This is a genomic window from Variovorax sp. OK212 (assembly GCF_900112425.1).
GTDB lineage: Bacteria > Pseudomonadota > Gammaproteobacteria > Burkholderiales > Burkholderiaceae_C > Variovorax.
Genome location: NZ_FOLP01000009.1, coordinates 110,734 through 220,328 on the forward strand (window position 1 = coordinate 110,734; position 109,595 = coordinate 220,328).

114 protein-coding genes and 1 pseudogene (2 of these 115 only partly in view) are annotated in these 109,595 nt (G+C 70.0%); 57 read left to right on the forward strand and 58 right to left on the reverse strand.

The features are described from left to right. The 8 genes from BM004_RS24360 to BM004_RS24390 form a co-directional block, all read left to right on the forward strand. A protein-coding gene (locus BM004_RS24360; RefSeq protein ID WP_093217592.1) for a PDR/VanB family oxidoreductase crosses the window boundary here: on the forward strand, positions 1-206 show its 3' portion. 769 nt of this gene lie to the left of the window's left edge; only the last 206 of its 975 coding nucleotides appear in the window; its start codon lies off the left edge, out of view; the stop codon is at positions 204-206. 27 nt (positions 207-233) lie between these two features. Continuing rightward, the gene (locus tag BM004_RS24365) at positions 234-1,574 is read left to right on the forward strand and encodes an aromatic ring-hydroxylating dioxygenase subunit alpha (protein WP_093217594.1); all 1,341 of its coding nucleotides are present in this window, start codon (positions 234-236) and stop codon (positions 1,572-1,574) included. Further along, complete coding sequence (locus BM004_RS24370) at positions 1,571-2,056, forward strand: aromatic-ring-hydroxylating dioxygenase subunit beta (RefSeq protein ID WP_093130807.1); 486 nt, start codon at positions 1,571-1,573, stop codon at positions 2,054-2,056. The genes BM004_RS24365 and BM004_RS24370 overlap by 4 nt, the downstream gene beginning before the upstream one ends. After that, positions 2,053-2,646, forward strand: coding sequence for a cysteine hydrolase family protein (locus BM004_RS24375; protein WP_093217595.1), 594 nt, complete (start codon positions 2,053-2,055; stop codon positions 2,644-2,646). Before BM004_RS24370 ends, BM004_RS24375 begins: the two co-directional genes overlap by 4 nt. Continuing rightward, positions 2,643-3,437 (forward strand): SDR family oxidoreductase, encoded by a 795-nt coding sequence (locus BM004_RS24380; protein ID WP_093217597.1) that lies wholly within the window; start codon positions 2,643-2,645, stop codon positions 3,435-3,437. The genes BM004_RS24375 and BM004_RS24380 overlap by 4 nt, the downstream gene beginning before the upstream one ends. 74 nt (positions 3,438-3,511) lie before the next feature. Next, positions 3,512-3,736 carry a hypothetical protein gene (locus tag BM004_RS40780; protein WP_143072489.1) on the forward strand — a complete coding sequence of 75 codons (225 nt, stop codon included), beginning with the start codon at positions 3,512-3,514 and terminating at the stop codon, positions 3,734-3,736. Between the two features lie 223 nt (positions 3,737-3,959). After that, a complete protein-coding gene (locus tag BM004_RS24385; protein WP_256220029.1) occupies positions 3,960-4,454 on the forward strand; it encodes a BspR family type III secretion system anti-sigma factor in 495 nt (164 codons plus the stop codon). Positions 4,455-4,655: 201 nt separating this feature from the next. Then, positions 4,656-5,267 (forward strand): RNA polymerase sigma factor, encoded by a 612-nt coding sequence (locus tag BM004_RS24390; RefSeq protein WP_256220030.1) that lies wholly within the window; start codon positions 4,656-4,658, stop codon positions 5,265-5,267. Positions 5,268-5,322: 55 nt separating this feature from the next. On the opposite strand, the gene sctC is transcribed toward BM004_RS24390, so the two are convergent. The 22 genes from sctC to BM004_RS24500 form a co-directional block, all read right to left on the reverse strand. Next, complete coding sequence (gene sctC, locus BM004_RS24395) at positions 5,323-7,227, reverse strand: type III secretion system outer membrane ring subunit SctC (protein WP_093217759.1); 1,905 nt, start codon at positions 7,225-7,227, stop codon at positions 5,323-5,325. Between the two features lie 50 nt (positions 7,228-7,277). After that, positions 7,278-7,724 (reverse strand): type III secretion system chaperone family protein, encoded by a 447-nt coding sequence (locus tag BM004_RS24400; protein WP_093217600.1) that lies wholly within the window; start codon positions 7,722-7,724, stop codon positions 7,278-7,280. Beyond that, on the reverse strand, positions 7,721-8,791 hold the full coding sequence (gene sctU, locus BM004_RS24405) for a type III secretion system export apparatus subunit SctU (protein ID WP_093130795.1): 1,071 nt from the start codon (positions 8,789-8,791) through the stop codon (positions 7,721-7,723). The genes BM004_RS24400 and sctU overlap by 4 nt, the downstream gene beginning before the upstream one ends. Next, positions 8,788-9,606 carry a type III secretion system export apparatus subunit SctT gene (gene sctT, locus BM004_RS24410; RefSeq protein ID WP_093217601.1) on the reverse strand — a complete coding sequence of 273 codons (819 nt, stop codon included), beginning with the start codon at positions 9,604-9,606 and terminating at the stop codon, positions 8,788-8,790. Before sctT ends, sctU begins: the two co-directional genes overlap by 4 nt. Before the next feature lie 10 nt (positions 9,607-9,616). Next, positions 9,617-9,886, reverse strand: a complete 270-nt coding sequence (gene sctS / locus BM004_RS24415; protein WP_093130791.1) for a type III secretion system export apparatus subunit SctS — start codon at positions 9,884-9,886, stop codon at positions 9,617-9,619. 31 nt (positions 9,887-9,917) lie between these two features. Beyond that, complete coding sequence (sctR, locus tag BM004_RS24420) at positions 9,918-10,565, reverse strand: type III secretion system export apparatus subunit SctR (RefSeq protein WP_093130789.1); 648 nt, start codon at positions 10,563-10,565, stop codon at positions 9,918-9,920. 5 nt (positions 10,566-10,570) lie between these two features. Then, positions 10,571-11,734, reverse strand: coding sequence for a type III secretion system cytoplasmic ring protein SctQ (gene sctQ, locus BM004_RS24425; RefSeq protein WP_093217603.1), 1,164 nt, complete (start codon positions 11,732-11,734; stop codon positions 10,571-10,573). 5 nt (positions 11,735-11,739) lie between these two features. Beyond that, complete coding sequence (locus BM004_RS24430; protein ID WP_093217604.1) at positions 11,740-12,444, reverse strand: hypothetical protein; 705 nt, start codon at positions 12,442-12,444, stop codon at positions 11,740-11,742. After that, positions 12,441-12,950, reverse strand: a complete 510-nt coding sequence (locus BM004_RS24435; protein WP_093130783.1) for a type III secretion system stalk subunit SctO — start codon at positions 12,948-12,950, stop codon at positions 12,441-12,443. Before BM004_RS24435 ends, BM004_RS24430 begins: the two co-directional genes overlap by 4 nt. Then, positions 12,947-14,287 (reverse strand): type III secretion system ATPase SctN, encoded by a 1,341-nt coding sequence (gene sctN / locus BM004_RS24440; RefSeq protein WP_093130781.1) that lies wholly within the window; start codon positions 14,285-14,287, stop codon positions 12,947-12,949. The genes BM004_RS24435 and sctN overlap by 4 nt, the downstream gene beginning before the upstream one ends. Positions 14,288-14,321: 34 nt before the next feature. Continuing rightward, positions 14,322-14,972: an HrpE/YscL family type III secretion apparatus protein gene (locus BM004_RS24445; protein WP_093130779.1), complete on the reverse strand. Its 651-nt coding sequence runs from the start codon at positions 14,970-14,972 to the stop codon at positions 14,322-14,324. Further along, on the reverse strand, positions 14,933-15,754 hold the full coding sequence (locus tag BM004_RS24450; RefSeq protein ID WP_093217606.1) for a hypothetical protein: 822 nt from the start codon (positions 15,752-15,754) through the stop codon (positions 14,933-14,935). The genes BM004_RS24445 and BM004_RS24450 overlap by 40 nt, the downstream gene beginning before the upstream one ends. Next, positions 15,754-16,575: a type III secretion system inner membrane ring lipoprotein SctJ gene (sctJ, locus tag BM004_RS24455; protein WP_093217607.1), complete on the reverse strand. Its 822-nt coding sequence runs from the start codon at positions 16,573-16,575 to the stop codon at positions 15,754-15,756. The genes BM004_RS24450 and sctJ overlap by 1 nt, the downstream gene beginning before the upstream one ends. Beyond that, positions 16,572-17,006, reverse strand: a complete 435-nt coding sequence (sctI, locus tag BM004_RS24460; RefSeq protein ID WP_093217609.1) for a type III secretion system inner rod subunit SctI — start codon at positions 17,004-17,006, stop codon at positions 16,572-16,574. Before sctI ends, sctJ begins: the two co-directional genes overlap by 4 nt. 17 nt (positions 17,007-17,023) lie before the next feature. Continuing rightward, positions 17,024-17,545 (reverse strand): hypothetical protein, encoded by a 522-nt coding sequence (locus BM004_RS24465; RefSeq protein ID WP_093217610.1) that lies wholly within the window; start codon positions 17,543-17,545, stop codon positions 17,024-17,026. Next, complete coding sequence (locus BM004_RS42430; protein WP_305727955.1) at positions 17,542-18,012, reverse strand: tetratricopeptide repeat protein; 471 nt, start codon at positions 18,010-18,012, stop codon at positions 17,542-17,544. The genes BM004_RS24465 and BM004_RS42430 overlap by 4 nt, the downstream gene beginning before the upstream one ends. 44 nt (positions 18,013-18,056) lie before the next feature. Then, positions 18,057-19,295: a type III secretion system translocon subunit SseC family protein gene (gene sctE, locus BM004_RS24475; RefSeq protein ID WP_093217613.1), complete on the reverse strand. Its 1,239-nt coding sequence runs from the start codon at positions 19,293-19,295 to the stop codon at positions 18,057-18,059. Positions 19,296-19,309: 14 nt separating this feature from the next. Further along, positions 19,310-20,092 (reverse strand): type III secretion system translocon subunit SctB, encoded by a 783-nt coding sequence (gene sctB / locus BM004_RS24480; RefSeq protein WP_093217615.1) that lies wholly within the window; start codon positions 20,090-20,092, stop codon positions 19,310-19,312. Between the two features lie 94 nt (positions 20,093-20,186). After that, positions 20,187-20,675 carry a SycD/LcrH family type III secretion system chaperone gene (locus tag BM004_RS24485; protein WP_093130770.1) on the reverse strand — a complete coding sequence of 163 codons (489 nt, stop codon included), beginning with the start codon at positions 20,673-20,675 and terminating at the stop codon, positions 20,187-20,189. 17 nt (positions 20,676-20,692) lie between these two features. Continuing rightward, positions 20,693-21,304 carry a hypothetical protein gene (locus tag BM004_RS24490; RefSeq protein WP_093130768.1) on the reverse strand — a complete coding sequence of 204 codons (612 nt, stop codon included), beginning with the start codon at positions 21,302-21,304 and terminating at the stop codon, positions 20,693-20,695. Between the two features lie 52 nt (positions 21,305-21,356). Then, the gene (locus BM004_RS24495) at positions 21,357-21,977 is read right to left on the reverse strand and encodes a hypothetical protein (protein ID WP_093130766.1); all 621 of its coding nucleotides are present in this window, start codon (positions 21,975-21,977) and stop codon (positions 21,357-21,359) included. 72 nt (positions 21,978-22,049) lie between these two features. Next, positions 22,050-22,346, reverse strand: a complete 297-nt coding sequence (locus BM004_RS24500; protein ID WP_093130764.1) for a hypothetical protein — start codon at positions 22,344-22,346, stop codon at positions 22,050-22,052. 257 nt (positions 22,347-22,603) lie between these two features. On the opposite strand from BM004_RS24500, the gene sctW reads away from it, so the two are divergent. From sctW to BM004_RS24540, 8 genes are all read left to right on the forward strand, one after another. Further along, positions 22,604-23,734, forward strand: a complete 1,131-nt coding sequence (gene sctW, locus BM004_RS24505; protein WP_093130762.1) for a type III secretion system gatekeeper subunit SctW — start codon at positions 22,604-22,606, stop codon at positions 23,732-23,734. Positions 23,735-23,739: 5 nt separating this feature from the next. Beyond that, positions 23,740-24,123, forward strand: coding sequence for a type III secretion system chaperone family protein (locus BM004_RS24510; RefSeq protein WP_143072490.1), 384 nt, complete (start codon positions 23,740-23,742; stop codon positions 24,121-24,123). A 174-nt stretch (positions 24,124-24,297) separates the two neighbouring features. Further along, a complete protein-coding gene (locus BM004_RS24515) occupies positions 24,298-24,726 on the forward strand; it encodes a type III secretion apparatus assembly protein SctX (protein ID WP_093130758.1) in 429 nt (142 codons plus the stop codon). Positions 24,727-24,733: 7 nt separating this feature from the next. Beyond that, positions 24,734-25,135 carry a type III secretion apparatus assembly chaperone SctY gene (locus BM004_RS24520; protein WP_256220031.1) on the forward strand — a complete coding sequence of 134 codons (402 nt, stop codon included), beginning with the start codon at positions 24,734-24,736 and terminating at the stop codon, positions 25,133-25,135. Next, positions 25,132-27,237 carry a type III secretion system export apparatus subunit SctV gene (sctV, locus tag BM004_RS24525; RefSeq protein WP_093130754.1) on the forward strand — a complete coding sequence of 702 codons (2,106 nt, stop codon included), beginning with the start codon at positions 25,132-25,134 and terminating at the stop codon, positions 27,235-27,237. Before BM004_RS24520 ends, sctV begins: the two co-directional genes overlap by 4 nt. Next, positions 27,234-28,655, forward strand: coding sequence for a hypothetical protein (locus BM004_RS42435; RefSeq protein ID WP_093217621.1), 1,422 nt, complete (start codon positions 27,234-27,236; stop codon positions 28,653-28,655). The genes sctV and BM004_RS42435 overlap by 4 nt, the downstream gene beginning before the upstream one ends. Positions 28,656-28,741: 86 nt before the next feature. Then, positions 28,742-29,050, forward strand: a complete 309-nt coding sequence (locus BM004_RS41535; RefSeq protein WP_093130750.1) for a hypothetical protein — start codon at positions 28,742-28,744, stop codon at positions 29,048-29,050. Positions 29,051-29,145: 95 nt separating this feature from the next. Further along, complete coding sequence (locus BM004_RS24540) at positions 29,146-29,394, forward strand: EscF/YscF/HrpA family type III secretion system needle major subunit (protein ID WP_093130748.1); 249 nt, start codon at positions 29,146-29,148, stop codon at positions 29,392-29,394. 96 nt (positions 29,395-29,490) lie between these two features. Here the strand turns inward: BM004_RS24540 and BM004_RS24545 are convergent, their stop codons facing one another. Together BM004_RS24545 and BM004_RS24550 are read right to left on the reverse strand one after the other, a co-directional pair. Next, complete coding sequence (locus BM004_RS24545; RefSeq protein ID WP_093217623.1) at positions 29,491-31,635, reverse strand: hypothetical protein; 2,145 nt, start codon at positions 31,633-31,635, stop codon at positions 29,491-29,493. A 14-nt stretch (positions 31,636-31,649) separates the two neighbouring features. Next, positions 31,650-32,099 (reverse strand): type III secretion system chaperone, encoded by a 450-nt coding sequence (locus tag BM004_RS24550; RefSeq protein ID WP_093130744.1) that lies wholly within the window; start codon positions 32,097-32,099, stop codon positions 31,650-31,652. Positions 32,100-32,305: 206 nt separating this feature from the next. On the opposite strand from BM004_RS24550, the gene BM004_RS24555 reads away from it, so the two are divergent. Further along, positions 32,306-32,755: a type III secretion system chaperone gene (locus tag BM004_RS24555; protein WP_093217625.1), complete on the forward strand. Its 450-nt coding sequence runs from the start codon at positions 32,306-32,308 to the stop codon at positions 32,753-32,755. A 31-nt stretch (positions 32,756-32,786) separates the two neighbouring features. Here the strand turns inward: BM004_RS24555 and BM004_RS24560 are convergent, their stop codons facing one another. Further along, positions 32,787-33,227 (reverse strand): ATP-binding protein, encoded by a 441-nt coding sequence (locus BM004_RS24560; protein ID WP_093217627.1) that lies wholly within the window; start codon positions 33,225-33,227, stop codon positions 32,787-32,789. A gap of 164 nt (positions 33,228-33,391) precedes the next feature. On the opposite strand from BM004_RS24560, the gene BM004_RS24565 reads away from it, so the two are divergent. The 3 genes from BM004_RS24565 to BM004_RS24575 are packed head-to-tail and all read left to right on the forward strand — an operon-like array spanning position 33,392 to position 38,281. Further along, the gene (locus tag BM004_RS24565) at positions 33,392-34,117 is read left to right on the forward strand and encodes a hypothetical protein (protein WP_093217628.1); all 726 of its coding nucleotides are present in this window, start codon (positions 33,392-33,394) and stop codon (positions 34,115-34,117) included. Next, positions 34,114-36,201, forward strand: a complete 2,088-nt coding sequence (locus tag BM004_RS24570; protein ID WP_093217630.1) for a hypothetical protein — start codon at positions 34,114-34,116, stop codon at positions 36,199-36,201. Before BM004_RS24565 ends, BM004_RS24570 begins: the two co-directional genes overlap by 4 nt. After that, positions 36,191-38,281: a PP2C family protein-serine/threonine phosphatase gene (locus BM004_RS24575; protein WP_093217631.1), complete on the forward strand. Its 2,091-nt coding sequence runs from the start codon at positions 36,191-36,193 to the stop codon at positions 38,279-38,281. The genes BM004_RS24570 and BM004_RS24575 overlap by 11 nt, the downstream gene beginning before the upstream one ends. Here BM004_RS24575 and BM004_RS24580 read toward each other — a convergent pair. Then, positions 38,263-39,018, reverse strand: a complete 756-nt coding sequence (locus tag BM004_RS24580) for a GNAT family N-acetyltransferase (RefSeq protein WP_143072491.1) — start codon at positions 39,016-39,018, stop codon at positions 38,263-38,265. The genes BM004_RS24575 and BM004_RS24580 overlap by 19 nt on opposite strands. A 163-nt stretch (positions 39,019-39,181) precedes the next feature. On the opposite strand from BM004_RS24580, the gene BM004_RS24585 reads away from it, so the two are divergent. After that, positions 39,182-41,878: an MFS transporter gene (locus BM004_RS24585; RefSeq protein ID WP_093217633.1), complete on the forward strand. Its 2,697-nt coding sequence runs from the start codon at positions 39,182-39,184 to the stop codon at positions 41,876-41,878. A gap of 89 nt (positions 41,879-41,967) precedes the next feature. After that, positions 41,968-43,083, forward strand: coding sequence for an ABC transporter substrate-binding protein (locus BM004_RS24590; protein ID WP_177238191.1), 1,116 nt, complete (start codon positions 41,968-41,970; stop codon positions 43,081-43,083). A 40-nt stretch (positions 43,084-43,123) separates the two neighbouring features. Here the strand turns inward: BM004_RS24590 and BM004_RS24595 are convergent, their stop codons facing one another. Further along, on the reverse strand, positions 43,124-43,552 hold the full coding sequence (locus BM004_RS24595) for a GNAT family N-acetyltransferase (protein ID WP_093217636.1): 429 nt from the start codon (positions 43,550-43,552) through the stop codon (positions 43,124-43,126). Between the two features lie 158 nt (positions 43,553-43,710). On the opposite strand from BM004_RS24595, the gene BM004_RS24600 reads away from it, so the two are divergent. Further along, a complete protein-coding gene (locus BM004_RS24600; RefSeq protein ID WP_093130726.1) occupies positions 43,711-44,043 on the forward strand; it encodes an STAS domain-containing protein in 333 nt (110 codons plus the stop codon). A 117-nt stretch (positions 44,044-44,160) separates the two neighbouring features. Continuing rightward, a complete protein-coding gene (locus BM004_RS24605) occupies positions 44,161-44,370 on the forward strand; it encodes a hypothetical protein (RefSeq protein WP_093217637.1) in 210 nt (69 codons plus the stop codon). Positions 44,371-44,438: 68 nt separating this feature from the next. Here BM004_RS24605 and BM004_RS40790 read toward each other — a convergent pair whose 3' ends face one another. The 3 genes from BM004_RS40790 to BM004_RS24615 all read right to left on the reverse strand — a co-directional run bounded on the left by BM004_RS40790 (position 44,439) and on the right by BM004_RS24615 (position 46,915). After that, on the reverse strand, positions 44,439-44,636 hold the full coding sequence (locus tag BM004_RS40790) for a hypothetical protein (RefSeq protein ID WP_093334557.1): 198 nt from the start codon (positions 44,634-44,636) through the stop codon (positions 44,439-44,441). A gap of 366 nt (positions 44,637-45,002) precedes the next feature. Continuing rightward, positions 45,003-45,674 carry an RraA family protein gene (locus tag BM004_RS24610; protein WP_093217639.1) on the reverse strand — a complete coding sequence of 224 codons (672 nt, stop codon included), beginning with the start codon at positions 45,672-45,674 and terminating at the stop codon, positions 45,003-45,005. Between the two features lie 32 nt (positions 45,675-45,706). Then, a complete protein-coding gene (locus tag BM004_RS24615; protein ID WP_093217640.1) occupies positions 45,707-46,915 on the reverse strand; it encodes an aspartate transaminase in 1,209 nt (402 codons plus the stop codon). Positions 46,916-47,077: 162 nt separating this feature from the next. Here BM004_RS24615 and nac point away from each other — a divergent pair, with 162 nt between their 5' ends. From nac to BM004_RS24680, 13 genes are all read left to right on the forward strand, one after another. Continuing rightward, the gene (gene nac / locus BM004_RS24620; RefSeq protein ID WP_177206593.1) at positions 47,078-48,016 is read left to right on the forward strand and encodes a nitrogen assimilation transcriptional regulator NAC; all 939 of its coding nucleotides are present in this window, start codon (positions 47,078-47,080) and stop codon (positions 48,014-48,016) included. Between the two features lie 158 nt (positions 48,017-48,174). After that, positions 48,175-48,609, forward strand: a complete 435-nt coding sequence (locus tag BM004_RS24625) for an acetyl-CoA carboxylase biotin carboxyl carrier protein (RefSeq protein ID WP_093217642.1) — start codon at positions 48,175-48,177, stop codon at positions 48,607-48,609. Between the two features lie 13 nt (positions 48,610-48,622). After that, positions 48,623-49,975: an acetyl-CoA carboxylase biotin carboxylase subunit gene (accC, locus tag BM004_RS24630; RefSeq protein ID WP_093217643.1), complete on the forward strand. Its 1,353-nt coding sequence runs from the start codon at positions 48,623-48,625 to the stop codon at positions 49,973-49,975. A gap of 50 nt (positions 49,976-50,025) precedes the next feature. Beyond that, the gene (pxpB, locus tag BM004_RS24635) at positions 50,026-50,691 is read left to right on the forward strand and encodes a 5-oxoprolinase subunit PxpB (RefSeq protein WP_093217762.1); all 666 of its coding nucleotides are present in this window, start codon (positions 50,026-50,028) and stop codon (positions 50,689-50,691) included. Then, positions 50,688-51,689, forward strand: a complete 1,002-nt coding sequence (locus BM004_RS24640; RefSeq protein ID WP_093217645.1) for a 5-oxoprolinase subunit C family protein — start codon at positions 50,688-50,690, stop codon at positions 51,687-51,689. The genes pxpB and BM004_RS24640 overlap by 4 nt, the downstream gene beginning before the upstream one ends. Position 51,690: 1 nt before the next feature. Then, complete coding sequence (locus BM004_RS24645; RefSeq protein WP_093217647.1) at positions 51,691-52,086, forward strand: acetyl-CoA carboxylase biotin carboxyl carrier protein; 396 nt, start codon at positions 51,691-51,693, stop codon at positions 52,084-52,086. Positions 52,087-52,107: 21 nt separating this feature from the next. Continuing rightward, positions 52,108-52,872: a LamB/YcsF family protein gene (locus tag BM004_RS24650; RefSeq protein ID WP_093217649.1), complete on the forward strand. Its 765-nt coding sequence runs from the start codon at positions 52,108-52,110 to the stop codon at positions 52,870-52,872. A gap of 165 nt (positions 52,873-53,037) precedes the next feature. Then, entirely contained in the window at positions 53,038-53,790 is a 753-nt protein-coding gene (locus tag BM004_RS24655) for an SDR family oxidoreductase (RefSeq protein ID WP_093130706.1), read from the forward strand. 58 nt (positions 53,791-53,848) lie between these two features. Continuing rightward, positions 53,849-54,550: an amino acid ABC transporter permease gene (locus tag BM004_RS24660; protein ID WP_093217651.1), complete on the forward strand. Its 702-nt coding sequence runs from the start codon at positions 53,849-53,851 to the stop codon at positions 54,548-54,550. A 12-nt stretch (positions 54,551-54,562) separates the two neighbouring features. After that, entirely contained in the window at positions 54,563-55,366 is an 804-nt protein-coding gene (locus BM004_RS24665; protein WP_093217652.1) for an amino acid ABC transporter permease, read from the forward strand. A gap of 50 nt (positions 55,367-55,416) precedes the next feature. After that, a complete protein-coding gene (locus BM004_RS24670; RefSeq protein WP_093217763.1) occupies positions 55,417-56,151 on the forward strand; it encodes an amino acid ABC transporter ATP-binding protein in 735 nt (244 codons plus the stop codon). Positions 56,152-56,214: 63 nt separating this feature from the next. Further along, on the forward strand, positions 56,215-57,057 hold the full coding sequence (locus BM004_RS24675; protein ID WP_093130703.1) for an ABC transporter substrate-binding protein: 843 nt from the start codon (positions 56,215-56,217) through the stop codon (positions 57,055-57,057). 136 nt (positions 57,058-57,193) lie between these two features. Next, complete coding sequence (locus tag BM004_RS24680) at positions 57,194-57,934, forward strand: hypothetical protein (RefSeq protein ID WP_093217654.1); 741 nt, start codon at positions 57,194-57,196, stop codon at positions 57,932-57,934. Positions 57,935-58,000: 66 nt separating this feature from the next. Here BM004_RS24680 and BM004_RS24685 read toward each other — a convergent pair whose 3' ends face one another. Genes BM004_RS24685 through BM004_RS24705 form a run of 5 tightly spaced genes read right to left on the reverse strand, consistent with a single transcriptional unit; the run spans position 58,001 to position 64,253 of the window. Continuing rightward, the gene (locus BM004_RS24685) at positions 58,001-58,813 is read right to left on the reverse strand and encodes an enoyl-CoA hydratase (RefSeq protein WP_093217656.1); all 813 of its coding nucleotides are present in this window, start codon (positions 58,811-58,813) and stop codon (positions 58,001-58,003) included. Between the two features lie 10 nt (positions 58,814-58,823). Continuing rightward, positions 58,824-60,293: an aldehyde dehydrogenase family protein gene (locus BM004_RS24690; protein ID WP_093217658.1), complete on the reverse strand. Its 1,470-nt coding sequence runs from the start codon at positions 60,291-60,293 to the stop codon at positions 58,824-58,826. Between the two features lie 6 nt (positions 60,294-60,299). Beyond that, positions 60,300-61,094: an enoyl-CoA hydratase/isomerase family protein gene (locus BM004_RS24695; RefSeq protein WP_093130698.1), complete on the reverse strand. Its 795-nt coding sequence runs from the start codon at positions 61,092-61,094 to the stop codon at positions 60,300-60,302. Beyond that, positions 61,081-63,258 (reverse strand): acetate--CoA ligase family protein, encoded by a 2,178-nt coding sequence (locus tag BM004_RS24700; RefSeq protein ID WP_093217660.1) that lies wholly within the window; start codon positions 63,256-63,258, stop codon positions 61,081-61,083. Before BM004_RS24700 ends, BM004_RS24695 begins: the two co-directional genes overlap by 14 nt. A 14-nt stretch (positions 63,259-63,272) precedes the next feature. Next, entirely contained in the window at positions 63,273-64,253 is a 981-nt protein-coding gene (locus BM004_RS24705) for a Bug family tripartite tricarboxylate transporter substrate binding protein (protein ID WP_256220032.1), read from the reverse strand. A gap of 100 nt (positions 64,254-64,353) precedes the next feature. On the opposite strand from BM004_RS24705, the gene BM004_RS24710 reads away from it, so the two are divergent. From BM004_RS24710 to BM004_RS24735, 6 genes are all read left to right on the forward strand, one after another. Beyond that, complete coding sequence (locus BM004_RS24710) at positions 64,354-65,253, forward strand: LysR substrate-binding domain-containing protein (RefSeq protein ID WP_093217662.1); 900 nt, start codon at positions 64,354-64,356, stop codon at positions 65,251-65,253. 135 nt (positions 65,254-65,388) lie between these two features. After that, complete coding sequence (locus BM004_RS24715; protein ID WP_093217664.1) at positions 65,389-65,850, forward strand: hypothetical protein; 462 nt, start codon at positions 65,389-65,391, stop codon at positions 65,848-65,850. A 164-nt stretch (positions 65,851-66,014) separates the two neighbouring features. Further along, on the forward strand, positions 66,015-67,814 hold the full coding sequence (locus BM004_RS24720) for an FAD-dependent oxidoreductase (protein ID WP_093217666.1): 1,800 nt from the start codon (positions 66,015-66,017) through the stop codon (positions 67,812-67,814). Between the two features lie 95 nt (positions 67,815-67,909). Beyond that, the gene (locus BM004_RS24725) at positions 67,910-69,739 is read left to right on the forward strand and encodes a 2-oxoacid:acceptor oxidoreductase subunit alpha (RefSeq protein ID WP_093217766.1); all 1,830 of its coding nucleotides are present in this window, start codon (positions 67,910-67,912) and stop codon (positions 69,737-69,739) included. Next, entirely contained in the window at positions 69,736-70,791 is a 1,056-nt protein-coding gene (locus tag BM004_RS24730) for a 2-oxoacid:ferredoxin oxidoreductase subunit beta (protein WP_093130692.1), read from the forward strand. The genes BM004_RS24725 and BM004_RS24730 overlap by 4 nt, the downstream gene beginning before the upstream one ends. Positions 70,792-70,836: 45 nt before the next feature. Beyond that, on the forward strand, positions 70,837-71,274 hold the full coding sequence (locus BM004_RS24735) for a CBS domain-containing protein (protein ID WP_093130691.1): 438 nt from the start codon (positions 70,837-70,839) through the stop codon (positions 71,272-71,274). 9 nt (positions 71,275-71,283) lie between these two features. On the opposite strand, the gene BM004_RS24740 is transcribed toward BM004_RS24735, so the two are convergent. Continuing rightward, positions 71,284-72,132: an FAD-dependent monooxygenase gene (locus tag BM004_RS24740; protein ID WP_256220033.1), complete on the reverse strand. Its 849-nt coding sequence runs from the start codon at positions 72,130-72,132 to the stop codon at positions 71,284-71,286. Positions 72,133-72,350: 218 nt separating this feature from the next. On the opposite strand from BM004_RS24740, the gene BM004_RS24745 reads away from it, so the two are divergent. From BM004_RS24745 to BM004_RS24775, 8 genes are all read left to right on the forward strand, one after another. Next, positions 72,351-73,583, forward strand: coding sequence for a SpoIIE family protein phosphatase (locus tag BM004_RS24745; protein WP_093130690.1), 1,233 nt, complete (start codon positions 72,351-72,353; stop codon positions 73,581-73,583). 51 nt (positions 73,584-73,634) lie between these two features. Beyond that, positions 73,635-74,207, forward strand: coding sequence for a SiaB family protein kinase (locus tag BM004_RS24750; protein WP_093130689.1), 573 nt, complete (start codon positions 73,635-73,637; stop codon positions 74,205-74,207). A 34-nt stretch (positions 74,208-74,241) separates the two neighbouring features. After that, positions 74,242-74,631, forward strand: coding sequence for a DUF1987 domain-containing protein (locus BM004_RS24755; protein WP_093130688.1), 390 nt, complete (start codon positions 74,242-74,244; stop codon positions 74,629-74,631). After that, complete coding sequence (locus BM004_RS24760) at positions 74,632-75,378, forward strand: GGDEF domain-containing protein (protein WP_093217668.1); 747 nt, start codon at positions 74,632-74,634, stop codon at positions 75,376-75,378. Further along, positions 75,375-77,699, forward strand: coding sequence for a putative bifunctional diguanylate cyclase/phosphodiesterase (locus BM004_RS24765; RefSeq protein WP_093217669.1), 2,325 nt, complete (start codon positions 75,375-75,377; stop codon positions 77,697-77,699). Before BM004_RS24760 ends, BM004_RS24765 begins: the two co-directional genes overlap by 4 nt. 102 nt (positions 77,700-77,801) lie before the next feature. Continuing rightward, positions 77,802-77,924, forward strand: a complete 123-nt coding sequence (locus BM004_RS42070; RefSeq protein WP_256220034.1) for a hypothetical protein — start codon at positions 77,802-77,804, stop codon at positions 77,922-77,924. 109 nt (positions 77,925-78,033) lie between these two features. After that, entirely contained in the window at positions 78,034-78,435 is a 402-nt protein-coding gene (locus BM004_RS24770) for a GreA/GreB family elongation factor (RefSeq protein WP_093130685.1), read from the forward strand. Between the two features lie 116 nt (positions 78,436-78,551). Next, positions 78,552-79,463, forward strand: a complete 912-nt coding sequence (locus BM004_RS24775) for a universal stress protein (protein ID WP_093217671.1) — start codon at positions 78,552-78,554, stop codon at positions 79,461-79,463. Here the strand turns inward: BM004_RS24775 and BM004_RS24780 are convergent, their stop codons facing one another. Together BM004_RS24780 and BM004_RS24785 are read right to left on the reverse strand one after the other, a co-directional pair. After that, positions 79,464-79,655, reverse strand: coding sequence for a hypothetical protein (locus BM004_RS24780; protein WP_093217672.1), 192 nt, complete (start codon positions 79,653-79,655; stop codon positions 79,464-79,466). It abuts the gene before it with no gap. A 55-nt stretch (positions 79,656-79,710) separates the two neighbouring features. After that, positions 79,711-80,598, reverse strand: a complete 888-nt coding sequence (locus tag BM004_RS24785) for a universal stress protein (RefSeq protein ID WP_093217674.1) — start codon at positions 80,596-80,598, stop codon at positions 79,711-79,713. 144 nt (positions 80,599-80,742) lie between these two features. Here BM004_RS24785 and BM004_RS24790 point away from each other — a divergent pair, with 144 nt between their 5' ends. Next, on the forward strand, positions 80,743-81,555 hold the full coding sequence (locus BM004_RS24790) for an AraC family transcriptional regulator (protein WP_093217675.1): 813 nt from the start codon (positions 80,743-80,745) through the stop codon (positions 81,553-81,555). 20 nt (positions 81,556-81,575) lie between these two features. Here the strand turns inward: BM004_RS24790 and BM004_RS24795 are convergent. Next, positions 81,576-82,391: pseudogene (locus BM004_RS24795) on the reverse strand (TatD family hydrolase). Positions 82,392-82,778: 387 nt separating this feature from the next. Between BM004_RS24795 and BM004_RS24800 the strand changes: the two are divergent. Then, positions 82,779-83,759: a ferritin-like domain-containing protein gene (locus BM004_RS24800; RefSeq protein WP_093217676.1), complete on the forward strand. Its 981-nt coding sequence runs from the start codon at positions 82,779-82,781 to the stop codon at positions 83,757-83,759. On the opposite strand, the gene BM004_RS24805 is transcribed toward BM004_RS24800, so the two are convergent. Then, entirely contained in the window at positions 83,756-84,211 is a 456-nt protein-coding gene (locus BM004_RS24805; protein WP_093130678.1) for a hypothetical protein, read from the reverse strand. The two genes, BM004_RS24800 and BM004_RS24805, sit on opposite strands and share 4 nt — an antisense overlap. A 238-nt stretch (positions 84,212-84,449) precedes the next feature. On the opposite strand from BM004_RS24805, the gene BM004_RS24810 reads away from it, so the two are divergent. Further along, a complete protein-coding gene (locus BM004_RS24810) occupies positions 84,450-85,145 on the forward strand; it encodes a winged helix-turn-helix domain-containing protein (protein WP_093217678.1) in 696 nt (231 codons plus the stop codon). Positions 85,146-85,203: 58 nt separating this feature from the next. On the opposite strand, the gene BM004_RS24815 is transcribed toward BM004_RS24810, so the two are convergent. The 7 genes from BM004_RS24815 to BM004_RS24845 form a co-directional block, all read right to left on the reverse strand. Continuing rightward, positions 85,204-85,614 carry a BLUF domain-containing protein gene (locus tag BM004_RS24815; protein ID WP_093130677.1) on the reverse strand — a complete coding sequence of 137 codons (411 nt, stop codon included), beginning with the start codon at positions 85,612-85,614 and terminating at the stop codon, positions 85,204-85,206. 60 nt (positions 85,615-85,674) lie between these two features. Beyond that, a complete protein-coding gene (locus BM004_RS24820; protein WP_177206594.1) occupies positions 85,675-87,582 on the reverse strand; it encodes a HEAT repeat domain-containing protein in 1,908 nt (635 codons plus the stop codon). A gap of 242 nt (positions 87,583-87,824) precedes the next feature. Then, the gene (locus tag BM004_RS24825; protein WP_093217681.1) at positions 87,825-89,261 is read right to left on the reverse strand and encodes an FAD-binding oxidoreductase; all 1,437 of its coding nucleotides are present in this window, start codon (positions 89,259-89,261) and stop codon (positions 87,825-87,827) included. A gap of 3 nt (positions 89,262-89,264) precedes the next feature. After that, complete coding sequence (gene hpaI, locus BM004_RS24830; RefSeq protein ID WP_093217682.1) at positions 89,265-90,089, reverse strand: 4-hydroxy-2-oxoheptanedioate aldolase; 825 nt, start codon at positions 90,087-90,089, stop codon at positions 89,265-89,267. Between the two features lie 20 nt (positions 90,090-90,109). After that, positions 90,110-91,582: an NAD-dependent succinate-semialdehyde dehydrogenase gene (locus tag BM004_RS24835; RefSeq protein WP_093130673.1), complete on the reverse strand. Its 1,473-nt coding sequence runs from the start codon at positions 91,580-91,582 to the stop codon at positions 90,110-90,112. Between the two features lie 51 nt (positions 91,583-91,633). Next, positions 91,634-93,157, reverse strand: a complete 1,524-nt coding sequence (locus BM004_RS24840) for a UxaA family hydrolase (protein ID WP_093130672.1) — start codon at positions 93,155-93,157, stop codon at positions 91,634-91,636. A gap of 58 nt (positions 93,158-93,215) precedes the next feature. Further along, entirely contained in the window at positions 93,216-94,214 is a 999-nt protein-coding gene (locus BM004_RS24845) for a tripartite tricarboxylate transporter substrate binding protein (RefSeq protein ID WP_093130671.1), read from the reverse strand. A gap of 123 nt (positions 94,215-94,337) precedes the next feature. On the opposite strand from BM004_RS24845, the gene BM004_RS24850 reads away from it, so the two are divergent. Then, on the forward strand, positions 94,338-95,270 hold the full coding sequence (locus BM004_RS24850) for a LysR family transcriptional regulator (RefSeq protein ID WP_093130670.1): 933 nt from the start codon (positions 94,338-94,340) through the stop codon (positions 95,268-95,270). Between the two features lie 92 nt (positions 95,271-95,362). Here the strand turns inward: BM004_RS24850 and BM004_RS24855 are convergent, their stop codons facing one another. The 11 genes from BM004_RS24855 to BM004_RS24905 all read right to left on the reverse strand — a co-directional run bounded on the left by BM004_RS24855 (position 95,363) and on the right by BM004_RS24905 (position 108,723). Next, positions 95,363-96,022 (reverse strand): energy transducer TonB, encoded by a 660-nt coding sequence (locus tag BM004_RS24855; RefSeq protein WP_093217684.1) that lies wholly within the window; start codon positions 96,020-96,022, stop codon positions 95,363-95,365. After that, positions 96,019-96,453: an ExbD/TolR family protein gene (locus tag BM004_RS24860; protein ID WP_093130668.1), complete on the reverse strand. Its 435-nt coding sequence runs from the start codon at positions 96,451-96,453 to the stop codon at positions 96,019-96,021. Before BM004_RS24860 ends, BM004_RS24855 begins: the two co-directional genes overlap by 4 nt. 12 nt (positions 96,454-96,465) lie before the next feature. Then, positions 96,466-96,894 carry an ExbD/TolR family protein gene (locus BM004_RS24865; protein WP_093130667.1) on the reverse strand — a complete coding sequence of 143 codons (429 nt, stop codon included), beginning with the start codon at positions 96,892-96,894 and terminating at the stop codon, positions 96,466-96,468. 13 nt (positions 96,895-96,907) lie between these two features. After that, complete coding sequence (locus BM004_RS24870) at positions 96,908-97,816, reverse strand: MotA/TolQ/ExbB proton channel family protein (RefSeq protein ID WP_371270487.1); 909 nt, start codon at positions 97,814-97,816, stop codon at positions 96,908-96,910. A gap of 33 nt (positions 97,817-97,849) precedes the next feature. Continuing rightward, positions 97,850-99,076 carry an alanine racemase gene (locus tag BM004_RS24875; protein ID WP_093217685.1) on the reverse strand — a complete coding sequence of 409 codons (1,227 nt, stop codon included), beginning with the start codon at positions 99,074-99,076 and terminating at the stop codon, positions 97,850-97,852. Then, on the reverse strand, positions 99,064-101,442 hold the full coding sequence (locus tag BM004_RS24880; protein WP_093217687.1) for an alpha/beta fold hydrolase: 2,379 nt from the start codon (positions 101,440-101,442) through the stop codon (positions 99,064-99,066). The genes BM004_RS24875 and BM004_RS24880 overlap by 13 nt, the downstream gene beginning before the upstream one ends. Further along, positions 101,439-103,112, reverse strand: a complete 1,674-nt coding sequence (locus BM004_RS24885; protein ID WP_093217688.1) for a serine hydrolase domain-containing protein — start codon at positions 103,110-103,112, stop codon at positions 101,439-101,441. The genes BM004_RS24880 and BM004_RS24885 overlap by 4 nt, the downstream gene beginning before the upstream one ends. 51 nt (positions 103,113-103,163) lie before the next feature. Next, positions 103,164-104,558, reverse strand: coding sequence for an MFS transporter (locus BM004_RS24890; RefSeq protein ID WP_093217689.1), 1,395 nt, complete (start codon positions 104,556-104,558; stop codon positions 103,164-103,166). 1 nt (position 104,559) lies between these two features. Further along, entirely contained in the window at positions 104,560-107,025 is a 2,466-nt protein-coding gene (locus BM004_RS24895) for a TonB-dependent receptor (RefSeq protein ID WP_143072493.1), read from the reverse strand. 130 nt (positions 107,026-107,155) lie between these two features. After that, positions 107,156-108,202, reverse strand: a complete 1,047-nt coding sequence (locus BM004_RS24900; protein ID WP_093217692.1) for a FecR family protein — start codon at positions 108,200-108,202, stop codon at positions 107,156-107,158. After that, a complete protein-coding gene (locus BM004_RS24905) occupies positions 108,199-108,723 on the reverse strand; it encodes an RNA polymerase sigma factor (protein ID WP_093217694.1) in 525 nt (174 codons plus the stop codon). The genes BM004_RS24900 and BM004_RS24905 overlap by 4 nt, the downstream gene beginning before the upstream one ends. A gap of 348 nt (positions 108,724-109,071) precedes the next feature. Here BM004_RS24905 and BM004_RS24910 point away from each other — a divergent pair, with 348 nt between their 5' ends. Further along, entirely contained in the window at positions 109,072-109,344 is a 273-nt protein-coding gene (locus BM004_RS24910) for an STN domain-containing protein (protein WP_143072494.1), read from the forward strand. A gap of 126 nt (positions 109,345-109,470) precedes the next feature. Next, on the forward strand, positions 109,471-109,595 hold the beginning of the coding sequence (locus BM004_RS24915; protein ID WP_093217769.1) for a DUF2200 domain-containing protein. It continues 226 nt past the right edge of the window; only the first 125 of its 351 coding nucleotides appear in the window; it begins with the start codon at positions 109,471-109,473; the stop codon falls past the right edge of the window.

Sequence of the window (109,595 nt, forward strand, 5' to 3'; positions counted from 1 at the left end):
GCCTGCTCGACGTGCTCATCGCCGCCGGGCTCGACCCGCTGTACGACTGCCGCCAGGGCGACTGCGGCGTGTGCGCCGTCGACGTGGCCGAAGGCGTGCCCGACCACCGCGACCACAACCTGAGCCCGCGCGAGAAGGCGGGCGGCAAGACCATCTGCACCTGCGTGTCGCGCGCGAAGACGCCGCAGCTGGTGCTCGACATCTGACGACCCCACGATTCCAGGAGACCCACCATGACCACCGACCTGCAGGACCTCGTGCAGCCCGACCGCGTGCACAAGCGCGTGTACACCGACCCCGCCATCTTCGAGCTGGAGATGGACCGCGTCTTCGGCCAGGCCTGGCTCTACGTCGGCCACGAAAGCCAGGTGCCCAAGCCCGGCGACTACTTCACCACCCGCCTGGGCCGCGAGCCCGTGGTGATGGTGCGCCACACCGACGGCGAGGTGCACGTGATGTTCAACCGCTGCCCGCACAAGGGCGCCAGGCTGGTGCCCGAGGGCAGCGGCAGTGCCGGCAAGTTCCTGCGCTGCCTGTACCACGGCTGGACCTTCAAGTGCGACGGCTCGCTGCTGTCGGTGCCGCTGCGCAGCGGCTACGAAGACACGGCGCTCGACCTGAAAGACCCGCAGTACGGCGTGCGCAACGTGGCGCGCGTGGCCACGCACCGCGGCTTCGTGTTCGCGAGCCTTTCGAAGGAGGGGCCCGGGCTCACCGAATTCCTGGGCGGCGTGGCCACCTCGCTCGACAACTTCTGCGATCGCGCGCCCGACGGCGAAGTGGAAGTGGCGGGCGGCGTGCAGCGCGTGATCCAGCGCAACAACTGGAAGATCTTCTTCGAGAACCTGCACGACACCATCCACGCGGTGGCCACGCACGAGTCGTCGTGGCGCGCGGCCAAGGAAGAGTACGAGGCCATGCCTGCGGGCACGCCCAAGCCCTTCGAGGTGGTGATCGTCGACGGCAACGGCGAGCCGCTGGACTTCTGGGAGAAGCTCGAGCTCAAGGGCTACGACAACGGGCACGGCTTCATGGAAGGCATCTTCGTGCCGCCGACCGACCCGGTGAGCCTGGCCTACGTGGCCTCGCTGGAGGCCAGCAAGGGGGCGGCGCGCGCCGACGAGATATTGCGCGTGAACCGGCACAACACCATCGTCTACCCGAGCTGCTCGCCGCACACCTCGTTCCAGCAGATCCGCGTGATCCGGCCGCTGTCGGTGGACCGCACGCTGGTCGAGATCTTCAGCTTCCGGCTGAAGGGCGCGCCGGAAGCGAGCTTTCAGCGCACGTTGAAGTACACCAACATCGTCAACTCGCCGTCGTCCAACGTGATGGCCGACGACCTGGAGGCCTACAACCGGGTGCAGGAAGGCCTGGGCTCCGACGGCGGCGACTGGGTCAGCATGCACCGCGCGGCGGGCCGCGACCAGCCGCTGCCCGGAGGCCGCGCCTCCAACGGCAACAGCGAGATGCCGTCGCGCAACATGTTCGCGGCCTGGGCCGGGTACATGGGCGTGGGCGTGGGGGTGGGTACGGGCGCGGGCGCGGGCGTGCAGACCGGGAGCGCCGAATGAACTTCATCGACTGGAACGAACAGCAGGCGGTCACGCAGTTCCTGCACCACGAGGCGCGCCTGCTCGACGAGCACCGCTGGGACGAATGGCAGAAGCTCTTCACGCCCGACGGGCTGTACTGGGTGCCGCTGGTGCACGGCCAGACCGACCACGTCAACCATGCCTCGCTGTTCTGCGAAGACACGCTGCTGCGTTCGATGCGCGCGCGGCGGCTCGAGCAGGCCCGTGCCTATTCGCAGCAGCCGCCCACGCGCACGGTGCACGTGGTGGGCAACATCGGGCTCGAAGCGCGCGACGAGGCCGGTTGCGTGGTGCGCTCCAGCTTCATGCTGCTGGAATGGCGCAAGACCGAGCAGCGCGCCTTCGGCGGCAGCGTGGCGCACACGCTGCGCCGGGAGGGGGATGCGTTCCGCATCCAGATGAAGCGCGTGGACCTCGTCAACTGCGACGCGCCGCACGAAGCTCTGCAGGTGTTCATGTGAAGGCCGCGCTGCTGGCCATGCACTACCAGAACGACGTGCTGCACGCCGACGGCAAGGTGCGCGTGGGCGTGGCCGCCGACGACCCGGCGCGCCCGCGGCTGATCGCTTCGGCCGGCCGCCTGATCGCCGGCGCCCGCGCCCACGGCGTGCCGGTGATCTTCGTGCGCATCGCCTTTGCGCCGGGCTACGCGGACTGCCTGGACAACTGCACGCTGTTCCGCCGTGTCGCCGAGACCGGCGCGGTGCAGGACGGCGCCTGGGGCGCGGAGTTCTACAGCGAACTCGCGCCGTTGCCGGGCGAGGCCGTGGTCACGCACAAGCGCAACAACCCCTTCTGGGCCAGCGGGCTCGAAGAGGCGGTGCGTGCCACCGGCGCCGGCCGGCTGTACGTGGCGGGCATCGCGACCAACCACGTGGTGGAGCACGGCGCGCGGCATGCGAGCGACCTGGGCTACCGCGTGGCAGTGGTGGCCGACGCCTGCAGCACCGCGCAGGCGCACCTGCACGCGGCCAGCCTCGAGACACTGGCGATGCTGGCGGACGTGGTCCAGGTCGACGATGCCGTGCGGCAGATGGGAGGCCTGCAATGACCCCGGAGCTGCAAGGCAAGGTCGCCATCGTCACCGGCGCGGCCGCGATGCTCGGCCGCGCGATCGTGCGCGCGTTCGTGCAGGCCGGCGCCCAGGTGCTGGCGGTCGACATCGACGTGCCGCGCGGCGAGGCGCTGGCGGCCGGGCTCGGTGCGCGTTGCCGTTTCGTGGCCTGCGACATCGCCTCCGACGCGGCGCTCGACGCCTTGGTGGCGGGCGCGTTGGGCACCGAAGGGCGCATCGACTTCCTCGTGAACAACGCCGTGGTCTACGGCGACGCCGGGCTCGACGCCGCGCGTGCCGACTGGCTGGCCGCGCTGAACGTCAACCTCGTCTCGGGTGCGATGCTGGTGCAGAAGACCACCGAGGCGCTGGCGGCGCAGGGCGGCGCCATCGTGAACATGGGCAGCGTCGGCGGCAAGTTCGGCGCGGCGGGGCGGGCGCTGTACCCGGCGGCGAAGGCGGCGATCCTGCAGCTCACGCGCAACCAGGCGGCGAGCCTGGCGCCGCGGCGCGTGCGCGTGAACTCGGTGTCGCCGGGGTGGACGTGGTCGGACGCGCTCTCGCGCATGACGGGCGACGACCGCGCGCTGGCCGACCGCGTCGGCGCGCCGATGCATCCGCTGGGCCGGGTGGGCGACGGCGACGACGTGGCGCAGGTGGTTCTCTTCCTGTGCTCGGACGCGGCGCGCTTCGTCACGGGCGCGGACATTCCGGTCGACGGCGGGTTCTCGATGCTCGGGCCGGACCAGGGGCGATCGGCGCGGGACTGGTTCGAATCGCAGGCGTGAGGGGAGGGGCAGTCTCGGTCTGGCACGGCGCATGCGTGCGAGCCGAGGCATCACCAGCTCCCAAGGAGTCGCCGATGCGAAGTTTCGATCCAGACACGCGAGATGTCGCGCACGAGACATCGCCGGTGGTGATCAGCGTCTTCCCGGGAACGATCGCAATCTGCGACGGCGACGATGGCGACGGCGGACCTCGCAGCGGCACGCCCCCATTGGCCGCGGCCTGGCGCGCGCTCAGCCGCCTCGCCAGGGCCTTTTCGCAGCCGGGCAACCTGCACCTGAACAAATATTCGAGCGGCTGAACCGCCGCAAATCCTGGCCTCATGGGTACTAATTGACACTTAGTGACACTGGCTTGGGAACTGTTCGCTGACACGTGTTACATACGAGGACGCCCTCATGGGTGCTCCACTTACTGGCAACGTGTCTACCGCACCTCTTTCATCGTCAAGCCCTGTTTCGCCGCTGCCGAATCTGCGCGCGTTCGAAGAGGCCGCGCGTCAGAAAACCGATGGCGTCATCGAGTTGGACGGCGACCGGCTGCAGGTGCTCGCCACCGGTGCCACCCCCACGCAGCGTTCGGTGGCCTGGGTCAGGCCGCAGGGCGGGGCCGACACCACCTCCGCTTTCGTTGCCGCGCTGGGCCAGTCTTTCTCCGGCGGCATCACCCAGGCCGTGGCGCGCGAGCTCGACCTGGCCCCCGCGGCCGGCGTGCCGCTCGCGTCGCGCACGGTCAGCCTGGCCATCGACATGGCGCGCACCGGCCGCCAGGCGATGGACGGCGTCGACTTTCTCACGCGGCTCGACTTCTCGGCCGCCAACCGCGGCGCCGGCTTCGAAGCCGCGTGCCGCAACGCCGGCGTGCAGCCGTCCGGCCTGAGCGCCGCGCAGCGCACGCACATCGACGCGGCGCTCGACAGCCGCTTTGCCGGCGCGGCGGAAGCCGGCCAGTCGCCGGTGTCCGCCGGCACCGCGGCCGGCTGGCTGCGCCAGATCCTGGCCGAACTCCCCAAGGACTGAACGGCGTCCGCCGTAGAGCGCCCGTGCTACCACGGGAGCCACCGCTCGTCAGATACCCAATTCTGGGGATTGGATACACAGGTAAACGAAAGTAAAATCCTGTGTCCAGGCGTTGCCAGCGCCTGCCCGCCGGCGGATTGCATGCATCCCTGTCGTGTCGCCCGCCGGGTTGTCGACACCCCTTCGTTTCCAAGCCTCCCCTTGTCCAACTGCCCCACCGAAGCTGAGAGCGACGACAGCGCCTGTGGCGAGGTGGGTGTGCTGACGCCCCCGGAGGGCATGAGCGAGGCCGAGGCGGGTACGCTGTTCCGCACCCTGGTGCAGACGCACAACACCCGGCTGTACCGCTTCATCATCAAGAACATCGGCAATCCGGGCGATGCCGAAGACCTGGCGCAGCAGGCTTTCATGGAAGCCGTGCGCTCGTTCCAGAGCTACCGCGGCGAGTCCGAGCTGTCGACCTGGCTCTACGGCATTGCGATGAACCTGGTGCGCAACTACCTGTCGCGCGCCCCGCACCGCCGTTACGAGTTCGTCGCCGACGACGAACTCGCCGCGCTGCCCGACGAGCGCCTCACGCCCGAAGGCATGCTCTCGCAGTCGCAGCAGATGCGCGCCCTCAACGAATCGCTGGCCGAGCTGCCGCAGAGCATGCGCGAGGTGCTGCTGATGGTGGCGGTGGACGAGCTCTCGTACGAAGAGGCCGCCGTGCTGCTGACCGTGCCGGTGGGCACCGTGCGCAGCCGCCTGTCGCGCGCGCGCTCCGCGCTCAAGGCCCAGATGCTGGCGCGCGGCGCCGCACTGGACTTCTGAGCGCGGCCTTCCCGCGCTCCTTCACTCCCTTACTCCCTCATTTCCGCATTCCCGCTCAGGGCGCCGCAGGCGAGTTCGGCGCCGCCGGTGCCGAAGTCAGCGGCGGCAACGGCGCCGGCAACACCAGCGTGCCGGGCTCGATGATCGACGGCGCGGGCGACACCGTCACGGGCAGTCCGCCCGGCGCCGGCAGCACCGTCACCGTCGAGGCACCGATGGCCGCGGCGCTGGCGGCCTGCATCTCGGCCCCGGTCGGCGCGGCGCCCGCCGCGCGCGGCGAGGGCAGCGTCACCAGCCGCGGCTTGATCATGAACAGCCGCTCGCGCGACTGCACGTTGTCCGTGCGGTTCGAGAAGAACAGCCCCACCACCGGCAGCCGGCCCAGGCCCGGCACGCGGTCGTTCTGGCGCGTGGCCTGGCGCGTGTTGTAGCCGCCGATCAGCAGCGTCTGGTTCTCGCCCACGATGGCCTGCGTGCTCACCACGCTCTTGCGGATGGTCGGCAGGTCGTCGATGGTGCGGTCCTGGATCTGGCCGTCCTCGATGTCCACGTCGAGTTGCACCACCGCGCCGTTCGCGCGCTCGATGTAGTGCGGCGTCACGCGCAGCGTGGTGCCCACCGTCACCGGCGTCACCGTGGCCACGCGCTCGCCGGTGGTGCGGATGTAGAAGGTTTCCGACAGGTCCAGCAGCGCGCCGATGTGGTCCACCGTGAGGATCGACGGACGCGACTGGATCGACGCCTCGCCCATGCCCTCCAGCGCGCGGATGCGCGTGACCAGGAAGTTGCCCGCGCTCACCACCAGCGAGGTCGGGTTCACCGTGGCGCTGCGCGACACCGCGCCCAGCGTGATCTCGTTGCCCGAGGTCGATGCCGCGAGGTTGCCGAAGCCCGCCGTGGTGCCGCCGGTGCGCCCGCCCCAGGCGATGCCCAGCTCGTCGAGCCGGGTGGCGTTCACGTCGATGATGAGCGCCTCGATCTCGATCAGCGCGGTCGGCACGTCGAGCTGCTCGATCAGCTTCTGGTAGATCGGCAGGCGCTCCGGAATGTCCTGGATGATGAGCGCGTTGAGCCGCGAGTCGGCCTGGATCGACGGCACCAGCCGGCGGCTGTTCTGCTGGCCGGCCGCGGCGGCCAGCTTCGCGTCGCTCGACGATTCCCCGCCGCCGGCGGCCACCGGCGCGCCGGGCGCGGCGCCCGCCACCGTGGTCGCGGGCGCCATGCCCGTGCTGCTCGCGCGCAGCGGCGCGGCAATGGCGGTGAGCGTGGCGTCGCTGTAGGTGCCGCCCGTGCCCGAGCCGTTGACCAGGTTGCGCAGCACCTGCGCCAGCCCGGTGGTGGTGATCTGCCGGTCGCGGTAGAGCACCGTGCGGTCGTCCACCGTGGCGTGCTTGAGCCTGAACACCGTCACCTGCTGCCCGCCCGCCACCAGCGGCAGCGCCGCCACCGTGCGCTGCACCAGGCTCACGTAGCCGGGCGGTCCCGACACCAGCGCCACGCCCTGGTCGGGCAGCTCGCCCCAGCCGAAGCGCGTGTCGAGCACGCCCAGGCTGGTGAGCGCCTGGCGCATGGCGCCGATGCTCGCGCCCGAGGCGGTGATGCTGCGCGTGGTGGTTTCGGTGGTGCGGCTCACGTACAGCGTGCCGGCGTGCGTGAACCAGTTGAAGCCGTACACGCCGCCCAGCTGGTTCAGAAAGTCGGTCGGCGTGGGCGAGCTGAAGCGGCCGTTGACCGGGCCGGTCACCTGCGGCGACAGCTCCAGCGCCAGGCTGAAGCTGGCCGCGAAGTCGCGCAGCACCTTGGCCAGCGGCTGGCTCTCGGCGTAGTAGGTGTAGGGCGCGTCGGACCACGGCGGCGGGCCGGCGTGTGCGGGTGCGCCGGGCAGCGACAGCAGCGCGCAGCCCACCAGCGCGGCGGCCAGGGTGCGAAGCAGGGGGGAGCGGAAGGAGGTGCGGGGCATGGTGGCGTGAGGGCGCATGAGCGGGCGCAAGAGCAAGGGCGAGGGCAATGTCAGGCGGCCGCGACGGCCGGGGTCCAGAAGGCAAGTGCGTTGGCGAGCTCGCCCACCGCGTCGTCGATGTCCTGGGTCGATCCCGCGGCCACCGTGAGCTGCAGCCAGGCCGCGCGCTCGCGCGCGTCGATCACGCACGCGCAGGGCGACGCCAGCATGGTGCCGCAGGCCAGCCGGCCGATCGCCTGCACCAGCTGGTCGCGCGCGTGGCCCGGCTCGGGCAGCGCGCGCAGGCGCGAGGCCACGCGGATGCCGCCGCCCGGCAGGGCTTCCAGCCGCACGCGATGGCGGCCGTCGATCACCAGGTCGATCGGGCCGCTGCCACCGGCATCGGCATTGGCCGCATGAGGCGCCTGCTGCGCGCGGTACTGCGCAAGAAGGCGCGCCGCGCCGGCATCGGCCTGGCGGGCGGAGGGTGAGGAAGAGGTGGGGAAGGACATGCTCATGGAAGAGGGGGGGCCAGCGGGTCGCCGTCCATCTGCCGCATCTGCGCCAGCAGCTTCAGCAGTTCGGCCACCGGCTCGACGAGTTCGGAAGGGATGTACTCGCCGACGCTCGCGTGCTCGGTGAGCGCGCGCGCCAGCGGAATGTTCTGCATCACCGGCACGCCGGCTTCGCGCGCGGCGCGCATCATGCGTTCGGCCAGCGCGCCTTCGCCCTTGGCCAGCACCACGGGCAGCGGGGTTTCCTCGGCGTCGTAGCGCAGCGCCACGGCCAGGTGGGTCGGGTTGGTCACCACCACGGTGGCCTTGCGCGCGCTCTGCACGGCGCCCTCGGCCATCATCTCCTGGTGCAGGTGCTTGCGCTGGTGCTTGATGTGGGGGTCGCCCTCCATCTCCTTGTATTCCTGCTTCACCTCGTCCTTGGACATCATCAGCCCCTTTCGGTACTGCAGGCGCTGCCACACGAAGTCGGCCAGCGCGATGGCGGCGTAGGCCAGGCCGATGTTGATCACCATCGTCTTCAGCAGCGAGCCCATCACCTTGCCCATGCCCGCGAGCCCGGCCTGCGGAATGCTCGTGAGGATCGGCAGCGCGTCGCGCAGCAGGATCCACAGCAGCGCCGACAGGAAGCCGATCTTCAGCACCGACTTGAGGAACTCCATGAAGTTCTTCTTGGAGAAGATGTTCTTCAGGTTGGCGAGCGGGTTGAGCTTCTGCGCCGAGGGCTTGAGCTTGTCGAACGCGAACAAAATGCCCACCTGCATCGTGTCCGCGAAGATGCCCACGCCCAGCACGATGCCGATGATCGGCAGCACGATCCACGCGGCCTCGCTCAGCAGCCGCGTCGCGGCCGTGTTCACGGCTTCGGTGAACTCCAGCTGCAGCAGCGTCGAGGGCAGCAATATGGCCTGCGCCAGCGTGTCCACGATGCGGCCCGCGCTGGCCAGCAGGTAGCCGAACAGCGCCACGATCAGCAGCGTCTGCGTGAAGTCCTTGCTGTAGGCGACGTCGCCCTTCTTGCGGCTGTCGCGCAGCCGCTTGGAAGTGGGCTGTTCGGTTTTTTCGCTCATCGCACGGCGCCTTCCACGGCGCCCCCCCAGAGGTCCTGCAGGAACGGCAGGATGCGCCCGATGCCCTCGATCTGGTCCGCGCCGTAGTCGAACAGCAGCGAGCCGTAGAGAATCAGCACCAGCACCGCCAGCGCGCTCTTGATGGGCATGGCCATGAAGAACACCTGCAGCTGCGGCGCGAAGCGGCTCACCAGCGCCAGGCCCACCTCGGACAGGAACATGGCCACCAGCACCGGCCCCGCGAACAGGAAGGCGAGGCGGCCCAGCCGGTCGAGCTGCGCGAGCATCAGCGGCATGGCGTCGGCATTCAGCGCGGGCGCCCAGTGCACGATGCTCCACACCTTGAAGCTGTCGTACAGCGTGCCCAGCAGCAGCGAGAAGCCGCCGGCCAGCAGGAAGTAGACGATGAAGGCCTGGTTGAACAGGATGCCCATGGGCGAGGAGTCGTTGCCGGTGAGCGGGTTCAGCGTGGCCGCGATGCTGGCGCCGCGCTGGTTGTCGATGAGAAAGCCCACCGCCTCGAAGATCCAGAACGGAATGGCCGCCAGGTAGCCCAGCACGAAGCCGATGAAGGCCTCCTTCAGGATCAGCATCACCAGCTGCGGGGCGTTGAAGTCGGCCTGCGCGATCTCCGGCATCACGAACGGCACCGCCACCGCGCCCAGCGCGCCGGCCACCGCATAGCGCAGCAGGCCCGGCATGAGCTGCTGGTTGAAGATCGGCAGGACGATGAACATGGCGAGGATGCGCGGCTGCGTCAGCGCGAGGGCGCTGACGAAGTTCTTGATATCCGCATAAGTAACCTCGCCAGTCATTTCGTTCCGCTCAACGGCCCAGCGTGGGAATCACGTCGAACACCTGCACCGTGAAATTGAACATCTCGCCGCCGATCCAGCGCGCGGCCAGCAGGATGGTGAGCGACACCGCGATCAGCTTGATGCCGAACGACAGCGTCTGCTCCTGGATCTGCGTGAGCGCCTGGAACAGCGAGAACAGCACGCCCACCACCGAGCCGACCACGATCGGCGGCATGGACAGCCAGAGCACCAGGTACAGGGCCTGGGTGAAATAGGAGACGACGTCGACGCTTTGCATGGGAGGAGGGTCTGAAAGTGGAGGTGCGCCTTCAGGCGTAGGTCAGGATGAGGCCCTGGATCAGCCGCGACCAGCCGTCCACCATGACGAACAGGAACAGCTTCAGGGGCAGCGAGATCGTCACCGGCGAGACCATCATCATCCCCATGGCCAGCAGGATGTTCGAGACGATCAGGTCGATCACGACGAAGGGCAGGTACAGCAGAAAACCGATCTGGAACGCCGAGGTCAGCTCCGACACCACGAAGGCCGGCATCAGCACCAGGAAGTCGCGCTGCGTCACGTCGGCCGCCAGCACCGGGCCCCACATCTTCTGGGCGGTGCTCACGAAGAAGTCGCGCTGCGCGGGCTTGCTGTTGCGCACCATGAACTCGCGCAGCGGCTCGGCGCCTTCGCGCACGCTGCTCACCAGCGCGGGCACGCTGCGCAGCGCCTCGGGGCTGGTGGCCAGGCGGTCGTACATGTGCGCGCCCACCGGCGCCATGATGTAGGCCGACAGGATCAACGCCATGCCGTACAGCGCGATGTTCGGCGGCATCTGCTGCACGCCCAGCGCATTGCGCAGCAGCGACATCACCACCGCGATCTTCAGGAACGACGTCGTCACCACCACCACGGTGGGCAGCAACGCCATCAGCGCCAGCAAGAACGCAAGCGTGATCGGATCGAAATTTCCCATGCGGATCAGCCTTGCGCGTTCACGGGCGCGAACAGCGTTCGCACCGCCACGCCGAGCTGGCCGTCCACCTCGACCAGTTCGCCGTCGCCCACCAGCGCGCCGTTGGCACGGATGCGCACCGCGCCGGCCAGCGGATGGCCGAGCTCGAGCACCTGGCCGGGTTGCATGGCGCGCAGCTGCGCCAGGCTCAGCGTGAGTTCGCCGAGGTCGAAGGACACGCGCAGCGGCACGTCGTCGAGCGAGGCGGCAACAAGGGTGGCGGGAGCGGCCGCGGCGTCGGCGGCAAGGTCGGCGGCGGTGTTGGAAACGGGCATGGTGGCGGTCCAGGGCGAAAGTACGGTGAGAGAGGGGGGCACAGCCGCGGCATCCTCGGCGGTGGCGTCGTGCATGGCAGGCAGCTGCACATGCAGCCCCGCGCGGCCGTCGGCGCTGAGCCACAGCACGCGGCGCGGCCCGGTCCATGCGGCGTCGAGCAGCAGCACGTCGCCCGCCTCGAGCCCGCCCAGTTCGCGGGCAGTGAGGCGGCTGTGGCCGATCTCGGCGCGCAGCGCGATCGGCAGCGCGTCGTCCAGCGGCCCGGGCTGCGGCGCGCGCTTTGCGACCAGGCCGGCCAGCAGCAGCAGGCCGAGCGTGTCGGTCCACAGCACGCCGGCAATCGCCTGCGGGCCGGCGTCGGCCTTGAGCAGCAGCTCGCACACATGCGCGAAGGCGACGGTGTCCTGCGGCGTCACTTCGACGGGCTCGGTCTGCAGCGCCACCAGCTGCGGCGCACCGCGGCCGAGCGACTGCAGGCCGTCGAGCACCTGGCGCAGCGCGGCGCTGACGGCGGCCGTGGCCAGTTCGGGCGGCAGCGTGTCGATGCGCACCGCATCGCCGAGCTCGGCGGCCAGCACGGCCTCCAGGCATTGCGCAATGGCTTCGGCGGGCAGCTGCAGCACGAACACCGCGCCGGCCCATTCGACGCGCGCGGTCCAGCAGTGCAGGCCGGGCAAGGCGTCGGGCCGCGGCGCGGGGCGCAGCGTGGCGCGCCAGGCACCGCCCAATGAGAAGGGGAGGCCGGCCGCGCGTTGCGCGAGCGCGCTGCGGGCCTGGGCCTCGTTGCGCGAGAGCCGCTGCGGTTTCAGCGCGACGGCGGCCCCGGAGGAAGAAGACGAGAGCATGGCGGACATGGAATTCAGGAGCGAGGCCAGAGGCCGGGGAAGGGGGGGGCGGCGTCCGCATTGCCTGCACTGCTTGCGCTGGCATTGGATGCACCGGGCGCGCCCGTCGATTCGACGGGGCACGGGTCTTCGGGGTCGTCGGCCAGCACGCGCACCAGCGTCTCGCGCTGCAGCCGTTCGGCCAGGTTGCTCGCCAGCCAGCCGGCCGCGCGCGCCAGCCGCTCGCGCGCCGGCTCCAGCGTGCAGACGAACTGCGCGACCACGCGGCCGCCGTCCTCGAACACGTCGAGCACCACGCCGGCCAGGCCTTCGTCGGACAGGCGGATCTGCACCGCGCGCCGGCCGCTGCTGCCGTCGGACACCAGCAGGCGGCTCGCGAGCTGCGACAGCGCTTCGCCGGCGCCGGCCACATCGGGCGGCACGCCGGCTTGCGGCGATTCAGCGCGCGCGGCCGATGCCTGCGGCGCTGCCGGCGCCGGCGCGCCGAAAAGATCGACCGGGCGCAGCGTCTCGGCCGGCGCGCAAGCAGGCGGCGCACCCGCGCCCGTACCGCCGCGCGCGCCGTTGCTCAGCAGGTCGCGCATGCGGCGCGCCTCGTCCGACAGCTGGCCCGGGTCGCGCGCGTCGGCGCCCGGCTGGCGCTCGGCGTCGGGCCGCGTGTCGAAGGGCGACTGCTGCGGCATGCCCAGGTTCAGCGAGATGGGGCGGTCGGTGCTCACGTTGCGCTTTCCTGCTCGTCGGTGTGTTCCCAGTCGTCGCGGTCGCGCCGCACGCTGGCGGCTTCTTCCATCTCGAGGTCTTCCTTGCGCTCGGCCTCGCGCGAGAGCGCGTCGGCATGGTTGCGCGCGAGGTCGACGAACTTCGATTTCTGGCGCGACGCCTCCTGGTGCGCGGCGCGCGCGCCGTCGAGCTGCTGCAGCGCCTTCTGCTCGCCGCGTTCGGCCGCGGTCACGGCGTCTTCCTGCGCGGCTTCGCGCTGGCGCAGGCCGGCCACGGCAAGCTGCACGTCCTCGATGTCGCGCAGCCGCACGATGCGTTCGCACAGCTCGCGGTACAGCCGGTGCTCGGCCTGCAGGCCTTCGTCGACCAGCCGGCGCAGCAAGGCCTGGGCTTCTTCGTGCGCGCGCGCCGCGTCGCGCAGCGCGGCGCGCTCGCGCGCCACGACGATCTCGGCCTGCCCCTCGCGGAAGGACTTGATGGCCAGCAGTTCGCGGAACACGCTCACGGCCGGCGTCCCGTGCCCACCAGCTGCGCCAGGCGCTCCAGCGTCTGCGACAGGCTCGAATGCTCGTCGGTGCGCTGCTTCAGGAAGGTGCGGATGGCGTCGATCTTGTCGATGGCCTCGTCGGTCACCGGGTCGCCGCCGCGCTTGTACTCGCCGATCTTCACCAGCAGCTCGACCTCTTCGTACTTGGCCATCAGCTCGCGCATGCGCCCGGCGATCTGCTTGTGCTCGGGCGTGACCACGGCGTTCATCACGCGCGAGGCCGAGGCCAGCACGTCGATGGCCGGGTAGTGGTTGGCCGCGCCCAGCTTGCGCGACAGCACGATGTGGCCGTCGAGGATGGAGCGCGTCTCGTCGGCGATCGGCTCGGTCATGTCGTCGCCTTCCACCAGCACGGTGTACAGCGCGGTGATCGAGCCCAGGTGGTTCATGCCGGTGCGCTCCATCAGCTTGGGCAGCGTGGCGAACACCGAAGGCGGGTAGCCGCGCCGCGTGGGCGGCTCGCCCGCGGCCAGGCCGATCTCGCGCTGCGCGCGCGCGAAGCGGGTGACCGAGTCCATCAGGAACAGCACCTTCTTGCCCTGGTCGCGGAAGTACTCGGCAATGGCCGTGGCCACGTAGGCGGCCTTGGCGCGCTCCATCGACGACTTGTCGGACGTGGCGCAGACGATCACCGCCTTGCGCCGGCCCTCGGGCCCCAGTTCATGCTCGAGGAATTCGCGCACCTCGCGCCCGCGTTCGCCGATCAGCGCCACCACGGTCACGTCCACCGCCGCGCCCTTCACCAGCATGCCCATCAGCGTCGACTTGCCGCCGCCGGCCGCCGCGAAGATGCCCATGCGCTGGCCTTCGCCGCAGGTGAGCACCGCGTCGAGCGCGCGCACGCCCAGCTCCATCGGCTGGTGGATGATGCGGCGGCGCAGCGGGTCGGGCGCCTCGGCAAACACCGGGTAGAACTTGCTGGCCTCCAGCGGGCCGCGCTCGGCTTCGTCGAGCGGGCGGCCCAGGCCGTCGAGCACGCGCCCGAGCAGGCCGAAGCCCACCGGCACCATGTGCGCGCGGCCCGTGGGAATGACCTCGGTCGCGGCCGAGATGCCGTACATGTCGCCGATCGGCGTGAGCAGCGCGGCGTCGCGCGAGAAGCCCACCACCTCGGCCTTCATCTCGAAGTCTTCGCCGGGGTTGCGCAGGATGCAGACCTCGCCCACCTTCACGGTCGGCACCACCGCCTTGATGATGGTGCCCACCACCTGCGTCACGCGGCCCTTGATGCGCAGCATGGGCGCGTCCTGGAGCGCCAGCTCCATCAGCTCGGTGATGTAGTCGAACTGGCGCATCAGGCCCTGCCTTCGCGCATGGATGCGGCGCTGCTCATATGCGGCTGCCCAGCACCTTCTGGAAGGCGGTTTCCAGCGCCGCCACCTGGCCGTCGATGCTGGCCTCCACCAGGCCGATCTCGCTTTCCAGGATGCACGACTCCGGCGCCAGCCGGCCGTCGGGCACGATGTCCAGGTAGCCCACGCCGGGGTAGGCCGCCAGCAGGTCGTTGATGCGCGCGCGCACCATCTCCACCTGTTGCGGGTGCAGCCGCAGCGTCATCTGCTTCTGGTTGCGCACCACCGACAGCGCGTTCTTCACCACGATCAGCACGCGCTCGGTCTCGTCGAAGTCCGACACGATCTTGCGCACCGCCGACATCACCAGTTGCACCATGTCGGTCTCGACCTTGGCGAAGTAATCGATCATGCGGCCGCTGGTCTCGATCATCTTCTCGACCTGCGCCATCTGGGCCTCTGCCAGGCCGTCGGCATGGCCGCGCGCGGCTTCGGCGTCGTAGATCGCCTGCGCGCCGGCGACGATGGCGTCGGCCTGCGCGCGTGCGCTGTCGATGAGCGCCTGCGCGTCGCCGAGCGCGGCGACGTCGGCGCGGCGCAGCACGCGCTGCCCCGGCGCAATGCGCGCCTGCAGGGTGCGCGACGGGGTCAGCGGGTCGCGGCCGGGGTGGGGAACAAGGAAAGCCATGCGGGTTCGATGCGGTTCAGCAGGGTGAGGCACAGGTCGCGCGCGGCCACGGTGCGCAGGCCCGAGGCCTCGCGCACGCGGGGCAGCTCGGCCTCGGCGGGAAGTTTCCAGTCGGCGCGGCGGTGCAGCGCGGGCGCCGCGTCGTGCCAGGCTTGCGACAGCACGCCGGCGCCCAGCAGGTCGGCCGCGGCGGGCAGGCTCGCGGCGCCCGAAGGCAGCCAGTCCGCCACGTCGTCCAGGCCGGGATGGGCGTCGGCCGCCGCGCCACGCGCGAAGGCCAGGCCGTCGGCGCCGATCGCCTCGCGCGCGGCGGCCACGTCGGCGCGCAGCACGGTGCGGCGCAGGTGGCGCCCGAGCAGCACCAGGCCGGCGTCGCGCGCGAGCCGGCCCAGCAGTTCGGGCTGCGCCAACGCCAGCGGCAGCGCGGGCTCGCCGGCGGCGAGCACCGGGCGGCGCGCGCCGGCGTCCAGCGTGTCCAGCAGGTCCAGCAACAGGGCAGACCAGTCGCGGTGCAGTTCGCGCGCCACGCGCGGCAGCGCGGCCAGCCGCTCGAAGGCGGGCGAGGTGGCGGCTGAGGTGGCGGGGCGCAGCAGCGCGCGGCGGCTGGGGTGCAGGTTGCGGCTGGGCAGCAGGTTGAATTCGAGCAGGCGGGCCGACAGGGGTGAGTTCAGCGGCGAGGTCAGTGGCGAGTCAAGCGCCGAGCCGAGCAGCGGCAACGCCGCCCCGTGGGCGCCTGCTGCGTGCGGCACCTCGGTCGCTGCGTTCGCTGCGGCCACGGCCATCAGGCGATGCCTTCCGCTGCCCGGCCGGCCGGCTTGCCACCGGCGGCGGCGCGGCGCGCGGGCAGCACGTAGCGCCACACGGCCCAGCCGAGGCCGCCGAGCGCACCGAGCGCCACCAGCGCGAGCACCACGATCAGCGCGCCGAGCGCGCCGCCCGAATCGGCGCCGAGCGTCGTGCCGAACAGCACCGGCTGCGGCGCGGCCTCGGCGCCGGGGCGCGCCTGCGAGGCCACGAAAATCACCGACACGCGCTCGGGCGTGAGGCCCGGAATGCTGTTGGTCACCAGCCGGCGGATCTGCGGCTGCACGATCTCCAGGTTGTAGCCGTCCTGGTGCTTGATGAACACCGCGGCACTGGAGGCCACGCCGCTCTCGCCGGCCGAGCCGCGCTCGGGCAGCACCACGTGCACCCGCGCGGCCAGCACGCCGTCCATCTTCGAGAGCGTGCTCGACAGTTCCTGCGACAGCGCATAGATGTAGCGCGCGCGCTCTTCCAGCGGCGAGGAGATCAGGCCCTCCTTCTTGAAGACCTTGCCCATGCCGTCGAAGCGTTCGCGCGGCAGGCCCTTGGCGCGCAGCACCTCGAGCGCGCGGCCCACCTGCGCGCCGTCGACGCGCACGCCCACGGCGCCTTCCTTGCCGGGCACCTTGTCGGCTGTGATGTGCGCCTCGAGCAGTGCCGACAGCACCTCGTTGGCTTCGTCCTCGGGCACGGCGCCCAGCAGGTCGACACGCCCGCCGCAGGCGGCCAGCGCCACGCACGCGGTCAGCGTCGCGGCGCGCAGCATGCGGCGCAGCCAGGCCATCGCGGGGCCGCTCATTGCACGCGCACCAGTTGGTCGAAGTTCTGGGTCGAGCGGCTGATCGCCTTGCCCACCAGTTCGTACTGCACCGAGATCTGGGTCAGGTTCATCTGCATCTTCAGCAGGTCCTGCATGGCCAGCGGCTGCTCGGAGTTGAGCGTGGCCGAGACCGATTTCCAGGCGTTCTGGAAGTCGCTCGACACGCCCTGCATGCCCGAGAGGATGCGTTCGCCCATCGATGCCTGCGTGCCGGCGACGGGGCCGACCGGCAGCGGCTCGGCCACCGGGCCGCTGCGCAGCACCGCGCCGGCGTCGGCCGGCGGCGTGGCGTTCATGATTTCGGCGAAGCGCTGCGCGGCCAGCGAATCCGGTGCCGCGGGCGTGTGAACGACCGCGGGAGCAGGAGCGGCCAGTGCGGCGGCGGTCACGGGGGTGGCAATGATGTCCATGGTCTGGCGTGATGGAGCTAGCGGAACGAGGCTGCGCGGTGCAGCCCCTGGAGAGAAGAGAAGGCGGCCGGCGGCGTGTCGGCAGCGGCGGCGGCGGCGGAGGCAGGCGCATCCCCCAGCAGCCGGCGCGCCAGCTGGCGGCTTTCGGATTCGGGCGTGCCCGCGGGCAGCGGTGCGTCGGCCACGGCGCGCAGCAGGCGGCGGCTTTCGTCGGCGCGCCCGTCGAGCTGCAGCGCCAGGCCGCGCCAGGCGTCGAGCGTCTCGCGCTCGCCGTCGTCGGCGGCCTGGGCCTGGGCCAGCACGTCCACCGCTTCGGCGGTGCGTGCCGCGTTCAGGAACGCCAGCGCCAGCCCCACGGCATGGAACGCCCGGCCGGGCCGCGCGAGCGCCAGCCCGTTGAAGATGCGGCGCGCGCGCCCCACGTCGCCCTGTCCGGACGCAAGAAAGCCCGCCTGCGTGAGCAGGCGGACGTCTTGCGCGGTCAGCGACGGCAAGCCCGAAGCCGGGGCTTCGGGCCGCGAGCGCCATCCCTGCATCATGTGGTGGCTTCTTCGCGCCGCGCCAGCCGTTCGAGCAGGGTGGCCGCGCGAGCGGACAGTTCGGGCGTGTCGGTGGCCACGACCTGCTTGAGCAGGTGGCGCGCCGCGTCGATGTCGCCCTTGGCCGCGAGGCTTTCGGCCATGTGCAGCGCAGGCTCGAGATGCTCGGGGAACAGCACCAGCGCGAGCGAGTGCATGTTCACGGCCTCGTCGAAGCGGCCGCCCGCGTGCAGGCACAGCGCCAGGCCGGCCAGGTAGTGGCGGCGCGTGGGGCCGTACTGCACGAGGAAGGCGAAGATCGGCAGCGCCTGCGCGTGCTGGTTCTGCACCACGTGCGCGTAGGCCAGCGAGTAGATGACCTCGAGCTGCTCGGGCTTCAGGCGCCTGGAGCCGGGCAGGGCCTCGAGCTGCGCGAACAGCTGGCGGCCCATCGCGTCGTGCAGGGCGTCGGGGGTAGGGTTGGACATGGGAGGGGGTTCCTGTGTACGTGTCGGGCGTGTCGAGCGGGAGCTCAGACGGCCTGGCGCTTGCCGATGTTGGCGGTGATCTGCGACATGCTCTCGGCGGCGCCGTTGATCATCTGGCTCACGGCCTGGAGGCTGTCCTCGATCTGCTGGATGACCTTCTTGAGCTCTTCGCGGCCTTCTTCCATGGTCTTCTGCAGCTTGACCATGGCGGCCTCGAGTTCCTTCTTCTCGGCCAGCTTGCCTTCGGCGTCGCGCTGCGTGTGCGCCTTGGCGATGGCGATGCCGCCGGTGGCCGCGGTGGTGGCACCGGTGACCACGGCCGAGCTCGCGGCGATCATGGCGCTGGCCATCTTCACCGACGACGACACGGCCGACGAGCCGCCCGAGGCCACTGCCATGCCGATGCCCACGGTCAGCGCCGCGGCCATGCCCACGGCCATGCCCACGTACTGCGTGGTCTGCTCGTCGGCGCCGGCCAGCTGGCAGATGCCGGTGGCCATGGTGCCCAGCAGCTGCGGCTCCACCAGCAGCATGGCGGGGCACATCATGGCCATGGCGCCGGCCATGACGCGGCCGATCTGCTGCGCCTTGTCTTCCGGCACGCCGCAGGCCTCGAGGAACTTGCTGGTCATGGTCATCAGCAGGTTGCCGATGCTGATCTCGGGCCCGCCGCACTCCTTGGATATCTGGTCGGCCAGCGAAATGGTCGCGCCGATCAGGCCGATGGTCGCCAGCGCCAGCAGCGGGGCGGCCGCGCCGCCCGAGGCCACGGTGGCCACCGCCGCCACGGCCACGGCCGCGATGGCCGCGATGACCGCGACGATCTTGCCGATCCAGCCGAAGATCTTGCCCAGCAGGCCCTGCTTGTCGGCCTCGCGGGACTTCTGCACCCACTCGTCGATCTTCTTGAGCTGGTTCTCGGTGTTCTTGCCGGCCTTGATCTGCGCCGTCTCCACGCTCGACTTGGCGGCGGCGAGCTGCTGGTCCTGCGACTTCGAGCGCAGGTTGCGCAGCAGCTCGATCATGTCGTCGGGGCCGAGCTGGCCGGCCGGCCCGTCGATGGCCGGCGCGCCGCGCGCGTCGGTCACTTCGTCGCCCTTGCCCGACTTGCCCTGCGCACCGCCGGAGATCTGCGTGAGCAGCTCCTGCATCTGCGCGAGCTGCTTCGCGTCGGTCGGGCTGGCCACCATGCCGGGAACCTGGCCGGCCGCGGTGCCCGCAGGGGCCCCCGGCGGCTGCAGGTTGGGCATGCTGGGCATGCCTGGCTTGATCGTGTTGTCCATGTCGTGGCTCCCGCTCAGATGTTGCGGGCGATGCCGCGGGTGGTTTCCACGCGCGACTGCTCGATGGAACCCAGCTTCTCGCGCACGTCGCGGATCACGTCCATCATCTGCTGCATCATGTCGTTGGCCTGCTGCGACGCGCTTTCGTGGACCTTCGCGGTGGCCTCGAGCTCGGCCTTCTTCGCGTCGTGGCCGGCGGCCTTCAGTTCCATGCTGGCGTTGGCGATGCTGCCGATGCCGCTCATCGCCTGGCCCAGGCCCGTGCCCGTGCCGGTGAGGGCGCCGGCCTCGACCTGGCCCTTGCCGAACGACGAGCCGGCAAGGCCGGCCTGCACGAGGCCGCCCGCGATCTGCATGCTGCCCGCGACCACGGCGCCGACGAAGCGGTCCTGCGCGGCGTTGCGGATCTCCTGGGCCGCGCTGTTGAGCGACTGCACCTGCGCCGTGAGTTCCGAGTTGCGCACTTCACGGGCGCTGTTGCGCTGCTCCTGCGCCATCTTCTGGAACAGGGCCATCACCGCGTAGATGTCGCCCGCCACATCGGTCGCGCCGAGGCCGTCGAGCGTGCGGACGGTGTCGCTGACGTTGCCCATCTCGTTCTTGCCGGAGCCCGGCAGGTCGAGGGAAATGCGCTTGTGGGCATCGTCGCCGCCGCGGTTGATGAACTGCAGCGCGTCAGGGCCCTGGCCCTTGGCGGCGGCCGGCGCTCCAGGGGCTCCCGGACCGCCGACGGCGTTGCCCGCCGGCGGGGCGATGTAGCCGGCGCCGCCGGGAGGAGGGGTGTTGATCGAAGTCATGGAGTCGTGTCCTTGAAAGGGATCCGTCGGATGTCTCGGGGTGTCTGGGGTGGGCGCGTGTCGGCGGGTCTGCGGGGTCTGCGGGTGCGCCGGCTCAGGCCGCGAAGCCCATCGGTGCCAGCAGTGCCTCGGCGCGCGCCTTCACCACCGGGTGGGCGTCGGCGGCCAGCGCGATGGCCAGCTGCAGCGATTCCGCGGCTTCGGGCAGGCGGCCCATCGCGATCAGGCATTCGGCGCTGTGCAGCGGCGGGCGCGGGTCGTCCAGCGCGGCCAGCGTGGCGGTGGCGTAGTGCTGCAGCGCGTCGGTGTAGCGGCCCAGCATCTGGGCGGCGCCGCCCAGTGCGAGCAGATAGCGCGGTTCCAGGTGGTTGTAGACGATCAGCAGCGAGAACACCTTGAAGGCGTCCGAGTAGCGGCCCTGGGCGTAGTGGCCGTGGCCGAGCTGGTAGAGCGCCTCGCATTCCTGCGGCGTCACGCCCTGGGCGGCGCCCAGCGTGCCGCCCGAGCGCAGCAGGGCGCCGAAGCCGCCGTCGGCGGCGTCCATCTCGGTGAAGTCGGTGGGTTGTTGCGCGGTCGTGGTCATGACGGTGTCGCAGCGCCTCAGCGCATGTTCCCGATGATCGAAGAGCGGCTTTCCTGCATCTTCTTCACGAAATTGGTCATCACGTCGAAGGCTTCGTTGCGCTTGTTCGTGAGGCTCTGCAGGCGCAGCATGTCCATCTGCTGGCTGTTGCCCAGCGAGTCGATCTGGCCCTTCACCTTGGCGATGGCCGCGTCGATCTGGGCCTTGGTGGTGCTGCCCTTCATCACGTTGGAGCCGCTGGGCAGCGTGCCCGCGGTGCCGTCGCGGTAGTTCTGCGCGCTGGTCTGGCCGGCCGAGGAGCCGAAGCCCAGGTCGGCCAGGCCGGCCTGCTGGATGGCGTCGTTGATCGGGATCTCGATCTGGTGGACCTTGTCGTCGTTCCAGTCCTTGATGGTCGCGTCGGGCTTGGCGTCGCCGGGGAAGGCGGCCTGGGCCGCGTTCAGCGACGACAGCACGTTGTTCAGCTTGGAGATCTGGTCGTTGCGGTTCTGCACGCCCTGGATCTGCGAGTTCAGCTGGGCGTCCAGCAGCTGCGTGCGTTGCTGCTGGACCATCATCAGGGCCGTTTCGAGGTCCATCGACTGGATGTTGACGCTCGAGACGCCGCCGATACCGTTCACGGAAGACATGCTTTGTTCCTTCTTTCTTATGGTCTGGGTTCGCGTGGCCGGGCGATGCGCTTCAGCGCATGTTCCCGATGATCGAAGAGCGGCTTTCCTGCATCTTCTTCACGAAATTGGTCATCACGTCGAAGGCTTCGTTGCGCTTGTTCGTGAGGCTCTGCAGGCGCAGCATGTCCATCTGCTGGCTGTTGCCCAGCGAGTCGATCTGGCCCTTCACCTTGGCGATGGCCGCGTCCACCTGCGACTTGGTGGTCATGCCGCGGATGCCGCCGTCGATGCGCACTTCGCTGCCGTTGGCGTTCTTGGTGTTGGTGAGCGCGCCGTCGGCCGCGCTGGTCAGGCCGAGGTTGATGCCGGCGTTGATCATGGCCGTGTTCATCGAGCGCTCGGTCGGGTAGGCGCCGTTGACCGACTCGTCCTTCCAGCCCTTCGTGTCGCCCAGCTTGGCGTCGGGCTTGGCGTCGCCGGCGAACATCGCGTTGGCCGCATTCAGCCCGGCCAGGACGTCGTTGAGCTTGCTGATCTGGCCGTTGCGGTTCTGGACTTCCTGGATCTGGGAGTTCAGCTGGGCGTCCAGCAGCTGGGTGCGCTGCTGCTGGACCATCATCAGGGCCGTTTCCAGGTCCATCGACTGGATGTTGACGTTCGAGACGCCTTGGATGTTGCCGATGCTGCTCATGGTGTGTGCGTGTCTGAAGGGGACGGAGGGGGCTGTACGGGCTGAATGGGGGAGGCGAGGGCGGCGGCGGCCTCAGACCATCGGACGCGGGCGGCGCGGCGCGGTGCCGGTGGGGGCGGCGTTGAACGAGGCGCGGGCCTGTTCTTCGCGGGTTTCCTGCTCGACGGCGTCCATGTCGGCCTTGAAGGCGGCGTTGGCTTCCTCGTGGTGGCGGGCCGTCATCTGGCCTTCCAGCACGGTGCGGACCTTCTCGGGGTTCAGGCCCTGGTCGCGAAAGAACTGTTCGCTGCTGGCGACGGACTGCTGGGCCTGGTCGATCAGCGCCTGGGCCTTGGCGATGATCTCGGAGGGGTTGTTCGATGCGGCCATGGGTCGTTTCTCCTGGGTTTGAAGGGCTTGACGGGTGTCAGGGGGTGCTGCGGGGCGGACGGTGCTCGTCCAGACAGGGGGTAAGTAACCCGTGCCGCGCGGCGGTTCCAAACGCCGGCAAACTTTTTTGCTCCTCTCTTGCTGGAACCATCGGCGGGCGCCGGTTACACACCCGGGGCACGCACGCATGCGGGTGTGCACGCTTTCGGTGCCTCCCGCCGTCCTGCTGCCCCCGGTTGCCCCCTTGCATGGGTCCTATGTCCAGAATCGACCTTCCCCCCTCATCCACGCCCTCGTTCGACACCGGCATGCGCCAGGCCGGCCCCGGCGCAGGCGACGCCGCGCTCGCCGGGCGCCTCGGCGGCCAGCAGGTCGCGGTCGACGACGGTCCCGACATGCTGGCCGACGCGGCCGAGGAAATCAGCCTGCACCACTCGGAAAAGGCCGAGAGCAAGCACACCGCCGAGCGCAAGAAGGAGCTCTACCAGGCCCTGCCGCTCATGGCGCCGGAGGCCATCGAGGCCTACATGGACGCCGCCCAGTCGGGCGACGACACCGAAAAGCTCGCCGCGCTGGCCAAGCGCATGCTGTCGGGCTCGGGCGATCCGGCGGCGCTGGCGCGCCAGGCCTTCGGCCAGCCGACCCAGCAGTACCTGGGCCTGCAGTACGCGCTGCAGCAGGGCGAGCGAGAAGGCGCCTCGGGCGACACGCTCGACGCCATCCGCGAGGCGCTGGCCGACCTCGAGATGGACCACGGCCCCGGCATCCGGGCCGACCTGAACACCATCGGCACCGCCGCCGAGGGGGCGATGAACGCCGCCGACGTGGCCGGTTTCCAGGCCACCTACCGCGACGTGGTGCTCGGCGACGCCACCCTGTCGGGCACGCTGAAGCTGGCGCTGGAGCGTTTCGGCGACGGCGATTTCGCCGCCGGCCTGGACCGCCTCACGCGCGCCCTGGGCCAGGACCTGGCCGCCGCGCGCCCGTCCACCGACGCGAACCGGCTGCAGGGGCTGGTGCGCGACCTGTACCACCTGGGCGTGGCCGCCACCGTGCTGGACGGCTGCGGCGAGCTGCTCGCCACGCTGGCGGGGCGCCACGGCGGCGACGTTCCCGCCTCGGCCGCCGGCAAGCCCGCGGCCGTCGCGCTGATGCAGGACCTGGTGGGCGTGAGCGGCGAGAAATGGGTGGCTGCCAGCCGTTTTTCGGCCATGGCCGAAAAGCACGGCGCCGCGGCGCCGAACGTGGCGATCGGCTTTCTCACCGGCGTGAAGGTGCTGCTGCGCGACATGCCGGTGCAGGTGTTCGCCGACGGCGAGCAGCGCCAGGGTGTTTTTCAGGCCGCGCAGGAAGCGCTGGATACGGCCATCGACCGCGAGGAATATTGATCAGCATGCAGACACTTCAAGAAGCATTGGCCGATTTCGGACACGGCATGGGCATGAACGGCCGGCTGTCGCCGGGCGAGGGCGGCGGCACGCAGCTGCGCTTCGAGTCCGGCGCGGTGCTGGGTGTCGCGCCCCAGGGCGAGCACGTGGTGGTGCACCTGTGGGAGCCGGTGCGCCACGACGCCGCGCGCCTGCTGCTGCGCGCCATGAAGCTCGCGGGCAGCGCCGAAAGCGCCGAGGCCGCGGTGCAGCCCGGCCTGCGCAGCACCGCCGACGGCGACTGGCTGGTGCTGGGCACCCGCTTTCCGCTGGCCGAGTGCAGCGCCCGCCGGCTGCACGCCGCCGCCGCGCGGCTGCGCGAGGCTTTCGAGCGCGTGGGATCGGCCTGATGGCCGCAAGCCCGTGGCCGGCGGATGGAACTTCCGCCGCGGCGCCGTTACTGACGCAGGCACGGCGCTGCCGCGGCCTGGCTGCGGCGGCTTGTGCCGCGGCCGCCGGAACGCAGGCACCGGCCGCATCGGGTCTTTGCGTCTTTCCCGTCTTTCCATCAACCCGGAGCTCGCATGTCTGACATGAAACTGGGCGGACTCGCCTTCGATCGCGGCATCGACCGGGTCACCTACGCCCGCCAGGACGCGGGCACCGCCTTGCCCGAGCGCGGCGAGGCCGCCCCGCCCGACGTGGGCAGCCGCCCGCAGCTGGACGCGCTGCTGTCGCGCCCCTCGCTGGACGACGGGCTGGAGGAAGCCATTCGCCCGCAGCTGGAAAACCGCGACCTGCTGGCGCCCGCGCGCTTTCGCCAGGCGCTGGACGGCGCGCTGGCGCAGCTGCGCGAGACCGCCGAGCGCATGCAGCCCGCGGCCGAAGCCGCCGGCAACGACACCGGCACCGAGCAGCTGCGCGTGGTGAACCGCGCCGCCCGGCTGCTGAACGAGGAATGCGGCCTGCGCGACCTGCTCCAGATGTACCGCAGCGTGCTGTACCAGGGCTAGGGCAGGAATGAGCGACACCCCCGCGATGGCCGACACCCGCGTTCCGGCCGAACTGGAGCTGATGGACCTGCTCGGCTACATCTACCTGCAGCACGGGCGGCCCGACAAGGCCGCCGTGCTGCTGGCCGCGCGCGACGTGCTCGCGCCCGACGACACGCGCACGCTGCTGAGCCTGGCGCTGGCGCAGGTGCGCTCGGCCAAGCCGGCGCGCGCCATCGACACGCTGGACCGCCTCGCGCTGCTGGGCGCGATGGACGCGCCCTTCCACCTGGTGCGGGCGCAGGCCCTGCACGCCCTCGGGCGCAGCGACGAGGCCGCCGGTGCGATGCGCGCCTATGTCTCGATGCGCGCCACGCCCAACACCGCCACTGCCGCCACCCACGCCGCTGGCCTCGCCGCCCGTTCATGACCACCCTTGTTTCCAGCCGCCTGCAGCGCATCGTCCAGATCGCCACCAGCCGCAACGACCTGATCCTGGCCTTCTTCCTGGTGGCGGTCATCTTCATGATGATCCTGCCGCTGCCGACCTGGCTGGTCGACACGCTGATCGGCATCAACATGACGATCTCGGCCATCCTGCTGATGGTGGCCATGTACCTGCCGTCGCCGCTGGCGTTCTCGTCGTTCCCCTCGGTGCTGCTGGTGACCACGCTGTTCCGCCTGGGCATCTCGATCGCCACCACGCGGCTGATCCTGCTGCAGGGCGACGCGGGCCACATCATCCTGACCTTCGGCAACTTCGTGGTCGGCGGCAACCTGGTGGTGGGCCTGGTGGTGTTCCTGATCCTGACCATCGTGCAGTTCGTGGTGATCACCAAGGGCGCCGAGCGCGTGGCCGAAGTGGCGGCGCGTTTCTCGCTGGACGCCATGCCGGGCAAGCAGATGTCGATCGACGGCGACATGCGCGCCGGCACCATCGACATGGACGAGGCCAAGCGCCGCCGCAACATCGTCGAGAAGGAAAGCCAGCTCTACGGCGCCATGGACGGCGCCATGAAGTTCGTCAAGGGCGACGCCATCGCGGGCCTGATCATCGTGGCCGTGAACCTGCTGGGCGGCATCGTCATCGGCACCATGCAGCGCGGCATGACCGCGGCCGACGCGGCCAAGACGTACTCGGTGCTGACCATCGGCGACGGCCTGATCGCGCAGATCCCGGCGCTGTTCATCGCCATCTGCGCCGGCATGATCGTCACGCGCGTGCAGACCGGCGACGAGCCCTCCAACGTGGGCAAGGACATCGGCGCGCAGGTGCTGGGCCAGCCGCGCGCGCTGCTCATCGCCGCCGCCGTGGCGCTCGGGCTGGGGCTGATCCCGGGCATGCCGCTCACGGTGTTCGGCGTGCTGGCCGCGGTGATCGGCACCATCGGCTTCGTGCTGATGCGCGGCACGCGGCGCGTGGTCGACGAGAAGACCGGCGAGGTGACCGAGGTGCCCGCGCTGCAGCCGGCCGGCGAGAAGCGCGCCAAGCCCAAGACCGACGGCAGCGAGGAGTTCGCGCCCACCGTGCCGCTGCTGATGGACGTGGCCTCGGCGCTGCAGACCAGCTTCGACGCCGAGGTGCTCAACGAGGAGCTGCTGAAGATCCGCCGCGCGCTGTACTTCGACCTGGGCGTGCCGTTCCCCGGCATCCAGCTGCGCTTCAACGACGCGCTGCCGGTGGAGAGCTACAACATCCTGCTGTCCGAGGTGCCGGTGTCGCAGGGGCGCCTGCGCCCCGGCTACCTGCTGGTGCGCGAGACGACGCAGAACCTCGACGCGCTGCAGGTGCCGCACGAGGCCGACCGCAAGTTCCTGCCGCACATTCCCACCATCTGGGTGGCGGGCGCGCAGCGCGAGACGCTCACGCGCGCGGGCATTCCGTTCATGGACCCGAGCCAGGTGCTCACGTACCATCTGGCCTTCGTGCTCAAGAAGTACTCGGCCGACTTCATCGGCATCCAGGAGACGCGCTTCCTGCTGGGCGCGATGGAAGGGCGCTTCCCCGACCTGGTGAAGGAGTCGACGCGGGTGCTGCCGATCCAGAAGATCGCGGAAATCCTGCAGCGGCTGGTGTCCGAAGACATCTCGGTGCGCAACCTGCGCGCCATTCTCGAGTCGCTGATCGAATGGGGCCAGAAGGAGAAGGACTCGGTGCTGCTGACCGAGTACGTGCGCTCCACGCTCAAGCGGCACATCAGCTACAAGTATTCGAGTGGGCAGAACGTGCTGCCCGCCTACCTGCTGGCGCCCAACATCGAGGACACCGTGCGCGGCGCGGTGCGCCAGACCTCGGCGGGCAGCTACCTCTCGCTGGACCCCGCGGTCAGCAAGAAGCTGGTGGACAACATCAAGCGCGCGGTGGGCGACCTGTCGGCCAGCACGCAGCGCCCGGTGCTGCTGACCTCCATGGACATCCGGCGCTACATGCGCAAGATGATCGAGCAGGACCTGTATGAGCTGCCGGTGCTCAGCTACCAGGAGCTGACGCAGGAAATCAACATCCAGCCCCTGGCGAGAATCGACCTGTGAGCGCGCGGGACAACTTCGACCTCGATCCGCTGGAGCTGCGCGTGCTCAGCGGGTGCCATGCGGGCGCGCACGTGGAAGTGGCCGACGGCATGACCGTCGGCCGCGACGAGTCGGCCGACATCGTGCTGAGCGACCTCGATCCGGCGCTGGGCACGGCGCTGCTCTCGCTGGCGTCCGACGGGCGCTGGTCGCTGGGCGGCGACGTCCAGGGCGTGCCGGCGCGCGCCGGCGCGGTGCGGCGCATCGGCGGGTTGTCGCTGAGCGTCAGCGCGGCGCGCGCGGCCTGGCCGGTGGTGGCTGCGGACGAAGACGAGGTGGCGTCGGTGGTACCCGTGGCACCGATGGCACCGACGTCAGAAACGCGGCCGGTGGCGGTTGCGGCCTCGGCCGCCCCCGCGCTTGCCCCGGTCGCCGTGAATCCCCCGCGCGCCGAAGGCCGCTTCCAGAAGCTGGCGCGCTCGCCGCTGGGCATTGCCGCCGCCGTGCTGGCCGTGGCGCTGGTGGGCCTCGCGGTGTCGCTCGGCAGCGCCTCGCGGCCCGCGCCCGCGGCCTCCTTGCCGGCATCGGCCGAACCCCGCACCGCCGCCGCGCAACAGCAACTCATCAAGGACGTGAACCTCGCGGTCGCGCGCGTCGACCCGGCGCTGCGCCTGCAGGTCACGCCGATGCCCGACGGCCGCGTGAGCGTCGCGGGCTGGGTCGGCTCCAGCGCCGAATGGGACCGCATCGCCGACGCGCTCGGCGGCCTGCGCCCCATGCCCGTGATGCGGGTGCGCGAGATCGGCGACCTGCGCGACGAACTGCGCAGCCGCCTCGGCCCGCAGATGCGCCCGCTCGAATTCGAAGGCGCCGGCAGCGGCGCGCTGCGCGTGAAGGGGCTGGCCCTGAGCCCCGCCGACCGCGAGCGCCTGCTGGCGGACCTGCGCGCGATGATGCCCGCCGGCGTGGAACTGCTCGACGGCCTGGAGCTGGCCGACCGCCAGGCCCCGGCCTTTGCCGGCATGCTGCGCGCGGCCGGTTTTTCCGACGCCAATGCGATGTGGGACGGCGACCAGATGGTGGCCAGCCTGCGGCTGTCCACCGCCGACCGCGGCCGCCTGGAGCAGGTGCTCGGGCAGTTCGGCAAGCGTTTTCCGGGGCTGATGTTCACTGTCGACGCACAACCCGCGCCCATTGCCGGCGCACCGCCCGTGTGGGCGCAGGCCGTGCGCGGCGCGCCGGGCGACGCCGTGCCGATGTCGCGCGCGGGCCTGCCGTTCCAGGTGCGCAGCGTGGCCGGCGGCGCCACGCCGGTGGTGCAGCTGGACGACGGCACGCGCCTGCTCGTCGGCGGCAGCATCGGCAACTGGCGGCTGGCCGCGGTCGAGCCCGACTACCTGGTGTTCGACGGCCCGCGCCGCGTCGCCGTGCTGCGCTGAGGCCCGGTCGGTCTCCTCGATCTGCTTGCCCTCGCCACCGAATTCCACTTTCGCATCGTCACCCTGAACCGGAGCCCCGCTTCCTCATGCCAGACACCCTTCCTACCATCGGCCGCATTCCCTTGCCGTCCGCGCGCACCGAGGCGGCCGCCGAGCCGCTGAGCGACCTGCAGGCCGGCTTGCAGGGGCCCGACGGGCTGCGGGTGCGCACCGAGGCGACCGACCGGCTGATCGTGCTGGAGCGCAGCCTGCGCCAGGCGATGGCGGCGGGCAGCACGCCCGACGAATTCAGCTCGCTGGTGGCGGCCACCGACGCCTGCGTGGCCGCGCGCGAGGTGCTGGAGCGCTACGCGCTGGAAGCCGCGCTGTCGGCGCCGGCACCGTTGCAGCGCTGAGCCGGCCGGCATATTCTTCGACCGGCCGCATTTTTTCGATCAGTCCACCGCTTCCCTTCTTTTTTCTTCCTCAACCATCCTTTGCGAGGTTTTCCATGGCCATCTCTTCCGTCGGCAACAGCGTCACTTTCCAGTCGATCAACAACAGCGTGGCCAACGTCACGCAGCGCGCCGAAGCCAACCTGCAGACGCGCATTGCCGCGATGGGCGACAACCCCACCACGTCCGACCTGCTGGGCCTGCAGCAGGAAGTGCAGCAATGGAACATGTTCACGCAGATCCAGAGCACGCTGGTCAAGGAAGTGGCCGACGCGATGAAGGGCGTGATCCAGAAGGCGGCCTGAGCTCCAGGCCTCCAGACGCAAAAAAGGGCTGCCCGCGGGCAGCCCTTCTTGTTGGTGGAGGCTGCACGCCTGCAGCCACCGAAGCGCCCGCAGCGTTCAGGTCGCGTCGGCGCGCGCGCTGAACTGCAGCGGCGTGTGCAAGGTCACCGCATGGTCGGGTGCCGCGCCCACGCGCAGCGTGAAGCTGTGGTTCGCATGGCTGGTGGCGGGGTCGACCGGCATCGTTTCGCCTTGCAGGCTCGACATCATGCTGAAGCCGGTCTGCTGGTGCGAGATCGTCAGGTGCACGCTGCCGTCCTGCTGCGGCTGCACGTCGTAGCGGGTCTGCACCTGGCCGTCCGCCGGCATGCCAGAACGATTGCCTTCGCCCATGCCCAGCTTCTGCTGCGCCTGCATCTGCGCCAGCGGCGCGAGCGAGCGCTGGTAGGCCACGTTGGTGAGCGCCGTGAGCTGCGCCTGGCCGCCGGGCATCACGGCCAGCAGCGCCTGCAGGCCCTGTTCCTTCGACGCGGGATCGCCGGTCACGGCCAGCGGCTGTCCGCCGATGGCGTAGGTGGCGCGGTTGAAGTCCTTCATGAAGCCTTCGGGCACCTGCGCCTGCGCGGCCAGGCCGGTGGCGTGGGCGCCGGGTGCGCGCTCGGAACCGGTCGGCGGCGCCAGCACGCCGTCGCTGAACTCGCGGGCGGCCGCGCCCATGAGCGTGTGCATGGCGGCGGGGCGGTTGCTCTGCGGGGCGAGCGAGATGTGCACTTCCGCGCCGCGCCGCTCGACGCCGTGGCGGTCCGACTGCACGCCCAGCTCGTCGCGCGCGTCCTGCAGCTGCCGGCGCATGTCGGCCACCTCGTGCTGCAGCGCGACGTTGCCGTGCTGGACGGCCGCCGCGCCGATGCGGTCGATGGCCGCCTGCACGTAGGGCAGGCCGAACTTGTGCACCGAGCGAGCAAGCTCCTTGGCCGAGGCGTTGATGGCGCCGCTTTTCACGGCGCTGTCGATCAGCTTCGCGAAGGGCTTGGCCACCGGCTCCTTGAGCACGCCCTTGTAGACGTGCTCCTGGCGCTTGACCGCGCCGCCTTCGCCGCTGCCGGACTTCAGGCGTTCGGCCAGGCTGCCGAAGAAGTTGGTGGCATGGCCGATGTTGCGGTCGAGCGCGGAAAAAAAGCGCGCCACGGCCTGGCCCGTGCCCTGGTGCGGCTCGGTGCGGAAGTAGGGCGGGCAGCCCACCGACTCGAACTTGACGAAGAGCTCCTGGTCGCCGTTGCCGGCCGCGAGCTTGTCGAACAGCATCGTGCCGCCCTGGCCGGGCAGCATGTTGCGGTAGTCCTCGATGCCGCGCTGGGCGGGCTTGCCGCTGTTGAACAGGCCGCAGATCTGGTGCGTGTCCTGGTGGTCGACGCGCTCGCCGAAGTGGGTGGACATGCGCGAGTCGGCGGTGGGCGCGGCCGCCAGGAATTTGTAGGTCGCGTTGCCAGGGTCCTTCATCACGAAGGAGCCCGAGGTCGTCATGTCGCTGGTGCCGGTGAGCTGGGCGCCGTCGGCGCGGTTGGCGTCCTGCTGCGCGGCCGCGGCCATCATGTACCAGCCGAGCGCGCGCGTGGTGTGCACGCTGCTGTCGACCTGCAGTTGGGCGCCGTTGACGTCGACCGTCAGCGGCGAGCCCGAGGCGTGCTGCGCCGCCGGCTGGGCGCTGAGCGCGCCGGCCAGCCGTTCGCCGGTGGCGACCAGGCCGCGCAGCTCGGTCTCGGTGATCGGCGTGCCTTGCTTCTCGGCGTGGGCCAGCACGCGCGACATCACGGCCTCGTTGGCGGCCAGGCCGCCGGGCACGGGCTGGCGCAGCTGGCTCAGCGTCTGATGGTGGGCCACTTCGAACTTCTTGTCCGAGCGCGGCTCCAGCAGCTTCTCGTTGATGAGCCGCGGAATCTGCAGCACGGCGCGCGTGGCCAGCACCGCACCGCCCACGGCCAGGCCCACGGCCAGCGCCACCGGCGCCAGCACGATGCCGGCGAGCACCTTGGCGGTGGTCTTGAAGAAGCTCTTGGCGCGCTCGGCGTGCACGTTGGCGTCGGCGCGGGCCTGGCCGTTGCCCACGCTGATCTGCCGCCCGGCCAGGCCGCCGGCACCGCCCTGGGCCTGCCCGGCGGGCACGCGCGGCCCTTGGGCTTGCGGCTGCACGCCGCCGAGGCCGGCCTGGGGCTGTATCGCGCCGAGGCCGACGCCGCTGAACGCTGGATTGATGGTGTTCATGACAGCTCCCCGGCTCAGGCGCGCATGTGGAAGGCCATGCCGGCGGGCGGCAGCGCGTCGCTGCCGTCGGGCGTGCCGTTGACGAAGGAGCGCCAGAAGGTGGCGGTGTCGGCAAAGCCGTCGAGCAGCGCGGCCAGCGTGCCGCCGTCGATGGTGCCGATGGCGATGCGCCCGCACAGCGTCACGGCGCCGCTGTCGCGCTGCACGCCCAGCGTGCAGCCGCCGGTGCCGACCCAGAAGTTGTTGGCTTCGAGCAGGGTGCGCGAGATGCGCGCGAACTGCGCCGCGTCGGGCGTGCCCAGCACGGTGAAGAAGACCAGGTCGCTGTCGGCCGTTTCACCGTCGGGCTGCAGGCCGATGGTGTGCTCGTCGACGACGATTTCCTGGGTCGAGAGCAAATCGGCGGGGTCGAGCCCGACATTGGCGGCAAACGCTGTCAACAAGGCTTCGTACGAGGGATTCATGCTGCGCTCCGGGCGGATAGAGAAAGGTGATCGCCCATGAGTAACGACGCCGCGCGGCGGGTTCCCTGTGTTGCATTAAAACTTTTGGATTGCGATTTGACTTGTGCGGCAGGCAGAGTTGCACGATCATCCGGCGCCTTCGCGTCGCGCTTGCACTTGCGCACTTGCGCACTTGCACTCGCGAGCGACCCGCCCACTCAGCCTTCATGCCAGACGATCTCTCCCGCACTGTTTTTTCCGACCTCGGCCGCGCGCTCGGCATCGAGGGGCTGGCACCCGAGGCCGACGGCAGCTGCCGGCTGGTGTTCGACGGCAACCGGCTGGTCGAGATGAACGCTTCTCCCGCCCAGCGGCGGCTGCTGGTGTCGTGCCGCCTTGCGCAGTCGGCGGGCAACAACACCGAAACCCTGCGCCTGCTGATGCGCGCGAGCTACCTGGGCGCGGGCGCGGGCGGCGGCTGGTTTGCGCTGGGGCCGCAAGACCGGCTGTACCTGCACTGCGCCTTTCCGCTGGCCGAGGCCAGCGGCGCGATGCTGCTGCATGCGATCGAACGGCTGCTCGACCACGTGGACACGTGGGAGCGCCGCCTGCAGGAAGGCGCGCTGCAGGACCAGGCCGCGATGGCGCGCATGGCCAGCTTTGTGAACCGGATCTGAGAAAGCCGGGAAGGCGGCGCCCGTAAGCGAGTCAGTCGCCCAGCTTGGCGGTGGCTGCGGCCTTGCCGAAGCGCAGCTCGTTGGCGTCGCCCCGGCGCACGTAGTCCATGTGCGTGGCCATGCGGCGCATGAAGTGGATGCCGAGCCCGCCGGGCTCTCGCTCGTCGATGCTCAACGCCAGGTCGGGTTCGCGCGCATGGGTCGGGTCGAAGGCCGGACCCCAGTCGCGCACCAGCACCTCGAGCCGGTCGGGGGAGGGGGCCTCGACTTCGATCTCCACCAGGCCGCCGGCGCCGCGGTAGGCATGCATGACAAGGTTGGTGAGCCACTCGTCCATCAGCAGTCCGACGGGGCCCGCCGCGCCGGGATGGATGTCGGCGTCATCGCACCAGCCTTCGAGCTGCGCAAGAAAAGTCGACACCGCCTCGGTGTGTGCATCGATCTTCTGCTGCAAGCGATGAGTCTGCGACATTCGGGTAACAATCTGTCAAAATCGTTGAGATTTACTTACATCAACGTCGGCGGGATTGTGGCACGCCCGCGGCGCATTGCACCCAGTGCTTTTCACTGACTGACGTCAAGATTTTCCGCAGAGTGTCCTCCGCCTCCACGCTTTCGCCTGCAGAACCCGAATCATTGTCCGGGGGAGCGAACGACGCCACGCGCGGCAAGAGCGCGGCCGGCCTGTGGGAAGCCGCCGGGCTGTGGGCCTTGTTCCTGGTGCTGGGCATCGCCTGGCTCGCCGGCTCGCTGTGGATCCTCGAGCGCCAGCAGGCGCAGGACCTGCAGCAGCAGCGCCTCGCGCTGACGGTGATGGAGCTCAAGGAAGCGCTCGAGGGCGACCTGGCCCTGGGGCTCGACCTGGTCGGCCATCCGCAGGCGCAGGGCCTGATCGACAACGCGCTGGAGCGCGACCGCGAGCTGCGCTCCATCGACATCGCCGGCACCGACGGCGTCACGCTCTTCAGCACCGACCGCGGCGCGGTCGGCGAACCGCTCGCGGCTTCCGTGTGGGCCGAGGCGCGGCGCGGCGGCGGCGTGCGCCACATCTGGAACGCCGAGGTGGCCGGCGAACCGCTGATCGGCAGCGGGTTGCGCGGGCCCTTCGGCGAGCCGGTCGGCTACGTCGTGAGCGCCTACCGCACCGAATCCACGCCGTGGCCCAGCCTGCGTTCGTGGGGCTTCCTGGCACTCGTCACGCTGGCCACGTTGCTGGCCGGCCTCGGGCTGGCACGCCGCGCGCTGCGCCGCACGCAACCCGAAAACGCACCCGTCGCGCACAGCCTGGCCGCCGCGCAGGCCACGCGCCATCGGCTGGAAGCCTGCCTCGGGCAGATCGACGAGCACGAGGTGGCCGAATGAAGGCCGTCGCGCTGTTCCCCGCGGTCGCCAGGCTGCGTGGCCCCGCCGGCCTGCCGGCGCGGCTCGGGCTCATCGCCTTCGTGCTGCTCTGGGTGCTGGCGGTGCTGCTGTCGGCGCGCACGTACACCGTGCTGGCCGACACGCGAGCGGCGGGCGATGCGGTGCGCGCGCGGCTCATGGCGCAGGTGCTGGCGCAACGCGTCGACCGCGCGCTGTCGCTCGGCATTCCTTTGGATCAACTGGTCGGCGTGCCCGAGCTGCTGCAGCAGCGCCTGGCGGCTTATCCGGACGTGCAATCGATCGCCGTGCACGACGCGGCCGGCCGCACGCTGTGGCAGGGCGCGGCGCGCGACAGCCAACTGCTCAAGGCCCGCCTGCCGCTGTTCGCCTTGCCCGAAGTCGCGGCCGACGCGCCATTGGCCGGCGGCGTGGGCACGGTGCGGCTGGTGGTGCGCAGCCCCGACCTGCTCGAATTCATGCGCTCGCTGGTGCTGCCGCTCACGCTCGGTTGTGCGTTCTTCGCGCTGCTGTCGTGGCTGGCCGCGCTGGCGGCCTTCGAAACCTCGCGCCGGTTGCGCGACCGCGCGGTGCGCGCTGCGTCGCGCGACATCGGCGCGGCCCGCTACGACCGCCTGACGACCACGCTGCATCGCCGCGGCTTCGACCTGCGCGTGCAGCAGCTGGCACGCGCGGTGCGCGCCGCGCACGAAACGCTGGTGCGCGCGCGCCGCGTGGTGAGTTCGCTGCGCCGCACCGAGCCGCATCCGGCGCGGCGCGAATGGCTCGACCGCCTGCTGGCCGAAGCCGAGGGCGACGGCCGCTTCGTCGAGTCGGTGGATGCCGCGCCCGCGTTGCGCCGCGTGGTTGCCGCCGACGCGGAGGCCGGCTGGTCGCTCGCCATGCTGGGCTGCGCGGCCGGCGCCGCGCTCACGCTGTGCGCCGCGGCCCGCGCGCCGGGCAGCTTCGTTGCATTCGTCTGGGCCGTCGGGTCGCTGGCCGTGGTGCCGGGCTGGCTGCTGGCGCGCCGCAGCCATGTGCCGGCGGTGCTCGTGCTGAGCGCGGCCGGCGTGCTGCTCACGCTCGCGCCGTGGTTCCAGGTGCTGAACGGCTGGCATGGCGACCTGCTGGTGGCCCTGGGCGCCGGGCTGGCGATGGGCGCGGCGGGTGCCGCGGCGTCCGCGATGCAGCGCACCGCGCGCCAGCGCCCCGACCTGTTGCCGCTGGCGCGCCGCCCCTGGGCCGCGAAGGTGGGCGCGGTGCTCGGGCTGCTGGGCCTGGGGCCCGCGCTGGCCGGCCTGGCCTTGATGGTGGCGCAAGACAACAGCGGCTGGCTGCCGCTCGCGCCGATGTTTCCCGCATTGCTCGCGGTGGCCTGCGTGTGGCGCTGGAACGCGGCGCGCAGCCCGTGGCGCACGCGCACGCGCTCGGGTCCGGCGGGGGCGCAGCAGACCACCGCCCGTACTGGCGTGGTCGCGTTCGGCGTCGGCCTGACGGCGGCCGGCCTGCTGGCCTGCGCCACCGGCGGGGTGGCGGCGGAAGGGGCGGATGACCTGGTGGGCCTGGTCGGCGCGGGCATGCTTGCGGCGGCCGGCTTGCTGGCCGGCCTGTCGAGACCGAGTGGTGCACGCGGCGCACGCGGTGTGCGTGCCACGCGCGCCGTGGCCGTGCTCGGCATCGCCGTCGGCGCGGCCGGCAGTGCGCTCGCGCTGCTGAGTGCCGCCGGCGTTCTGGGCGGCGCGGCCCCGGTCGGACCCAGCGTGCCGATCGTGGCGGCGCGCTCGATGACCGACTGGCTCGCGACCGGCCTTCAATTCACGGCGGTGCCGCTGCTCGCATGGGCGCTGGGCACGGCGTTGCGCAACGGCGGCATGCGCGGCGCATGGCCCGTGTCGCGCGCATGGGTTGCGGCGCTGGCCTCGGCCACCGGCGCACTGGCGGTGGGCGCGCTCATTGCCGCGCAGCCGCTCGGTGTCGAGCTGCTGCGCGAATTCGCGCCGGCCGCGGACCGGCCGGTGGTGCAGGCGAAATCGGAGGCGCGGCCGCGCGCCGTTCCTTCCGGAAAGGCGGCCGGCGATGGCACTTAAGGACAGGATCGGGCTCGTCGTGCTGGCCGGCCTGCTGACGCTGTGCGGCATCTTCGGCGTGGCCACGTGGATGCGCGACGGCCGCCAGCAGGCGCGCTACGACGCGTTGCTGATGCAGGCGCAGACCATCGCGTGGGAACGCGCGCAGACCGAGGCGCTGGCGCAGGCCGACGCCGCCGCGAAGCGGCTGGCCGCCGACCCGGCGCTGCGCGCGGCGGTGCAAGGCCGCGACCGCGAAGCCGCCGGCATGCGGCTCGACATGGAGGCGCAGGCGAAGGGCATGCGCGTCGACGTGCTGGACGCGCGCGGCGCGCTGGTGGCCACCACGGCCACCGGGCTCGACCCGGCGCCGCTCGGGCGCAGCGGCTGGTTTGCCGCGGCGGCCGAAGCAACAGGCAAGGACACCGCCGACGCGGCCGAAGGCGCGGACCGTGCCGACGCATTGCGCGGCCTGAGCCAGATCGACGCCATGCGCTACGCCTGGGTCGCCATTCGCGGCTTCCCCGGCGGCGCGGTGGCGGTCGGCATTGCCGTCGAAGGCCGCCTGGCGCCGCTGGCGGCCAGCCTGGGCGGCGACGTGGCGCTGGTCAACATGCGGGGCCACGAAGTGGCCGCCACCCGCGCGGGGCTGCTGCAGCAGCACGGCATCGTGGTGCCGGTGCGCAGCCGCACGGCCTTCGTGCAGCGCGACGGCGACGGCGACCTGCAGGTGGTCAGCCTGCCGCTGCCCAACCTCGACGGCCGCGAGACCGCGGTGCTGGTCTGGCTGCGCGATGCCGCCGACAGCGTGCGCGCCGAGCGCCGAGCCGACATCGCCTTGACGACCGGGCTCGCGTTCTTCGCCGTGCTGCTGGCCGCGGGCCTGCTGCTGTGGCTGCGCCATGTGACCGAACCGCTGGGCCGCGCCGTGGGCGTGCTGCAGTCGCTGGCCGCCGGCAAGACCGACGCCGCGCTCGACGAAGGCGAGGACGAGGCCGAAGGCGAAGCCGGCGACATGGCACGCGGCATCGGCGCCATCCGCGCCGAACTGCTGAACCTGCAGACCTTGCGCGACGAGCGCATTCGCACGCGCCGCCAGCAGGAGCGGCTCATTCGCGACCAGCTGCGCACGCTGGCCGACAGCCTGGAGCCCGGCTCGCGCGAGGAAATCATCGCCGCGCTGGGCGAGGCACAGGGCGGCGCCGATGCGGCCAATGGCACCGGCACGGCCACCGACGCGGGCAACCAGCTCGCCGACCTGGCGAGCATCCTGGGCCGCATGTCGGGGCTCGTGACCGACCAGCAGAACCAGCTGCTCAAGCTGCTGCGCGACCTGCAGGCCGCGATGGAAACGCAGGCCATGTTCGCGAGCCTGCAGCAGGAGCTGGAGATCGCGCGCCAGATGCAGCTGTCGATCCTGCCGCGCCTGCGGCCCGACGCGGCCAGCGTGGACGTGCGCGCCACCATGATCCCGGCCAAGGAGGTCGGCGGCGACTTCTACGACTACTTCATGGTCGACGACGAGCACCTCGCGGTGGTGGTGGCCGACGTGTCGGGCAAGGGCGTGCCGGCGGCCTTCTTCATGGCCATCTCGCGCACGCTGCTCAAGAGCAACGCCCTGTTCATGCGCACGCCGGGCGCGACCATTGCCGCGCTCAACGAGCAGCTGTGCGCCGACAACGACCAGATGATGTTCGTCACCGTGTTCCTGGGCGTGCTGCACCTGCCCAGCGGCGGCTTCAGCTACGTCAACGCCGGCCACAACCCGCCGCTGCGTTTGCACGGCGGCCAGGTCGAGTACTTTCCGCGCGGCCAGAACATGGCGCTGGCCGTGCTCGAGGGGCAGGACTTCACCGAGGGCAACACCGTGCTCGCGCCGGGCGAGACGCTGCTGCTCTACACCGACGGCGTGACCGAGGCCACCAACCGCGAAGGCGTGCTGATGGGCGAGCAGGCGCTGCGCTCGCTGCTGGCCGAGGCGCATGCCGCCGGCGCCGACCTGCCGCAGGCGGTGGTGCGCGCGGTGCACGCATTCGAGAACGGCGCCGCCCAGTCGGACGACATCACCGTGGTGTCGCTGACCTACAGGGGGCTGAATTGAACGTCGAGCCGGCGCAGGAAGCGCAGCCGCACGCGCGCGGCCTCGCGCACCTCGCCGAGCGCAACGTAGCCTTCGGCGAAGGCGCTGCGCTGCGCGGCGGCGTCGTTGCTGTCGATGAGGCGCTCGTCGCCCGTGTCCACGTGCAGGCCGTGGTCGAGGTCGATCAGTGCGATCTGGCGCTGCACGCCGTCGATCTGCGCGAGCGCCGCCAGATGAAGGCCGCGCCGCAGCATGTTGTGGCGGCTCGTGTGGTTGTGCAGCGAGACCACGGCGGCGCACAGGTGGCGCCCGTGGGAACGCGCCAGCGCCAGGCGCGTGCCCAGCAGCGTGCGCTGCAGGCCCAGCCCGCGCCAGTCGGGATGCACCATGCAGCTCGCCAGGTGCGCCAGCGCGCCGCGCAAGGGCAGCGGCAGGCCCAGGGCGTGGGCGAGGTTGGCGGGGTCGTCGTGCGCGGGCAGGCCGATCATCGCGTAGGCCACCAGCCGCTTGCCGTCGAACATGCCGACGGTTTCGCCGCAGGGCGCGCGGTGGGCGCGCAGGAACGCGGCCTCGTCGTCCTCGCGGATGTAGCAGTCGGGGTGGGAGAGGCCGCCCAGCACCTCGTCGCGCAGCATGGCGATGTCGTCGGCGTCGGCCTCGTTGAGCAGCCGGGCACGCAGCATCGATGCGTGGCGGGCCTGCGCATTCGGCACATCCGGCAGGGTCGCGAACGACGACGACAAGGGCGACGGGGACAACAGGAACTCCTGAAAAGCCGGCTGCCGGCTGCTGTTGGAAATAATGATTTTATGTTACTAATGTCAGCAATAGTTTCTCAAATGCCCTGTTCGAGCTGCCGAGTTGCCGCCCGTACCTGACCTACCTGACCTACCTGACCTTACCGCCCCTGTTGCCGCGCCGATGAGCGATACGACCCTTTCCACCCCACATCCCGCTGCGAGCGACGCCGAGGCCGCGCGCCGCCGCCTGCGGCGCCAGTCGCTGTTGTTCGCCAGCCTCTTCAGCCTGCTGCTGTTCGGCCTGTCGCTGCTGCTGATCGCGTGGCGCGTGGAGCAGGTGCTCGTCACGCTCACGCAGGACCGCACCGACCGCATGGTTCGCCAGCTCGCCGAGGACGGCGAGAACGCGATGCGCCTGGGCCTCACGGTGGGCGACCTCGGTTTTCTGGAAGCGCAGATGGCGCGCCTCGCGCAGCGCGAGCCTTCGCTGCGCATGGCGCGCGTGGCCTCGGCCGACGGCCAGGTGGTGGCGCGCTACGGCGACGCCGCGCTGAAGGACGCGGTGGCCCCGCGCTGGGACGCGCGCCTGCTGGCCGACGCGTCCGCGCCCGTGGCGCCCGGCAAGGAAGCGCGCGAGGCGCCGGTGGCCGAGCGCACCACGCCCACGCATGTGCTGGGCGGCACCGTGCTGCTCGACCCGGCGGGCGTGCCGGCCGCCACGGTGTGGGCCGTGTTCGATCCCACCGCGCTGCGGCGCCAGGCACGCGACGCGGGCCTGACCGTGGTGCTGCGCGCGCTGCCGCTGGTGCTGGTGTCGCTCGCCGTCATCTGGGCGGTGCTCTACCTGTGGGGCTGGCAGACGGTGCGCATGCTGCAGCCGTCGCTGTCTTCGGCGGCGTCTTCTTCCACGCGCGAGCGCGGCGTGCCGCGCTGGGCGCTGGTGCTGCTGCTGGCCGGCGTGCTCGCCGCGCCGCTCGCATTGGTGGGCATCGCGCGCGAAGCCGCGCGGCCCTTCGTCACCACGCAGATCGAAGCCAATGCCGACGCCGTGCTGGCCGCGATGGCCGCGCGCATCGAACGCGCGGTGCAGTACGGCGTGCCGTTGAACGCGCTCAATGGTGTCGATGCGCTGTTCACCGAACAACTCGCGGCGGCGCCCGAACTGTCGGGGCTGTCACTGCGCGACGCGAGCGGGCAGAAGGTGGCGCAGGCCGGTGGCACCGGCAGCGGCACGGCGGCAAGCGATGCCGGCGGCGTGCTCGAGCGCACCCGGGCGCTGGCCGGCACCGACGCCCGCATGGTCGTGAGCTACCCCGCCGACTACGTGGACCGCACCCTGGGCGCGATGCTGGTGGACCTGTTCCTGGCGCTGGTGATTTCCGCCGTGCTGATGCGCGAGCTCACGCGCGGCCTGTGGCGCCGTTCGCTGTTGCATCCGCTGATGGAGTACCGCGCCGCGCGCGGCTGGCAGCGTTTCGCGGCGCGCGTGCGCCGCCGCCGCGGGCACGAAGCCGGCTCCGGCGCGGAAGGCACCGCGGCCGCAGCGGCGCAGCGTGCGCGCGCGCTGCTGGGCTGGACCTCGGCATCGGATGTGGCCACGGGCACGGCAGCGACCGTCTCGCCGGCCGCCGCCGACTGGGGCGTGCAGATGACGCGCCTGCGCCTCGCGGTGTTCCTGGTCGCGCTGTCCGAAGAGTTGCTGCGGCCCTTCTTCACGGTGCTGGCCAGCGAGATGGCCGGGCCCGGCAGCGGCTGGTCGCCCGAGATGCTGGCCGGCATTCCGGTGGCGGCCTTCATGGCCACCTTCGCCGCCGCGCAGCCGATGGGGCCGTGGATCGCGCGGCGCTTCGACATCCGCCTGAGCCTGATGCTCGCGGCCATCGCCGGTGCCGGCGCGCTCGCGGCGTCCGCGTGGGTGCACGAGGCCTCGCTGCTGGTGCTGCTGCGCGCCATCGGCGGCGCGGCCTACGGCCTGGCGCTGATCCTGGCGCAGACCGCCGTGGTGCGCTTCACGCCGCAGGCGCAGCGCGCGCGCGGGCTGACCGAGGTGGCCACGGCCATCGTGGCCGCCGGCATCGTCGGGCCGCCGTTCGGCGGCATGATCGCCGGCCGCGTGGGCGACTCCTTCGGCATGGTGGCGTGCGCGCTGGCCATGCTGCTGGCCTTTGCCGCGCTGCTGCGGCTGCGGCTGCCGACGGTGGCGGTCAACCCGCCGGCCGCGGGCTCGGCCGCCGCGCGCGGCGGCTGGCGCGGCTACGCGGCGGTGCTGCGCGAGCCGCGCGCCATGACCATCATCCTCGGCTCCGCCGTGCCGGCGCGGCTGGTGGCGGTGATGGTGCTGTCGATCGTCGTGCCGCTGTACATGCACGACATCGGCCAGCCGCCCGCGGTGGCGGGGCGTGTGTTGCTGCTGTACTTCCTTTGCTACGCGATGACGGCGTCGCTCATGGCGCACTGGTCCGACGCGGCCGGCGAGCGCCGGCGCTTCATCGTGGCCGGCTGCGTGATCGCCGGCGCCGCCTGCCTCGCGGTGCCGCTGCTCGGCGGCCTGTGGGGCATGGCCGCCTGTTGCGCGCTGCTGGGCGCGGGGCAGGCCACGCAGTCGCCGTCGCAGATCGCCATGGTCACCGAGGTCTTCGAGAAGAAGCCGCCGCAGCAGCGGCTCGCGACGCCGGAGCAGGCGATTGCCGCCTACCGGCTGATCGAGCGGCTGGGCAGCGTGGCCGCGCCGTTCGTGACCGCGCTGGCCATTCTCTGGGCGGGCCTGGCGGGCGCGCTCAGCGTGGTCGGGCTGGCGGTGGCGCTGGCCGGCGCGGCCGTGTGGTTCGGCCTGCGGCCGGTGGCCACGCGCGCGGCGGTGCCGGGAGCGGCCGCATGACACGCTCTTTGCCGCGTTCTTTCCGTGTTCGATCCGTTCGACCCTTTTCTTCGCTGGGAGGCACTGCCGTGTCCCGACATGACACCCCGATGACCATCGCGCGCCGAGCCGTGCGCACCCTCGCGTGCGGTTTGCTGCCGCCGGTGCTGGCCGGCCTGGCACTCACGGCGGCGGCGCAGCCGGCCGCCACGCCCGGCGCCGCTTCAGCCGCCGCAGCCGCCGCGAAAGGCGCGGCCGGCCCGGTCACCATCGCCATGGTGATCCCGCGCGACGAGCAGAGCATCGAGACCGGCTTCAAGGCCTACCTGCAGCGCAACGGCCTGCAGGTGCGCTACGTGCCGATCCGTGCCAGCGAACGCCCCGAAGACGCTGTCGCCTTGCGCCGCCAGGTGCGCGACGCCAAGGCCGACCTGATCTACGTGTGGGGCACGCCCACCGCGCTGTCCTTGGCGGGGCGCTTCGACGCGAAGGGCGACGACGCGATCCGCGACACGCCGATCGTCTTCACCTCGGTCACTGACGCGGTGGGCGCCGGGCTGCTGCCGTCGCTGGAAAAACCAGGTCGCAACGTCACGGGCGTGGGCCACGTCGCGCCGCTCACGGTGCAGCTCAACGCGATTCGTGCGTACCGGCCGTTCAAGCGGCTGGGCTACCTGCACAACCCGGCGGAGCCCAACTCGCGCCAGATCCGCGAGCAGCTCGGCGAACTCGCGCGCATCCAGGGCTTCGAGATCGTCGACGCCACCGTGCCGCTGCTGCCCACCGGCGCGCCCGACCCGGCGCCGCTGCAGCCGCTGATTGCCGACCTGGCCAAGCGCGGCGCGGACTTTCTCTACATCGGCCCGAGCACCTTCCTGGCCTTCACGCACCGCGACGTGGTGACGCAGGCGGCCATCGACGCGCACCTGCCGACCTTCTGCGCCACCGAGAGCGTGGTGCGCCAGTCGGGTTGCATGTTCGGCCTGTTCTCCAACGGCGCCAACGTCGGGCGCTTCGCGGCATGGAAGGCCATGCAGGTGCTGGTCGAGAAGAAGCCCGCGGCCGAGGTGCCGGCGTCGACGCTGCAGCGTTTCTCGCTGCTGGTGAACATGCGCACCGTGCAGTCGCTCGGCCTCTATCCGCCGATGCTGCTGCTCAACGTGGCCGAGGTGATCAACGTGCCGAAGACCGCGCAGGCCGATGCCGGCGCGCCGGGCGCGAAGTGATGGGCCACGATGGGCGATGCGCGCGACCGTGCCGCTTCCTTCAGTCGCCGGCCAGCTTCTTCTGCAGGTTGAGCCAGGGCGTCTCGTACCAGCCCTGGCGCAGCCAGAACGCGGTGCCGGACTCGTTCTCGCGCAGCACGAAGATGTTGCACTTCACGATGCCGGCGGCGGCCAGCCGCTCGAGGCAGTGATCGACCAGCTGGCGGCCGATGCCGCCGCCGCGCCATTCGCGGTCGACCGACAGGTGGTGCAGCGCGCCGCGCCGGCCGTCGTGGCCGCACAGCACCGAGCCGATCATGCGGCCCTCGGGCGTGCGCGCCACCGCGCTGAAGCCGGGGTTGCGCGCCAGGAACACCTCCACCGCCTGCGCCTCGTCCGACTCGTTCAGGCCCATGCCCTCGGTGCGTTGCCACAGCGCAAAGGCCTCGGCGTGGTCGGCGGGAACGAAGGGGCGGATCTGGACGGTCATGGCGTGGCGGCGGAAGAAAAAACAAAAGTCTGCGAAGGCGAAAAGGCCGCCGATTCTGGAGGCCGCGCCGGGCCCGGTCAATCGCGACGCCCACCTACAATCGCTCGCCTGGCCGCCGGCCGGACGACTTCTTTCACCGCTTCCTCGGACTCTCACCCATGAACATCGAACAGGAAACCCGTGGCGACGTGCTCGTGGTGCGTCTTGCCGGCCGTCTCGACAGCAGCAGCGCCCCCGAACTCGAACGGATGCTGCTCGAGCAATTCACCGCCGGCCTCAAGCGCCTGGTGTTCGACTTCTCCGCGCTGGACTACGTCAGCTCGGCCGGCCTGCGCGTGATCCTGCTGGCCGGCAAGAAGCTGCGCGCGGCGCAGGGCAAGCTGGCCCTGGTGGGCCTGCGCGACATGGTGCGCGAAGTGTTCGAGATGAGCGGTTTCCTCACGCTCTTCGCCGTCACCGACACGGTGGACGAGGGCGTCGCGAAGGTCTGAAGGGGCCGTGCCCGCAACGCCTTTGCGAAGCCTTCCTTGAAGCGCGCTGTCGGCCAAACCCCACTGGGCAATGTAAAGAACGTGCGAGTACCGCACGGCTGAAGACATGATTGGACGATGAACAAGACAGAGGTCATGGCCACGTCGATCGACATGGCGCGCAACGGCCTGGGAATGACGCCGGGCGATGCATTCGACTACATCGCCGGGCTCATCGGCGCACAGGATCCCGCGAGCGAGCTGTACGACAGGGAAGTGGAACAGTTGCTGCGGCTGGCCGCCTGCCTCTGGACCTTGCGGCGCGATCTGGTTGCCCCGGGCGCCTGACTCTTGTTCGGCGGCGGCAACTGCCGCGGGAAGAGATACAGCGCCCGCAAGCCGGTCTTGTCGAGGCGCTATCTGCGGGCTTGCGCCTCAGCGAGGTCGTGCTGCTGGCCTTGCTGCAGTTTCGCCTCGTCGGCGTTCCGGTTGTAGACACAGGCACCGTAGACCAGCGCCACCAGCGCAAGCGCGACCGGCACCAGCACGAGCCGCTGCACGAGTGAGCGTTCCCGTGCTTCGGGGTCCTTGCGCTGTCGTGTGTCCGTTTTCAACTTCGCTCCTTTGAAACTGGCCTGCCTTGGCGTGAGGCGAGCTGCAGAGCCTATGCAGGAGCGCCGGGAGCACCTATACGCCGTTCGGCCCCTTTCGAGTCCGCACGACGGCGTGGTCAATGCGCAAGGCGATGTGCGGACGGTTCAGGGCTGAGCGGGCATGCGATCCGAGCGCAGGGGCTGCCGGAAATGGCCGATGCCGCACGGGGCCTCGAAGCACCGTTCGAAACCCAGTGTAGGCCTTGTTTTTCGATGGCGCACCTTGTCTTTGGCACTAGAGCGCCCAGGGTACTTGGCTGCTTGTGCCCGCCATGCAAGCGTCCACGCGGCGGGCCGAGCCCACGCGTTCGCGCGAACGAGATGGCGTCAGTTGGCGCAGCGCGCCTCCAGCGCATCCAGGAACGACCGGTCCCAGCGTCCTTCCTTCATCGCCTGGATGGTCCGGGCCTCCGTCTCCAGGTGCGCGCGGGCCTTCTCGATCAGCAACTGGGCCTCGTCGCGCGGGAACGCCATCAGCCCGTCCTGGTCGCCCACGACGATGTCGCCCGGGTTCACCACCATGCCGCCCACCGACACCGGCACGTTGATCTCGCCGGGGCCGTCCTTGTACGGGCCGCGATGGTTCACGCCGCGCGCATACACCGGGTAGTCGCGCGCGCGGATCTCGGCCACGTCGCGGATGGCGCCGTCGAGCACCACGCCCACGGTGCCGATGGTCGCGGCATAGAACGACAGGATGCCGCCGATCACCGCGTTGGTCACGTCGCCGCCCGCGTCGATCACCAGCACGTCGCCGGGCCGGCAGAACTCGAAGGCCCGCATCATCGTGAAGTTGTCGCCGCCGCGCGTCTTCACTGTCACGGCCGTGCCCGCCATGGTCCCGGGGCCGGGGCGGTGGTAGGGCAGCAGGCCCACGCTGCCGATGTTGCGGTGCATGTTGTCGCTGAGCGCGGCCACCGGAATGTCGTGCAGCGCGGCGATGATCTCGGCCGCCACCTGCGGGGCCGACGGGTTCTTGCGAATGGCTTTGTAGGGCATGGGGTCGTCCTTGCGAATCGGGTGGTGCGCGGTCAGCGCAATGCGGCCACGGCGCGCGCGATGCGCTTGCAGCCTTCTTCCAGCGTCTCGATCGACGTGGCAATGGAAAGACGGAAGTACGGCGACAGCCCGTACGCGGTGCCTGCCACCAGGGCCACGCCTTCGCTTTCGAGCAGGTACATCACCACGTCGCCGTCTTGCGCCAGGTGCTTGCCTTCGGGCGTGGTCTTGCCGATGAGGCCGCCGCAGTTGACGTACAGGTAGAACGCGCCCGGCGGCGTGGCGCAGCTCAGGCCCGCAATGCCGTTGATGAGCGCCAGCGTGCGGTCGCGCCGCTGCTTGTACACGGCCACGCTCTCGGCCACGAAGCCCTGGTCGCCGTTCAGCGCCGCCGCCGCGGCCGCCTGGCTCACCGAGCAGCAGTTGCCGGTGGACTGCGACAGCAGCGTGTCGAGTGCCTTGATGAGGTCCACCGGCCCGGCCGCATAGCCGATGCGCCAGCCCGTCATGGCATAGGTCTTGGAGACGCCGTTCACCAGCAGCGTGCGCTCGCGCAGGCCGGGTGCCACCGCGAGGATGTGCGGCGTGGCCTCGCCGTCGAAGCGGATGTGCTCGTAGATCTCGTCGGTCATCACCATCACGTGCGCGTGGCGCTCCAGCACCTCGGCCAGCGCGCGGTACTCGGCCGCGGTGTAGCTCGCGCCGGTCGGGTTGCTCGGCGAGTTCAGCAGCAGCCAGCGCGTGCGCGGCGTGATGGCCGCCTCGAGTTGCGCGGGCGTCAGCTTGAAGCCGTGCGACTCGGGGCAGGCCACGGTGACGGGCGTGCCTTCGCAGGCCAGCACCATGTCGGGGTACGACACCCAGTACGGCGCGGGAATGATCACCTCGTCGCCCGGCTCCAGCGTGATCGCGAAGGCGTTGTAGATCGCGCTCTTCGCGCCGCTGGTGGCAATGATCTCGTTCATTGCGTAGCGCAGCCCGTTCTCGCGCTCGAGCTTGGCGACGATGGCTTCGCGCAGCTCCACCGTGCCGGCCATCAGCGTATAGCGCGTGGCGCCGCGCTCGATGGCGGCGGCCGCGGCCTGGCGGATGTGGGGCGGCGTGTCGAAGTCGGGCTCGCCCACCACGAGGTTGACGATCGACTTGCCCTGCCTGCGCAGTTCGTTGGCGCGGTCGGCGGCCGAGGTGCTGGGCGAGGGCTTGATGCGCCGCACGCGGGCGGCAATGCGGGACGTGGTCACATGGCTTCCTGGTCTGGAGATGGCATGGACCGAACGGTACGCACATCGAACCGGCGAGGCCAAGACGGTTTTGCACTGGTCGTATAGGCGCAGCTTATGGTGAGCCCCGATACCGGCTGCGCAGGCGCGGTGCTAGGCTTGGGTTTTGCTTGGGGACAAGGCGTGAACCTGCGACGCCTCAAATATTTCGTGAAGATCGTGGACATCGGCAGCCTCACGCAGGCCGCCGAAGTCCTTTTCATTGCACAGCCCGCGCTCAGCCAGCAACTGGCCACGCTCGAGGGCGAGGTGCGCCAGCAATTGCTGGTGCGCACCAAGCGCGGCGTGACGCCCACCGAAGCCGGCAAGGTGCTCTACCGCCACGCGCAGATCATCCTGCGCCAGTGCGAGCAGGCCCGTGTCGACATGGAGGCCGCCGGTGAAGGGCTCTCGGGGCAGGTGTCGGTGGGCCTTGCGCCGGGCACGGCGGCTTCTGCGCTGTCGTTGCCGCTGCTGCGCACCGTGCGCGCGCGGCACCCGGGCATCCTGCTGTACCTGAACGAGAACTACGGCACCACGCTGAGCGAGCTCATCATGAACGGCCGCATGGACCTGGCCGTGCTGTACGGCGACAAGGCCATTCACGGCCTCACGTTCCTGCCGCTGCTCAAGGAGCCGCTGTTCCTGGTCGGCCCGGCGTCCATGCCGGCGCCTTCGCAGCCCGTGAAGCTGACCGACCTGCGCGACATCGAGCTCCTGCTGCCGCGGCCGTACAACGTGGTGCGCAAGCTGGTCGATTCGGCCTTCGTGCGCGCGGGCATGGTGCCGCGCGTGGTGGCCGAGATCGAATCCGCCTTCACGCTGACCGCCGCCATTGCCGACGGGCTGGGCGCCACCATCCTGCCCGCGTCAATGGCGCGCGAGGTGGTCGCGAGCTGCGGCGCCTGGCAATTCCCCATCGTCGACCCGGTCATCGAGGCGCCGCTGGCGCTGTGCCAGTCCGACCACCTGCCGCTGTCGGAGCCCGCGCAGGCCGTGAAGGACATCCTGCTCGAGCTCGTGGTCGATCTGGCCGGCACCGTGGCGTCGACGCCCGAACCCGAGCTGACCGCGCTGTCCTGAGGCGCCTTGGCGGGGCGCCAGCGGGGCATTGGCGCGGCGTCATAAGCCGCCCTTATCCCGGCACAGCCAATCCGTCTTGGGCTTTGTGCCCTTGGCCCGCTACCTTTCATGCATGCCGTCACGCGTTCGCGGAGCGCGTCGGCCACCTACAGCCCGGCATGAAGCAGGAACAGATCAAGACGCTCATCGACGCTTTGGCCGCATCGGACCTGGCGGAACTGGAGTTCAGCGAGAACGGCAGCAGCTTGCGGCTGGTGAAGCTGTCGGCGCTCGGGGCCGCGCCCGCCGCGCGGCGGTCGTCCGTTGCACGCAAGGCGCTGGCGGGAGCCATCGAAGAGGCAGCGGCACCCACGGCCGCCAGCGCCGACTGCCTCGCCCCGCTGCACGGCGTGGTGCACCTGCAGCCCGCACCGGGCGAGCCGCCCTTCGTGCAGCCGGGCCAGGCCGTCGAGGCCGGCCAGTTGCTGTGCGTGATCGAGGCCATGAAGATGTTCAACGAAGTCCGCGCCGACCACGCGGGCACCGTGCGGCAGGTGCTCGCGCACTCGGGCCAGGAAGTGGAAGCAGGGCAGCCCCTGTTCCGCTTCGAATGAGAAGGGCCGCGCCATGTTCGACACCGTGCTCATTGCCAACCGCGGCGAGATCGCCCTGCGCATCCAGCGCGCCTGCCGCGGCCTCGGCCTGCGCACCGTGGTCGTGCACTCCGAGGCCGACCGCGACGCCGTGTACGTCGCGCAGGCCGACCAGGCGCTGTGCATCGGGCCGGCCGCGCCGGGCCTGAGCTACCTGAACCAGTCCGCCGTGCTGTTCGCCGCCGAGGTGAGCGGGGCGCAGGCGGTCCACCCCGGCTACGGCTTCCTGTCGGAGAACGCGGGCTTTGCCGCGCGCTGCGAGGAGGCCGGTCTCGTCTTCATCGGCCCCAGCGCCGCGTGCATCCGCACCATGGGCGACAAGGTGTCGGCCAAGCGCGCCATGCGCAAGGCCGGCGTGCCCTGCGTGCCCGGGCCCGACGAGCCGCTGCCCGCCGACCCGGCCGCCGTGCTTGCGCTGGCCCGCGGCATCGGCTACCCGGTGATCGTGAAGGCCGCGGGCGGCGGCGGCGGGCGCGGCATGCGCGTGGTGCACGAGGAAGCCGCGCTGCTCGACGCCATGGCCCTCACGCGCGAGGAAGCGCGCCAGGCCTTCGGCAACCCCGAGGTCTACATCGAGAAGTTCCTGCTGCACCCGCGCCATGTCGAGATCCAGGTGCTGGCCGACAGCCACGGCCACGCCGTGTGGCTGGGCAGCCGCGACTGTTCGCTGCAGCGGCGCCACCAAAAGGTGATCGAGGAGGCGCCGGCGCCCGGCATCGACGAGGCGCTGATGGCCGAGGTGGGCGAGCGCTGCGCCGCCGCGTGCCGGCAGATCGGCTACTGCGGCGTCGGCACCTTCGAGTTTCTGTACGAGAAGGGCGCCTTCTATTTCATCGAGATGAACACGCGGCTGCAGGTGGAGCACCCGGTGACCGAGATGACCGCCGGCATCGACATCGTGCAGCAGCAGCTGCGCATGGCGCGCGGCGAGCGCCTGTCGTTCGCGCAGGCCGATGTGCGCTGCCAGGGCCACGCCATCGAGTGCCGCATCAACGCCGAGGACCCCGACACCTTCGCGCCCGCGCCGGGCCGCATCACCGGCTGGCAGGTGCCCGGCGGCTTCGGCGTGCGCGTCGACTCGCATGCGGGCACGGGCTACCGCGTGCCGCCGTACTACGACTCGATGATCGCCAAGCTCATCGTGCACGGCGACAGCCGCGCCGACGCGCTCGACCGCATGCGCCTGGCGCTGGCCGAGACGCGCGTGGAGGGCATTGCCACCAACGTGGCGCTGCACCGCGCGCTGCTGCGCGACGAGGGCTTCGCGGCCGGCGGCGTCGACATCCATCACCTCGAACGCTGGCTGCAGCAAAGGAGCGCGGCGTGAGCGCACAGACACCTTCCACCTCGCCGTTGACTTCGCCGTTGAACTCGCCGCTGAGCTCGCTGTCCGGCGATCCTTCCACCAGCCTGCTGGGCACCACCGCGCTGCTGTTCGAGGCGCCCGGCGACATGAGCCTGCCGTCGCAGCAGCGCATCTGGGCGCTGGCGCACGAGGCCGAGAGCTGGCCCGAGGTGCGCGAGGCCGTGCCCGGCATGAACAACCTGATGCTCACCTTCACGCGCGCGCCGCGCCAGCTCGACGCCCTGCGCACGCGCCTGTGCGACGCATGGCGCGCCGCCACCGCGCTGCCGCGCGAGGGCCGCGTGGTCGAGCTGCCCGTGGTCTACGGCGGCGAGGGCGGCCCGCACATGGCCGATGTGGTGGCGCACACGGGCCTGAGCGTGGAGGCCATCGTCGAGCTGCACAGCGCGCCGCTCTACCCGGTGTACGCGCTGGGCAGCCACCCCGGCTACTGCTACCTGGGCGGCATGGACCCGCGCATTGCCACGCCGCGGCGCAAGGTGCCGGTGCTGAGCATCCCGGGCGGCGCGGTGTCGATCGGCGGCGCGCAGACCGGCGTGTCGGCCTCCGCCGGGCCCAGCGGCTGGAACACCATCGGCAGCACCTCGATGGTGTTCTTCGACCCGGCGCAAGACCCGCCCGCGATGCTGCAGCCGGGCGACCTCATTCGTTTTCGCGTGGAGGGCATCGTCCGATGATCGAAATACTCTCGTCGGCGGCGCTGGCCACCGTGCAGGACCTGGGGCGCACCGGCAGCCTGCGCTGGGGCGTGGGCACCTCGGGCGCCATGGACAACCTGGCGCTGGCCGCCGGCAACCTGCTGCTGGGCAACGCGCTGGGCGCGGCGGGCCTCGAGGTGCCGGTGTTCCCGTTCAGGCTTCGCTTCGCCGAAGACTGCGCCTTCGCGCTCACGGGCGCCGACTGCGCATCGCGGCTCGACGACCAGCCGCTGCTGCCCTGGTGGGTGCACCAGGCGCGGGCCGGCCAGGTGCTCACGCTGGGCTTGCCGCAAGGCGGTGCGCACCGCGGCAGCCGCGCCGTGCTGTGCGTGGCCGGCGGCATCGACGTGCCCGAGGTGCTGGGCTCGCGCAGCACCCAGTTGCGCGGCGCCTTCGGTGGCCACGAGGGGCGGGCGCTGCGCCGCGGCGACGTGCTTCGCGCCGCCGCCCCGGGCCAGCCCTGCCGCACCGGCTTCGGCCTGGTGCCGCCCGTGCTCGCGCTGCCGCTGCAGCGCGACGGCGTGGCGGCCGTGCGCGTGCTGCCCGCGGCCGAGTACCTGGCCTTCGAGCCGGCCTCGCGCGAGGCCTTCTGGGCCGGCGAATGGAAGATCACCCCGCAGAGCGACCGCTACGGCTACCGGCTCGACGGCGAGGCGCTGCGGCCGCTCGCGCCGATGGAGCTGCGCTCGCACGGCATCGTGCCCGGCGTGATCCAGGTGCCGCACAGCGGGCAGCCGATCATCCAGATGCGCGACGCGCAGCCTTCGGGCGGCTACCCGAAGTTCGGCACCGTGATCGAGGCCGACATGTGGCGGCTCGGCCAGGCGCCCATCGGCAGCCGCATGCGCTTCGTCGAAACCACCTGGGACGAGGCGTTGGACGCGCTGGAAGAAGTGCGCGGCTGGCTCGACAAGGTGGCGCGCATGGTGGCGCTGCACCGCGGTGCGCCCGTGAACGCCGCTGCGGCAAGGCACTGACATGCAGGACACCGCATTGCGCGCCCCGCAGCTCGCCGCCTGGCTCGCGGGCACCGACATCGGCCTGCTCGAACTGCGAACGCCGCAGGGCACGCTGCGCCTCGGCCGGCAGGGTGACGATGTCGTGGTGCTGCCCGAAGCGCTTGCCGAAACCGAAGCGCTGGTGGTCCACGCCCCGTCGCTCGGCGTGTTCCTGCACAGCCACCCGCTGGCCACCGCACCGCTGGTGCGCGCTGGCCAGAGAGCGGAAGCCGGCCAGACCCTCGGCCTGCTGAAGATCGGCCCGCTGCTGCTGCCGGTGACGGCGCCGCAGCCGGGCATCGTCGAACGCATCTGCGTGGACGACGCCACCGCCGTCGGCTACGGCACGCCGCTGTTCGAACTGCATCCCCTCTGACCCACGAAGCAAGGAACCGCCATGGACATCGACCTGAACGCAGACCTCGGCGAAGGCTTCGGCCCCTGGCGCATGGGCGAGGACGAAGCGCTGCTGGACATCGTTTCCTCCGCCAACGTGGCCTGCGGCTTCCATGCGGGCGACCCGGTCATCATGGACCGCACGGTGCGCCTGGCGCATGCGCGCGGCGTCGACGTCGGCGCGCATGTGGGCTTTCCCGACCTCGTGGGCTTCGGGCGCCGGCCGATGCAGATCGAGACGAAAGAGCTGGTGTCCTATGTGCTCTACCAGCTCAGCGCGCTCGACGGCATGGCGCGCACCGCCGGCCACCGCATGACGCACATGAGCTTTCACGGCGCGCTCGGCAACATGGCCGCGGCCGACGCCGCGCTGGCCGATCCGCTGGTGCGCGCCGTGGCCGACTTCGACCCCTCGCTCACCGTCAGCACCTCCGCCAGCCGCGCCATCGAAGGGGCGGCCGAGCGCTGCGGCCTGCGCGTGCGCACCACCTTCCTGGCCGACCGCGCCTGCGGCGACGACGGCCTGCTGGTGCCGCGCAAGCTGCCCGACGCCGTCATCCACGACCGCGACACCGTGCTGGCCCGCGTGCGCCAACTGCTCGAAGACGGCAGCGTCACCAGCTACACCGGCAAGAAGATCCCGATGCGCGTGCATTCGATCCTGCTGCACGGCGACACGCCCGGCGCGGTGGCGCTGGCCCGCGCCGTGCGCGAGGTGGTCGAGCAGGCCGGGCGCGTGGTGCCGATTTCGAAGCAATCGATTTGATGCACGGGGGCACGAACATGGTGCTTACCCTTGGTCATATGCACGGATCGCGGGCGACATAAGGGGGGCTTATCGCTCCACAGCCAATCCGTCTTGGCGCCGCGCGCAGGCGCTCGATACAGTGAATTCCAGGCAGTCATCTGCCGCTCCAACGAAAGAACACAAATGCCGTTTTCCGACTACAAGACCGCTCTGGTGACAGGAGCCTCCTCGGGCATCGGCGCCGCCGTCGTCGAGCGCCTGAGCAAGGAAGGCCTGAAGGTCCACGCGCTCGCACGCAGCGCCGACAAGCTGGCCGAACTGGCCGCGCGCACCGGCTGCATTCCGCACGCCATCGACGTGAGCGACCTCGAGGCGGTCACGCGGCTCGCCGAGGAGGTCGAGTTCGACGTGCTGGTCAACAACGCCGGCGTCGACCGCCCCGGCTCCATCCTGAAGGCCGACGCCGAAGGCATCGACCTGCTGGTCGACGTGAACCTGCGCGCCGTGCTGCACCTGTGCCGGCTCGTGGTGCCCGGCATGGCCGCGCGCGACCGCGGCCATGTGGTCAACATCAGCTCGATTGCCGCGGCCTACAACTTCGGCGGCAACAGCACCTACCACGCGACCAAGGCGGCGGTGAGCATGCTGTCGCGCCAGCTGCGCATCGACGTGTTCGGCAAGCGCGTGCGCGTCACCGAGATCTGCCCGGGCCGCGTGGCCACCGACATCTTCGCGCACGTGCACGGCGACTCCGAAGACACCCGCAAGCGCTTCGTCGAAGGCTTCGAGCTGCCGCAGGCCGAGGACATCGCCAACGCCATTGCCTTCGCCATTGCGGCGCCCATCGCGGTGAACGTGGGCCACATGGAAATCACGCCCACGCTGCAGGTGCCGGGCGGCCTCTCGACCACGCGTCCCGAGGCGCCGCAGGCCTGAGCGGCGCAGCCCGCGCGATTCACGCAAGCCACGCAAGCCTCGCAAAGGAGCCGAACACATGAAGGACTTCGACCTGCTGGCGATCCTGCTGAAACCTGAGTTCGGCGCCATGCTGCTGCACGGCCTGCAGGAGACGCTGAAGATCGCCGCGGGCTCGTGGCTGCTCGCCATGGCCATGGCGGTGACGCTGCTGATGGTGCGGCTCACCGCGAACCCGATCGCCGAGCGTGCGGTGGCGGGCTATGTCTCGTACCACCGCAACGTCCCCACGCTGGTGCAGCTCATGTTCTGGTACTTCGGCATCTTCAGCGTGCTGCCCGACGCGCTGCAGGAATGGCTCTCGGCGCACAACGCCGAGACGCTGCTGTCGATCGTGGCGCTGGGCCTGTGCCAGGCCGCCTATTTCAGCGAGGACATGCGCTCCGGCCTGCGCGCCATTCCCGCCGGCCAGGCCGAGGCCGCGCGCGCGCTGGGCCACGGCTACATCGGCGCCATGCGCCACGTGATGCTGCCGCAGGCCATCCGCAACGCGGTGCCCGCGCTGGTGAACCACAGCGTGTCGCTGTTCAAGAACAGCAGCCTGGCCATGGCCATCGGCGTGGCCGAACTCACCCACGCGGTGAAGGAAATCGAGAGCCAGAGCTTTCGCACCTTCGAGGTCTACAGCGTCGCCACGGTGCTGTACCTGGTGTGTTCGCTGCTCATCATGGCGGTGGGCGGCTGGCTGTCTCGGCGCTACCGCATCGTCGGTGCAAGGTAAGCGAGGCACCCGATGTTCAGCGTCTACGAAATTCTTCGCGACAACTGGCTGCTGCTGCTGGTCGGCCAGTACCCCAGCGGCCCGCTCGGCGGCATTGCCGCCACCCTGATCCTGTCGGTGCTGGGCATCGTGCTGGCCTTTCCGCTGTCGGTGCTGTTGGCGCTGGCGCGGCTCTCGCCCTGGCGGCTGCTGCGCTGGCCGGCCACCGTGCTGGTGTACGTGGTGCGCGGCGTGCCGCTGCTCATGGTGATCCTGTGGGTGTACTTTCTGGTGCCCATCCTCATCGGGCGCGATGTGTCGGGCTTCACCACCATGCTGTGCACGCTGGTGATCTACGAAGGCGCCTATCTGTCGGAAGTGGTGCGCGCCGGCATCCAGTCGCTGCCCAAGGGGCAGGGCGAGGCGGCGCGCGCGCTCGGCCACAGCCACCTGGGCACCATGTGGTTCGTGATCCTGCCGCAGGCGCTCTACAACATGCTGCCGAGCATGCTGAGCCAGTTCATCTCCACCATCAAGGAGACCACGCTGGGCTACGTGATCAACGTGCAGGAACTCACCTTCGCGGCCAACCAGATCAACAACCAGCTGCTGACCAAGCCGTTCCAGGTGTTCTTCATATTGGCGCTGACGTACTACGTCGTGTGCTTCAGCCTCACGCAACTGGCGCAGTGGCTGGAGCGGCGTATCGCGCACAAGCGCCTCGGCGCCGCGCCGGCGAAGCCGGTCGACGACGGCGCTGCACTGGCGCCTTCCACGCCGGTGATCTCTCCCGTGCCTCCCGTGCCTCCCGCACCTCGTGTGGCGACGCTGCCATGACGCCCGTTCCACACCCCGCAGCGCGGCCCGTGCCGCCCAAGGACGACACCATGATCCTGTTCTCCGACATCAACAAGTGGTACGGCGACTACCAGGCGCTGGCCGACATCAACGCCGAGGTGAAGAAGGGCGAGGTGGTGGTGGTCTGCGGACCTTCGGGCTCGGGCAAGTCCACGCTGATCCGCACCGTCAACCGGCTCGAGGAAGTGAAGTCGGGCCAGCTGCTGTTCGACGGCCACGACATCCACGCGCCCATGAGCAGCAAGGCGCTCAACCGGCTGCGCAGCCGCATCGGCTTCGTGTTCCAGAGCTTCAACCTGTTCCCGCACCTGTCGGTGCTGGAGAACATCATGCTGTCGCCGATGTGCGTGCTCGGCGTGAAGCGCGCCGACGCCAAGGCCAAGGCGGGGCAGCTGCTCGAACGCGTGGGGCTGTCGAACAAGGCCGGTGCCTACCCGGCGCAGCTGTCGGGCGGCCAGCAGCAGCGCGTGGCCATTGCGCGCGCACTGGCCATGGAGCCGCCGGCCATGCTGTTCGACGAACCCACCAGCGCGCTCGACCCCGAGATGGTGGGCGAGGTGCTGTCGGTGATGCGCGGCCTGGCCCACGACGGCATGACCATGATGTGCGTCACCCACGAGATGAACTTCGCCCGCGAGGTGGCCGACCGCGTCTGGTTCATGGACGCGGGCCGCATCCTCGAGACGGCCGACCCTGCCACCTTCTTCGGCAGTCCGCAGCATCCGCGCGCGCAGCGCTTCCTGTCGGACCTGCGCGCGCACTGACATTCGTTTTCTTCGCAGCTCACCTTCCGTCGCTCACATTTCGCAATCTCTCTGGAGTCCACCATGCCGAACAAGACCGTCTTTCGCCTCGCCGTCCTTGGCGCCTGCCTGAGCGCAGCCTCGCTGCTGGCGCATGCCGACCAGTGGAGCGACATCAGCCAGCGCAAGGAGCTCAAGTGCGGCACCTTCGCCGACGTGCCCCCGTTCGCGGCACCCGACCCGAAGACGCGCGAAATGGTGGGCCACGACGTCGACCTGTGCAACGCGGTGGCCAAGGAACTGGGCCTCGGCGCCAAGGTCACGCCGCTGTCGGTGGAGGCGCGCGTGCCCGAGGTGAAGCTCGGCCGCGTCGACGTGACCATTGCCAACCTGGCCTACACCAAGAGCCGCGGCGAGCAGATCCAGTTCAGCGACCCGTACTACGTGGCCAAGGAAATGCTGGCCGTGAAGGCCTCCGACCCCGGCATGGCCAAGGCCGACTTCAAGGGCAAGCGCCTGAGCTCGACCAAGGGCTCGACCTCGGAGATGTCGATCAAGATGAACGGCTCCGAGCCCGTCACCTTTCAGGACACCGGCTCCGCCTTCATGGCCGTGCAGCAGAACAAGTCGGTCGGCATGGTGGCCAACACCATGACCATCACCAAGCTGGTGAACCAGTCGAAGACCGAGGGCGTGGCGCTGAAGATGATCAAGGACCCGATGGTGCTGCAGCCCATCGGCATCGGCATGAAGAAGGACGAGCCCGCGCTGCTGGCCAAGGTGAACGGCGCGCTCTATGCGCTGGAGAAGTCGGGCGAGCTCGACCGCATCTGGGCCAAGTGGCTGGGCCCGAACACCGAATACAAGATGGTGCGCGAGGAGAAGGTCTCGCCGCTGGCGGACCTGAAGTTCGAACTGCTGCCTTGATGTTTCGACGGGCCGGGGCCGCGGCGGCGTCCCCGCGACGCCACCAGACGTAGCCCTCGTCCCACATCGCCAGCGCCCGCCAGCCGTTAGGGTGGGGTCTCTTTCCATCTGTCATCGAAAAGAAGGAGACCGAATCATGGCCTATACCTTGACGCAAGCCCGGGTGCTGTTGACCGCCGCGGAACTCGCCATCTTCGACCAGAGCCGGGCCGGCCCCATCAAGGAGCTGACCGTGGCGCGGCTGCACGGCAAAGTGACCCGCGCGCGTGCCTTGCGCGACAAGTACCGTGACCTGTACCGGCGCCAGACGGTCGCTACGCGCGGAGCGGCTGCCAGCCGGCGTTCCGCGGCAGGTGGCGACAACGAGCGCACGCAGAAGAAGTCCATCGTGTTCGCGGAAGTGCTGGAGCGCTTCGAGACGCGCCTGGCGCAGCTCGATGAGAAGGCGGCACCGGTGAAGCCTGCCGGCAAGAAGGCCGCGGCCAAGCCGGCGCCGCCTGCGAAGGCAGCGGCGAAGAAGACGCCAGCCACCAAGGCCGCGCCCAGGAAGACTGCTGCCAAGACGACCGCCGCGAAGAAGGCCAGCCGCTCCAAGGCCAAGCCCGTGAGCCTCAAGACCGCCGTGAAGCACGCGCTCGAACTCAAGCAGGCGGCGCTCGCAGCCCCGCCGGTGGCCGAGCATTCGTCGAAGGCGCCCGCCACGCTGTCGACGCTCGGGGCCGCCGCCGCGGGCGCGCCCCTGGTCCATGCGCCGCTGGACATCAACCCGCGTGCGACCCGGCTGAACCCGCTCAAGGAACGCGCGGAGAACATCGCGCTGCACGCGCACGCGGGTTCGCAGAACCGCCACGCGCAGGGCAAGCGCGACAGCCGCTGAGGGGCACGAGCGGTGGGGGTTCCTGGCGCGCGGCTTGCCGGCGCGCCAGGTGCGATGCCGCTGCGCTCAGCGCCCCGAGAAATTCGCCGCCCGCTTCTCCATGAAGTGCTTGATGCCTTCCTGGAAGTCTTCGCTGCGAAGGCTCTCCACCATGTCTTGGTTCGCCGCGGCGATCGACTCGCCGAGCGACTGATAGGGCGCCTCCCAGAGCTGGCGCTTCATCACGCCCACGGAGCGCGGCGACACCTCGGTGGACAGGCTCAGCGCCAAGGCCTGCGCGGCCGCCGCGAGCTCGTCGGCCGGCACGACGCGATGCACCAGCCCCATCGCCAGCGCTTCTTTCGCATCGATCTTGCGCGACGTCAGCAGCAGGTCGGTGGCGTGCGCATGGCCGACGACGCGCGGGAGCATCCAGGCGATGCCGTGCTCGGCGATGAGCCCGCGCTTGGCGAAGGCGGTGGCGAAGACCGCCTTTTCCGACGCGATGCGAAAGTCGCTGTACAGCGCCATCACCAGCCCGAGCCCGGCGGCGGCACCGTTGATGGCGCTGACGATGGGCTTGGGCGCTGCAGGAAAGTACGAGTAGCGCGTCTGGTAGTCGGCGCGCCGGTTCATGTCGTAGGGGCGCATCCATTCCTCGGCCTGGATGTCTTCGGGCGGCAGCACTTCCAGCTCTTCCATGTCCATGCCCGCGCAGAACGCGCGGCCAGCGCCGGTGAGCACGATGGCGCGCACGGCCTTGTCGCGGCCGGCCTGTTCGATGGCCGAGCGCAGTTCGGCCTCGAGGATCTTGGTCAGCGCATTCATCCGCTCGGGGCGGTTCAGCGTGATGGTGGCGACGGGGCCGTCGACCGAGTAGAGCAGTTGTTCGCAGGTCATGTCGGGGTGATCAAGAGGAAGAAGAGGAAGAAGAGGAACAAAAGGAGGCAGGGTGTTCGAGGAAGGCCGCGGGCAGCTGGATCGACACGGGCTCGAGGAACTCCTCGAGGCCGAAGCGGCCGTTCTCGCGCCCGATGCCGGATTTCTTGAACCCGCCGAACGGCGCCGCGGGGTTGAAGGGCGCGCCGTTGATGTCGACTTGCCCGGCGCGGATGCGGCGCGCCACGGCCAGCGTCTGCGGCTCGACGGGGCCCCACACGGCGCCCGCCAATCCGTAGTCGGTGCCATTGGCCAGTGCGATGCCTTGCTCGACGTCGTCGTAGGCGATCAGCACCAGCACCGGGCCGAAGATTTCCTCCCGCGCCACCGCCATGTCGGAGGTCACGCCGGTCAGCACGGTGGCCGGCACGAAGAAGCCTTGCGCAGGGCGTTCCGCCGCGGTGCCGAGGCGCTTGGCGCCGGCCGCGATCGCGCTGTCGATCAGGTCCTGCACCTTTTGCTGCTGGGGCTTCGACACCAGGGGACCCAGACGCGTCGCGGCATCGGCCGGGTCGCCCATGCGGTAGCCGGCGAGCAAGTCGAGGGCCAGGCCTTCCACGGCTTCCAGCGAAGCGCGCGGCACCAGCAGGCGCGTGGTCGCGGAGCAGGTCTGGCCCGAGTTCAGCATGCAGCCCGCGAGCGTGGCCTTCACGGCCGCGGCCAGGTCCGCGCCGGGCAGCACGAGCGCCGCCGACTTGCCGCCCAGTTCGAGCGCCACGCGCTTGATGTCGGCACCCGCCAGGCTGGCGATGTGCCGGCCCGCGCGCGTCGAGCCGGTGAAGGACACCATGTCGACGTCGGGGTGGCGCACCAGCGCCTCGCCGATGTCCGGGCCGGCGCCATGGACCAGGTTGAAGACGCCCGCGGGCAGCCCCGCCTGCCGCACCGCCTCCGCCAGCAGGAAGGCGCTGGTCGGCGCGATCTCCGACGGCTTGAGCACCACCGTGCAACCGGCCAGCAGCGCCGGCGCGACCTTGCCGGTGATCTGGTGCAGCGGATAGTTCCAGGGCGTGATGCAGGCGACCACGCCGACCGGCACCTGCTGCACCAGCGAATGCCCCACGCGCGACGCCCATTCGAAGTGGGCGGCCAGGTCGGCATACATGTCCCAGGCGGCGAGCGGTGCGCCAACCTGGATGCGCGCGGCCAGCTTGCGCGGCATGCCGACCTCGCGCGAAATGGCGCTCGCCAGCGCGTCGGCCTGGTCGCGCAACGCCGCGGCCACGCGGCGCACGGCCGCCACGCGTTCTGCCACGGGCGTGCGGGCCCAGCCGTCGAGGGCGCGCCGCGCGGCCGCCACGGCCGCGTGCACGTCGGCTGGCGACGCGGTGCGGTAGGTGCCGAACGTTTCCTCGGTGTAGCTGTCGGTGACGGGCAGGTCCTGTGCACCGTGGGCCGGCACCAGTGCGCCGTCGATGAACAGTTGGGTGTGAGAGGCCATGAAAGCTCAGTCCTTGTGAAGTGTCGATGTCCTGGGGGCGTCGCGGCGGGCGATGAACTCGCGCATCACGCGCTGCGGTTCGCCCGTCGAGTAGCACTCGAGCTGGTAGCGGATGCCGGCGCTGCAGGCTTCCTCGAAGCCCGGCTGCGTGCGCTCGCGAAAGCGTTGCTTGGTCGTGCGCAGCGCGGCGCCGGGCAGCGCCGCCAGGGCACGTGCGCGCTCGATGGCGCGCGGCAGCACCTGCTCGGCGGGCACCAGATCGTTGACGAGGCCGAGCGCGTGCGCGCGCTCGCCGCTGACGAGTTCGCCCGTCAATGACAACTGCTGGTTGAGCGAATGCCCGATCTGCAGCGACATCAGGTACGAGCCGACGATGCTCGCCAGGCCGGCCTTGACCTCGGGCTGGCCCATGCGCAGCGCGGGGTGGGCCACGCGCAGGTCGCACATCAGCGCCATCTGGAAGCCGGCGCCCACGGCGGTGCCGTTGAGTGCCGCGACGATCGGCTTGGCCACGTCCCGCACCGCCTGGTACATCGCGTGCTGGCGGTTGAGCCAGGCGGCCAGCGTGCCGGTGTCGATGGTGGCCGACTCGTCGAGGTCCTGCCCGCCGCAGAAAGCGCGCTCGCCGCTGCCGGTCAGCACGATGGCGCCGACCGTCGAATCGGCATCGAGCGCGTACAGCTGCCGCGTCAGTGCGGCGCGCAACCCGGCATCGACCGCGTTCAGCACGTCGGGCCTGTTCAGGCGCACGACGGCAATTTCGCCGAGCCGCTCGACCAGCACCGGGTCATGGGTGTGCATGGGTTTCCTCCTGGCGTTCGATGACCGCGTCGACGGCCCAGCCGCCCTGGCCGGCCGCGCCGACGATCAGCGGGTTGAGATCGATCGAGGCAATGGCCTGCGGGTGCGCCGCGGCGAGCGCGCCCAGCGCCACGGCCGTGCGCGCCACCGCGCCGAGGTCTGTCGGCGCGTCGCCGCGCACGCCGGCCAGGACCGGCGCGATGCGCAGCGTCCGCAGCTTGGCGAGAACATCGGCTTCCGAGAACGGATGCAGCAGCACCACGAAGTCGCGCAGCGCCTCCACGTACTTGCCGCCGTCGCTCACCATGACCACGGTGCCGAAGAGCGGGTCCTGCCGCACGCCGAGGGCGAACTCGCGCTGGCCGCGCACGCGCTGCGCGACGATCACGCCGTCGAAGGGCACGCCCATCGCGGCGATCCGTTCGCTGCAGGCGGTCCAGCTCGCGGCGATGTCGCCGGCACTGCGCACGCCGAGGAACACGAGGCCGTGTTCCGACTTGTGCGGAACCTGCGCGGAGCAGGCTTTCACCACCACCTCGGGCCCCAGCGCCTGCCACGCCGCAACGGCTTCTTCGACAGTGCGGCACAGCCGGTGCGCAACGACCGGAATGCCGGCCTCGGCCAGCAGCGAGAGGCTCTGGGCTTCGCTCAGGAAGGGCGCGTCGCCGGCCGGCATGCGGGTGGTGCGTGGCGCCGCCGAAGCGCTGCCGCTGCCGTTGCCGTTGCTGCTGCTGCCGTTGTTGCTGCTGCTGCGCGTCGCCGCCTGGCGCAGCAGCGTGCCGTGCCGGCTCCACTGGTGCAGCGCGCCGATGGCGTCGGTCTCGTGCGCGAACACCGGCACGCCGGCTTCACGAAAAGCCTGGCGCACCGACGCCTGCGGCGCCGACACCGCCGTGGGCTTGCCGCGCGCGGCGGCGAAGCGCGCGGTGTCGCGCGCCATGCCCGGCACGTCGTAGGCTTCGCCGGCCACGGGCACGCCGACCAGGAACATGTCCGCCTGCGGGTCGGCCGCGAGCGCGCCGAGCGTGTCCGCATACATGCCGCCCTTGGTCATGAGCGACGCCGTCAGGTCGACGGGGTTCTGCGGCGTGGCGAAGCTCGGCATGATCGCGGCCAGCGCCTTCACGACCGGCTCGCCCAGTTCCGCCAGCGGCAGGCCAAGCGACTCGGCCGCGTCCGCGCACAACACGCCGACGGCGCCGCTGTGGCTCATGACGACCAGGCGCTCCGCCCGACGCTCGGTCGGACGCGGCGGCGCCGCGAGATAGAGCTCCACGGCGTTGACCAGGCCGTGCACGTCGTTGGCGCGCCAGATGCCGTGGCGCTCCAGGAAGGCGTCGACCACCACGTCGTCGTTGACGATGGCGCCGGTGTGCGAGGCGGCGGCTTTCGCGCCGTGCGCGCTGCGGCCCGACTTGAGCGCGATCACCGCCGCGCCGCGCGCCGCCGTGAGGCGCGCGACCTCGGCCAGCATGGCCGGGTCGCCGAGCGACTCGATGTACATCAGCACCACGCGAATCTCGGGGTCGGCCGCCGCCGCCAGTGCGAGTTCGCACACCGAGGCGTCGGCGTCGTTGCCCGACGCGACCAGGTAGCGCACGCCGATGCCGCGCTCGCGCAGCATGGCGTAGGGCATCACGCTGGCCGCGCCGCTCTGGCTGACGATGGCGATCGGGCCGTCCTGCGGCGCGACTTCCATGAACATGGTGCTGAAGTTCATCACCGCGCCGGTGCTGAAATTGGCCACGCCCTGCGCGTTGGGCCCGACCAGGCGGACGCCCAGGCGCCGGGCCTGCGCCACCAATGCGTGCTGCAGCGCAACGCCCGCGCTGCCGGTCTCGCCGAAACCCGAGCTCATGACGATGGCGGCGCCGACACCGCGCGCGGCGCACTGGTCGATGACGCCGGGCACCGCGTCCTGCCCGACGGCGACGATGGCCACGTCGGGCACTTCCGGCACGGCGTCGAGCGACGGGTAGGCCTGCAGGCCCTGCACGGTCGCGCGCTTCGGGTTGATCGGGTACACCGCGCCCTGGAAGCCGAAGCGCTGGAGGTAGTGCAGCGGCCGGCCGCCGACCTTGTTGCGGTCTTCGGTGGCGCCCACCACGGCGATGCGCCGCGGTGCAAATGCCTGCTGCAGGCGTGGATCGAGCAAGGAAGCCATGGGCAATGTCCGGTTCAGTCGAGGCTGGCGCCGGAGTTCTTCACTACCGGCGCCCACTTGGCGGTGTCGCTCTTGATGAGCGCGGCGAATTCGGCGGGCGTGGTGCTGCGCGCCTCGGCGCCGTCGGCTTCCATGCGCTTCTTCATTTCGTCGGTGGCCATCACCGCCGCGATCTCGCGCTGCAGGCGGTCGACGACCGGCGCCGGCGTGCCCTTGGGCGCCAGCACGCCGTACCAGATCGTCACGTCGAAGCCTTTCAGGCCGGCCTCCTGCGCCGTGGGCACGCCGGGCAGCAGCGGCGAACGCTTCGGGCCGGTCACGGCCACGGCATGCACCTTGCCGGCGGCCAGGTTCTGGGTTTGCTGCGCGATGGTGTCGAACATCATCGACAGGCGCCCGCCCAGCAGGTCGATGAGCGCGGGCGCTGAGCCCTTGTACGGAATGTGATTGATCTGGATGCCGGCGGTGCTGCGAAACAGCTCGCCCGACAGGTGGTTCGAGCTGCCGTTGCCGGCCGAGCCGTAGGTGAGGTCGCCGGGCTTGGCCTTGGCCAGCGCGATCAGATCGGACAGGTTCCTGGCGGGCACCTGCGGGCTCACGACCAGCACGTTCATGGTGGTGGCCATCAGGCTCACCGGCGCGAAGTCTTTCACCGGGTCGTAGCGCAGCTTCTTGTAGAGGCTCGGGTTGATCGCCATCGTGCCGGTGGTGCCGAAGAAAAGCATCTGCCCGTCGGCCGGCGCGCGGGCCACCAGTTCGGCGGCAATGCTGCCGCCGGCACCGCCGCGGTTGTCGATGATCACTTGCTGGCCCAGCCGGTCGCCGAGCTTCTGGGCCAGCAGGCGCGCCATCGAGTCGGTGGGGCCGCCGGCGGGGAAGGGCACCACGAGGGTGACGGGCTGCCGGTGGTAGGGCGCTTCCTGGGCGTGGAGCAGCGGCGATGCGAGCAGGGCGGCGCCTGCCAGCGCCGCGCAGAGCGAGTGCGTGAATTTCAAGTCGGTCTCCGTTTATTGATTTGCTGCCGCGAGGTTAGGACCCGCCAAGGATTCCAGAAAGATGAATGAATGGATTTCAGGTTTCCATTAAAGTGAAACCATGAAACTCAGGCAGCTCAGCACCTTCCTGCTGGTGGCGGACATGCAGTCGCTGTCGCGCGCGGCCATTGCGTCGGACACGGCCCAGTCGCTCGTGAGCCGGCAGATCGCGATGCTGGAGGCGGCCTGGGGCGGGCGGCTGTTCGACCGCACGGGCCGCGGCATGGCGCTGTCCGATTTCGGCAAGCGCATGTACCCGGAGGTCAAGCGCGTGGTCGACCAGGTGGCCCAGCTCGACGCCGCGGCGAGCGAGGCGGCCGGCGTGCTGACCGGCACGGTGCATGTGGGCGTGCTGCCTTCGCTGTCACGCCAGTTGCTGCCGATGCTGCTGGCCGACATCCGCGAAAGGGCGCCGGCACTGCGCCTGCACGTGCTGGAGGGTTTCAGCGGCACGCTCGACGAGCAGCTCGCCTCGGGCCGGCTCGACATGATCGTGGTCAACCGCTACGGCTCGTCGGCGCTGCGCGGGGAAGACGTGCTCGGCAAGGTCGACACCTTCCTGATCGGCAAGGCGGGCCTGCCGCAGTTCAGCGGCAAGACCATGCCGTTTCGCGCGCTCGCCGGCCTGCCCCTGGTGCTGCCGGCCGTGCCCAACGGCCTGCGCGCCACGCTCGACGTGCTCGCCCGGCGCCACAACGTGGCCCTGGACATCGTGATGGAGGTCGACACCGCCACCTCGATGAAGGACGTCGCGGCCAGCGGGCACGCCTTCACGCTGCTGCCAAACACTGCCGTGGCGCAGGAGGTTGCCGCGGGCATCCTCGGTGCGTGCAAGGTGACGGGGCCGGGCATCCGCCGCACGATTGCGCTGAGCCTGACGCGGCAGCGGCCGTTGTCCGAAGGCGCGCGCCTGGTGGCGTCGCGCGTGCGGCTGCTGGCGTCCGAATTGCTGGCCGGCTGATTTGCCGACAGGCCGGTCCGGGGATCGCGCCGCCCGCATGACATGCGCGGCGCGCAGGCGTATGCTTTCGGCCCGTGCAGGGGGTCGGCTCGCAGAGTCGGCCAGCGAAATCGGCTCTCGGATGGAGATCTGAAGATGACCAGTCCAGCCCGTTCGTTGCTCCGCGCTGCGGCGCTGGAGGAAGAAATCGACTTGCCGGCCCGCATGGTCGGCGAGGGTTTCCAGATCGCTGCGCGCTCGCAGAAGATCTACATCGCGACCGGCGCGCACGTCGTCTTCTTCGAGGTTTTTTCCGACGACGGCGAGCGCATCGGCATTGCCAATGCGATCCTCGAACCTCGCGCCGAGGCCGTCTCGGGCATCGGGCATGTCTGCGTCACGCTGAGCGAGCAGCGCTCCAATGCCGAACTGCTGGCGCAGATCGCCGATGTGCTGGTCGACTATGCCGTCGAAGCGGGGCTGACCGAGGTCATGATCGTGGTGCCTGCGTCGCACGCGGACTCCGTGGAGGCCTGCTGCAGGCTGGACCCGCTCTCGTGCGCCGCAACGCGCATCTCGCAGGACGTCGAAGGGCAGGCCTACGTGTATCGCAGGTAACCGAACAGGGCGAAGGTGGCGCAAGTGGCCCGTTCGCGCCCGCGCCACGGCCCAACTGCTGCGGGATTCCACCAAGGACACAGGCCGGCCAGCGCGGCGCATACTCGCGCAAAAGCCACTCGCCGGCCCCTTCGGGGTTCCAGGCGACAGCCAGGAGACACGCGTTGCAGCGAACGAATATTGCCAACCCGGCCTATTTCCATAAGGTCGTCGATTGCCAGTACGCCTGCCCGGCGCACACACCCGTTCCCGAATACATACGCATGATCGCGCAGCGCCGCTATGGCGACGCGTACATGATCAACTGGGCCTCCAACGTGTTTCCCGGCATCCTGGGGCGCACCTGCGACCGGCCGTGCGAGCCGGCCTGCCGGCGCGGGCGCGTGGAGGAAAGCAACGCGGAAGCCCCTGAACCGGTGGCGATCTGCCGGCTCAAGCGCGTGGCGGCCGACATGAAGGAGGACGTGCGCGCGCGCATGCCGCAGCCGGCGCCCAGGAACGGCAAGCGCGTGGCCTGCGTGGGCGCGGGGCCGGCCTCGCTCACCGTGGCGCGCGACCTGGCGCCGCTGGGCTACGAGGTGACGGTGTTCGACGGCGAGGCCAAGGCCGGCGGTTTCATCCGCACGCAGATCCCGCGCTTTCGGCTGCCGGAGTCGGTCATCGACGAGGAGACGGGCTACGTCCTGGACCTGGGCGTCGAATTCCATGGCGGCGAGCGCATCGATTCGATGAAGGCGCTGATGGCGCAGGACTGGGACGCGATCTTCGTCGGCTGCGGCGCGCCGCGTGGGCGCGACCTGGACGTGCCCGGCCGCCAGGAGGCGGCGCAGAGCATCCACATCGGCATCGACTGGCTGAACTCCGTGTCGTTCGGCCACGTGAGCAGCATCGGCCGGCGCGTGATCGTGCTGGGCGGCGGCAACACGGCAATGGACTGCTGCCGCTCGGCACGCCGCCTGGGCGGCACCGACGTGAAGGTCGTCGTGCGCAGCGGCTTCGACGAAATGAAGGCCTCGCCCTGGGAGAAGGAAGACGCCGCGCACGAAGGCATTCCGATCGTCAACTTCCACGTGCCCAAGGCCTTCGTGCACGAGAACGGCCAGCTGCTGGGCATGCGCTTCGAGATCGTGAAGGCCGCGTACGACGAGCGGGGCCGCCGCACGCTGGTGCCCACCGGCGAGCCCGACGCGTACTTCGAGTGCGACGAGGTGCTGGTGGCGGTGGGCCAGGAAAACGCGTTTCCGTGGATCGAGCGCGACTGCGGCATCGCCTTCGACGCGTCGGGCCTGCCGGCGCTGGACAAGGACACTTTCCAGTCCTCGGTGCCGCGCGTGTTCTTCGGCGGCGATGCGGCCTTCGGCCCCCGGAACATCATCACGGCCGTGGCCCATGGGCACGAGGCCGCCGTGTCGATCGACAAGCTGCTGCGCGCCGAGCCGGTCTACGTGCGCCCGGCGCCCATGACCAACCTGGTGTCGCAGAAGATGGGCATCCACGAGTGGAGCTACGACAACGACACCTCCAACGACCTGCGCTACAAGGTGCCGTGGGCCAAGGCCGAGACGGCGCTGGCCAGCATCCGCGTCGAGGTGGAACTGGGCTTCGATGCGGCCACGGCCTTCAAGGAGGCCGAGCGCTGCCTGAACTGCGATGTGCAGACCGTGTTCACCGAGTCGGCCTGCATCGAATGCGATGCCTGCGTGGACATCTGCCCGATGGACTGCATCAACTTCATCGACAACGGCGAAGAAGACGAGTTGCGGCCCCGCCTCAAGGCGCCCGCGCTGAACCTGGCGCAGGACCTGTATGTGTCCGGCGGGCTCAAGACGGGGCGTGTGATGGTGAAGGACGAAGACGTCTGCCTGCATTGCGGCCTCTGCGCCGAGCGCTGCCCGACGGGGGCGTGGGACATGCAGAAGTTCCTGCTGAAGATGACGCCGGCGGGGCATGGGGTGGCCGCGTGAGCGCCGTGCGGCCGCCCGAGGGCGCGAAGGACGCGTCCGGGGACAGCGGAGCCCGCGCGGCACACGAAACCCACGACGCACACCAAGTGGCGACGATGGGGACCGTTCCACAGATCGCGGCGGTCAACGACTTCGTCATCAAGTTCGCCAACGTCAACGGCTCGGGTTCGGCCTCGGCCAACGAGCTGTTCGCCAAGGCCATCCTGCGCATGGGCGTGCCGGTGAGCCCGCGCAACATCTTTCCGAGCAACATCCAGGGGCTGCCGACCTGGTACGAGGTGCGCGTGACCGAGCAGGGCCACCTGGGCCGGCGCGGCGGCACCGACATGATGGTGGCGATGAACCCGCAGACCTGGGACGCCGACGTGGCCGAGCTGGAGCCCGGCGGCTACCTGTTCTACGACAGCACGCGGCCGCTGCCGCCATCGAAGTTCCGCAGCGACATCCGCGTGATCGGCATGCCGCTGACCGAGATCTGCAACGCCGTCTACCAGGACCCGCGCCAGCGCCAGCTGTTCAAGAACATCGTGTACGTGGGCGCGCTGGCCATCCTGCTCGGCATCGATCCGGAGGTGGTCGAGAAGCTGTTCGGCGAGCAGTACAAGGGCAAGGAAAAGCTGCTGGCCTCCAACGTGCAGGCGCTGCACCTGGGCTGTGACTTCGCGCGCGAGAACCTGCGCGAGCCGGTGGGGCTGCAGGTGCGGCGCGCCGACCGCGTGGGCGAGCGGATCTTCGTGGACGGCAACAGCGCCGCGGCGCTGGGCTGCGTGTACGGCGGGGCCACGGTCGCGGCCTGGTACCCGATCACGCCGTCTTCATCGGTGGCCGAGGCCTTCCAGAAGTACTGCACCAAATTCCGCGTGGACCCGTCCACCGGCCAGCACCGCTTCGCCATCGTGCAGGCGGAAGACGAACTCGCGTCGATCGGCATGGTGGTGGGCGCCGGCTGGAACGGCGCGCGGGCCTTCACCGCGACCTCGGGCCCGGGCATTTCGCTGATGGCCGAGTTCATCGGGCTGGCCTACTTTGCGGAGATTCCGATCACGCTGATCAACGTGCAGCGCGGCGGCCCTTCCACCGGCATGCCCACGCGCACGCAGCAGGCCGACGTGCTGGCCTGCGCCTATGCCTCGCACGGCGACACCAAGCACGTTCTGCTGTTTCCCGAAGACCCGCACGAATGCTTCGAGCACGCCGCAGCGGCGCTGGACCTGGCCGACCGGCTGCAGACGCCGGTGTTCCTCATGACCGACCTGGACATCGGCATGAACCAGCGCCTGTGCGAGCCCTTTGTCTGGGACGACGCCGCGGCGTACGACCGCGGCAAGGTCATGAGCGCCGAGGAACTGGAGGCGGGCCGCGACTTCGGCCGCTACAAGGACGTGGACGGCGACGGCATTCCCTGGCGCACGCTGCCCGGCACGCACCCGAGCAAGGGCAGCTACTTCACGCGCGGCACCACGCGCGACGCGTATGCGCGGTATTCGGAGCGCGGGCCGGACTACATCTACAACATGGAGCGGCTGCTGAAGAAGTTCGCGACCGCGGCCACGCTGGTGCCGCAGCCGGTGCTGCGGCCTGCGGCAAGGAAGACCCGGTTGGGCGTGATCTATTTCGGTTCGACCAGCCCGTCGATGCACGAGGCGCTGGAGACGCTGGAGGAACGCGGCGTTCACCTCGACGCGCTGCGGCTGCGCGCCTTTCCGTTTCCGCAGAGCGTGGTGGAATTTCTCGCGCAGCACGACAGGGTCTTCGTGGTCGAGCAGAACCGCGACGCGCAGATGCGCAGCCTGCTGGTCAACGAGCTCGACGTCGACCCGGCAAGGCTGATTCGCGTGCTGCACTTCGACGGCACGCCCATCACCGCGCGCTTCATCGTGCAGGCGATCGACACGCACATCCATCCGACGAAGGGAGCGGCATGACCTACCTCGCCAAGCCCCGGCTGCGCCATCCGACGCTGGCCACCAACAAGGTCGGCTACACGCGGCGGGACTACGAAGGCAAGATCTCGACGCTGTGCGCCGGCTGCGGCCACGATTCGATCTCGGCCGCCATCATCGAGGCGTGCTGGGAGCTCGACATCGAGCCGCACCGCGTGGCCAAGCTCTCGGGCATCGGCTGCAGTTCGAAGACGCCCGACTACTTCCTGGGCGCGTCGCACGGCTTCAACACCGTGCACGGCCGCATGCCCAGCGTGCTGACCGGCGCCAACCTGGCCAACCGCGACCTGCTGTACCTGGGCGTTTCGGGCGACGGCGACTCGGCGTCGATCGGCCTGGGCCAGTTCGCGCACGCCATGCGCCGCGGCGTGCGCATGGCCTACATCGTGGAGAACAACGGCGTCTACGGCCTGACCAAGGGCCAGTTCTCGGCCACGGCCGACCAGGGCTCCAAGAGCAAGAAGGGCGTGGTCAACACCGACAGCCCGGTGGACCTGGTCGCCATGGCGCTGCAGCTGGGCGCCAGCTACGTGGGGCGCGGGTTCTCGGGCAACAAGGCGCAACTGGTGCCGCTCATCAAGGGCGCGATCAGCCATGGCGGCTCGGCCTTCATCGACGTGATCAGCCCCTGCGTGGCGTTCAACAACCACCCGGGCAGCACCAAGAGCTACGACTACGTGCGCGAGCACAACGAGGCGGTGAGCCGCATCGACTTCATCAGCGAGCGCGAGGAAATCACCGTCGGCATGGCGCCGGGCGACGTGGTGGACGTGCGCCAGCACGACGGCACGCTGCTGCGCCTGCGCAGCCTGCACCCCGACTACAGCCCCGGCGACCGCTACGCCGCCATGGCCTACATGCAGCGCCACCAGGAGATGGGTGAGGTGGTGACCGGGCTGCTCTATGTCGATCCGCTGGCCACCGACCTGCACACGGCGCTCAACACCAGCGACCGCCCGCTCAATGCGCTGGGGACGGCCGAGCTGTGCCCGGGCGCCGGCGCGCTGGCGCGGCTCAACGCCTCCTTGCGCTGAGCCGCCGCCGGCGGCACCATTCACGGTTCTTCTGGAGGGCGCACCATGGCCGAGCGCACCGTTTTCCAATCGATCTCGCGCACCCACGTGATCAGCCTGGCCCCGCAGGCCAGCGTGCGCGACGCCGCCTGCGTGATGACGCGCGCCAATTGCGGCAGCGTGTTGGTCATGGACCTGCCCGACACGCTGCTGGGCATCCTGACCGAGCGCGACCTGATGACCCGGGTGCTGGCGCGCGGCCTCGACCCCGACCGCACGGTGGTGAGCGAGGTCATGACGCCCAACCCGATCTGCGTGCCGCCCGAGACGCTGGTGTCGGACGCCGTGGCGCTCATGCTGGAGCGCGGCTTCAGGCACCTGCCGCTGGTGGCGGGCGCGAAGATCCTCGGCGTGTTCTCGGTGCGCGATGCGCTGCCGCGGGAGATCGGCGCGGCGGTGAGCCTGAGCGAGTTCAGGGAGCAGGTGAACGACGCGCTGGGGTAGGTGAGCCGGTCAGGTCCGCGGAGCAAGGTCGCTGCTTGGCGCTTCGAGCCCGACCTGCCGGAAGTAGGGCGCCAGCGCATCGACGTTCGCGGACGCAACGATCGCACCGACATGGCCGTCTGGACGCACCAGCACCCAGTCGCCAGGCGCCAGGGCGTAGGCGTCCTGAAAGTGGCCGCCATCGTCGCGGAGGTCGCCACGCGCACCGATGGTGTGGATGTGCAGGCCCGGGCGCGGTGCCACGCGATCGCGTTCGACTTCGCAGCCGAGCAGCGTCCAGTGCGCGCCCTTGAAGATGTCGAAGAGGCGCATGGCCTGGCCCGATGCGCCGGACACAGGCGCATCGGACGCCCGGTCGCCCGCGAGCAGGCCGCGCGCACGTTTGGGCTGCTCCAGCGCGAGCGGCGAATCGGGGTAGCCGATGTCGAGTTGATGCACTTCGCGGCCGCGCCGCATGTCGCTGCGCTTCGCTGCATCGAGCAGCTTGGTGGCAAGGCCGAGCATGTTCGCCGCGATGGGCCGGCGTTCCTCTTCGTAGCTGTCGAGCAAGGTCTCGGGGGCGCCGCCGCGGGTGACCGCCGCCAGCTTCCAGCCGAGGTTGCAGGTGTCCTGCACGCTGGTGTTCAGGCCCTGGCCTCCGGTTGGCGGATGCACGTGCGCGGCGTCGCCGACCAGCAGCACGCGCCCGACCTTGTAGCGGTCGGCCAGCCTGGCGTTCATGTTGAACGCAGAGGCCCATGAGACCGACGCGATGCGGATGTCGGTACGCCCGGTGCGCGCGGCCGCCATCGACGTCAGCCCTTCGGCGGACAGGTCGACATCGCCCTCGAGCGGGATCGGCGCCTGCAGCTGGAACAAGGTGGTTCCGGCGAGCGGCACAGCGACATCTGCGCGTTCATGCGGCCTTCGTTGAACCGGTGCCATGCCTCGCGGCCCAGGCCTGTCAGGGCGACGTCGGCCACCACGGCGCGCACGCCCACCGCCAAGGCCGGACAAATTCCGTCACCCAACTGTCATGGATGCGAAATGTAAAAAACATAACATAAGTTCACATTTATTCCGCAGGCGCTGTTTCCATGCCCGAAACCTCCGAGTATTTGAGCGATTTCCGGCCACGTTTTCGCCAGCCCTGCGCGGCAGACCTCTGCACGACCGTGCCGTGCATGACGACCGAGGAGACGAACGACAAGGTCATGGAGGTCTTCAGCCGGCATCGTGACCTCGTCAGCCTGCCGGTGGTGGAGGGGAACCAGCCGATCGGCCTGATCAACCGGAACATCTTCCTGTCGCAGATGAGCAAGCCGTTTCGCGTGGAGCTGTACGGCCGCAAGAGCTGCATCGCCTTCATGGACAAGGACCCGCTGATCGTCGACGCCGCGCTGGACCTGGAGGCCCTGACCTTCAAGACCGTGGAGCACGGTGAGAAGGCCCTGTCGGACGGCTTCATCATCACGCGAGAAGGCGAGTTCGCCGGCGTCGGCAACGGCCTGCAGCTCATGCGCGTGGTGGCGGACCTGCAGGTCTCGCGCAACCGCCAGATCATGCACAGCATCGAATACGCGAGCGTGATCCAGCGCTCGACCCTGCGCAGTTCGCTCGACGCATTGGCACGGGCCTGCCCCGGGGCTCACCTGGTGTGGGAGCCGCGCGACGTGGTCGGCGGCGACTTCTACCAGTTCAGCACCGCGGCGGACGGCTGGTTCGCCACCGTGGCCGACTGCACGGGGCACGGCGTGCCCGGCGCCTTCATGACGCTGATCGCCTCCACCAGCCTGAACCAGGCCATCGAGCAGCACGGCGCGCGCGACCCGGCGCGGCTGCTGGGCAGCGTCAACCGCAGCATCAAGCAGATGCTGGGCCAGATGGACGGGCAGGACGCAACGCCCGGCTCGGACGACGGCATGGACGCCGCATGTTTCTGGTTCGAACCCGCGAACGGGCGGCTGGTGTTTGCCGGCGCGCGGCTGTCGCTGTTCGTGCTGCGCCCCGGCGCCGATGCGGTGGAGCTGGTCGAGGGGCAGCGCAAGGGCGTGGGCTACATGGACAGCGAGTTCGACTTCAGCTGGCTCAACCAGGAACTGGTGTTGCCCGCGGGCAGCCTGGTCTTCGTCAGCACCGACGGGCTGATCGACCAGGTCGGCGGCCCGCGCGCCATTGCGCTGGGCAAGCGGCGCGTGCGCGAACTGCTGCTCGAACAGCGCGAGCGCACGGCCGCCCAAGTCAATCAGGCGGTGCTCGAGGCCCTGCGCGTGTGGCAGGGCGAGCACCACCGCCGCGACGACCTGACCTTTTTCTGCTTCCGCACCTGATTGCGCACCCAGTTCTGCACCCAGTTCAGCACCTGACACGGGAACTCACCCATGCCTTTCCCCCCCATCGCCGACAAGTACGGCTCTTTCTTCAACGTGGCGCGCCAACACCAGGTCATCTTCTACTACGTGGGCTACTTCTCGCAGCACATCGTGGCGGCCATGGCCGACGCGGTGAAGCTGCAGCTCGAGGTGGCCGGCGTGGCCGGCCCGACGCGGCGAAGGCTGTTCTCCTCTTTCGTGGAGATGGCGCAGAACATCATTCATTACTCGGCCGACACGCTGACCCCCGCGAGCCAGGTCAGCGGTGAGCTGCGCCACGGCTCGGTCTGCATCCGCCGCGAGAGCGACGGCGGCTTTCTGCTGCTGTGCGCCAACCCGGTCGAGCCCGACATCGCCGACGCGCTGCGCGTGAAGCTGGAAGCGCTGCGCAGCATGACGCTCGAAGAGATCAAGCAGGCCTACCGCCAGACGCTGCGCGAGGAAACGCCCGAAGGCAGCAAAGGCGCGGGCATGGGACTTCTCACGGTCGCTCGCGACGCCCGCGAACCGCTGGAGTTCGACTTCGACGCTTCCGACAGCGCCGGTGGCGCCCCGGTGTTCTACCTGAAGGCCGCGATCTAACCCGCGCAGGCCCGGCAACGAATCGAGATCACAGATGGAAAACCTCTACATCGCCCCGACGCCCAGTTCCCCCCAGGTGGACTTCAGGTTCGACACCCGCACGCTCAGCCTGCGCGGCGAGTCCTACCCCGAGAACGCCGCCGCCTTCTATGGCGAGGTGATCGCGCGGCTGAAGGACTACCTCGCGCAGCAGAACGACAGCCGCATCGAGGTCCATATTGCGTTGGCCTACTTCAACAGCTCCAGCACCAAGATGCTGTTCAACCTGATCGCGGCGCTCAACGACGCCGTGGAGGCGGGCAACCGGGTGGCCCTGAACTGGTACCACGACGAGGAAGACGACACCATTCTCGAATTCGGCCAGGAGCTCAGCGAAGACTTTCCCGCGATCGACTTCGCCAGCCATCCCGTGAGGTCGGCCTGAATGGACACGACCGCAGCGCCTGACCTGTTCGACGCCGAGAACCGGGCGCTGCAAGCCGCCCGCGCCGCCTACGACGCGTGCGCCACGACGCAGCCCGCGCCGTGCCGCCAGGCGCTGGGCGAGCTGCTCACCACCTACGAGCGGCTGCTGCGCGAAACGCGCCGGCTGGTGCGGCGCAGCGACCGGGCCGAACTCGAGATGAACCAGCTGAACCTGCGCCTGCAGGACCTGGCCGCCGAGCTCGAGTACCGCGCCACGCACGACCCGCTGACCGACGTGCTCAACCGGGCCGCCGTCATCGAGCTCGTGAACCGCCATTTCGCGTGCCACGACCTCGCGCTGATCGTGCTGGACATCGACCACTTCAAGCGCATCAACGACAGCTTCGGCCACCCCACGGGGGACCGCGTGATCCAGGGCGTGGTGACCTGCCTCAAGCAGGCCGTGTCGGCAACGGCGCAGATCGGCCGCGTCGGGGGCGAGGAGTTCACCGTGGTGTTGCCAGGGCAGGGCGGCGATGGCTGCGGGCAGGTCGCGCACACATTGCGGCGTGCCATCGAAGCCTACGCATTCGACCTGCCCGACGGCAGCGGCGTCACCGCCAGTTTCGGCGTGAGCTGGCTGCCGTGCGGCAGCAGCTTCGACGAAGCCTACGGCCTGGCCGACGAGGCGCTGTATGTCGCCAAGCGCGGCGGGCGCAACCAGGTGGCGCTCGCAGCCGGGCATGTCCACGTGCAGCCCGCATGAAGCGCGAGGCTGACGCGGGCTGGCCGGCCCGCGCGCCGGAGCCGGTCGCCGCAGCTGCCTGCGTGCAGAGCCACGCCCCCGATTGGCGCGTGCTGGTGGTCGACCAGGACGCCGACGTGCATGCGGCCGCGCGCGCCGCGCTGCAGGGCCTGACGCTGTTCGGGCGTCCGCTGGTGTTCCTGCATGCGTACTCGGGCGAGGAGGCGCGCGCGCTGGTGCGCGGCGAGCGTGACCTGGCCATGGTCATCCTGGACGTGGTGACCGAGAGCGCCAGCGCCGGGCTGGACCTGGTGGATTTCATTCGCCACACCGCCGGCCTGCGCAACACCCGCATCGTGCTGCGCACCGGACGCCCGGGCCATGTGCCGGCGCTGGACACGCTGCTGCGCTACGACATCAACGACTACCGGACCAAGGCCGAACTCACGCAGGACCGCCTGCTGGCCATGGTGGTCACGGCCGTGCGGTCGTACCAGCAGCTGTGCGCCATCGAGGCCAACAGCCGCGGGCTGGAGCTCATCGTGCGCTCCAGCGCCTCGCTGCTGGAAGAGACCGACCCGCGCGCCTTTGCCGGCGGCGTCATCACGCAGCTGACCGCGCTGCTGGGCGTGACCGGTGATGGCCTGGTCTGTGCCCAGGGCGTGCAGGGCGTGCAGGGCGTACATGGTGGACATGGTGGACATGGCGCGCAACAGGCGCCGCAGTACCGCGTGCTCGCGGCGGCCGGCCGCTTCGGCCACCTCGTCGACCGGCCGCTGGACGCGGTGCCCGAGCCGGCGGTGCTGCAGCTGCTGCGCCGCGCGCTGGCGCTCGGCTGCAGCGTCTATGGAGATCACGGAGATCACGGCGAACACGGTGGGCTGGCCCTGCACATCGGCCGCAAGGACGAGCAGGGCATGGCCGTGTTCATCGACACCGCCGGACTGCATTGCGCCGTCGACCGGCAACTGCTGGACGTCTTCTGCATCAACCTCGGCACGCTGCTGCACAGCCGGGGCCTGATGGAGCGCCTGCACGAATACGCCTACTACGACCCGCTGGTGCGTTTGCCCAATCGCACGCGCTTCGTCGAGAAGGTCGACGACTGCGCGCGGCAGGGCATGCGCGACCACATCCTGGCGCTGGTCGACATCGACGACTTCAGCGCCACCAACGACGTCATGGGCCACCGCTTCGGCGACCGCCTGCTGGAAACCGTGGCCCGGCGCCTGGCCGGCGCCTTGCCGGCCGGCGTCCTGCTGGCCCGCCTGGGCGCCGACACCTTCGGCGTGCTCGGGCCCGTGCGGCAGGTGTCGCCACGGCAACTGCTGGAATGCGTGCGCGAGCCGCTGGCCGTCGACGGCGTGCCGCACAAGGTCTCGCTGACCTGCGGCTACGTGCTGCTGCCCGAAGACGCGCAGGCCGGCGTCGACCTGGTGAAGGACGCGACCATCGCCTTGAAGCGCGCCAAGCGCGACCACCGGGGCCAGCACCTGCAGTACTCGGGCCACATGGGCGCCGAGGCCCGCGCCCGCGCCTTGCTGCTGTCCAACCTGCGCACGGCCATCGACAACGCGCAGCTGTTCCTGGTCTACCAGCCGCAGCTCAACCTCCACACCCGTGCGCTGGTGGGCCTGGAGGCCTTGCTGCGCTGGCGTGCCGAAGACGGCAGCCTGGTGCCGCCGGACCGGTTCATTCCGGTGGCCGAGCATTCGGGGCTCATCGTGGCGCTCGGGCAATGGGTGCTGTCCACGGCCTGCCGGACCATGCGCGAGCTGCTGGACGCGGACCGCGCGCCGCTGCGCATGGCCGTCAACGTGTCGAGCGTGCAGCTGCAGGACCCGGGATTCTTCGACACCGTGCGCGGGGCGCTCTCGCACAGCCGGCTCCAGGGCCATCACCTGGAACTGGAGATTACCGAGTCCGTGGCCGCGCTGCCCACGCAGCTGCTGGAGTCCACGCTGGCCGCGCTGCGGGCCGAGGGCATCTCGATTGCCATCGACGACTTCGGCACCGGCTATTCCTCGCTGAGCTACCTGGAGCGGCTGCCGCTGGACCGCATCAAGATCGACGGCACCTTCGTTCGCCGGCTGGGTGAGGCGCAAGGCGCGCGCATCGCCGAGATGGTCGCGCAACTGGGCCGCAAGCTCGGGCTGCACGTGCTGGCCGAAGGCATCGAGGACGCGGCGGCCTGGCAGGCGCTGCTGGCCATGGAGTGCGACGAAGGGCAGGGCTACTACATCGCCCAGCCCATGGACAAGGACGGCCTGTTCCGTTGGCTGCACGAACGGGCCGAGGCCGAAAAGAACGCGCGGCTTGCGTTGGGAATTCTCGAGCGGTAGCCGCGCTGCCCGAGATGCCGGGCGGTTCCTGCTCTCGCTCAATCTGGCAAGAACCGTGAGGCTACTCGCTGCAAATCCGGTCTGCCTGCTTAGACTTCGCGCATGTCGACCGCCCACCTCCTGCTGACCCACGCGACCGCGGACAAGCTGCTGATTGCAGCGGCGTCCATCGGCGCGGGCGTGGCCACGTTGGCGCGTCGCAGCCCGACGGCCGCACTTCCCTAAGCCCGGCGGTCCGCTCCTCCCCTCACAGCGCAAACCATCCACCGCCGGGCACCAGCCCCGCGCGGACGTGGCGGCCTCCTCGAGGCGCCGCAAGAATGGAGTGCGTCAAATGCATGCAGCGATTCATGGCGAGCGAACGCTCACCGATCTCGATTTCGGCCGCCTGAGCAATCTGCTCGGCCGCCATCTCCCCCCTGGCCTTGCCGACCTGCTCGCCTGCGCCGAAGTCACCAGCTCGCGGGCGATTCCCTGCGACGTCGTGACCATGTATTCGCAGGTGGAACTCGTCGACGTGCACACCCGGCGCCGGCAGACACTGACGGTGTGCTACCCGGGCGATGCGGAGCCCGCGGCCGGCTACATCTCGGTCCTGTCTCCGGTCGGCAACGCATTGCTGGGAATGAAGCTCGGGGAGGTCGCCCGGTGGTACAGCCCCACGGGCGAACAGTGCTGCGCCGAAATCTCCGCGATGCATTTCCAGCCTGAAGCCACCGGCGACTACGTCACCTAGCTTCGGCTTGCCGCCGCTCGCACCTGCGAGCCACCCATTCGCTCTGCCGCTCGTCGGTGCACGGGTCTGCGACCCGAGGCATCGGCGCGGCCACGCACTCAGAAAGAGGCTGGTCCATGAACCTCCGATCGATCCTGGCTTGTACCGATTTTTCAACCAGCACGGACGCCGTGCTCTCCCGCGCGGCTTTGCTGGCATGCGAGCACGCCGCGATGCTGAAGCTCATCTACGTGCCACCTGCCAACGAGCTCCCCTGCCCGGACGCCGCGTGCCGGCTGTCCCATCACGCCTTGCAGCTGACTCAACGCCACGGCATTCGCGTGCGCACCGTGGCCCATGTGGCGAACACGCTGGACGACGTCGCGCGTGCGGCGCAAGGCGCGGACCTTGTCGTCACGGGCACGGCCAATGAACGCAGCCTGCGTGCCTTCGCGTTCGGCCAGCCGGAGATGCGCCTCGTCCGGAAGGCGCGCCTGCCGGTTCTCTCCGTGCGCGGCAGGAGCGAAGCGGCCTATCAACGTCTGCTCGTCGCGGTGGACTTTTCAGAGGCGTCGCGCAACCTGACCAAGGCAGCGTTCGGCTTCAGCAAGTCGGGCCTGGTGGAACTGTTCCATGCCATCGGCACGGCGAACGACGCACGGCTGCATGACGCCGAGGTCTCGGACCGCGCCATCAGGGCCTACCGGCACGAATGCAGGCGCTACGCGCAAGAGCGGATGTTCTGGCTGACGGACTCGACCGACGCGCGCCGGAACCGCGTCTACGCCGCCATCAGCCATGGCGACCCGGCACGGCAGGCGAGCGCGCAACAGAAGCAGGGCGGCGCGGACCTTGTCGTCGTCGGCAAGCGCACCACGTCGGGCCTGTCGGACTTCGTGTTCGGCAGCGTGGCCGAACGCCTGCTGAGACTCAGCAGCGTCGACGTCCTCGTGGTACCCCACGACTTGCGGCAGTCGCCCGTGCGTGAACATGGTGGCGAGCCGCAAGCCAGGCGGCGTGTGCGCGCGGGAAGTTCGCCAGTCGGCTGATCACGTGTTTGGCGAAGTCCGGCGGCGTTCGGTCTGCGCGGCCAGTTCCCTGGCGGGCTGGTCGTTTCCCCTCGATGCCTGTTCCGACACCTCTTTCAGAACGGACGGGTCCGGCGCCCCTGTCGCGGGGTCTTCCGCCGCGACGACGCCGGGGTTGTGAATGACGCCATTTTTCTCTGTGTCCTTGTTCATCGATTGCTCCTTTGAAAGATGGGCCTTGAACCTGCCTCAAGGCGATGGCGGATGGTCAGGCAGCCGCTGCTTTCGCATCCGGGTTCGCATCCGGGGAATGGCAGGGAACCACGAGGATGTCCGCCTCGCACCAGGCCAGGATCCGCTTGGCGACGCCGCCGCACAGGATGTCGGGCAGCGCGGAAGAGCGCCTCTTGCCGACAACCACGAGGTCGGCCTTGGCATGCGACTGCTGGAGCGTGGCGTGCCAGGCCGGATCGCCATCGCGCAGGACAGTCGTGACCCGGCCATGGTGTCTCCCTGCGCCGGCGGCCACGTGCAGCAGCTGCTCGTGCGCCTCCAGCTTTCGTCGAGCCAGGTAGGCGCGCAGGATGCGGTCCGGCATCTCCGCGTCGCGCAGCGGGTTCGAATGCAATGGGCGGATGGCATGGAGGACCTGGACTTCGCTGTTCTCCCCGAGGCGGCAGGCAAGGGCCATCAGGTGGGCCGCCGAGGCGCTGAGGTCCACTGCCACGAGCAGGCGCTCATAGTTCTCGCGTGCGTTCGGTTGCGCTTTCAGAATCAACACGGGCCCGTCGCAGACGCGCATGAGTTGCTCCGCCAGCGAACCACGCCAGAGCGAGCGCAGCCGCGGGCGCCGGTCGTGCTTCAGGACCACGAGGCTTCGCCGGCTGAACCCGGTGAACTCGGCAATGTCCGAGACGCGGGTCGCCCGCTCAGGAAGCACTTCGGCGTGCACACCGAGGCCGTCCACAACGGAGCTCACGAGCGCCTTCAACGCGATGGCCGCTGGCAACCTTGGCGGGCCCGACAGCGGGCCGATGTCCATCACCTTGAGCAGCGCGCCATGTTTCATGGCGAGCATGGCCGCGCGGTAGACGACCTGCGCCGACGCCGGCGACATGTCCACCGCGGCGAGGATGCAATCGAAGCCGGAGGTCATGACCCACGCCTCACGGCCACGCCAGCCAGGCGCGCAAACGTGGAGTGATCGGACGGCGTTCTAAGTGATCTCATGGGTCGGTGCGGTGCAAAACCCGACGTTATCGCGCGCTAAGATTTCCGGCTAACGATAAGGAGGCATGCAGTGTCGACAAAAGGACAGGCGGACACGGATCTGCGAGCGGGTCTGGCCGAACTGAAAGCGCTGCCGCGGCCTGTGTTCGGGCACGCGGAGTCGCTTCCGAATGCCGTGCTCGGCTACCGGCATCGCCACCCATGGGTTCAGTTCGCCTATGCGGTTCAAGGGGTGCTCGAGGTGCAGACCAACGCCGGCCGTTTCGTTGCACCGCCTCAGCGCGGCGTCTGGATTCCGGCCGGCGTGACCCATCGCGTCTGGAGCACTGCGCACACCTGCGTTCGCAGCCTGTACATCGATGAAGGCCAGAGCGGCGCATCGCCGGCGCGTTGCCGTGTGCTGGAGGTCAGCCCCTTGCTGCGTGAGCTGGTCAGGGCCTTCAGCCTGGTTCCCGTCGACTACGCGCCGGGAAGCGCGGACGAGCGCCTGGCCAACGTGCTGCTGGACCAGCTCTCGGCGGCAAGGGAGGTGGACCTCATGCTGCCGATTCCGGCGGATGCACAACTGCGCCAGCTTTGCCGCAGCGTCCAGGCTCGGCCGGGCGAAAAGGTCAGCCTGCGCGATTGGAGCGAGCGCTTCGGCATCTCGGAGAAAACACTGAGCCGGCGCTTCATGCGCGAGACGGGCCTTACCTACCGCGCCTGGCTGCTGCGAATGCGATTGCTCAGCGCGCTCCCCGGGCTGGAGCGGGGAGAGCGCGTGACAGACGTCGCGCTGAACTGCGGCTACGAGTCGCTCTCGGCGTTCATCGCGGCTTTCGGCAACCTGTTCAACGCAACCCCTGGCGAGTTTTTCAATCGCGCGGTCGAAAGGCAGTTCTAGAACCCCGGCCGGGGTCGGCTTCAGGTGCCTGGAAGGTTGAACATCCGGCGGCTGTTCGCAGTGCAGGCCTGAATGATCTCGTCGACCTCGCGGTTCATGAGCTCCGCCACGCCGGCGGCGACCCAGGGCAGGTTCGCCGGTTCGTTGTGCCCGCGACGGGCGCCCGAGTTCTTGGGGAACAGGTAAGGCGCGTCCGTTTCAAGGTGAAGCCGATCCAGCGGCAGGGCCGGCACGGCTTCGCGAAGTGCCTAGCCACGTTGGAGGTCCGTGACCCAGCCCGTGATGCCGATGTCCAGGCCCATCTCAAGGAAAGCCTCCGCTTCGGCCCGATTGCCGGTGAAGCAATGCACGACGCCGCGTGCGCCGTCGGCCACCACGGGCGCGAGCATGTCGTGGAAATCGGTGAAAGCGTCGCGGCAGTGGAGAAACAGCGGCTTTCGCGTCTCGACGGCCATCGACAACTGCTGCTCGAACGCCGTGCGCTGCGCCTGCGGCGTCGAGAAGTTGCGGTTGTAGTCGAGGCCGCACTCGCCGACCGCCACGACTTCCGGGCACTTCCAGAGTTCGATCAGTTCATGGAACGTGGCCGTGTCGTGCGACTTCGCGCCATGCGGGTGGACACCCGCGGTCGCGAAGACGACGCCGGGGTTGGCCTTTGCAAGGTCGAGGGCCAGGCGGCTGGACGCGAGCGAGGTGCCGGTGGCCAGGATCTGCGCGACGCCGGCCGCTTTGGCACGCGCCAGCAAGGGGGACGTCATCGACGCCAGCTGCGCCGAGTGGAAGTTGACGCCGATGTCGACCAGCGGCGGTCGTGCGCCTTTCGAATCTGTGTTCATGCGCCGATGGTACGGGGCGCGATGGCAGCAACAGCAGCTATGGAAGGTCTGGCCGATCGGGTCCGGAGCGGATGCGATGCGCCAAGAAAAAAAGCCCGCACGAGGCGGGCGAAACAATCCCCTCAGGTGTCCGTATGGACAAGGATTGAATGGGCAGTCTAGGTCGAGAGCGCGGGCGGCGGAATCCCTCGAATGAGGTAGGCCGTCGGCGGGCGGGCAGGGGTTTTGGCGTGATGGACGCCGGCGACGGTATGGACTACAGAAGCCCGCGACAGCCGCCGACCCGGCCGCGCGCGCGAGCGACGAAACATGGAGGAAACAACGCGAACAACCCACGCGAACAACTCGCCCGTTTCACCGTTTCACTCACGCCATGCAAGGAACCCCATGACCCAGATCACCAAGCCCACCGATCGCAACGACCTCAACCTCGACCCCATCACCGGCGAGCCCGGTGCCCATCCCCTGGGAACCGGCGCGGGCGCCGCCGGAGGTGCGGTGGCCGGCGCAGCCGTGGGCGCCGTCGGCGGACCCGCGGGCGCGGTCGCCGGACTGCTTGTGGGTGCCGTGGTCGGCGGCCTCGGCGGCAAGGCCGCCGCGGAGCGCATCAACCCGACGGCGGAACACAGCCATTGGGAAAGCGCCTACACCCGGGAGCCCTACTACGAGCCCGGCCTCAGCTACGAACACTATGCGCCGGCTTACGAATTGGGCTGGAGCCGCCGCGCGACGCTGGACGACGACTTCGCGGCCGTAGAACCTTCGCTGGCCCGCGAGTGGGAAGCGCGCCGTGGCGTCTCCTCGCTCTCCTGGGAGCAGGCGCGGCCTGCTTCGCACGCCGCATGGGAGCGTGCCGACCGGCTGTACATGCGCGAGGAAGACACGGCGTTTCCCGAGGGCGAGCCGCTCTCCAACGACGACGTGGCCGACGTGCTGAACGACTTGCTCGAGAACACCCGCGATGGGGAAGCCGGCTTTCGCACCTGTGCCGAAGAAGTGAAGTCCGCGCGCCTGCAGGAAGTGTTTGCCGTGCGCGCCGCGCAATGCCGGAGCGCCGCGGCGCAACTGGCCGAACTGGTCGTTTCCTACGGCGGAAAGCCCGCGGAAAGCGGAACGGCTTCGGGCGCGCTGCATCGCGGCTGGGTGCACGTCAAGGGTGCGGTGGGCGCCAACAGCGAGCTGTCGATCCTCGAAGAGTGCGAGCGCGGCGAAGACGTGGCCGTGGCGCGCTACCGCAAGGCCCTGAAGCAGCAACTGCCGCAGGCCGTGCGCCAGGTGGTGAGTTCGCAGGCGCAAGCGGCCCAGCGCAACCACGACCAGATCCGTGACCTGCGCAACGAGGCGCGGGCAGCAGCCAAGCGCGCCTAGCGAGGGATGAAGTCCGCCATCAGGCGGCCTGCCTGGTACAGCAGCTCGAACTCGCCGTCGTCGATCGACCGTTCGACCAGGTCGAAGTGTGAGAGGGTGCCCAGAAGGGCGCGGTCCGGGTCGATCACGGGGACGGCGTGGTAGCTCACGACGATCCCTTGCGCGGGATGCCCGGTCAACCGTGTATCGAGCGAGGAGTTGTTGGTGCGAAAGAGGCCGTCGCGCACGACGAACTGGCAGAAGCTCGCGTCCATCGGCACCACTTCGAGGAAGGCCGGCCGGATCTCGCCGAGCTTGTCGAACAGCAGCACGTTCCGCAGGTTCGCGCCTTCGATCCGGTAGACGCCGGAGAACCTGTGCGGCACCCCCGCGTTGAGGTAGGCCAACGCGGCAGCTGCCCCCTTGGACTTGAGGACCGCCGCAAGCCGGCTGAAGTCACGCGTGGCATGCATTTGATCTGCCTCCCGGTGTAGGGAAGGCTGCCCTGGAATTCCGACGCGCCGTTCGCACCGTTCGATCAGACAGCCTCCGAATTGGTGATTCGCATTGCTTTGCCAAGGGAAAATCTAGCCGATTCGCGCGGGCGTGTATGTAGTGTTTGTCCGTGGCTGGCCTTGAGGGAAGCAGGCAACACCGCACCCTTCGGTTTTGCCCTTGCCAGGGCTGCCCGGCTCTCAGTACGATCTTGCGATGCGGATTCTGGTCGTTGAAGACGAGCCCATGCTCGCCGACTGCATCAAGAAGGGCCTCCAGGAGCAGGGGTTCCGTGTCGATCTTGTTCGCGACGGTTTCGAAGGGCAGTACCTCGCGATCGAGGGCGACTACGCATTGGTTCTGCTCGACACGAAGCTCGCGGGTCCCGACCTCGGCGTCTTGCAGGCCATCCGCCGCACCAGGAATGTTCCCGTGCTGATGCTGACCGCGCGCGACAAGCTCTCCGACCGATTGCAGGGACTGAAGCTGGGTGCCGACGACTACCTTGCGATGCCTTTTTCCGTGCCCGTGTTGCTGGTTCGCGTTCAGGCGCTCCTGGAGCGCGGCAGGCCGCCGCAATCGACCCTTCTGAGGTTGGCCGACCTCGAGGTCGACCTGGAGCGCCGCAAGTGCGCCCGCAACGGCGTCCTGCTGAAGCTGTCGCCCACGGAGTTTTCGTTGTTGGCCGTGCTGCTGCAGCGGCACGGCGCGGTTCTTTCGCGCGCGACCCTTGCGCAGCAGGTATGGCACATGGAACTGGCGAGCGAGTCGACGACCCTCGAGGTCACCATCGGCCGGCTTCGAAGGAAGCTGGACGATCCGTGCGACCTGAAGCTGCTGCACACGGTTCGCGGCGCGGGCTATGTGCTCGACGATCGAACCGCGGGATCCGGTTCGCTCGAAGTCTTCTAGCCGGAAGCCGTCTGCGGCTCGGACGCGCGATCTGCGCCATCGACTGCGAATCTAGACCCTAGAGCACGTTCCAGTGCGAGGTCATGCTGAGCGAACGGAAGATGGGTGCCGCATCGTCGGGCGGGATACCGAAGAGCCCCATGTCGGCCAGCGGACCGAGCGTGGCTTCGATCTCCGGGTCCCAGGCCAGCATGGCCATCGACCATTGCGGAAACGCGCGTGCGGCAATGAGGCGGTATTCGATCACCGACAGGCCGCAATGCCGCTGGTCTTCGGTGATGGCGGCCATGACGCACTCGATGGCCGCTTCGTCGCCCTCCAGATACTGCATGTAGGCACCCCGCAGATGGCACAAGGCACCGGTGATGCCCACCGCATGGTTCTTTCGGCGCGACGTGGTCAGGATGTCGGAAATATCCGCATCCGAAGGATTCTTCGACACGCTCCGGTAGATCAGTCGGGCCAGCATGCGGGAATTATTGCTGAAGGGCCAGGCTTTGGAAGCGCCTTGACGAGCGCCGAGGGTTACCTATTCGCAGTGAGTCGTCCCCAGCTGCACACGGCGCGGCGATGGGTTGCGCTCCGCGGAATCCTCGTCTTCCAGCTCGGCGGCTGCTTCTTCCAGCGCCTCCTTGACGTCGTCCAATGCCGGCGGCAGCGCCAGCCCGATGCGGCGCAGGGCCGGCGCATCGCACAGATCGGCAAGGGCGTTGACCGCCGTGGACCGGACGTGTGGATCGTCGTCCTCCAGGCTGCTGACCAGCAGCGGCAGCACCCTGGAGGGCGTGAAGAAGCTCAGGGCCCACACGACCCGTCTGCGGACAGGTGGGTGCTCGTCTTCGAGCAGTGCCTTCAACGGCTCGATGGCCCGGTCATCCGCAAGGGCCGCCAGCGCCAGCGCCGCTTCGCCGCGCACATCCTCGTCTTCGTCATCGAGGAGCGCGGTCAACGGAGGCATCGCACGCGGGTCGGGCAGTTCGCCCAGCGCCTGCGCAGCCGCCGCGCGGACATGACCGCTCTTGTCCTGGAGCAGGTCGATCAGCACGGGCACGGCCTCCGCACCCCCTCGGCGCGCCAGTGCCTTTGCCAAGTCGCACCTGGCAAAAGGATCGCCATCGAGGTCGGCAAGGCAGGCCAGCACCGCGGGCGGAATCGGCGCACTCTGTGCCAGCACCAGGGACTTCGCGGCCGTTCTTCGAACATCGGTGTCCGGATCGTTGAGGCCTTCCAGAAGCAGCGCCGCACCGGCGGTGGCGTCGATCCTGGCGATGGCTTCCAAGGCTGCTGCCCGGCACTCCTCGGTGTCGTCCTGCGCGGCCTTCATCAGGAAAGGAAGCGCGCGCGGGTCTTTCAGCTTGCCCAGCGCGTTGCTGGCTGCCTCCCTGACGCTGCCCTCGGTGTCCTTCAAGGCCAGGCACAACGGTTCCAGTGCGGCGCTGCCCTCGGGGACTTCCGGGTCCAGAAGCCACTCCAGGCCTCGCGCCGCGGACTCTCTTGTCTCGGGGTCGAGGTCTCTCAACGCCACGCACAACGCGGGCAGCGCCCTGAAGTCTTCGGCATTGCCCAGCGCACGCACGATCTCCGCCCGAACTTCGGGAGAGTCCGCCCCACTCTGAAATGCATCGATCAAGTGCGTTGTCGCGCCCTCGTGCCGGAGGTCGCCCAGCGCGGAGGCGGCACTGCATCGCACTTCCGTATCTGCATCGTTTCGAAGCCGCTCCGCCAGAGCGTCGATGGCCTGGCAGGCATCCAGCGTTCCGAGGGCGCCAATCGCCTCGTTGCGAACGTCGGCAACTTCGTCTGCGAGCAGCGCCACCAGCCCGGGAATCGCTTCAGCGGACGAATAGCGCAACGCCCGTGCCGCGCTTTCTCTGACGCCGGCCGATGGATCAGCCAAAGCCAGGAGCAACGCGTTCACGATGGCTGGCAATTCGCTGGTTTCGTACTCGCCCAAGGCGCGAGCGACAGCGGCTCGCACGATAGCGCTCTCGTCTTCAAGTGCACGGACCAGGTCATCCACCGAACCCTCGGGTTTCAAGCGCTCCAGGGCCATGACGGCACGTTCCCGGACCTCCGGCGCCGGGTCGCGGTGCAGGCGATCGGTCAATGCGGCCACGGTGTCGCTCGTCTCGAAGGCCCCGAGCGCAAGCACCACCTCCTTGCGCACGTCGGGGCTCGCATCGCCGAGGGCCGCGAGCAGCGCAGGAGCAGCGTCAGAAGACATGCTTGCCAGGACCTCCGCCGCGGCCGATCTCACCGATGGGTCGGGGTCATCGGCCAGCGCACGGAACAGTGTCGCCAGCAACTGCGTGCCTTCTTCGGCGTCGTAGCTTGCGAGCGCATGGACGGCGCTCGCCCGGATATAGGGGTCCTGGTCCGTCGTCGCCTTCAGCAAGTGCGGGATGAAGGCCGCGCAAGGCGCGTGGTCCAGGCTCACGCGGGCGTGCCTGTCGTCGGGATCCTGGCCTCTCAAGGCGTGAATCAGTTCCTCGATCTCTGTGCTGGGGGATGGGTGCTTCGTCAAGATCTTCGCTTCGCAGGCTGTCGCGGGTGGGCCGGGCGCCAGAATATAAAGCCACGCCATGCACGCGAAACGCATGACGCACGAATGACGAACGGGCCCCTCGGGGCCCGTTCGTCATCGGAAGCGCGTTCGACCTCGGTGTCTCTGCGCCGTCGTCACGCGGCCTGCGGCAGCACCTTGGCCGGGTTCAGCAGGTTGTCCGGATCGAGCGCGCGCTTGATCTGCCACATCAGCTCGAGCTCGACCTCGCTCTTGTAGGCGCTCAGGTCGTCGCGCTTGGCCACGCCCACGCCGTGCTCGGCCGAGATCGATCCGTTTTTCCGGTGCGCCAGCCCGTCGACCGCGTGCGACACGCGCGCGTAGTTGGCCTCCAGGAACTGCGCGGAACTCGCGCCCTTGGGCTTCAGCGGGTTGAAGTGCACGTTGCCGTCGCCCATGTGGCCATAGATGACCATGCGCGCATCGGGCGCCAGGGCCAGCACCGCGGCCGAGGCTTCGGCGATGAAGTCGGCGATCTTCGACAGCGGAATGGAGATGTCGCATTTGATGCTGCCGCCTTCGCGCGTCTGCGCGTCGGAAATCTCTTCGCGGATGCGCCAGAAGTTCTGCGCGTCGGCACCGCTTGCGGCGATGGCCGCGTCGAGCACGAGGCCTTGCGCCATGCCTTCTTCGAGAAGCGACAGCAGCGTGGCGTCGAGGCTGCCCGGGTCGCCGCCCGAGCTCAGCTCGATCAGCACCATCCAGTCGTGCGCGTCGGCCAGCGGCGAGCGCAGCTGGGGCATCGATTCGAGCACCAGCGCGAGCGCAGGCGCCGAGATCAGCTCGAAGGCCGTGACGGCCTGGCCCGCGATGCGCTTGGCTTCTGTCAGCAGCTGCACCGCGGCGTGCGGGCTTTGCACCGCGACCAGCGCCACCGCCGTGGCGCGCGGCAGCGGCATGAGCTTGAGCACGGCTGCCGTGATGATGCCGAGCGTGCCTTCGGAGCCGATGAAGAGCTGCTTGAGGTCGTAGCCCGTGTTGTCCTTGCGCAGGCCGCGCAGCGACGAGAAGATGCGCCCGTCGGGCAGCACCGCCTCGATGCCCAGCGTCAGGTCGCGCATGTTGCCGTAGCGCAGCACGGCGGTGCCGCCGGCGTTGGTCGAGAGGTTGCCGCCGATCTGGCACGAGCCCTCGGAGCCGATGCGCAGTGGAAAGAGCCGGCCCGCGTCCTCGGCCGCGGCGCGCGCGGCCTGCAGCGTCACACCGGCCTGCAGGGTCAGGGTGTCGTTGACGGTGTCGACCTCCAGCACCTTGTTCATGCGGCGCAGGTTGAGGATGACCGCGCGGCCGGACGCGTCGGGCACGGCGCCGCCCATCAGCGAGGTGTTGCCGCCTTGCGGCACCACGGGCACCTTGTGCGCGGCGCACAGCGCCAGCACGCCGGCAACTTCTTGCGTCGAAGCGGGCAACACCACGGCCAGTGCCTTGCCGTGGTAGAGCTTGCGGTAGTCCGTGGCAAAGGGCTGCATGTCGGCGGGCGCCTCGATGCAGGCCTTCTCGCCCACGATGGCGCGCAGGCCTTCGATCACGGCCGTCGATGTCGGTGCGTCCATGGTTCAGTAGGCTCCGCGCGTCGCCGCATCGACCGGCGCGGCCGCCGCGGCAGAGCCCGCGGGCGCTCCGAGAAACTCCGCGGCCAGCTTGCGCGCCGCATTCGCATAGATCAGCACATCGACGCCCACGGCGACGAAGGTGCAGCCCAGTTCCAGGTACCGCCGTGCCAGCGTGGCGTCCGACGTGAGCGTGCCCGCCGCCTTGCCCGACGCGACGATGGTGCGCATCGCCTGTTCGATGGCCGCCTGCACCTCGGGATGGCCGGGACGGCCGCGATGGCCCATCGATGCCGCAAGGTCCGCAGGCCCGATGAACACGCCATGCACACCGTCCACGGCGCAGATCGCCTCGAGGTCGGCAAGCGCGCTCACCGTCTCGGCCTGCACCAGCAGGCAGACCTCGTCGTCGGCAATGTCGAGATAGTTGCTGCGCGCACTCCATTGCGACGCGCGCCCCACGGCGCTGCCCACGCCGCGAATGCCCTGCGGCGGGTAGCGCGTGGCCGATACCAGCGCGCGCGCCTGGTCGGCCGTGTCGACCATGGGCACCAGCAGGTTCTTCGCGCCGATGTCGAGCAGCTGCTTGATGAGCGCGGTGTCGCCGTTCACGGCGCGCACCACGGGCTGTGCGCGGTGCGGCGCCACGGCCTGCAGGGCGGCCAGCGTCGAGCGCAGGTCGTTCGGCGCATGCTCGCCGTCGATCAGCAGCCAGTCGAAGCCGGTGGTCGCGCTGACCTCGGCCATGTAGGGGTCGGCCATCGACAGCCAGAGGCCGACCTGCGCGCGCTGTTCGGCCAGCGCAGCCTTGAAGGAATTGGGGTTGCTCATGCGGGGTGTTTCCAGAAACGTCAGTCGAGTTGCCCCTGGCACACGTACTTGGTGTGCAGGTAGTCGTCCAGGCCGTGGACCGAGCCTTCGCGGCCGTAGCCCGAGTCCTTCACGCCGCCGAAGGGCGCGGCCTCGGCGGCCAGCGCGCCTTCGTTGATGCCGACGATGCCGCACTCCAGCGCATCGGCCACGCGCCAGATGCGCCGCGCGTCGTTCGAATAGAAGTACGCGGCCAGGCCGAAGGGCGTGTCGTTGGCCTGCGCGATCACCTCGGCCTCGTCGGTGAAGCGCGTGAGCGGCGCGACCGGGCCGAAGGTTTCCTCGCAGGCGCAGGCCATGGTGGCGTCGGCATCGGCCAGCACGGTGGGGGCGAAGTAGTTGGCGCCCAGCGCGGGCAGGCGCGCGCCGCCCGTGAGCACGCGCGCGCCGCGTGCCACGGCGTCCTGCACGTGGCGCTCGATCTTCTCGACGGCACGTGCGTTGATCATGGGGCCGATCTGCGAGGCGGCGTCGCTGGCGGGGCCGACCTTCAGCGCGGCCACGCGCGCGACCAGCAGTTCGGCGAAACGGTCGTGCACGGCCGCATGGACGAACACGCGGTTGGGGCACACGCAGGTCTGGCCGCCGTTGCGGAACTTGGCGGCCATCAGGCCGTCGACGGCGGCTTCGAGGTCGGCGTCCTCGAACACGATGAACGGCGCATTGCCGCCGAGTTCGAGCGAGAGCTTCTTCAGCGTGTCGGCCGAGCGGCGCGCCAGGTGCTTGCCCACGGGCGTCGACCCCGTGAAGGTGATCTTGCGCACGCGCGCGTCGTCGAGCCAGGCGTCGACCACCTCGGGCGTGCGCTCGCGCGACGCGGTCACGATGTTGAGCACGCCCGGCGGCACGCCCGCCTCGGCGGCCAGGGCCACCAGCGCCAGCGAGGTCAGCGGCGTGTCCTCGGCCGGCTTGCAGACCACGGTGCAGCCCGCGGCGAGCGCGGGCGCGATCTTGCGCGCGATCATCGCGGCCGGAAAGTTCCACGGCGTGACGGCGGCGACCACGCCCACCGGCTCCCTGAGCGCGAACATGCGCCGGCCGGGCACCGGCGCGGGAATCACGTCGCCGTTGGCGCGCGTGGCTTCCTCGGCAAACCATTCGATGTAGCTGGCCGCATAGGCCACCTCGCCGCGCCCTTCGGCCAGCGGCTTGCCTTGCTCGCGCGAGATGAGCCGGCCCAGGTCTTCCTGGTGCGCGAGCACCAGGTCGTTCCAGCGCTTGAGGATCTGCGCGCGCGCCTTGGCCGGCGTCTTGCGCCACGCGGGGAACGCGGCGTGCGCGGCGTCGACGGCGGCGCGCGCGGCGCTGGCGGTCGAGTCGGGCACGTTCGCAATCAGGTCGCCGGTGGCCGGGTCGGTCACGGCCAGCGTGCGTCCGGGTTGCGCGGCCAGCCATTCGCCGGCGATGTAGTTGGCGCTGCGCAGCAGCTCGGTGCGGGAAAGGGTCAGGGGCATGGGGGCGTTCTTGTCGGGGTTGTGTGGTGCGGGTATCGCGCAGGCATCGGCTCAGCTCACGATGCCCATGTGCCAGGGCACGAACTCGTGATCGCCCAGGCCGAGCGCTTCGCTCTTGGTGGCTTCACCCGACGCGTGGCGCAGGATCTGCTCGAAGATCTGCTGGCCCAGTTCGGGCACCGTCAGCTCGCCGTCGATCACCACGCCGCAGTTGATGTCCATGTCTTCCTCGAGCCGGCGGAACATCGGCGTGTTGCTCGCCAGCTTGATGGTGGGCGCCGGCTTGCTGCCGAACATCGAGCCGCGGCCGGTGGTGAAGCAGATCAGCTGCGCGCCGCTGGCGATCTGCCCGGTTGCGGCCACGGGGTCGTAGCCCGGCGAGTCCATGAAGACGAAGCCGGCCTCGTCGATCGGCTCGGCGTATTCGTACACCGCGCGCAGCGGCGTGGTGCCGCCCTTCATCGCCGAGCCCAGCGACTTCTCGAAGATGTTGGCCAGGCCGCCGGCCTGGTTGCCGTGGCCCACCACGCCGTTGAACTGCGCGTTCTGGCCGGCCGCATAGCGCTCCCACCACGCCAGCCGGTCGAGCAGCTTCTGCCCGACCTCGGGCGTGATGGCGCGCCGCGTGAGCATGAACTCGACGCCGTGGATCTCGGGCGTTTCCGACAGGATGGCCGTGCCGCCATGGCGCACCAGCACGTCCATGGCCGCGCCGAGCGCGGGGTTCGCCGTGATGGCCGAGAAGCCGTCGGAGCCGCCGCATTCCAGGCCGATCTTCAGATGGTTGGCGCCCACGCGCGAGCGCTGCGCGGCGTTGGCCTCGGGCAGCATGTCCTCGATGGCGCGGATGCCGGCCTCGATGGTCACGCGCGTGCCGCCCACGTCCTGCATCACCATGGTTCGCATCAGGCGACCCTGCTCGAGGCCCTGCGAATCCACCAGCGAATCGACCTGGTTGCGCTCGCAGCCCAGCCCGACGATGAGCACGCCCGCCAGGTTCGGATGGCGCGCATAGCCTGCCAGCGTGCGCCGCAGCACGTCGAAGTGCTCGCTCGGCGAAGACATGCCGCAGCCGCTGGTCTGCGCGAAGGCGGCCACGCCGTCGACGTTCGGAAACGCGGCCAGCCGCTCGGGCGTGAAGTGCGCGGCAATGCGCTTGATCACGGTGGCCGAGCAGTTCACCGACGACAGGATGCCGATGAAGTTGCGCGTGCCCACCTGTCCGTCGGCGCGCACGAAGCCCATGAAGGTGGCGCGCTCGGCCTCGGGCACGAAGTCGACCGGCCGCACGTCCTGGCAGAAGGCCGGATCGCGGTAGGAGTCGACCAGCGTGAGGTTGTGGCTGTGCACATAGTCGCCCGCCTGCAGGTCGCGCGAGGCCACGCCGATGACGGTGTCGTACTTTTTGACCTGCTCGCCGGCCGCGATGGCGCAGGCCGCGATCTTGTGGCCGGCGGGAATCTGCGCCCGGGCGCGCACGCCGAACTCGGCGATGGTTTCGCCCAGCGCAATGGCGGACTTGGCAACCAGCACGTTGTCGTGCGGGTGCAGGCGAAGCAGGGGACTGTCGTTCATGGCGTGGCGCGTGGGCGCTTTCTGGGGGCGTGGAGGCGGATGGGGTGGACGAAGGGGCTCAGCCCTTTTCCATCAGCGCCTTGAGATCGAGCTTGCGGATGAGTTCGGTCTCCTGCTTGTAGACGGCCTGAACGTACTTCCGGTAGTCGGGCCCGTCCTGGTACATGACCGGTGCGTCGATGCTCTCGGCAACCTTGCGGAACTCTTCGCTGTTCACGGCGATGCGGAACGCTTCGCGCAGCCGCTGCTCCACCGCGGGCGGCAGGCCCTTGGGCGCGCCGATGCCATTGGGGGCTTCCACCACCACGTCGTAGCCAAGCTCGCGCAGCGTGGGCGTGTCCTTGAAGCGCGGCGTGCGCGTCTCGCCCCAGGTGGCCAGCAGGCGCATCTTGCCGCTCTCGATGTAGGGCGCCCAGGAGCTGCTGTCGGCCAGCATGTCGACCTGTCCGCCCAGCACGTCGGTCAGCGCGGCCGCGCCGCCCTTGTAGGCGATGGAATTGAACTTGATGCCCGCGGCCTGCGCGAACTGCTCCATGCCCACGTGCGTTGCGCCGCCGATGCCGGCATGCGCATAGCTCAGCGCGCCGGGGTGCGCCTTGGCGTGGGCCACCATGTCGCGCAGCGACTTGAACGGCGAGCTCGCCAGCACGGCAATGCCGAAGGTCTGGCCCGAGGTGCGCGTGAGATAGGTCAGGTCCTTCAGCGGGTCGATCTGCACGGTGCCGATCTGCGAGAAGCGCGTGACCGAGATCGGCACCTGGCCGATGGTGTAGCCGTCGGGCCTGGCCGAGGCCAGCGCCTTGGTGCCGATCATTCCGGAGGCGCCGGCGCGGTTCTCCAGCGCGATCGGCTGGCCCAGCTCGCGTGCGGCGATCTGGCAGATGACGCGCATCGAGCGGTCGGCGGTGCCGCCGGCGGGCCAGGGGCAGATGAACGTGAGGGGGCGCTCGGGGAAGGGGGTGGCGGCGAAGGCGCGGGCGGGTGCGGCGACGAATGCGGCGGCGCTGAGGCCGCCCAGCACGAACTGGCGTCGCGCCATGGGGCGAGAGATCTTCATCGTTTGTCTCGTGAATAGTTGTGGGGTACGCACCGCATTCTTTCGAAGACAATCATTTCTTTCCAATGAAATAGTGGACTCTCTTCATAAGCTCCAGGTTATGAAGATTTTCCCCCCAATCCGATGAGCCAGATCGATCGCGTTCTCCGTTCCAACCTCAAGCTGCGGCACCTGCAGCTGCTGGTGGCGCTCGACGAGTTCCGGCACCTGGGCCGCGTCTCGGAGTTCCTGTCGATCACGCAGCCGGCCGTCTCGAAGATGCTCAGCGAAATCGAGCGCATGTTCGAACGCCAGCTGTTCGACCGCTCCACGCGCGGCACCGTGCCCACGGCCTACGGCAACGCCGCGGTGCGCTTCGCACGCTCGGTGCTGGCCGACTACCAGCGCACGCAGGACGAGATCGGCGCCGTGGCCAGTGGCGGCGTCGGGCGCACCAGCGTGGGCGCGATGGTGGTGGCCACGCCGAGCCTGCTGATGCCCGCGATCCAGCGGCTCAAGGCGCGCTCGGCGCTGACCACCGTGATGGTGGAAGAGGGCGACCTCACGCGGCTGCTGCCGCGCCTGCGCGTGGGCGAGCTGGACCTGATCGTCGGGCGGCTGGAGCCCGGCTATGCCTCGCCCGACCTGGACACCGAGGCGCTCTACACCGAGCCCATGTGCATCGTCGTGAGCCCCGGCCACCCCATCGCCGGCACCGCCAAGCCGACCTGGGACATGCTCGCACAGCAAGCCTGGATCGTCCCGCCGCCCTGGGCCTCATCGCGCTCCAAGCTGGCCCAGATGTTCTACAAGCACCGGATCGACCCGCCCGCGGACATCATCGAGACCGCGTCGTTCCTGGTCACCTTGACGGGCCTGCAGGAGCGGCCCGCGGTCGGCTTCCTGGCGCGCAGCGTGGCGCAGCACCTCGAGAAGCAGGGCCTGGTCCGCATCCTGAAGATCCGCATTCCCATCGAGCTGCCGCCCGTGGGGATCATCACGCTGCGCGGGCGGCAGCAGACGCCCGCGGGGCTGCTGCTGGTGGCGTGCCTCAGGGAGACCGCGGCAGCGCGCTAGGGAGCGCCGCGCCGGGCTTCGCTTGCCCGCACATTGCGATCGGGCGACAGAAGCCGCTGTCACCCGGTCACGCGTGAAGCACGCCATGCCGATCACTCGATCCTGAAGACGAACTCCTGCGTCGCCAGGATCTCCGCGTCGCCGGTGCTCTGGCACTCGTAGCGCATCATGGCCGAGCGCACCGCCGACTGGTACACGCGCGGGCCCGACAGAAAGCGCACCTCCGTCACGCGCCCGCCCTTGATGCGCACCTCGGCCTTCACCACGCCGCTGATGCCTTCGTCCAGCGCCTTGCGCGGCATCTCGGGCTTCACCTGCCTGGGGCATGCCACCGCAATGTCCGTCGAGGTCGCCTGTGCCGGAGGGGCTGGCGGCGCGGGTGGCGCAGGCGGCGCGGCGGGCGGCAGTGCCGCCGGCTCGGTGGTCTGCACCGCGGTGATGGCGGGCGCCGTGCTCGGCGGCGGCGTCACGGCCGGGGGCGGCACATAGGCCGGCTTCGGTGGCGGCGGGGCCTTGGGCGTCTCCTGCTTGATGACCTTCTTGGGCGGCGGGGGAGGAGGCGGTGGCGGAGGTGGGGGCAGCTTCACCTCCGCGATGATCGTCGCGTCCATCGGCTTCTTGATCATCTCCACCGCCTGGCGCGCCAGGCCGGAGACCAGCGCATAGCCCACCAGCACGTGGAACAGCACCATCACGCCGATGCCCACGGGGCCGAAGCGCGACTTGGGGTCGAAGTCGTTGGTGCGGCTCATGGGATGAACTGCTCCGAACCCATGATGCCCAGCTTGGTCAGGCCCGAGCGCTGCGCCGAGGCCATCACGCCGGCCACCACGTTGTACTTGGCCTGCTTGTCGGGGCGCAGGTGCACCTCGGGCTGCACCGGCTGCGCGGCCACCTGCTCGAAGCGCCGCTCCACCTCTTCGAGCTCGGCCACGGCCTCGCCGTTCCACAGCACCGTGCTGCGCGCGTCGATGTCGATGCGCAGAACCTCGGGCTTCAGGTCGCTGGGCGGCGGGTTGCCGTTGGGCATGTTCAGGTTCACCGCGTGCAGCTGGATGGGGATGGTGATGATCAGCATGATCAGCAGCACCAGCATCACGTCGATCAGCGGGGTGGTGTTGATGTCCATCATGGGCTCGTCGGACGGCGCGCCGCTGCGGCGCCCCTGTTTTTCTTTTCGCATGGCTGTGCCTTCTCAGTTGCGCGCGGGGGGCTCGGTGATGAAGCCCACCTTGACGATGCCGGCCGACTGGCACGCGTAGATGATCTTGCCGACAGGCTCGTAGTCCGAGTGCCAGTCGCCGCGGATGTGCACCTCGGGCTGCGGGGTGAGCGCGGCCACCTTCTTCAGCTTGTCGGCCAGCGCATTCACGTCGCGCACCGGGGTGTCGTACCAGTAGATGCGCCCCGCGGCGTCCACCGACAGCACCACCGTCTCGGGCTTGCTCTCGCGCACCTCGTTGCGCTGCTTGGGCACGTCCACCGGCACCGAGTAATTGACCACCGGAATGGTGATGAGGAAGATGATCAGCAGCACCAGCATCACGTCGACCAGCGGCGTGGTGTTGATGGCGGCAATGGCCTGTTCCTCGTCGCCCCCGGCGGATGGGATGTTCATCGCCATGGCGGTGCCGCCCTCAGGCCGGTGCGCTGCCGGCCAGGATCACCGAATGCAGCTCGCCGCTGAATTCGCGCACGTCGTCCATCACCGTGATGTTGCGCCGCAGGAGCCAGTTGTAGCCCAGCACCGCGGGCACGGCCACGGCCAGGCCGATGGCCGTCATGATGAGCGATTCGCCCACCGGCCCCGCCACCTTGTCGATCGACGCCTGCCCGGCGATGCCGATGGCGGTGAGCGCGTGGTAGATGCCCCAGACCGTGCCGAACAGGCCCACGAAAGGCGCGGTCGAACCCACGGTGGCCAGCAGCGACATGCCGTTGCTCAGCCGGCGCTGCACGCGTTCCGTGGCGCGGTGGATGCACAGGTCGACGAAGTCGGCAAAGTCGACCTTGCCGCGCAGGCCGTCGTGCTTTCGGGTGGCGTGCACGCCCGCATCGGCAATGAAGCGGAACGGGCTGCCTTCGGCCAGCCGCGCGGTGCCGGCCTGCACGGTGCCTTCGTTCCAGAACTCGTTGTCGACTTCCTTCGCCTGGCGGCCCATGCGCATCTGCTCGAGCAGCTTGGTGACGATCACGTACCAGCTGCCCATCGACATGATCGCGAGGATCAGCAGCACGGTCTTGGCCACCAGGTCGCTCTGGGCCCAGAGCGCGCCCACGCCGTAGGGGTTGTCGACCTTGGCGGGCGCGGAGGCCGAGGCGCCTGTCGGCGCCGCGGCCGATGCGGCGGCCACCGGCGCGACGGCTGCGGGTGCTGCGGCCGCCGGTGCCGTTGCCGTTGCCGAAGCATCGGGGCTGGTCGAAAGTGCCGGTGCCGGTGCCGGCGCGGCTTGTGCATGGGCGCCATGCGGCACGGCCGTCAGGGAGAACGCCAGAACGAGCGGTGCGGCCGCGGCCATCAGCCGTGCGCAGAAGGTTTTCATCATGAGTGACTCCAAAAAAACTAAACGTGTCCCGGCTCAGGCGCCGTGTTCCGCCGCATGCCAGCCGCAGGCCTTGCCCCACACGGCATGCACCTGCGTGCCCGTGCCGCGCACGACGTGGTAGCGGTCGTAGGGGGCAGCCGTCATGCAGGCGTGGTGCGGCAGGATGCGCACGCGGCTGCCGATCGGCAGGGCGTCGAACATGGCCTGCAGCGCTTCGTTCGCACCTGTCGCCGTGCCCCCCGCGCCTTCGTCCTCGCAGGCGATCAGGCCGTGCTCCTGGTGCAGCTCGGCCACGCGCAGCCCGGGCAGGGGCCGCGTGTTGCCCGCGTGGCAGACCAGCCCGAAGCCCAGCCCGTCGCGGAACTCCGCGGCGGACTCGTCCTTCGACAGCGCCAGCCCGCCCGCATCGATCAGCACCCGGCGCGAGCGCGGGTTGTGGCCGATCACGGTGGCCAGCACCGACAGCGCGATGTCCTCGATGCCGCAGATGCCGCGCGCGGCCTGGTCGAGGTCGAAGAAGGTGTAGACGCCGGGGCGCATCTCGGTGACGCCGTCCAGCCGCTGCGCGCACACCGCCGTGGGCGTGGCGCCCACGCTCACGACCTCCACCGCGAAGCCGGCCGCGCGCAACCGCTCGGCCGCCTGCACCGCGCCCGCGCGCTCGGCCTCGGCAATGTCGCGGATCGCGGCCAGTCCGTTGGCGTGGTAGCTGTGGCCGGCATGCGTGAGCACGCCGGCCAGCGTGAGAGAGCCGCTGCGCTGCACCTCGCCGGCAATGGCCAGCAGCGCGTCGTCGCCGGGCGCGACCCCGCCGCGGCCGCCGCCGGTGTCGATCTCGACCAGCAGCCTGAAGCGCGCCCCCAGCGCGCGCGCCCGCGCGGCCGCGGCCCGCACCGCTTCGACGCGGTCCGCCAGCAGCGTGAGGCGTGCGCCGTGCACGCGCTGGATGCGGTGCAGCGCTTCGATCTTGCCCGCGCTGATGCCTACCGCGTAGGTCAGGTCGTCGAAGCCGTGGCGCGCGAAGTAGTCGGCCTCGGCCACGGTCGACACCGTGATCGCGCCGCTGTGCCCGCGCGTGGCCAAGCGCGCCACGTCGGCCGACTTGGAGGTCTTCAGGTGCGGGCGCAGCGCCACGCCGTGGCGCGCGGCGCGCTGCGCCATTGCGTCGCAGTTGCGCTCCAGCACGGCGCTGTCGAGCAGCAGCGCCGGCGTGACGAGTTCGGACAGCACGGTGTGCGAAGGCTGCGTCAACGCGACCATCCCAGCTCCGCCATCATCAGGTCGACCGCCTGCGCGATCTGCTGCACGAAGAGCGGCAGCAGCACCAGCGTCATGTGCGCGGAGCCCTCCACCAGCTGCACGCGGCCCCGGGTCGACAGCGCCGCATGGTCCAGCTGGTATTCGGGCCAACGCCGCTGGACTTCCGTGGCGCCTTCGCCGCCCGGCGGCAACTTGTCCAGCGCCGCCCACAGCACCGCGACCGGGCGCGCGCCCAGGTCGGGCGATGCCGCGGCCTGCTGCGCGACCTGCGGCAGGCCCGTGTGCTCCGACACCATCGTGTCGAGGGTCTCCGGCGTGTAGGTGGCTTTCAGCTGCCGCGCGATGCCGGGCAGGTCCGCGAACATGGCCTCGATCGGCGCCATCTCCGGCGGCGGCTCTCCGCCGGCCTGGAAGCCGGCGCGCTTCGCACGCTCGGCATCCAGGTGCGCTTGCGGCAGCGGCTGCCTGAACGATTCGCTCTGGTCGGGGTGGCTCGCGTCGAGCATGACCACGCCCACCACCTGCTCGGGATACATGCCCGTGTAGATCCGGTTCAGCAGCCCGCCCAGCGAATGGCCGACCAGCACGACCGGGCCCGTCACGCCGGCCGCGGTCAGCAGCGCGTGCAGGTGCCGCGAGTTGCGGCGCCCGTCGAAGGGCTCGGGGTCGGGCTCGCTCCAGCCCATGCCGGCGCGGTCGTAGCTCACCACCGGGTACTTCGCCGACAGCACCTGCTGCAGGCGCCCGTAGGTCGACGAGGCACAACCGCCGCCGGCCTCGATCACCAGCGTGGGCTGCAGCGGGCCGGCCGGCGCCGGGCCGCTGCGCTGCAGGTGCATGGCGCGGCCGTCCACGATGTACAGCTCGCCGGGGGCGGGCAGCTGCCACGGCTTGGCCGCCGGTGCCGGGCGCTTCGGTTCTTCCACCCGCGGCCAGTAGTCGAGGTCGCGCACGCGGTAGGGCAGGTTGGCGAAGTCGGTGCTCAGCGAGGCCGGCGTCGACACGTACAGCACCGACTTGGCAAGGGGGCCGAACTCCGCATGGAAGTGCTGCGCCGACTTCACGATGACCAGCTTCTTGGCCGCGAGGTCGATGCCCAGGCCCGTGAAGAGGTCGGCGCCGATGACCTGGTTGCGCTTGCTGATGAGCACGATGTCCACGCCGTCGGCCGCCTGCACCCACACGCACGGGCCCATGGGCGTGCGCACGCCCGAGAGGCCGCCCTGCGAATGCGCCTCGACCACGCGCTTGACAGTCACATGCAGGTCGATCGGGTCGCCCGAGGCCGGGCCGCACTTGCCGCCCAGGCGCAGCTCGAAGCTCGCGCCCTCGCCCGCGTCGCGGCACAGCTGCACCGCGCCCAGGTCCCATACGCCGCCGAAAGCCACGTCGCCGATGCCGCGCTCGACCACCGCGCGCAGCATGAAGGTGCTGTCGCTGGTGGCGCCGCCGCCGGGGTTGTCGGCGGTGTCGGCAATGACCACGGGGCCGTCCGGCGTGGCCATGGCCCTGGCGAGCGTCTCTTCGATCGACAGCGAGGGCACGCCGGTCTCGTGGCGCAGGTCCCAGAAGCCGCGGCCCAGTTCTTCGGCGAGCTTCGCGGCGAGCACGGGGTCGTCGTCGGTCACCACCCAGAGCTTGGCGCCCGACTCGGGCACGTCGGCCCACGGGAAGCCATGGCCCAGCGACACCGAGAGCACGCCCGGCTGCTTCTCGGCGGCTTGCATGCGGCGCACGAAGCCGGCCATCGGTTCGCGCGTGGTGTGCCACTTGCCGACCATGCGGCAGTCGTGCACGGCCGTCACGGGCCGCACGCGGCCCTGCGCGGTGTCGACCACGATGCGGATCAGCTCGCTCAGGCGCTCGAACGCGTCGGTGTGCGGATATTCCTTGTAGCAAATGATCGCGTCCGCCGCGTCCAGCATCTTCTGCGTGAAGTGGCAGTGCAGGTCGAGCGACACGCCGATGGGCACCTTGGGCCCGACGATGTCGCGCACGCGCGAGATCACGTCGCCTTCGCAGTCGTCGTAGCCATCGGCCACCATCGCGCCGTGCAGCACGAGGATCACGCCGTCGACCGGGCCGGCCTTGCGCAGGTCGTCCAGGATTTCGTCGCGCAGGCGTTCGTACACGCTGCGCACGGTGCGCCCCAGCGGCTGCGCGAAGGCCAGCAGGCTCTCGACCGTTTCATGCCCTTCGGCGGCCAGCTGCCTGCGCACTTCCACCGCGTACAGGCCGTAGCCGGCCGCGTCGCGCGTGCTCGCATCGCCGCGGAAGATGCCGTATTCCTCGTAGCTGCCCAGGCCGGTGGGGGCCGAAACGAAAGTGTTGGTCTCGGTGGCGAACAGGGTGGTGAAGAACTTCATGCGCGGGGCTCCTGGCGGGCAAGGTGGATGTTTCGCGAGCGCGCGGTGGCGAACTGCAGTCCCACGACCCGCCCGTTCTTGCGCTCCACGTTGAGAACCGATTTGCCCAGCTGGGACAGCACCGGGTCGACCGAGGCGAGCGTCATCACGTCGTCCGACAGCGGCGTCAGCACGCACGCGTGCTGGCCGTGGCGACCCTGCACCGTGAGCAGCAGCTTGCCGTCCACCAGCGCCATCCGCGCGGTGGCATCGAGGTCGGGGCTGGTGTAGTCGCCGCACAGCTGTTCGGCGAGCGACGCGGCGTCGGGCGCGGTCTCGGGCAGGCGCTCGAAGCGGTGCGGCTGGCCGCCTTCGTGCAGCACGAGTGCGTCGGGTGCGCGTTGCGGATCGATGTCGGCGGTGGCCAGCACGAGGTCGTTCGTCGGCAGGTCCTGCAGGCCCAGCCACAGCTTGCCGTCGCCCTGGTTCATGGGCTTCGCCTCGCCGGCCTGCCACGACATCGCCAGCTTGCCGGCCACGTCCGCAAAGCCCAGCAGGCAGCCCGTGGCGGGTGCGTGGTAGCGCTGGCCCGGCAGCGCGGGGAAGGCGCTGGCCAGCGGGCGCGTTTCGGGCGGCGCGAGCGCGTCGCCCAGCAGCAGCTCGATCACCTTGAGGGCCAGCGCCCCCGGCGACACGGGCGCGCCGTTCACCATGGCGATGATGTCCAGCCCGTGGCTGGGCACGCTGATCATCTGCGACTGCGCGCCGAGCACGGCGCCCGCGTGGTGGACGATCTCGACGCCGCGGTACGGGTGGCGCGCCAGCCCGAAGCCGTAGTTCACCGTGGAGCCCGACGACAGCGTGGTGGGCGCCGACAGCAGGGCCCAGCTCTTCGCGCTGCCCACGATCTTTTCGCTGCCGTGCATGTGCGCGAGCCAGCGCAGCATGTCGTCCGCCGTCGACACCAGCGAGCCGCCGCCGTCGAGTTCGCACGGGTACAGGCCGCGCCGCCAGCCGCCGCCGGGCGCGGGCATGTACAGGCCGGCCATGCCGGGAACGATGTCGAGGTCGGTCTGCACCGACGAGGTGTCGTCCATGCCCAGCGGGCCGAAGAGGCGCGCCTTCAGGAAGTCGTTGAAGCTCTGGCCGCTCACGCGCTCGACGATCTTCGCCAGCAGGAAGTAGCCGCCGTTGCTGTAGACCATGTGCGTGCCGGGCTCGAAGTTCAGCGCGCTCTGGCGCGCCATGGCCGGCAGGCCCGGGCCGGGCAACGTGAACGTGAGGCCGTGCGCAATGGCCCACAGCTCGTCGTGGCCGCGCCAGCCGCTGGTGTGCGTGAGCAGGTGGCGCAGCGTGGGGCCGTTGGCGCTCAGCTGGGGCAGCTCGGGCAGGTATTTCTGCACCGCGTCTTCCACATCGAGCAGGCCGTCTTCGGCCAGCAGCAGCACGGCCATCGCCGTGAAGTGCTTGCTGGTGGAGGCGATGCGCATGCGCGTGGTCGGCGCGAGGGCCACGCCCATCTCCAGGCTGGCCATGCCGACGGCGCGGCGGTACAGCAGGCGGCCGTGCCGCGCGATGCCCAGCACCAGGCCGGGCGCGTCGCTGCGGTTGAGGGGCGCCACCAGCGCGTCGATGGCGGCCAGCGCGCAAGCGGTGTCAGGAAGAGAGGTTGAAGGGTGTGGTTGTGACATGGAGGAATGACGAACGATGGAAGGGGGGAGCGAAATCTCGAAGAAGCAGGCTCAGTTCGGCTTCGCTTCGCGCATCAGGCGCACGAACGGGCCCTCTGTGGCGCGCAGCACCATGGCGCCCAGGCTGCCGCCGACCAGCGTGGTCGCGACGATGGACACCGCCAGGCCGTTGGGCACCGACTTGAGTGCGTCCGACAACATGCCGACCACCAGCGGACCCACCACGCCGAAAGGCAGGCTGGCCATCGTGAGCATGGCGATGGTGCGGGCACGCAGGTGCGGCGGCGCCGCGTCCTGCAGCACGTTGGGAAGCAGCACCGCACTGCCGATGAGCGGCACCACCAGCAGCCCCAGCAGCATGAAGTTGTGGTTGGCCGAACTCGTGAACAGCAGCAGCGTCGACATCAGCGCCGCCGAGAGATTGCCCAGCATGATCAGGCGCAGCGCTGCGGCCGGCCCCATGCGCGGCTGCACGTAGCGCATCGACAGCACGCCCAGCAGGCCGCCGGCCACCGTGCCGCACAGGAAGGCCAGGCCCATGCCCTGTCCCATCTGCACCGGCGTGACGCCGTAGGTGCGCGCCGTGACGATCGGCAACCAGGTGCCCAGCGAACTCAGGCCCACGCCGGTCAGGCCCACACCGACCACCAGGCCCGCGAAGGTGCGCCAGTGCAGGCGCAGGTGCTGGCGCAGTGTCGTGGTGGCCGCCGCGCCGGCGCTCGGAGCGGCCGGTGTGCCGGGCTTTGCTTCCTGTACCCCGCCGCGCGGCGTGCGCCGTATCGACAGCACCAGGAACGTCACCGGAATGCCGGCGCAGGCCAGCACGAAAAAGGTGAGGCGCCAGGCTTCGAGCTGCTGCATCGACACGGGCAGCCAGGGCCGCAGGTCGTTGGTGAGGTGCACGATGGTGCCGCCCAGCAGCGCACCCAGCGCACTGCCGAAAATGGCCGACAGCGCGAACACCGCATTGGCCAGCACCCGCTGCGCCCGCGGGAACAGGTCGGGGATCATGCTGTTGGTGATGGGCGTGAGGCCCGCCTCTCCCACGCCCAGGCCGACGGAGGCGACGAAGAGCACGCCGTAGTCCATGGCCGTGCCGCGCATGGCCGTGGCGGCACTCCACAGCACCACGCAGGCGGCGAGCACCACGCGCCGGTCGTAGCGGTCGCTGAGCCAGCCCAGCGGCAAGGTGGCGATGCCGGTGAAGAGCACGATGCCCGCGCCCTGCAGCAGCCCGAGCTGCGTGTCGGACAGCGACAGCGTCTGGCGGATCGGCTCCGTCAGCAGCGTGAGGATGACCTTGTCGATCGACCCCAGCACGGTCGCAATGATGAGCACCGCCAGCGCATACCAGGCGCTGGTGGGCGCCCTGCGGGTCGTTTCCAGGGCCGTGGGGGCGGCCGCATCCAGCGGCATCGGTGCCGCGAACGGTGGGAGGCCCGACATGTCAGAACGGAACGTTGACGTTCAAGCCGATGGTGCGCGCCGGCACGAGCGCCGCGGTCACCAGGTTCGGGTTTGCGTTGAGGCCGGTTTCGATCGACACGATGCCGCGCCGGTTCGTCAGGTTGCGCACGTAGGCCGAGACGCTGAAGGTCTTGAAGTCGATGCCCGCCTGCAGGTCGACCAGCGTGTAGGCCGGCATCATGATGCTCGGCAGGGCCGCACTGCCGCGGTAGCCCGCATCGCGCTTGCCGGTGTAGCGCGCGCTGATGCCGACGTAGGCCGGGTGATCGGCGAGGCTGAAGTTGCGCGTCACGCCCAGCGTGGTGGCAAAGCGCGGCGTGTGCGGCAGGCGCGTGCCGGCCTTGGCGCCCAGGCCCGTGGCGTCCTCGGTCAGGCGCGCGTCGATGGCGGCGGCGTTGGCGGTGAAGCGCCACTCCTTGCTGGGCTTCCAGTTGAGCGTGAGCTCGCTGCCCTTGATGCGCGCCGCACCCGCGTTGGTCACGAAAGTGAAGCCGCCGCTGCGCGTGGGCTGCTGCACGCCGCTCCACTCGATGTCGTACAGCGCCGCTTCCAGCGACAGCGTGCGGTCCAGCAGGTCGGCCTTGTAGCCCAGCTCGTAGCTCCACAGCGAGTCGGAGCTGTACGTCGGCTGCACCACGTTGCGGTCGGTGCTGGCCTTCAGCACGTTGGGACCGCCGGGGCGGTAGCCGCTGGCCGCGCGGAAGTACGCGGTGCTCGTCTCCGACAGCGTGTACTTGGCCGCGGCCAGGTAGGTGGTGGGGCTTTCCGACGAGGTGCCGGCCGCATCGGCGGCGACCGGGCCGACGAGCTGGCCGGTCTGGCGACTGGCGTACTTCTGGTTGTTGCGCGCCAGGCGCAGGCCGCCGGTGAGCGAGAGCGCAGGCGTCACGTTCCAGGTGAGGTCGCCATACACCGCTTCCTCGCGGTAGCGCGACGACTGCGTCGACGTCAGCAGGCCGAGGCTGCCCAGGCCTGCGATCAGGTTGGCGTCCATGGCGCCGTTGTTGCTGCCGCGCTCGCGGTTCAGGTACAGGCCCGCCAGCCACTCGATGGTGGTGCCCGAGCGCGAGGTCAGGCGGAACTCCTGGCTGACGCGGTGCTGCTCCACGGTGCTGTTGATCGGCACCGAGGCCACCGGCACGCGCAGCGCGCTCAACGCCGGCCCGTACAGGCCGGTGACGTCGACCGTATTGTTGATCTTCACATCCTGCGCGGAAGTGATCGAGTTCAGGCGGGCCCAGCCGAAGTCGTACTCCACGTCCAGTCCGAACAGCTGTGTGAGGTTGCGGAACGACTCGTTGGCCGAAAGCTGGCGCGTGCGCTCCCGCGTCCAGGGGCGCAGCGTGCGCTTGTCCATCTCTTCGAAGCCCAGGCCCTTGCGATGCACGTCCTGCACCGTGCCCGTGAGGCGCACCGTGAGTTCGCGCGTGGGCGTGAGCAGCAGCGAAACGCGGCCGCCGTCGGTGTGGCCGCGGTCGACCTTGCGGCCCCGCGCGGGACCGACGGCGTCGTAGCTGCCGCCCACCTGGTCGGTGAAGGCGGCGAAGCGCACGGCCGCCACGTCTTCCTTGAGGGGCACGTTGAGCACCGCGGCGGTCGTGAAGCCCGGGCCGCCGCCCTGGGTCCACGAGGTGCCGAACTTCACCGAGCCCGCGAACTCCATGGTGTCGGGCTGGTTGGTCACGTACTTGAGCACGCCGCTCATGGCGCCCGCGCCGTACAGCGTGCCCTGCGGGCCGCGCAGCACCTCGATGTGGTTCAGGTCGAGCATGCCCATGTCCAGCGGCGTGTTGCCGCCGTTCGCGCCGGCCGAGCTCAGGCCGGTGGCCACGTCGTCCACATACACGCCTACGGTCGCGATGCCCTGCACCGGGCCCATGGTCAGCCCGCGCATGGTGAGCGTGCCGCCCACGCTGCCGCTGCTGGTGAGGTTCACGCCCGGCTGCTCGGCCACGTAATCGGCCAGGTTCTTGGCGCCGGCGCGCTCCAGCGTCTCGGCCTTCATCACGTTCACCTGCATCGGCACTTCGCGCACCGGCTCGCGCCGGCGCGTGGCCGTCACGGTCACGCTGTCGAGCGACTGCGGCTCCTCGGTCGCCGGCCGCGCCGCCACGGGCGCGGCGGTGTACACCACCACGGCGCCGTCGTCGCCACGGCGCGTGAGCAGCGGCGTGCCTTCGAGGATGCGCGCCAGCGCCTCCTGCGGCGCCAGCGCGCCCTTCACGCCGCGCGTTGCGAAGCCCTTCACGTCGTCGACCTTGTAGATCAGCTGCACGCCGCCCTGGGCGACGTAGGCGTCCAGCGCGCTCTTCAGGTCGCCGCCGGCGATGTCGAAGCTCTGTTGCGCCTGCATCTGGCCTTGGCCTTGGCCCTGCGCCTGGGCCTGCGTGGACAGCCCGCCCATCAGCGCGCAGGTGCCCGCGATGACCAGGGGCCGGAGGATCACCCGTTTGCTCTTCTTCACGGACGGCACGGAAGGCAGGGTAGCGCTTTGCTCGATTCGATTCATGATCTACAGCGTGGTATTTGTTTGGGTACCCACTGAGACGAATGCCCCGTCACATTCCGGTAATAAGCTAGTTTGAAATTCTTATTTCGTTGCCGTTGTCCTGCACCGCAAGGCCGAAGCCCTGCTTGAGCAACGCCACGAAGCCGCCCATGTTGTTCGCATCGAAGCTGCCGCCGATGCGGATGCGCGCGACGGCCGCGTCGGCGATCACCAGCTTGTGCGTGTTGTAGCGGTTGAACTGCGTGGCCGCGTCGCCCAGCGTGGTCTGGTCGAACACCAGCTTCCCCTGGCGCCAGCTGAGCTCGTCGTCGATCTGCTTGGGCGCCTTCGGCACCACCAGCACGTTGCCCGCGTTGGCCACTGCCGCCTGGTTGCGCGTGAGGAGGGTGGGCGCAACGGCCTTGCTGCTTTTTTCGTCCTGGGCCGATGCGATCTGCACGCGGCCTTCCTCCACCACCACGTTCACCTGGTCGCCCTGGCGCCGCACCACGAAGCGCGTGCCCAGCACGGTGATGCGGCGGTCGCCGGCGATCACCACGAAGGGATGCTTCTTGTCGTGCGCGATGTCGAAGTAGGCCTCGCCGTCTTCCAGCCACACCTTGCGCCCGCTGCCGTTCACCAGGGTGCGCAGGTGCGTGGCGGTGTTCAGCGTGAGCACGGAGCCGTCGGCCAGCGCGACCTGCTGGCGCGCGCCCACCGCGGTGGCGTAGCTCTCGCTCTGCCAGTCCTGCGTGTAGCGCCAGCCCAGCCAGCTGAAGCCGGCAGCCGCCAGCAGCATGCCGGCCGCGATGCGTTGCGCGGAGAAGCGCGGCAGCCAGCGGGCGCCGGTTGCCTGCGGCGACGGGCCGGCCGCGGGCGCACGCACGGGCAGGGGAATGAGCGATGCCTCGGGCGCCGGTGCCGGTGCCGGCGCGGGTACCGGCGGTGCGCGCAGCGCGCCCAGCCGGTCGCTGCGCTGCCACACGCTCTCCAGGCGCAGCCAGGCGATGCGGTGCGCGATCGACTCGGCGATCCAGCCGTCCAGCTGTTGCTGGTCGGTGTCGCTCCAGTGGCCGCTGTCGCGGCGTGCCAGCCAGTCGGCGGCGGCGGATTCGATGCGTTCGGCTTCCGTCATGGTGAGAGCCTCTTGTCGTTCTGTGCCCGGCCGAAGGCCTTGGTGTCCAGCTGCACGCCGCTGGAAAGCATGGCATCTGCCAGGGCCCGTACGCCGCGCGACACCTGCCGCTCGACCGTGTCTTCGGTGATGCCCAGTTGCGTGGCCACCTCGCGCTGCGAGAGGCCGTCGATCTTGCGCATTTCCACCACGCGGCGGCACTTGGAGGGCAGCGCGTCCAGCGCCGATTGAAGCAGCCGCAGCTCACCGCGGCCGGCGGCATGGCGCTCGGGGGTGAGCTCGTCGGCCGAGAAATCGAGCGCGTCGAGGTCGGCAATGATCTCGATGGACACGATCTGGGCCCGCCGTGCCCGGTCGATCAGCAGGTTGCGGGCGGTGGCGAAGACAAAAGGCTTGACCAGCTCGGGGAGGGCCTTGGCGGCCGATTCATAGATACGCACGTAAACGTCCTGGCGCAGGTCGGGAATTTCGGCGTCGTCACGCCAGTTGCGCCGAAGAAACCGCGTGAGCGCGGCCTCCATGGGAAGCACTTCCCTGACGAACCAGGTGTCCAAGTCACTGAGAACCAAAAGAGCGCTCCTGCGAGTGGCGGGGTGGGGTGGCGACGGGCCGCCGGGATTGGCGACAGACAGTGAGACGAACGGCCGCGCAATTTCCGGTAACGCGCGGTGCAAATACCTGCGGGCCGCCGCCGAAATGCGGCGCGGCCGTTACCGGAATCCGTGGTCTGGCTCGTCTCACACAGGTCACAAGAAAAATCAGATCGCGGGAAGCACATCCAAATGAATCGAAGCCGGAGGCAGAGTCCCTCCCTCTCCACGCAGTCCAGCCGACACCTCGCCCTGGCCCTTGCGGTCTCCGGCGTCCTGATGGCGGGCCCGTCATGGAGCCTCACGCTGACCCGCGAGTTTGACGTGGGCAGCGGCGCGCTCAAGCCCGCGCTGGACGCCTACATCGCGCAGTCGGGCGTGCAGCTCATCTACAAGGTGGAGGACGTCATGGAACTGTCGACGCGGGGTGTCAGGGGCAAGGCCACGCCCGACGCGGCGCTGGAACGGTTGCTGGAGGGGACCCGGCTGCGCATCCGCCGTGGCCAGGACGGGGCGATGGTGCTGATCGCGCCGGTGGACAAGAAGCCCTGAAAGCGTCGCCCGATTGAGCGCGGTTGAGCGTTGTTGCACGCTGTCGAAGTCCCGGCAGAACTTGTAGAGTCGAGCCCGCACCCGGCCGGATGCCCACATTCCGGCCGGCATGAAGGAGAAATGACGATGCCGGAGCACCGGATCTTCGCGATGCCGTTCGCCAAGGTGTACCCGCTGTACGTCAAGAAGGCGGAACGCAAGAATCGCACGAAGGAAGAAGTCGACCAGGTCATCTGCTGGCTCACCGGCTA

Excerpts from the sequence above, each read along its gene's own strand:
- BM004_RS24365 (WP_093217594.1), top strand. The coding sequence starts at position 234 with ATGACCACCGACCTGCAGGACCTCGTGCAGCCCGACCGCGTGCACAAG.
- BM004_RS24370 (WP_093130807.1), top strand. The coding sequence starts at position 1,571 with ATGAACTTCATCGACTGGAACGAACAGCAGGCGGTCACGCAGTTCCTG.
- BM004_RS24380 (WP_093217597.1), top strand. The coding sequence starts at position 2,643 with ATGACCCCGGAGCTGCAAGGCAAGGTCGCCATCGTCACCGGCGCGGCC.
- BM004_RS40780 (WP_143072489.1), top strand. The coding sequence starts at position 3,512 with ATGCGAAGTTTCGATCCAGACACGCGAGATGTCGCGCACGAGACATCG.
- sctC (WP_093217759.1), bottom strand. The coding sequence starts at position 7,227 with ATGCCCCGCACCTCCTTCCGCTCCCCCCTGCTTCGCACCCTGGCCGCC.
- BM004_RS24400 (WP_093217600.1), bottom strand. The coding sequence starts at position 7,724 with ATGAGCATGTCCTTCCCCACCTCTTCCTCACCCTCCGCCCGCCAGGCC.
- sctU (WP_093130795.1), bottom strand. The coding sequence starts at position 8,791 with ATGAGCGAAAAAACCGAACAGCCCACTTCCAAGCGGCTGCGCGACAGC.
- sctT (WP_093217601.1), bottom strand. The coding sequence starts at position 9,606 with ATGACTGGCGAGGTTACTTATGCGGATATCAAGAACTTCGTCAGCGCC.
- sctS (WP_093130791.1), bottom strand. The coding sequence starts at position 9,886 with ATGCAAAGCGTCGACGTCGTCTCCTATTTCACCCAGGCCCTGTACCTG.
- sctR (WP_093130789.1), bottom strand. The coding sequence starts at position 10,565 with ATGGGAAATTTCGATCCGATCACGCTTGCGTTCTTGCTGGCGCTGATG.
- sctQ (WP_093217603.1), bottom strand. The coding sequence starts at position 11,734 with ATGTCCGCCATGCTCTCGTCTTCTTCCTCCGGGGCCGCCGTCGCGCTG.
- sctN (WP_093130781.1), bottom strand. The coding sequence starts at position 14,287 with ATGCGCCAGTTCGACTACATCACCGAGCTGATGGAGCTGGCGCTCCAG.
- BM004_RS24445 (WP_093130779.1), bottom strand. The coding sequence starts at position 14,972 with ATGGCTTTCCTTGTTCCCCACCCCGGCCGCGACCCGCTGACCCCGTCG.
- BM004_RS24450 (WP_093217606.1), bottom strand. The coding sequence starts at position 15,754 with ATGGCCGTGGCCGCAGCGAACGCAGCGACCGAGGTGCCGCACGCAGCA.
- sctJ (WP_093217607.1), bottom strand. The coding sequence starts at position 16,575 with ATGAGCGGCCCCGCGATGGCCTGGCTGCGCCGCATGCTGCGCGCCGCG.
- sctI (WP_093217609.1), bottom strand. The coding sequence starts at position 17,006 with ATGGACATCATTGCCACCCCCGTGACCGCCGCCGCACTGGCCGCTCCT.
- BM004_RS24465 (WP_093217610.1), bottom strand. The coding sequence starts at position 17,545 with ATGATGCAGGGATGGCGCTCGCGGCCCGAAGCCCCGGCTTCGGGCTTG.
- BM004_RS42430 (WP_305727955.1), bottom strand. The coding sequence starts at position 18,012 with ATGTCCAACCCTACCCCCGACGCCCTGCACGACGCGATGGGCCGCCAG.
- sctE (WP_093217613.1), bottom strand. The coding sequence starts at position 19,295 with ATGGACAACACGATCAAGCCAGGCATGCCCAGCATGCCCAACCTGCAG.
- sctB (WP_093217615.1), bottom strand. The coding sequence starts at position 20,092 with ATGACTTCGATCAACACCCCTCCTCCCGGCGGCGCCGGCTACATCGCC.
- BM004_RS24485 (WP_093130770.1), bottom strand. The coding sequence starts at position 20,675 with ATGACCACGACCGCGCAACAACCCACCGACTTCACCGAGATGGACGCC.
- BM004_RS24490 (WP_093130768.1), bottom strand. The coding sequence starts at position 21,304 with ATGTCTTCCGTGAACGGTATCGGCGGCGTCTCGAGCGTCAACATCCAG.
- BM004_RS24495 (WP_093130766.1), bottom strand. The coding sequence starts at position 21,977 with ATGAGCAGCATCGGCAACATCCAAGGCGTCTCGAACGTCAACATCCAG.
- BM004_RS24500 (WP_093130764.1), bottom strand. The coding sequence starts at position 22,346 with ATGGCCGCATCGAACAACCCCTCCGAGATCATCGCCAAGGCCCAGGCG.
- sctW (WP_093130762.1), top strand. The coding sequence starts at position 22,604 with ATGTCCAGAATCGACCTTCCCCCCTCATCCACGCCCTCGTTCGACACC.
- BM004_RS24510 (WP_143072490.1), top strand. The coding sequence starts at position 23,740 with ATGCAGACACTTCAAGAAGCATTGGCCGATTTCGGACACGGCATGGGC.
- BM004_RS24515 (WP_093130758.1), top strand. The coding sequence starts at position 24,298 with ATGTCTGACATGAAACTGGGCGGACTCGCCTTCGATCGCGGCATCGAC.
- BM004_RS24520 (WP_256220031.1), top strand. The coding sequence starts at position 24,734 with ATGAGCGACACCCCCGCGATGGCCGACACCCGCGTTCCGGCCGAACTG.
- sctV (WP_093130754.1), top strand. The coding sequence starts at position 25,132 with ATGACCACCCTTGTTTCCAGCCGCCTGCAGCGCATCGTCCAGATCGCC.
- BM004_RS41535 (WP_093130750.1), top strand. The coding sequence starts at position 28,742 with ATGCCAGACACCCTTCCTACCATCGGCCGCATTCCCTTGCCGTCCGCG.
- BM004_RS24540 (WP_093130748.1), top strand. The coding sequence starts at position 29,146 with ATGGCCATCTCTTCCGTCGGCAACAGCGTCACTTTCCAGTCGATCAAC.
- BM004_RS24545 (WP_093217623.1), bottom strand. The coding sequence starts at position 31,635 with ATGAACACCATCAATCCAGCGTTCAGCGGCGTCGGCCTCGGCGCGATA.
- BM004_RS24550 (WP_093130744.1), bottom strand. The coding sequence starts at position 32,099 with ATGAATCCCTCGTACGAAGCCTTGTTGACAGCGTTTGCCGCCAATGTC.
- BM004_RS24555 (WP_093217625.1), top strand. The coding sequence starts at position 32,306 with ATGCCAGACGATCTCTCCCGCACTGTTTTTTCCGACCTCGGCCGCGCG.
- BM004_RS24560 (WP_093217627.1), bottom strand. The coding sequence starts at position 33,227 with ATGTCGCAGACTCATCGCTTGCAGCAGAAGATCGATGCACACACCGAG.
- BM004_RS24570 (WP_093217630.1), top strand. The coding sequence starts at position 34,114 with ATGAAGGCCGTCGCGCTGTTCCCCGCGGTCGCCAGGCTGCGTGGCCCC.
- BM004_RS24575 (WP_093217631.1), top strand. The coding sequence starts at position 36,191 with ATGGCACTTAAGGACAGGATCGGGCTCGTCGTGCTGGCCGGCCTGCTG.
- BM004_RS24585 (WP_093217633.1), top strand. The coding sequence starts at position 39,182 with ATGAGCGATACGACCCTTTCCACCCCACATCCCGCTGCGAGCGACGCC.
- BM004_RS24590 (WP_177238191.1), top strand. The coding sequence starts at position 41,968 with ATGACCATCGCGCGCCGAGCCGTGCGCACCCTCGCGTGCGGTTTGCTG.
- BM004_RS24595 (WP_093217636.1), bottom strand. The coding sequence starts at position 43,552 with ATGACCGTCCAGATCCGCCCCTTCGTTCCCGCCGACCACGCCGAGGCC.
- BM004_RS24600 (WP_093130726.1), top strand. The coding sequence starts at position 43,711 with ATGAACATCGAACAGGAAACCCGTGGCGACGTGCTCGTGGTGCGTCTT.
- BM004_RS24605 (WP_093217637.1), top strand. The coding sequence starts at position 44,161 with ATGAACAAGACAGAGGTCATGGCCACGTCGATCGACATGGCGCGCAAC.
- BM004_RS24610 (WP_093217639.1), bottom strand. The coding sequence starts at position 45,674 with ATGCCCTACAAAGCCATTCGCAAGAACCCGTCGGCCCCGCAGGTGGCG.
- BM004_RS24625 (WP_093217642.1), top strand. The coding sequence starts at position 48,175 with ATGAAGCAGGAACAGATCAAGACGCTCATCGACGCTTTGGCCGCATCG.
- accC (WP_093217643.1), top strand. The coding sequence starts at position 48,623 with ATGTTCGACACCGTGCTCATTGCCAACCGCGGCGAGATCGCCCTGCGC.
- BM004_RS24640 (WP_093217645.1), top strand. The coding sequence starts at position 50,688 with ATGATCGAAATACTCTCGTCGGCGGCGCTGGCCACCGTGCAGGACCTG.
- BM004_RS24645 (WP_093217647.1), top strand. The coding sequence starts at position 51,691 with ATGCAGGACACCGCATTGCGCGCCCCGCAGCTCGCCGCCTGGCTCGCG.
- BM004_RS24650 (WP_093217649.1), top strand. The coding sequence starts at position 52,108 with ATGGACATCGACCTGAACGCAGACCTCGGCGAAGGCTTCGGCCCCTGG.
- BM004_RS24655 (WP_093130706.1), top strand. The coding sequence starts at position 53,038 with ATGCCGTTTTCCGACTACAAGACCGCTCTGGTGACAGGAGCCTCCTCG.
- BM004_RS24660 (WP_093217651.1), top strand. The coding sequence starts at position 53,849 with ATGAAGGACTTCGACCTGCTGGCGATCCTGCTGAAACCTGAGTTCGGC.
- BM004_RS24665 (WP_093217652.1), top strand. The coding sequence starts at position 54,563 with ATGTTCAGCGTCTACGAAATTCTTCGCGACAACTGGCTGCTGCTGCTG.
- BM004_RS24670 (WP_093217763.1), top strand. The coding sequence starts at position 55,417 with ATGATCCTGTTCTCCGACATCAACAAGTGGTACGGCGACTACCAGGCG.
- BM004_RS24675 (WP_093130703.1), top strand. The coding sequence starts at position 56,215 with ATGCCGAACAAGACCGTCTTTCGCCTCGCCGTCCTTGGCGCCTGCCTG.
- BM004_RS24680 (WP_093217654.1), top strand. The coding sequence starts at position 57,194 with ATGGCCTATACCTTGACGCAAGCCCGGGTGCTGTTGACCGCCGCGGAA.
- BM004_RS24685 (WP_093217656.1), bottom strand. The coding sequence starts at position 58,813 with ATGACCTGCGAACAACTGCTCTACTCGGTCGACGGCCCCGTCGCCACC.
- BM004_RS24690 (WP_093217658.1), bottom strand. The coding sequence starts at position 60,293 with ATGGCCTCTCACACCCAACTGTTCATCGACGGCGCACTGGTGCCGGCC.
- BM004_RS24695 (WP_093130698.1), bottom strand. The coding sequence starts at position 61,094 with ATGCACACCCATGACCCGGTGCTGGTCGAGCGGCTCGGCGAAATTGCC.
- BM004_RS24700 (WP_093217660.1), bottom strand. The coding sequence starts at position 63,258 with ATGGCTTCCTTGCTCGATCCACGCCTGCAGCAGGCATTTGCACCGCGG.
- BM004_RS24710 (WP_093217662.1), top strand. The coding sequence starts at position 64,354 with ATGAAACTCAGGCAGCTCAGCACCTTCCTGCTGGTGGCGGACATGCAG.
- BM004_RS24715 (WP_093217664.1), top strand. The coding sequence starts at position 65,389 with ATGACCAGTCCAGCCCGTTCGTTGCTCCGCGCTGCGGCGCTGGAGGAA.
- BM004_RS24725 (WP_093217766.1), top strand. The coding sequence starts at position 67,910 with ATGGGGACCGTTCCACAGATCGCGGCGGTCAACGACTTCGTCATCAAG.
- BM004_RS24730 (WP_093130692.1), top strand. The coding sequence starts at position 69,736 with ATGACCTACCTCGCCAAGCCCCGGCTGCGCCATCCGACGCTGGCCACC.
- BM004_RS24735 (WP_093130691.1), top strand. The coding sequence starts at position 70,837 with ATGGCCGAGCGCACCGTTTTCCAATCGATCTCGCGCACCCACGTGATC.
- BM004_RS24745 (WP_093130690.1), top strand. The coding sequence starts at position 72,351 with ATGCCCGAAACCTCCGAGTATTTGAGCGATTTCCGGCCACGTTTTCGC.
- BM004_RS24750 (WP_093130689.1), top strand. The coding sequence starts at position 73,635 with ATGCCTTTCCCCCCCATCGCCGACAAGTACGGCTCTTTCTTCAACGTG.
- BM004_RS24755 (WP_093130688.1), top strand. The coding sequence starts at position 74,242 with ATGGAAAACCTCTACATCGCCCCGACGCCCAGTTCCCCCCAGGTGGAC.
- BM004_RS24760 (WP_093217668.1), top strand. The coding sequence starts at position 74,632 with ATGGACACGACCGCAGCGCCTGACCTGTTCGACGCCGAGAACCGGGCG.
- BM004_RS24765 (WP_093217669.1), top strand. The coding sequence starts at position 75,375 with ATGAAGCGCGAGGCTGACGCGGGCTGGCCGGCCCGCGCGCCGGAGCCG.
- BM004_RS42070 (WP_256220034.1), top strand. The coding sequence starts at position 77,802 with ATGTCGACCGCCCACCTCCTGCTGACCCACGCGACCGCGGACAAGCTG.
- BM004_RS24770 (WP_093130685.1), top strand. The coding sequence starts at position 78,034 with ATGCATGCAGCGATTCATGGCGAGCGAACGCTCACCGATCTCGATTTC.
- BM004_RS24775 (WP_093217671.1), top strand. The coding sequence starts at position 78,552 with ATGAACCTCCGATCGATCCTGGCTTGTACCGATTTTTCAACCAGCACG.
- BM004_RS24780 (WP_093217672.1), bottom strand. The coding sequence starts at position 79,655 with ATGAACAAGGACACAGAGAAAAATGGCGTCATTCACAACCCCGGCGTC.
- BM004_RS24785 (WP_093217674.1), bottom strand. The coding sequence starts at position 80,598 with ATGACCTCCGGCTTCGATTGCATCCTCGCCGCGGTGGACATGTCGCCG.
- BM004_RS24800 (WP_093217676.1), top strand. The coding sequence starts at position 82,779 with ATGACCCAGATCACCAAGCCCACCGATCGCAACGACCTCAACCTCGAC.
- BM004_RS24805 (WP_093130678.1), bottom strand. The coding sequence starts at position 84,211 with ATGCATGCCACGCGTGACTTCAGCCGGCTTGCGGCGGTCCTCAAGTCC.
- BM004_RS24810 (WP_093217678.1), top strand. The coding sequence starts at position 84,450 with ATGCGGATTCTGGTCGTTGAAGACGAGCCCATGCTCGCCGACTGCATC.
- BM004_RS24815 (WP_093130677.1), bottom strand. The coding sequence starts at position 85,614 with ATGCTGGCCCGACTGATCTACCGGAGCGTGTCGAAGAATCCTTCGGAT.
- BM004_RS24825 (WP_093217681.1), bottom strand. The coding sequence starts at position 89,261 with ATGGACGCACCGACATCGACGGCCGTGATCGAAGGCCTGCGCGCCATC.
- hpaI (WP_093217682.1), bottom strand. The coding sequence starts at position 90,089 with ATGAGCAACCCCAATTCCTTCAAGGCTGCGCTGGCCGAACAGCGCGCG.
- BM004_RS24835 (WP_093130673.1), bottom strand. The coding sequence starts at position 91,582 with ATGCCCCTGACCCTTTCCCGCACCGAGCTGCTGCGCAGCGCCAACTAC.
- BM004_RS24840 (WP_093130672.1), bottom strand. The coding sequence starts at position 93,157 with ATGAACGACAGTCCCCTGCTTCGCCTGCACCCGCACGACAACGTGCTG.
- BM004_RS24845 (WP_093130671.1), bottom strand. The coding sequence starts at position 94,214 with ATGAAGATCTCTCGCCCCATGGCGCGACGCCAGTTCGTGCTGGGCGGC.
- BM004_RS24850 (WP_093130670.1), top strand. The coding sequence starts at position 94,338 with ATGAGCCAGATCGATCGCGTTCTCCGTTCCAACCTCAAGCTGCGGCAC.
- BM004_RS24855 (WP_093217684.1), bottom strand. The coding sequence starts at position 96,022 with ATGAGCCGCACCAACGACTTCGACCCCAAGTCGCGCTTCGGCCCCGTG.
- BM004_RS24860 (WP_093130668.1), bottom strand. The coding sequence starts at position 96,453 with ATGCGAAAAGAAAAACAGGGGCGCCGCAGCGGCGCGCCGTCCGACGAG.
- BM004_RS24865 (WP_093130667.1), bottom strand. The coding sequence starts at position 96,894 with ATGGCGATGAACATCCCATCCGCCGGGGGCGACGAGGAACAGGCCATT.
- BM004_RS24870 (WP_371270487.1), bottom strand. The coding sequence starts at position 97,816 with ATGATGAAAACCTTCTGCGCACGGCTGATGGCCGCGGCCGCACCGCTC.
- BM004_RS24875 (WP_093217685.1), bottom strand. The coding sequence starts at position 99,076 with ATGGTCGCGTTGACGCAGCCTTCGCACACCGTGCTGTCCGAACTCGTC.
- BM004_RS24880 (WP_093217687.1), bottom strand. The coding sequence starts at position 101,442 with ATGAAGTTCTTCACCACCCTGTTCGCCACCGAGACCAACACTTTCGTT.
- BM004_RS24885 (WP_093217688.1), bottom strand. The coding sequence starts at position 103,112 with ATGTCACAACCACACCCTTCAACCTCTCTTCCTGACACCGCTTGCGCG.
- BM004_RS24890 (WP_093217689.1), bottom strand. The coding sequence starts at position 104,558 with ATGTCGGGCCTCCCACCGTTCGCGGCACCGATGCCGCTGGATGCGGCC.
- BM004_RS24900 (WP_093217692.1), bottom strand. The coding sequence starts at position 108,202 with ATGACGGAAGCCGAACGCATCGAATCCGCCGCCGCCGACTGGCTGGCA.
- BM004_RS24905 (WP_093217694.1), bottom strand. The coding sequence starts at position 108,723 with ATGGAGGCCGCGCTCACGCGGTTTCTTCGGCGCAACTGGCGTGACGAC.
- BM004_RS24910 (WP_143072494.1), top strand. The coding sequence starts at position 109,072 with ATGGCGGGCCCGTCATGGAGCCTCACGCTGACCCGCGAGTTTGACGTG.